Origin of the sequence: Arthrobacter sp. KBS0703 (assembly GCF_002008315.2) — a bacterium.
Classification (GTDB): Bacteria; Actinomycetota; Actinomycetes; order Actinomycetales; family Micrococcaceae; genus Arthrobacter.
Genome location: NZ_MVDG02000001.1, coordinates 509,052 through 622,974, shown reverse-complemented (window position 1 = coordinate 622,974; position 113,923 = coordinate 509,052). Strand labels below are relative to the sequence as shown.

Below are 113,923 nucleotides of genomic sequence, written 5' to 3'. Positions count from 1 at the left end.
CGTCCAGGCAGACAAACCATTGCGTAGCAATTCGTCTCCCAGGGCGCTGCACCGAACCGGAAACCGTGATGCCCCACCTCCCGCGCCGCAGGCATCCACCAAGGTCCGACAAGGAACATACTCAGCCACCCACCCAACCGGGGCGCAGCCCCATACCGACGCAGTGACTTCCACCAACTCTCCACGTCTCCCACTGACTCACCGCCGGCCGCAGGCCAAACCCCGCCACAACATTCGGCATCCAACAAACACATGCCAGGTGGCACCCACTGCCGGCCGCAGGCCATTAAAGGCCCGCTGCAAGCGCCACCAGCGGTGAGATGCGTCGAGCATGGGACCACCCAAAAGTTTTTGGGAGAAAGTTCTGGAAAGGGCCGTCGCATCTGCGGGGCAGCCGCACACAGAAGAAGTACCAGCGGAAGAGCTACGGGACCCGTCTTGGAGACACCGGATCGCTTGCGCATGGCGGTCTGACATGTTCGCAGCCGTACATATGTTCTATAGGCAAGAAGGGTCGCCGCGGGTGGATCCGGGTTTGGGGCGATTCAGGGCGATAACCAGCAGAAACCGGGCTGGGAAAAGCCCTAAATCCGCCTAGCCGGGTCTGTAGGCCTGTCCCCTGGGAAACTACGCATGTTCCAGGGCATGGAGCAGCGCATTTTTCGCCTGGCACGAGCCGGCGGCATCGACACAAACCCCACAACCTTCACACAGCGTGCCGGGACTTTCGCCTCGGCCGCGACCAACACCGGCCAGGCCACCCTGCTGACCCGGCGAGAGTCCAGCGGGCTGAACGGGTACCTGATTCTTCCGGCCGCCGCGCTCGGAACGAACGCCCCGCTGCACTTGGCCCACACCGTGGGTGCCCGCGCCGAGGAGGTGCAGATGCCCGAGGATCTCGGTGACACTCCGGCGATCGGGACGCTCAACTACAAGCCGTCCCCTGCTCTTCGGGAGACGCAGTCCGGCATCGACCCGACCGAGCTGCCGCGGATCCTGGCCAACGCGATGCCTGAAGGTTCCTGGGTTGCTGTCACGATGCGGAAACCCTCGAACAAGGAGCGGAAGTTCTACACGCCGTGGCTCGGGAACCGGCTCGGCACCGCTGTCCCGACGCACCACTCCACCTCCCCGACGGCCGTCGTCGTGTCCATCACCGCCGGCGGTTCTTCGAAGGAGGAAGTGACGTCGCTGCTCTCCCAGGTCACCGCGGGCCTGCCCGGTTTTGACCTGGACTCCGGTGTCCGGTTCGCACCGACAAAGCACGCCCTGTTCTTCGGTCTGCCGGTCGGTCTGATCCTTGCCGCCGCGACCCTGTTCGGTCTTCCGCAGCTGCCGGCCGAGTACGCCGCCTACATTCCGGCGAGCATTTCCCCGATCCTTTATGCGATCTCGGGCGTGGCCGTAATCCTCGGACTCGCCGCCCTCGCCGGACGCATCGCGTCCCCCGACACGAAGCTCCGCAACCAGCTCGCCCAGCCGGTGTTCGCTCCGCCGGCCTCACGGCGCGGCCGGCCCCTGTCTCTTATACACATCTAGATGTGTATAAGAGACAGGTGCGCGGCAGCCGGACCATCAACGGCGAGAAGGTCCCGTTCGAGAAGTTCATCCCCGCCTCCGACGGCGACTACCCGCTGGCGCCGGACACCTTCATGCTCGGACCCAACGTCGTCGTCGGCATGGTCTCCCCGCACGCCGGTGCTGTCTCCGGCGCAGCAGCCACCCGCGCCCGCGCCACGCCGCCGGTCATGCTGCAGAAGATCGGCCCGCTGCTGGGCACCAACGACGACGGCTCGGCGCACCTGTCAGCGGCCGCCATGCTCTTCGGTGTCGCGATCATCGGCAAGCCCGGCTCCGGCAAGTCCCTCTGTGTCCGGTCCCTGTTCGGCTGGCACTGCCTGGAGCGGGTCAACCCGACCGGCAAGCCCGGCTACCCCGGGGCCAACAACACCCTCATCGCCTTCGAGTCCAAAGGCGACGGCGTCGCCAAGTACGTCGAGTGGGCCCACAAGCTCGGAGACAAGGTGCTCGTCATCGACGTCGCCGACCCGCGCACCCGCGGCATCGACCTGTTCGCCGTGCCCGGTGACAACGCAGCCAAGGCGCTCTTCTTCACCAACGCGATGAAGTACACGTTCGGCGCCGACGCCATCGGTGACCGGTCCTTCCCGACAATCGTGTCGGTCCTGACCGCGGCAATGTCCGTGGACGACCGGGGGCTCGACTCCATCGAGGACCGGGACGACCGCATCCTCAAGCACGGCATGTCCCCGATCTTCTACGCCTACCAGCTGCTCGCCGGCACCTCCGACAAGGTCGCCGTCCAACTCGCCACCGGCATCAAAGCCCTGGGCATCAAGCTGCGCGAACGCGGCACCCCCGACGAGACTTTGGAGCAGGTTATCACCGGGCGGCCTCCAAGCCTTTGCACAACCTAGCGCCGGAGTTTCTCCATCAGAATCACCAGGCCGGCCAGAACCGCCGTCGCAAGCGCGAACGGCATGATCATTGGTGGGGCACCGGGGAGGCCAATGTCCCGCGTGGCCATGAAGCTCAGACATGCAACAACAACCAATGCCGCGAAGGAAAGCACGAGCCAAGGGGTTGCCCCGCCGCGTTTGCGCTGCTTCGCGAGAATGACAATGCCGGTGACGAGGGATCCGATGGACCCCACGATGACGAACAGGATCATCCACCCGTTCAGCGGCGTACTGGATCCGCCGTTCCTACCAAAGAGGAGAATCCCGGAGAACAAGATCCCCACCACTGAGAGGACCAGCCCGACAACTCCGGCAGAAATGCGCAACGGGGAGGCCTTGGGCTTGAACTGCCAGACTCCCTGCGGAGCGGTTTGTACATACTGGTCGCCATTCTGGACTTGCCCGGGCGGGGTGTGCGGTCCATCAATATTCAATTCGTCTCCCGTGCTGTAATCGTGTCCTTGCTGGAGGACAGACAGCATCGGCATGGCACCGCGGAATTCCCCCAACCGGAGTCAGTGTAGATGCGCGCTGCTTAGGACGAAAACCGTGACGCTACCGACCACGTTCACGTAATGTGCGGCCGGGCCAGTTGGCGAGCTTAGTGGACAGACGGTGATCTGTCAGCCGAGCTTGCCTCATCCCTGACCTTTTGTCATAGGCCGGCCGTATTGTCCGGCCATGAAGACATTGCTTGGAAACGCCGTACACATGCAGCCCATGATTACTCCCTCCCCTGGCCGGCCCGTCACGCTTGTCGATATGGACGGCTGCTTCTTCGACTGGGGCAACGCCCTCAACCGCATCCTGTTGCAGCTGGACCCGAACTTCCCGATCGTGCCCTTGGGCCAGCAGATGGACTGCAACCACCTGTGCGGCCCCGGCGGCGACCGTGATGTCCTGCTGCAGGCCATGAACACCGAGGGCCTCTACCGGAACCTTGAATCCATGCCCGGGGCAATCGAGGCCGTTCTGGCGATGGAGGAGGCCGGACTGAACGTCTTCTTCTGCTCCACGCCGTTCGCTACGCACGCCACCTGTGCCTCTGAGAAGCTGGCCTCCATTGAAGAGCACCTCGGGAGCCGCTGGGTGAACCGGGTCATCCTCACCCATGACAAGACCCTGGTCCGCGGGGACGTGCTCATCGACGACAAGCCGGGCATCACGGGCAACATGGTGCCGACCTGGCAGCACCTCGTCTTCGACCAGTCCTACAACCGCAGCCTCGCGGAAGCTCCGCGGCTTCGGGAGTGGAAGGACTGGGAAGCTGCCCTCTATCCCCTGCTGGAGATGGCCGCCGCTTAGGGCTCCTACTTGCCCGGACCGGAGCCTGTTGCCTGGCATTCTTCGGAGTGTCCAAGGTGCGGAAACCAGGGCTGGGTAGCCACGTGCTGCCGGACACCCCTACTCGTGCTCCGAAGTACCCGCATATAGGGACATCCATTTTTGATTTTCGGCGGTCACGAAAAGCTGAAATGTGGATCTTTATCACATTCAATTGCTCGCCGATGTGGTGCAAACACATATCCACGCTGACGGACGAAGTCTAGAGTTTGTGCAAGTAGCCCTCAAAAAACATGTATGGAAGGACCTTCATGACTAACAGCAGGCTCTCCGGGTTTCGGAATTTCACCGTCGAAGAACGACGCGGAAAGGTAATCGCTGAAGCGGGGCTGGATGCCGGACGGCTCGATGCTCTGAGCCCCGAGCAGGGATTAGGTCTCCAGCAGGCAGACCTCATGGTGGAGAACACCATAGGTGTCCTCGGTATCCCGATTGGCATCGCCACGAACTTCATTGTGAACGGACGGGATGTTCTCGTTCCGATGGCGACGGAGGAACCTTCGGTTGTGGCCGCCGCCAGTAACCTGGCCCGCATGACCCGTGATCATGGCGGTTTCGTTACGACGTCAACACCGCCGCTCATGCAGGCGCAAGTACAGGTAATCGATGTCGTCGATCCCGTAGGCGCCCGTTACCGGCTCCTTGAGGCCCGGCGAGAGCTGATCGAATTAGCCAACGATCAGGATCCACAGCTTGTTAAGTTCGGCGGCGGCGCGGTCGACATCCTAGTACGCCTCGTACCCAGCTCGCGACAGACATACGTGGTCCTCCACCTCGTCGTCGACGTCCGAGATGCAATGGGAGCAAACGCGGTCAACACGATGGCTGAAGCCATCGCCCCCCGTGTCGCCGAGATCGCTGGCGGGCGAAGTCTTTTGCGCATCCTCACCAACAAGGCCGATCTCAGGCTCACTAGAGTCCGGGCGGTGTTCGATGCGGCTGCCCTCGGCGGACCGGCGGTTGTCGAGGACATGATTGACGCGGCGGAATTTGCCGTTGTGGATCCTTACCGTGCAGCCACACACAACAAGGGCATCATGAACGGCATTAGTGCTGTTGTCCTGGCCACGGGAAACGACACGCGAGCTGTCGAGGCGGGCGCCCACTCCCATGCGATCGATGAGCATGGCCGGTACACATCGATGTCACGATTCGAGAAGGACGCAAACGGAAATCTCGTCGGAACGCTGGAACTTCCTATGCCTGTCGGTCTGGTCGGCGGCGCCACCAAGGTGCACCCTGTGGCCCAGGCGAATATCGCCATTCTAGGGGTCAAGACCGCGGCTGATCTGGCGGACATCATTCTCGCGGTGGGTTTGGCTCAGAATGCGGGTGCCATCCGTGCCTTGGCAACTGAGGGCATCCAACGCGGCCACATGTCACTGCACGCGCGCAACATCGCGGTGACTGCCGGTGCGGAGCTACACGAAATTGACCAGGTAGTTGCGCGAATGGTTGGTGAGAAGATCGTCCGAACTGAATTTGCTCAGAAGATTCTCGCGGAACTCCGGACTGGGACTAGGTCGTGACAGGGCCACGGCCTGCGGTCTACCGAGATCAAGACTTCCCTCAGGATGTCGTAGTTTACGAGGTAGGGCCGCGGGACGGCCTGCAGGCAGAAGCCACCCTGGTGCCGACCGACGTTAAGGTTCGCTTCATCAAGGAGCTTGTTGGCGCTGGCCTGCCCCTCGTAGAAGCGACGAGTTTTGTGTCGCCCAAGTGGGTGCCGCAGCTAGCTGACGCTCAAGAGGTCCTCGCGGAGCTCGGTGACCTCATCAGACATCCGGTGCTGGTCCCAAACATGCGGGGGCTGGAACGAGCACGGGAGAGTGGAGTGAAGTCCATAGCCGTGTTCGCCAGCGCGACCGAAACGTTCGCTCATAGGAACTTGAACGCGGGCCGAACGGCGGTTTGTGAGATGGCAGCAGAAGTCGCCGCCGAAGCACTCAGGAGCGGCATGACCGTCCGCGGCTACGTGTCCATGTGCTTCGGGGACCCCTGGGAGGGCGCTGTGGAGACCAAGGCCGTTGCCGACGTTTCGCGCCAACTACTCGACGCTGGCTGCTATGAGATCAGCCTCGGCGACACCATCGGCGTCGCCACCGCCGCGCATGTCACGGCCTTGGTAAATGAGCACGTTGCTGCTGGCGTTCCCCTGAACCGCCTTGCCCTGCACTTTCACGACACATATGGGCAAGGACTCTCCAATGTCCTGGCTGGGCTGCGTGCCGGGATCACGTGCTTCGATGCATCTACGGGAGGGATCGGTGGGTGTCCGTTCGCCGGAAGCGCGACCGGTAACCTCGCGATGGAAGAACTCTTGTGGCTACTTCATGGTCTAGGAATCAGCACCGGCGTGGACCTGGACGCAGTTGTACGAGCAGGTCAAACCATTACTGATTTCCTGGGCCGGCCGCGCTCACGAATCGCCATGGCTATGGGCCACTGATAGATCGCATCAGCGATCCGCGATTTGATCTGACCTTTGATTGAAGTGTCCGCCGGCACGAAGGGCGTGCAGGCGGAGCGCTGTGTGGAGCTCCAGTTGCCGCGGAGACTGTCGCCAGTCGGGGCCCAACATCCGGTCGATGCGGGAGATCCGTTGCGAGACCGTATTGACGTGAATATCAAGCATGGATGCCGTCGCTGACGGGCTGCTCGATGACTCCAGATATGCAGTTGCAGTAGTTACGAGATCCGCGCCGTGGCGTGTGTCGTATTCAAGCAAACGCCCGATGTTACTGTCTACGAAATGGTCGAGGCCATCACTTGCGCCCTCGGTAAATAGCATCGAATAGATGCCAAATTCAGCCGTCGACCCCCACGTGGACGAGCGCCCCAGCTGATGCATCAGCTTGAGGCATTGAACCGACTCTCGATAGAGGTGACTCAACTCGAGGAGTGACCTCGCAGGCCCGGCCGCCGAAACCGTGGCGGGGGAGCCGGCCGAGGATCGCAATCGTCTCCACAGAGACTCTGCGACGGCTTTTGGGTCGCCGGGCTGAATCGTCACAAGGCGATCCTCGTACCAGGCGGCTAGCCCCCCAGTCTCTGAGCACAAAGCCACTGCAGCGGCCAGGTGCGCGGCATTTCGGCCGTGCTCAGCATCCGATGCCGTCACCGTGACTGGTCCGGCGGACAGCTGGTGACGCCGTGCCAAACGATCAAGATCGTCGAGACTCGATCGACGCGGATCGATGAGCCGCCGAATCACTTCGCTCGATGCCCTCATCTCGGCCTCAGCCATCGCGGCATCGGCCAATCGTGAAACAGAGGTGGTCTGTGTTGCCCGCTCAAACGTTCGCACTTCAACATCTGTCAGCTCCCGGGTTGAAGCAAGAAGCACGGACCCAAGGAACGTCGGGCCTGCTGCAGCCGTATCGACATACCACCGCCGCCCGTCTGGACCGCCGGCGCTCACCGAACGCCCAGTCTTGCGGCTCCGTTTCAGTGCAGCCTCAACCTCTTCCGTGAAGGGCGGGGATGGCGGGTTCTCACCATGCCCGGCGAGCACTGCCCCGGCCTCATCGATCATCGCGACGTCGACCTTGAGGGCGCGGCCGATGATCGCCATGATGTGGCCTACGCCCTCACCCCGGAGCAGAACTTGAGTCAACTGCTCGTGCACCTCGGCGGAGGCCTCCGCAGCCTCATTCTGGGTTTTCAGGAGCGATGCGTACCTCTGCAGCTCCCGCATCGTCGTCTCCTGCGACTCGAACAATTGGGCATTGTCTAGCGCGACGGCGGCGTGGGCTGCCAGCGAACTGACCAGGACAATTTCTGATTCCTGAAACAACAAGGGTGTGCGCCTGCCGGCGAACAACACACCCAGCAGACGTCCGTCGACTTCTAAAGGCACTCCCAGAAGAGTTCGGATACCTTCACCTCGGACGTGGCTATCAAGATAATCGTTGTGTTCGATCTCAGGTGCGCGCAAGTAGTCCTCCACCTGAACCGGCTGGCGCGTAGCAGCGACTGCGCCTCCGACACCGTTTCCGACACTTACGCGTATGCCCAGAAATGCCGGGGAAAGGTTGCCGGACCAGGCGCGGACGGCAAAGTCGCCTTCGCCCTCAACTCCTGCCGAGAGATATGCAACGTCGCAGTCCAAAAGCCGCTTCGTGCGCTCGGTGACTTTACGGAGAGTGTGCTCGACCTCGCGAATTCTCGTAAGATCCCGGGCCGCGTGGTTGAGCTCCTCGAGTTCGGCTTCTCTGCGAACGTGTTTAGCCAGGACCTCGCGGAGTTGCCGCGTCGTGCCCTGCGCTTGGCCTGCAACCCAGCTCTCACTCTCGTTCATCGTCATTTCCTTCCCTGCGCCCCGACCGGTAAGACGTCCCTTTTGTATGTGGAATGGCCACAATCATGCCGTCGACAGAGTGTTTAAACCACATGGTACTCGTCATACGGCACGCGTAGACTCGGTCCAGATCGTACAGATACTCAACTTGGGAAGTCCCACCTTCACTATCGAGGAAGACATCAAGGACAAGCCCCGCTGAGCGCGATTCAAACAATTTCGGATTCAAAGGAGAACACCATGACCCTTCACGTCGGTATCGACGTCGGCGGAACGTTCACAGATGCCGTGGCGCTCAAAGACGGAGTCGCCTATCGGGCGAAGGCCTTTTCAACCAAGGATGTGACCTCTGGGATCCTGGCGGCGGTCGAAGTGCTGCGGGAGCGGCTTGGCATGGGAGAAGCAGACTTCTTCCAGTCTGTCGACCGATTCGTCCTGGGCAACACCATCGTCACGAATGCAGTCGACGAGGAGAAGTATGCGTCCGTCGCACTGTTCACTACCGCGGGATTCCGGGACACCCTACGCATCGCACGGTCCGCTCGAACAGATGAGCGGGACCCCCACAAGATGCTGATGCCTCCGGAGGTCGTGAACCGGCGCAACATTTTCGAGATCGCCGAACGGATTGACGCCCACGGCTCTGTGATTCTCCAGTTGGAAGAGTCTGAGATTAAATCGGCCGTTGATGCTGCGCTGTCAGCAGGGGCGGAAGCAATCGCGGTGTGTTTCCTTTGGTCGTTCAGAAACTCGGCACATGAACAAGCGGTCGGCGACTATCTGATGGCAAACCACCCTGATTTGCCCTTTACCCTTTCCAGCAGCCTGACACCGGTTTACCGCGAGTATGAGCGGATGGTAACTACGGCCCTTGACGCTGCCGTTAAACCCCTCGTGGCCACACATTTCCAGCATTTGGCTGATGAGCTGCGTGATCGCGGATTGCGGACACCTGTGCAAATCATGCAGGTGCACGGCGGCTTCCTGTCGGTCGATGAGACGCAAAAGGCACCGATCTCGATGTTCAATTCCGGCCCCGTCGGTGGAGTCACCGGTGCCCGCCTCCTGGGCAAGCAGTTGGGACGGACCAAAGTCCTGACCGCTGACATGGGCGGAACCAGTCTAGACGCTGCTGCGATCATGGATGGCGAGCTGAGGCTTCTCGCCCGGGCAGAAATCGGCGGATTGCCGACTAGTCTGACCGCAGTAGACATTGAGACCATTGGGGCCGGCGGCGGCAGCCTTGCCTGGATCGACGGCAGAGGCCTCCTGCGTGTAGGCCCTCACAGCGCCGGCTCCAAGCCAGGACCGGCTTGTTACGGCGCAGGCGGTGAGCGCCCCGCGGTAACGGACGCAGCACTGGTACTGGGCCTTATTAACCCCGACTACTACTTGGGTGGATCTGTTCAGCTCTACGAGGACCTTGCTCGCCGTGCCATTGATGAACACGTGGCGAAACCGCTGGGCATCTCCGTGGACGAGGCCGCGCAAGGCATCTATCGCTTGGCGAGTTCCCAGATGTCCAACGCACTCCGCAAGATCACTGTGAACCGGGGGCACGACCCGCGGGAGTTTACACTCGTTGGCTTCGGGGGCGCCTGCGGCCTTTTCGCGGCAAGCCTGGCGAAGGACATCGGCGTGACCGAAGTGGTCATCCCGCGGAATGCCGCCGTTTTCTCCGCGTACGGCCTCATGCACGCAGACTCGGTCTTCTCCGCGGTGCGCACCAGCCCGTGGACGATGCAGCAACCGGCAAAGCTGCTTAATGAGGAGTTCGCGGGGCTGGAACGTCGAGCGGAAGAGTGGTTTGCCTCCGAAGGTATCCCTGCGGACCACCGCGAGGTGTACCGCGAGGCTGACATGAAGTTTGTAGGTCAGATCTTCGAAGTGACGACCAAGCTAAAGGGCGGAACATTCACAGAGTCGGATAAAGATGACCTCCGTGCACAGTTCATCGCGGACTACGAGGCCGAATTCGGCGCAGGTACGGCGTGGACGGAGACAGACATCCTCCTCGTCAACTCCCGGGTTCGAGCTGTCGGTAGAAGCGACGTGCAACTGACGACTTCCGTGGCTGGCGCCTCTGACGAGAAACACGCAATGACACGCCGTACGGCACTCGAACCGTCCGCGGGAACCCGGACAGACATCGACATCCATCGTGGTTTCGGCGCCCTGGGCCGAGCCGAGGGCCCTTGCCTGCTGGAGGAACCGGACACGACGATCTTTGTCCCGTCCGGTGGATCCGTCGAACTTACTGATGAGGGCCATTTCCTGCTGCGCCTTCCCGAGACCGCCTGAACCCACCACCTGCTGAGGAGAACCAATGAACGCCAAGCTTCAACTGCCCCCCCGGGATCGACCCCGTCAAGCTCGAGGTCATCCGAATGCGGCTCGACTCGATAGTCGAAGAGATGGGAATCGCCATGATCCGGTCCTCGGGCTCACCCGTCATCACCGAGGCCGGTGATTTCAATACAGCCCTCTTCGACCCCACCGGTCGAATTTACGCCTACTCTGACTACGTCCAGCTCCACATCGGATCCGGCAGCGTCGCTATCGACGCGCTGGTCAAAACCATCGGCGACGAGCCCGTTGCCCCCGGCGACGCCTACATCAGCAACGACCCTCACACCTCCGGGGCCAGCCACCCGCCAGACACGAACATCATCTCCCCGGTCTTCCACAACGGAAAACTGATTGCCTGGGCACAGTCGCAGGCGCACCTGGTCGATGTGGGCGGCATGACCCCGGGAGGCTTTGCTCCTGGCGCCTACGACTGCTACAGCGAGGCGCTCCGACTCCCGCCCGGAGTCAAAATCTTCGAGCGCGGCGAACCTGTCGAATGGGTGAAACGTCTGGTGCTCAACAACGTCCGGGTGCCGGCCCTGTTCTGGAATGACGTCCGCTCCCTTATCGCCAGCAACAACACGGGCATCCGACGCCTACTGGAGACGATCGACGAGTTCGGCGAGGAGGAGTTCCAGACTTACACGAAACTCAGCTTCGAGCTGGCCGAAAACGTCGTTCGCGATCGCATTGAGGCGATACCGGACGGGATCTACACAGCCGAGGAGTGGACCGAGCATAACGGGCACGTTGACCAGCTCTACAAGGTAGCCTGCTCGATGATCAAGTCCGGCAGTCAGATTACATTCGACTTCACCGGATCCAGCGAACAGACAAACGGCTTTGTCAATTGCAGCTACGGCGCCCTTGTCGGGGGCGTGGCTTCCGCCGTCGTCCCGATCCTCGCCTGGGACGTTCCGTTCAACGAGGGTGTTATGACGGCCTTCAACGTCATCGCCGAATCCGGGTCAATCGTCAATCCCGTGCCGCCGGCTCCAATCAGCAACGGTCACCTGACTACCGGTGCACGGGTCAGCAGGATCATCACGAAACTGCTCAATGACGCCTGCGGGCGCAGCGCTGACGAATCAATCCGGGAGAGGACGCAGGGAGTCTGGGCCGACTCTTGGACAGGCGGCATCTCTGCCGGGAACACAGACGCGGGCGACTACTTCGTTTTGTTCAACATGGACGGAGGAGGCATGGGCGCCGGCGCCCAACCACACAACGATGGCCTCGACTGCGCCGGAATGATGACGCAGGTTAACAACATGCTGCCTGACGTGGAGATGAACGAGATGCTCTACCCCGTTCTTTACCTCTGGAAGCACCTGAATGCAGAAAGTGCCGGCCATGGCACCTACCGCGGCGGACACGGTCTCCAATTCGCCTGGACATTGCACGGTGCCTCTGAGGTCACCCAGACAGTGTTTTCGCCGAGCTCACAGATCGTGGCCGACGGCTACGGGGGAGGCCTGCCGGGTGGCGGAAGTGGCCACCGTATACTCCGGGACGCGAACGTCGCAACTCTTTTTGAGGAGGGAAAGGCCCCCACTCTCAATACGCTAACTACCTCCGAAGACGAACTCCTAAACATCAACCAGCAATCCATCGCGGTCCGCAAGGGTGACGTCTTCGTGCAATGGATCGCCGGTGGAGGCGGATACGGTGACCCGCTCCTGCGGGACGTGGCCGCTGTCCTTAAGGACGTTTCCGACGGCTACGTCAGTGCTGAAATCGCCCACAGCGTCTATGGCGTAGTACTGGGGAAGGACGGTGTTGATGCAGCCGCGACCAGTGCCGCACGCTCGGCGATCCGCTCAAGTCGTGTGGGCAAGGCCATCTCCTCGGAGGCCGACGGAGCCGGCACCGGCCCCTCGGTCCCGCAACGGGACTCTGATGGCTGGTATTGCCCGTCCAGCGGTGCACGACTCGGGACTTCCGCTGATTGGCGGGAGGATGTGATCCTTCAAACCTCACCCGCTGCAGCCCGCTTGGGCGAGCTCGGGGTGTGGGCACGTGAGCGCCACGGCAATGACGAGGTTCTTCTGGATGAGTACTACAGTCCGGCGTGCGGAACACTTCTCGAAGCCAGGATCCGAGTGCGCCAGGGCGTGGGAACCGCGTGATCACCATTAGCCGCACCAGAACCATGAAGGGAGCTAAACGTGAGTGAACGTGCCAATGCCATGCCCTACGATCTCAGTGCATGGCTTCCTCCGGCAGCCCAACAGGGCTCGCTGCGAGGCGTTGTCGTCCTCGACATCACACGTGTGGTCGCGGGGCCATTCTGCTCAATGATCCTGGCAGATCTCGGAGCCACCGTAATCAAAATCGAACATCCAGACGAACCGGACTACACACGCGATTTCCCGCCACTACTGGAGAACAGTACCGGAGGCTCCTTCAGCGCATTCTTCGCCCAGTACAACCGCAACAAGCTTGCGATGACCCTGAACGTGGCGACCCCGGAGGGTAAAGAGGTCCTCCGCTCGCTAGTCCAAAAGGCGAACGTGCTCGTGGAAAACTTCCGGGCAGGAACGATGGACAAACTCGGCCTCGGCTACGAGGACCTGAAGGCCATCAATCCTTCACTGGTCTATACAGCCCTGTCGGGGTATGGGCAGACAGGACCGTACCGACGCCGCCCGGCATATGACAACAGTGCCCAGGCAACCGGCGGACTGTGGTCGATGAATGGCGAGCCAGGCCAGGCACCTCTTCGTGTCGGAACGATCATCGGTGACCTATCGGCGACGCTTTACGGCGTCATCGGAACCCTCTCGGCTCTTAGGCACGCCGAGAGGACGGGCGAAGGTCAGCTCGTCGATATTTCCCAGCAGGACTCTGTGTTGAGCCTCACGGAAACAGCAGTGGTCTCGTACACAGTGGAGGGAAAAGTCGCGGAGCCTCTCGGCAACCAGCACCCGTTTGTTCGACCGTACGAGCTCTACCCCTGCAAGGATGGGTTTGTCTTCTTCGGCGGCTACACCGACAAGTTCTGGCGCATCAGCTGCGAGCTTTTTGGTGAGCCGGAACTGGCCGATGACCCGGGGATTGACTCCATGGCGAAGCGCTTTGACCCTGTGACATATGAAAAGCTTGTCCGCCCTATTCTGGTACGTTGGTTCGCCGACCGGACGAAGAATGAGCTCGAATCGATGGCTGGTGACGCCGTTCCGTTGAGCGCTATCAAGAATATCGCCGAAGTGGTGACAGATCCGCAGATCGCTGCCCGCGACATGATCGTCGATGTTGACTATCCCGACTATGGCCCGCTGCGAATGGTCGGCTCGCCGATCAAGATGGGTAAGACGCCGCCCCAGGCGCGCGGGCTTGCCCCGGAGATTGGCGAACACACGGCCGTCGTCCTAAAGGCGCTGGCCGGTCTGAGCGACGTGGACGTCGCGGAGTTGAAGCGCAAGAAGGTGATCCGGTGAGCAATATAGCTATTGACCGGGACGGTGGCATCGCAGTTATCCGTTTCGATCGGGCCGAGAAGCTCAACGCCCTTACGCTGGGCATGTACCAAGATCTTGCGGCAGCATTCGATGAAGTGCGCGACAACGACGCGATAGGCGTCGCAGTGCTCACTGGAAGCGGGGACCGCGCGTTCTGCGTGGGGGCTGACCTCACAGAATCCATTCCTGCCCTGTCCGAGGGACGCTTCGATATTTCGGAATGGGACGGGGCGCACCAGAAGCACACACGCCTCCACAAGCCGGTCATCGCGGCTGTGAACGGACTTTGCCTTGGCGGTGGTTTCGAAATCATGCTCTCCACAGATCTCCGGATAGCAGGCGCGTCCGCCCGTTTCGCACTTCCGGAGTGTGGAGTGGGCGTCGTGCCTGCCGGAGGGACCCTTACCCGGCTTACGCGCCAGATACCCTATGCGTGGGCCATGGAATTAATGCTCCTCGGAGAGACCATCGATGCGGACACAGCGCTCCGGTACGGTTTGCTCAATCAGGTCGTGACTGACGAAAACGTGCTGCCAGCGGCCCTGGCTGTTGCTGAGCGGTTGCTCAGCCGCAGCGGAACGGCCCTCGAGGTCATCAAGTCTTCGGTTCTGCATCTTGGAGAAATGCCCCAGGACGCAGCCTTCCACGCTGAGGCGATGTACGGACAGAAGGCGTTCGCGAGCGAGGACGCGCGAGAAGGGTTGGCGGCGTTCTCGGAGGGCAGACCACCTTCTTTTCCCAGTCGCAAGAGAGAGTGAGTGTCCCCTCTCCTTCGCCGAAGAACCCTTCCCGACCAAGGGCCCGGCGACCGGATCAACTGAACATCATTGCAGCCCCGGCCTGATTGACCGTCTGGCAGCACCCATCTGCGTTTTTATAGGACCATGACCCGATAGGGAGACCTATGCTCTACTCAGAGAAAGCCCCGGAGCAGAAACGACACCGGCTCCGGGAGCTGCTGTCCTGCGGAGCCATCCAGCAGTTTCCGGGCGCGTTCAACCCGCTGTCGGCCCGGCTGATCGAGGAAAAGGGCTTCACCGGCGTCTACATCTCCGGTGCCGTCCTGGCCAACGACTTGGGCCTGCCAGACATCGGCCTCACCACGCTCACCGAGGTGGCGACCCGGGCCGGTCAGATCGCCCGGATGACTGACCTGCCCTGCCTAGTAGACGCCGACACCGGCTTCGGCGAACCCATGAACGTGGCCCGCAGTGTCCAGGAACTGGAAAACGCCGGCCTCGCCGGCTGCCACATCGAAGACCAGTTCAACCCCAAACGCTGCGGCCACCTCGACGGCAAAAACGTCGTTGACCTCGACACCGCCACCAAACGCATCAGGGCGGCAGCCGATGCCAGGCGGGACCCGAACTTCCTCATCATGGCCCGCACCGATATTCGGGCCGTGGACGGCCTCCAAGCCGCGAAGGACCGGGCGAAAGCCCTCGTCGACGCCGGCGCCGACGCCATCTTCCCCGAAGCCATGCGAGATCTGCACGAGTTTCGAGCCATCCGCGACGCCGTTGATGTGCCGATCCTGGCCAACATGACCGAATTCGGCAAGAGCGACCTCTTCACCACTGACCAGCTACAGGCGGTTGGCGTAAACATGGTCATCTACCCCGTCACCTTGCTCCGCAGCGCCATGGGCGCTGCGGAAAGGGTCTTGGAAACGCTCAAGAGCTTGGGAAGCCAGGAGGTTCGCGTACCCGAGATGCTCACCCGGGGCCGGCTATACGACCTCGTCGACTACGAGGCGTACAACAAATTCGATTCCGGCATCTTCAATTTTCAAATTCCCGGGAACCCCTAAGACAACGACTGCAACGAAGGAGTTCAGCATGGCTGACACCGAAATCAAGAAAGGCCTGGCCGGCGTCGTGGTGGACCATACCGCCATCTCCAAGGTCAACGCAGAAACCAACTCTTTGCTCTACCGCGGCTATCCCGTCCAGGACCTCGCGGAAAAATGCAGTTTTGAAGAAGTCGCCTACCTACTCTGGTACGGCGAACTGCCTGACCCGTGGCAACTCGCGGCGTTGAAGGTCCAGGAGCGAAGTCGACGTACTCTTGACCCGGCGGTGAGGGCTGCCATTGAGTCGTTGCCAACTAGCGCGCACCCCATGGATGTCTGCCGCACCGCCGCGTCAGTACTGGGAGCCCGGCATGGTTTGGCAGAGGACTCATCTCCCCAGGCCAACATCACTAAGGCCATTGACCTCTGGGCTGCCATGCCTGCCGTGGTGGCTTACGATCAGCGCCGCCGGCGGGGCCTGGACATCGTAGAACCTCGTGACGACCTGGGATACTCGGCCAACTTTCTGTGGATGACGTTCGGTGAAGATCCGGTGGATGAGGTGGTTGAGGCCTTCAACGTCTCAATGATCTTGTACGCCGAGCACTCCTTCAACGCCTCGACCTTTACTGCCCGGGTGGTCACCTCCACGCTCTCAGACCTCCACTCGGCCGTGACAGCCGCCATCGGCGCCCTCAAAGGTCCGCTCCATGGCGGGGCCAACGAGGCCGTCATGCACACCTTCGACGAGATCGGCATTCGCAGCGATGAGTCGATGGACGAAGCAGCGGCACGGGCAAAGGCATGGATGGAAGAGGCCCTGGCGCATAAAAAGAAGATCATGGGTTTTGGCCACCGTGTCTACAAGAACGGGGACTCCCGCGTTCCCACAATGAAGGCCGCGCTAGACAAGATGATTAGCCACTACGGACGGCCCGAACTCCTTGGCCTGTACAACGGGCTCGAATCCGCCATGGACGAGGCGAAGCGTATCAAACCCAACCTCGATTACCCTGCCGGACCCACTTACCACCTCATGGGCTTTGACACCCCCACTTTTACCCCGATCTTCGTGGCGAGTCGCATCACCGGGTGGACCGCCCACATCATGGAACAACCGGCGTCCAATTCCCTCATCCGCCCCCTCAGCGCATACGACGGCCACGAACAGCGCTCCGTATAGCTGCAACCTTGCAGCCCCCGACTCCTGCGGTGAGGCGTGGATGATCACCGGGATCATCAACTATTCGCAACGCACACACCTCACCGCAGGCTCACCAAGCCTGGCACGACTCATCCAAATCTGACCCCCGCATGCCTCAGGAGAACACCATGGACCTTCACCTGCAACCAGATTGGCAGCGAGCCCTCGGGCAGCGTGTAGAAATTTGGAACGGAGGGAAGCTGGTCCGCAAAGGAACAGTCGAAGCAGTCACCCCGGATGGTTTACTTCTTTGGATCTCAGCTGAAGGCGTAGCTTCAAGGCAGATGGTCTTCAGGGATGACGGCGACCAGGTCTTCGCGCACTTTCTACCGACTACCGAAAACGACCACTAAGCGTTTGGGCATGTCTGCTTACTGCGAATCGAACAATGTTCAAGTCCAAGCTCCACCGGCCGCTACAGCGCACGCGTTCGCCGCATGTCCACACAGTATGGCGCGAAATTACGAGGAAGGGCCGCGGTTGGACCTCAAACTACGCTCGTAGTCCATAAAACGGATGGACCAGCGCCTCCCGTTCAAACCATCGCACGAGTTACAAACCAAGCCACTTCAACGAGGAGATGTGATGACCAAATTTAAGACCGGCGCAGACGAGGCCCTGCACGGAGTGCTCCAGGACGGCATGACGCTGGCTGTCGGCGGCTTTGGCCTCAGCGGCATTCCGGCGGACCTGATTGAGGCCGTACGGGACTCCGGGGTCCGGGACCTCACGGTGGTTTCGAACAACATGGGTGTGGACGGAAAGGGTCTTGGCATCCTCATCGAGGCGGGCCAGGTGCGCAAGGTCATCGCCTCATATGTCGGCGAAAACAGGCTCTTCGCCGAGCAGTACCTCGCCGGTGTCCTCGAGGTGGAGTTCACCCCGCAGGGCACCCTGGCGGAGCGGCTGCGCGCCGGCGGCGCCGGCATCCCCGCGTTCTACACCAAGACCGGCGTGGGCACCCTGGTGGCCGAGGGCAAACCGCACGAGGTGTTCGACGGCGAAACGTACGTCCAGGAGCGCGCCATAAGGGCCGACGTCGCACTGGTCCACGCCCACACCGCCGACACCGACGGCAACCTGATCTACCGCTACACCGCACGAAACTTCAACCCGATAGTGGCCACGGCAGGAGCAGTGACCGTTGCCGAGGCCGAGCTGATCGTAGAACCGGGCGTGCTAGACCCGAACCACGTCGCGACCCCCGGAGTGTACGTTCAGCGCCTTATCGAAGCCAGCGACAGGATCAAGGACATCGAACAACGCACCGTCCGCCCATGCCTCAAAGCGGCAGTATCCGTATGACATCCCGCTCGCACAAAAGAGCAAATGAGCAAGTGAGCCCCTTAATTTGAGGACAAAGGAGAACCCCATGGCATGGACCAGGGATGAAATGGCCGCAATCGCGGCCGAGGAACTGAACGACGGCGACTACGTCAACCTCGGCATCGGCATCCCCACGCTCGTGGCCAACAACCTGCCCGACGGCGTCCGCGTCGTCCTGCAGAGCGAGAACGGCCTGCTCGGCATGGGCCCGTTCCCCTACGAGGGCGAGGAGGACGCCGACCTCATCAACGCCGGCAAGCAGACCGTCACCGTCCTGCCCGGCGGCAGCATCTTCGACTCCGCCACCTCCTTCGGCATGATCCGCGGCGGGCACGTCAAAGTCGCCATCCTCGGCGCCATGCAGGTTTCCGGCAACGGTGACCTCGCCAACTGGACTATCCCCGGAAAGATGGTCAAAGGCATGGGCGGCGCAATGGACCTCGTCGCCGGCACCCCCCGGGTCGTGGTCCTGACCGAGCACAACGCCAAGGACGGCAGCGCCAAGATCGTCCGGGAATGCACCCTCCCCCTCACCGGCGTCGCCGTCGTAGACAGGATCATCAGCGATCTCGCCGTCTTCGATCTCAGAAAGAACGACGACGGCCGACGGCGGCTTACACTGACCCGGCTTGCACCCGGTGTCACCCTCATGGACATTCACGAAAAGACCGAAGCGGCATTCGATATTGCACTCGAACACAAAGGAGCAACAGCATGAGCCTGAAGGAACAGTTCGGCAAGGATGTCCTGCTGACCGGGTGGGGCCACAGCCGGTTCGGCAAGCTCACCGACGAGACACTTGAATCGCTGATCGTACAGGTTGCCAACGAGGCGATCAGCAATGCACGGATCGAACCGGGGCAGATCGACGAAATCTACCTTGGCCAGTTCAATTCCGGCATGATGCCGCTGGCCTTCCCGTCCTCCCTGGCCCTGCAGGTTTCGGACCAGCTCGCCAACGTTCCCGCCACCCGCGTCGAAAACGCGTGCGCCTCCGGGTCAGCCGCGTTTCAACAGGGCACCAAGTCCCTGCTGGCCGGAACCGCAAAAACGGTGCTGGTCATCGGCGCCGAGAAGATGACGCATGCAAGCGCCGACGTGGTGGGGGCAGGCCTGCTGGGTGCTGACTATGACATGGCGGGCAAACCATCCACCACGGGCTTCACCGGGCTCTTCGCGGATGTGGCCAAGCACTATGAGAAGCGCTACGGCGACGGTTCAGGGAAAGTGTCCGACATCCTGGGAACCATCGCCGCGAAGAACCACCGCAACGGCGTGGATAATCCGTATGCCCAGCTGCGCAAGGACCTTGGTGAAGCGTTCTGCCGCACGGTCTCGGACAAGAACCCGATGGTCGCCGACCCACTGCGCCGCACCGACTGCTCCCCCGTGTCCGACGGCGCTGCCGCCGTCGTGCTCTCCACGTCGCCCAACGCAGCCACCGCACCTGTGCGGCTCAGCGGCTTCGGACAGGCCAACGACTTCTTTCCGGCAGAACGCCGGGACCCCACGGCGTTCAACGCCACGCGCGCCTCCTGGCAGCGGGCGCTGGAAATGGCGGGCGTCGGACTGGAGGACCTGGACTTCGCTGAATTGCACGATTGCTTCACCATCGCCGAACTCATCATGTACGAAGCTATGGGCCTAACCGAACCCGGCCAGGGCGCTCGGGCGGTTCAGGAAGGCTGGGTATTCAGGGACGGCAAACTGCCCATCAACGTCTCAGGCGGACTCAAGGCAAAGGGCCATCCCGTCGGCGCCACCGGTGTATCCCAGCACGTCATCGCCGCCATGCAACTGACCGGTACCGCCGGGGCAATGCAGCTCACTAACCCGCGTTGCGCTGCAGTGCAGAACATGGGCGGAGTAGGCATCGCCAACTACGTCAGCATCCTCGAAGCCGTCTAACTTTGTTGAGTATGTTCTCCGGAGCAGTGGAAATCAGATGATCGCGGCCGTCGTGCTGCCCGTGCCTGGTTCGTCGCTGACAGACCTGCACTGCCTGCGCGGCTAGTCGCACTGTGGACTGCTACGGACCATGGCCTGCGTTCGGCGCAGCCGATAAGCTTTGTTGCCCCCCAACCAGCGAAATTCCACCACGGATCAGTGAGCCCCAGAAAAGCAAAAAGGCCCCCATTTGGGAGCCATGTGATAACCCTCGTCTCTAGAGGCGGAATATCGTTCCTCAGGTTATCACATGAGGTAAAACCGACGTCTCTCACAAATTCAGGCGATCGACCGCCGAATGCGGTCAAAACGTTCGGGAACCTACCGCCGGTAGGGTGACGAAACGGCCCCGCATCCCAATGCTGGCGCGGATTTTGTGTCCGGCTGGACCCTCACTCGACCAAAACGACCCGGGAGGGGACACCTATATGGAAGGGAAAGTGTATTAACTAGGAAGGGGAGGGGCTCTCTAGGAAGAGAACAAGGGGCCCCCTTATATATATCTCTATTTCTGGTCGTTTAAGTAGAGTAGTAGTAGTAGGGGGCCCTATATTCCCCGGTATTCCGCGGAATTTCCCACTCGACCAAGTGGTCGTTTCATGGTCGATCGGTGGGAGTGGGCGGTAGAGCGGCAAATTCACCTCCAAAGCTGTTCATCCCGGCCGCCGGCGCCGTTTGAAGCCCTGGCCGCACACATGGTGGGCATGACGACATCACAGAACCGGCAGCCCAAAGGAATCACCACCGGCGGACAGTTCGCCCCCGACGCCCACGCCGAGTCGACACTCCTGCTTGATCCCGCCACCCGCGACATCGTCCTCTCGCCCGGTGAGAGCGAATCCTTCCAGGAGCTGGCGGACAGCGACGTCATCGAGACCCTGAACGTGAACCGCTCCGACGACGGGTCCGGCTACTGGATCTCCCCGGCCAAGACGGTGAACATTACGGAGAAATCGTCGCTGAAGTGGGCGCGACCGACCCTTTGTTGGGGCATGCGGGAGCTGAGTCTGGCGGATAACAGGGGCATCCTGCGATACCTTCTTGAACGTGAGAGACGTGGGTTCAAATCCCCTTGGTATAGGCTAGACGAACATCGACAATTACCCGAGCGGATGACTGGTAGGACCAGCTCGCAAGGGACAGCAGCCAAACGGCCTCACACACACCCGAGCGGATGACTGGTAGGACCAGCTCGCAACGGACAGCAGCCAAACGGCCTCACACACACCAGGGGTATGAACGACGGGCACACAAGATCGGGGAGGGAACCTACGGGATTGGGTTCGGACCAGGAGTCATTGCAAGCACCCTGGCGACCGTCGTTTTGGATACGCCCAGACGCTGCGCAATAACCCGCTGGCTGAGGTCCTGACCGGCCAGTTCGCGGACCTTCACCGGGTCCACTTCAGCCCTCGGTTTTGGGGTGGTCCGCGGGTGGTCCTTTAGGTGGTCCACCCCTGGTCCATTTGCTGGTCCACGCAGTGGTCCTTTTCGTGGTCCACCCGAAGTGGTCCACTGGTCCTTTGTGTGGTCCAGCTGGTCCGCGCGGACCACCTGGTCGCGTGCCCGCTTCCTCCGCTGGGCCACCGAGCCGTAGGGAGGAGCCACCACCAGGTTCACTGTCGTCTCCGTCGCGAAGAACAGGCTGACGGGCATGATGGCGGCCAGGAAGGCACCGAAAATGACGGTCGAATCAAGGACTGCCGGCACACCTCCAGGCGCCAGAACGTGAGCGCCGTTGGCGAGAACCGACACGAGCGTGAAGAAGCCGACAGCCACCCAGGCAAGGGTCGTGGATTCGCCTCTGGCCCTTTGAACACTGGCCGCAACGGCATAAACGAGGATCGTGGAGTCGACGACGATCGGCACCAGCCAGCGCAGGTACTCGGGAATGCCGGCCCACGCGGCGGCCTGGATCAGGCCAAGGAAGGACAGGGTGAAGCTTGCCGCCGCGAGGACGCCAACCAAGGTCAGTGACAGCATCACCATCGTCCGGCTATCGGGCTCGATACGTGAAGTCATTCGTCCGCTTCCTCCCTCGACGGTGGTCCACATGGACCGCTCGAAATGCCAGTCTAGGACCGGTCCCCGACAATCTGACCTGCGCTAATGGACCAGCATGGACCACTTGATGGACCACCTGCATGGACCACCAAAAAGACCACCCTGGACCAGGGGTGGACCACCCGGTGAAGGAGGCACCATTTTCCGCACACATGAGCGGCATGAGCACCGTCAGAAAGACCCTTGCCACAGCAGCCGCAGCAGGCGCTCTTCTCGCCTTGGCGACCGGCTGCTCAGACGGCGTCAATCCCACCGGAACCGTCATCACCGCTGAGGACCGTGAAGCCTACGAAGCGGCCCGCTTCCAGACCCCCGAGGGGAGGGCTGCAGCCGATCGTGAGCTGGCACGGATCACCACCGGAGCCCTGCCCGGCCGTTCCTCGGCCCCTGATGTCAACGATGTTCTGCTGCGCCCGGCGGACTGGCCTGAGATGGCACAGGGGAACTCTGCGAATACACGGCCACCCTCATCGCCACCGCTGATCGCGACGGCACAGTAGTCCCGGCAAAGGCCCGCGCGGCGGCAAACCGGATCCTGGAGCGCTGCTGATCCACGGCCCGGAAAAGCGATTCCGGACATTTTTTCCAAAAACCTGCGCGTTTTGCGAAATTGCCGCACACACACCAGGCATGAGCAACGACACCGCATCCTCAACCGGCATGAACCGCGTCCCGAAAGGCATCCCCACGGGCGGCCAGTTCGCAGCGACCGCGCATGCCGAGCCCACGTTGAGCCTCGCCGCACAGCGCCTGGAAGAGTTCACCAACACTGAAGACTTCGTCGACATCGCCTACACCTCCGCTGCGCACTGGCAGCGACGCTACAACCAGCAGGACAAGTCGGTCATCGTCGACAGGGACGACATCGCCCAGGAGACGATCCTCCGCACCCTCGAGGCGCTGGACAAGGGCCGCAAGATCACCGACTTCAAGCAGATGGTGACCTCTACGGCCGCCAACGTCACGGTGCGCTCCACCGAGAACGTCTTCCGCGCCGAAGACCGCAAGGCGTACCGCATCTTTGAAGCTCAGCGGGAAGCGACCGAGGCCAAGAGCGGACGCCCGATGACGCAGCGTGAAAAGGACGAGCTGGCCCAGAAGGTTCTCGACGAGTGGCACGATCCGCGCCACAAGCCCTCCAAGGACTTCCGGATCGCCCGCACCTTTGACCGTTCCCTCGACGCCCCGCACGGAGCAGATGGTGGCGTGGAGTCGACCCTTGGAGCGACCCTCGTGAACCCCGAACAGAGCGGCCACTACATCGAGCCCGGCTCCTACATGGACCGTGCACACAACGCCATGGAGGAAACCGGCGCCGCCCACAAGGCCGAAATGAAGCGCCTGGCCTGGAACGCCATCGCCGAGGGCACCCAGGTGCCGATGTCCAACCCGGGCAGCCTGTCCCAGCGCCAGGTCACCAGGCACCGCGGAGTCATCAATAACCTCGAGGGCGGCATCATGGGCGCCTGCGCGATTGGTCCACCAACGGCGAAGCAACAGAGGCCACCGATGCGCTGTTCGCCCCGTTCGGCGAGCTGGGATTCGAGGACCAGGAGAGCGTCGTCACGATGCTCGAAGGCTTCGAAGCCCGCGGTGAAGGCGTCGCCCAGACCATGTGGGAGTCCGCCATGGCCATCGCCAACAACAAGCACAGCAAGACCGCCTAGGAGGCATGAAGTGCCCACGAACCGAGTACCCAAAGGAGTCCGAGGCGGCGGCCAGTTCGCCGCTTCGGCCCACATGGAGCCAGACCTCAGCATCACGAACGCGGACTTTCCATCCGTAGGCGACGCCGACGTCGACCAGCTCCGTGCACTGTCCGAAAGCAGCGACCCGCTAGTCCGCGCGGAGGTGACCTCCAGCATCCGTGTCCCGGATGACGTCCTGGAGCGCCTCGCCGAGGCCGACCAGCCGCCGGCCGTGCGCCTCGCGGCAGCGAACACCGGGTACGCGGGCACGGGCGACAGGGCCGCCGAAGACCCCCACCCGCTGGTGCGCGCCGCAGCTCTGGCGGCATGGGACCTCTCGGACACGCACCGTGAACGACTCACTCACGACCCGAAGGTTCAGCGCGTCATGGGCCTCATCTCCGGCTGAACGGGCGTTCCTCGGTTCACCGGGCGGTGCCTCTACCAGGGAACATGCGCAGAGGAGCGCGCCGTCCCTGTCGGTTCGCCTCCGGCCCGGCGTTGTAGGTTCAGGGGATGGATGAAAGCGAATCGCTGTGGCTGGGCAGACTGGACCGGTGTCTCGACGCCGCCCGGAGCTGGGAAAAGCGGCTGGCAGCTCCGGATCCGGTGACCCCCGGCAGTTCCCTGGCCGGTGACGACAAAGGGCTCGTTACTGCCCCGGTCCGGACGGCAGCGTGGTCCGGCCTGCTCTCCGCAGTTGATCACTTGGGCCTTATGGCCGACCTGGCACGGGACGAGCTGAACATGCGCCCCACGTCGCTCTTCACACCGACCCGTGCCGCCCTGCTGGGAGCCTCCCAAGCAGTGTGGGTGCTGAGCGGTAACCGGGTGACCCGGCGGGCCCGGGCGCTTGCGATAGCGGAGGACGAGCGGTCACAGCACCGGACCTTCCTGCGTGATTACACCAATGACGCGTATGCCAACGCGAACTTCAGCAAGGAGTTCATGGATGAGATGAACGGCCTGACCGACGGGCTCACGGCTGAAGTCTCTCGCATACGGGACCTTCGAAAAAGCTTGCCGAAGATTGATGCAACAGCCACGACGATGATGCAGGAGGCCGCGGCGCACTTGACCGCCGGCGGCTCCCCCGATGACCACTGGATGCGGTTCGCCCTCGCCTACGAATGGCGTGTTGCGAGCGCCGCCGCACATGGCCGGGCCTGGCCACTGGCGGTGCGCAAGACCGAGAAAGCGAAGACCGCCAACGGGGAACCCCATAGCTTCACCACCACCATCGACGAGCTGGTGAGGGCGGTCGGTGCAGCAACCATGATGACCAGCGAGGCCTGGCGGCTGTGGGATCTACGCCGGGTCCCTCACTAGCCCCTTAGCCCTCCCGGCGCACCATACGGGCTCCGATGCGGGCGCTGGACTCCTCTAGGGACAGGCGCCCCTCAGCGACGCCAACGACCAGGTCGAAGGCCGAATCCGTGCCGAAGTCATGCCGGTACCCGTTCAGCCACAGGAAGAGCACCATCAGCGTCCAGGAAGTCCGCTTGTTGCCGTCCACCAGAGGATGGTTCCGGGCGGCTGACTCGAGCAGCACAGCAGCTTTGAGCTCCAGGGATTCGTATACGTCGTGGCCCATGAAGGTGGTGGCGGGCGGGCGACAGCGGAGGCGAGCAGTCCCTCGTCCCGGACGAAGAATCCGTAGCGGCCGAGGAAGTGCTTGGCCTCCTCGACAGACAGGTGCGCAGTCACGCGTCCTCCAGACGCTGCAGCAGTTCGGCGTCGTGGCCTCAAGATTGTCTTTGCGCTCGGCCTGGGTCGCGCCGCTGTCGCTGTTCTGGTTCATCCTGCTGATGTGTGCGGCGGCAAGACAAAGCCGCGCCACCGGATAGGTACGGGGCGCGGCTTCGGGGACAGAGTCACAGGATCGCGGGGTCCCGTTGTCACAGACTCACAGGGTAACCGCTAGCGGGCGTGTCCCGGTCACCGTAACAACAACGCAGGGGCAAGGGAACAACAGACGGCGGGCCGCCGCGGCACTACCGGGTTAGGTTCAGCAGCCAGTCCCGTAGCTTCCACGTGGACAAGCAGTCGTACTCGTTATAGTCCCTGATGGCGGCAAAAATGCTCTTGGCAGCCTGCTCCTGACCGGAATCGACGGCGTCGCGGTAAACGCTGTACTGGACCATGGAGTCCACCGCGTTGGTGACCCCGATCCGGCCGGCCGGCATGTACAGCGGCTCCAGTTTCTTGATGCTGAAGGACCGGTCAGAGATCCGCACGGAGCCCTTCACGGTTTCGTACAGGTCGAACATCACGCCGGTTTCGACGAGCTCCTCCACCTCATCGACCATGACCCCGTGCCGGCGGGCCAGCTTCCGTAGGGCGCTGACCTCGTACTGGGCATAGTGGAAGATGCGCAGGTCCGGGTAGGCCGCGCGGCGTTCGGCGACGTGATCCATGAAGTCGATGAGTGCCTGGCGTTCCTCTTCCAGGCTGTGCGCGGTGAAGGCGATGAAGTCGTGCCCGTCGGCGGTGTGCTCGACGAGTCCGAACAGGTACTCGATGCCCCACTCCCCTGTCGCCGGGTCCTGCCAGAGCGGGTCCCCTTCGAAGTCGAAGAAGATGTCGCCGGCGCTCGGCTTGGGCATGGCGATGACGGCCGGGTTGGGCAGGACCTTGTAGGAGACGCCGTTGATGGTTCCGTCGATCTCCCCCAGGCCGCACTGCAGCCGCGCCTGGTCCTGCAGCTCGAACCACAGCGGGTCCATCTTGATACCGACGTCGGGAAGGTCGGCCGCGGCGAACATGGCCTTCGTCCTGATGCCGGCCTCGATGAGCTTGGCCCGGCGTGACTTGTTCATCCGTCGCACCAGCATCAGGTCATCGGCGGCCTCCATCTCGGCCTTGCAGTCGGGGCATTTCAGGCATGCCAGCCAGCGCGGGTCACCCCACGCGGACGGCAGGGAGCCCAGTCGGTGCGCTTCCAGGACGGCGCGGAGCCGGTCCCGGGCCGCGTAGAACAGCGGGACGCTTTCCGGCAGCGGGTGGCTGGTGGTTTCGTTGGTGCCCAGGATCAGGTGGCCGTCACGGTGCACCGGGACGCCGGCGCTGCGGAGCTGGTCGGCGTACGCCGCGAGCTGGAGCAGGGCTTCGGCTTTGGCGCTGCGGGCCAGCTTGGTGTCGAACACGGCGTAGGTGCCGTCCTCCTGCAGGATCAGGAAGTCGGCGCGGCCGTGGAAACCGTCGGCGAAGAAGGAGCCCTGGAAGATGACGTCGAAGCCATCGCGGAGGGCCTGGATCGTTCCCCGGTGCCGGGCTTCCAGGCCGGCGCGGTCGAAGGTGCGCGGCGGCCCGACCTCGTAGACACGGGTAGGACCAAATTCTTCCCGGAGCAGTCCCAGCACCTTTGCTTCGTGCTTGTCCCCGAGTGCTGCGGTGAGTTCGGCCATCGCGTCATGTTCGACCGGCAACGCGGGGAGCCGGTTCAGGAGCACGTCCAGTTTGCGGACGGCAGCGAATTCGCATGTCGAGCCGGCGACGATGTCACTGGCCGACAGGATCAGTTCGTCCTGGCCTGTCCGATCAGTGCTGGGTAGGAAAAACACTTGTGCCTCCGGTCGATCGATACTGCTTACTGGTTCTCATGCGTAGGTCAGGGTTTATCCCAAGCCGGGGGGTGCTCAGGGGGCTTAGTCCGGCCAGGCGTCGAAGACCATCGTCAAGGCGATCAGGACGATGCCCAGCGCGGAGGCGACGAGTCCGCCGAGCATGGGGGTGACGATCGGGAAGGCGATGAACACGGCCACGTAGCCAAGGACGTTGACGGAGGCGAACGCGATCGACAGGGCGGGCACGCGCAGGTCTTTCAGACGGTGCCGGATGATTTCGGCGAAGCCTGTGGTGACGGTGCAGAGCGCTGCGAAGCCGAGCAGGAAGCCCAGCCAGGCGAACCGCGGACCGAGCATGGAGCTCATCGAGTGCAGGGCCAGGGCGGCGCTGCCACCCCAGAACCCGACGGCGATGGAGACCACGCCGGCGGAAATCCGCAACGCCGACTTCGCCTTTGAAGCCTGCGCCGGGAGCTGTGACGGTGCCGCTGGCATGGCGGCCGGGAGGGGGAAAGCCGGCGGCGGAATGGTTGCCTCAGGATGGCCGTACTCGCTCATTTCGTACCCTTTCCACCGCCCGCGACTGTTGGGGTCCCAGTCGGAGCAGATGTTACGGGCGGGGTCTGACAATCAGTGTCCGGCTGGTGACCGGACGGCAAAGACCCCGCACCGAAGATCGGTGCGGGGGTCAGGTAGAAGCCCTAAACGGTCTCGAAGAGATGGTCGAATATCTCTTTAGGCGTAGAACGCGGTGACCGTAGGCGCCTGGCCATATCCGTGCCTTCGCTGGACTCCTGGACCCAGGTGTTGGCCAGATCTCGGGCGCGATCCTTACCCAGTCTTTTAGCGAGTTCACTGGCCACCATGAGCAGGACGGACAGCGGGAGCCTACTCACCTCGGATGTGTCTGCACAGATTTTGTCGATGACGCCCAGGAGCGGAAGACCCTCCGGGTTCTCCGCTGTTACCGGGAAGTGGAAGGCTGTCCGGATCTCGTTCTGGTTGGTGACAAGGAAGGCCGTTCGGTTGAAGCCGCCAGGGAGGTCCACTTTCCCGCCGCGCGGGGTCGATGCCTTGTCAAGGAGGCCTACTATGTCACCCTTTGCGCGCTCCCCCGCATCTTCAACCTTTTCCTGCTCAATGAAGGCGAACCCTTCGCCGGTTTCCCCCAAAGTCCATCCGTGCTGCTCGTAGAAGGAGGCGCTGCTGTTGTTGACTGCCGCGAAGACAATGCCAGTCTGGAAGCCCTTGGCTGTCTTCAGGGCTTCGGCCAGAAGTGCGTTTCCGATGCCCTTGCCCTGAAACTCCCGGCGGACAGCAAGCTGGTGGAGGGTCATGCAGGCGCTGTGATAAACAGGCCCTCCCGCCTGGTAGGGACCGACTGAGACGTGGCCGACGACCTGGCCGTCGACTTCCGCGACCTTTATCGAGCGTTTCGCTCGTCTCCAGTTGAGGATGTTGCTGCTGAAGGCGTCCCGGGATTCGTCCGACGCAAGGTCCGGCAGAACCTCCTCGGCGGTTGCCTGGACGGCGTCGTAGTCGTCGGGCTTGGCAGCCCTGATACGGAACTGGACGGTGGCTGAGTCGCTCATTGGTCTCCTGATATTCGTTGCTCCCTGCAGATTACTTGCAGGTGGCCAGGATGCCGGCAATGGCGTCGTGCTCGGCTTGGGTGACCCACAGCTGGTACTTGGCCTTCACGGCAGTCTGTCGCGCGACGTATTCACAGCGGAACGCCTTGTTCGGCGGGAGCCAGGTGGCGGCGTCCCGATCCCCCTTGCTCATGTTCGCGGGGCCATCGGCGGCCATGAGGTTCAGCGGATCGTTGGCGAGCTGTTTGCGCTTTTCTTCGCTGATCTGCTGGGCTCCGGTCTGCCACGCGAGGCTGAGCGGGATGATGTGGTCGATCTGGACGTCGGAGCTGGTGTCGGTGCCGCGGACGAAGTTGATGGTCTTGCCGGTGTACTTGTCGGCGAGGGTGCCGGTGGCGACGACACAGTTGTGGGTGCCGGGCTTGAACGTCTCACCCTCAAGGTCGCGGGCGAGGATGTCGTTGCGGGTGTCGCAGCCGTTGCGGTCAACGTCGGCCCAAGCGGCGCCGAATTCTTCGCGGGAGTAGCCGGTCTTCGGGGCGCGGCCCTTGACCGGAATCATTTCGAGCTGGGCCAGCGCGCTGGCTGCCTCTGCCGGGTTGGCGGCGGGGGCGGCCGGGCTCTCCGCAGCGATGCTGGGGGCGGCGCTCTTGATTGCTTCCGCGACCTTCGTCCCGGCGTTGGCGGCAGCGTCACAGCTGGCAAGGGAGCCGGCAAGGAAAAGACTGGCGATGATTGTCAGGGACTTGGTAGCGGCGGAGCGGTTGATCTTCATGTTCCTTCATGTGTGCGGCAGCTTCGCTCAGGCTACCCGGGCAGGCTGCACGCCAAAGGGAGGCACACGCAGTGCGCCCATCAAAGGAAGGGATGCAGCCCTATGCGGCCATCTGGAGGTCTACCGAATTGATGAGCGTGGCGAGCTTTGAGCGCCTGACAGAACCGGTCACCGTTGCCCCGGCGCCGGTCTCCTGACTGATCCACCGGGCGAGATGGTGCTCGGTGGTGGGACGGCCGCGGCCAGGTTTCTCGACGGCCACGGGAAGGCGTCCGTGGATACTCACGAAGTCGGTCAGCCGCTCGAAGTCAGCGTCCCATTGGCTTTCAAGATGGTTCGGCAAAGCCTCGGTCAGCTCCAGCATCCGGACGGTCGCCGGTCTGAATGCTCCTCCGTGGCGGTAGCGGTTCCGGATGGCGAAGGCGTGCTCGTAAAGCCTGTGTTCGCGGCGCACCTGGGGCAGCCTGCCGTTCTTTTCGATGAAATCCACGACGGCGGCCGCCCTGACTTCCTCAATGACCTTGCCGGAAGCCGGGTAGGCGTCCTGAAGCGCGATGATGCTGTCCCGGATGTGGACCGTCTCTGCGGTCTCCAGCGGTTCGTGCCGCCGGTTGACGTGACGGTACATCCACTGCCCAAGGCTTTGTTCGGCGTTAGCCTCAGTGGTCGTCAGACCTTTCAAAGTGTGGCGTGGAAGGCGTCCATGCTTCGCGCACCAGGCCTGCAGCTCAGCAAGGCGGGGCATCGGGTCTTTCGGGTCACTTTCAGCGCACCCGGGATACCCCGCAGAGCTTTCGTTTCTTTCGGCGACAGGGTGCCCTTGCGGTAGTGGCGCCAGATGATCCGGAGGGCCTGGTAATCGGTGGCATCGGCCGGGTCTGTGTGGCCGGGGAGGCGCCCGTGCCTTTCGAAGAACGCAATGACCCTCCGGACGTGGCCGCTCAGACCATCCTTTGCGGTGACAATGGCAGCCTTCCCGGGGGTTTGCAGCCACGTCTTTTCAACTTCGAGCAGCTTCGGGGCCTGGTCAGGAGCGATCGTGCCCTTGTCTCTCTTCTGCCGCTGAGTAATGAACCAGGCGGCCAGGGCGCGTTCCACCGGGTCAACCGAATTCTGCCGAGGACGCTTGCCGTTGGCTTCCATGAAGGCAGCAAAGGCCGCATGGCGGTTGTCGAAGAATTCTGCCCGGCGCGCAGCTGCTGGTGTGAGAGGGGCTGGTGTTTGGGTCACGTTCGGCTATGTGTGCGGAAATGCAGGCCACCGTCTCCGCCCACCGCAGAAAGGGTCTCCGGACTGGTCGCCGACGGTGGCCGGCGGCCAGGTCTGCGCTACGGAATGAGCCGCTTGTCGGTTTCGCGGAAGACCTCCCGCAGGTCCGATCCAGCGCCGAGTCAGGACCGGGAGGTCCGCTCGGTGATCATCCGGTCCACTTCGTCGTCGGGCGGACATTCCTGGTTGTCGATGGGGCACGTGCGGGACCCCATTACGGCGCCCATCTTCAGCGCGGTCTCCACGCACATAGTGCAGATGTTCTCTGATTCGTACATGAGGGTCGGTTCTTCCTCGACGTACCCGCAAATGGCGCGTCGCCAGTCCAGGTCTCGGCAACAGACCATGTGGGCGAACTCCTCCGGGTTCTCGCTCAACTTGTACTTGGCCTCCCACGCCGGCACCCGGACCTGCTCAAGTGAGCCGGCGTGCTCGATCGTCTCAAGATCCCCGGTTGTTGCCTCAGTCATTGCTCCCCCGTGCTCGCTGCTTTAGAGAGGAGAATACGCGCACTCAGGCTCTCGTAGCCGCACACAGAAAGGAAAAGCCGCTGAAAGGAACACGATGGGCCATTGGGATACCCAGCACGGGGAGATCATCCTCCCCTCCGCCGAATTCGCCGCAGTCCGCCAGGCCGTGCAGAAAGCCACGCACGAGCACCAGACCAAAGTCTTCGACGAGACCCAGGCATTCTGGAAGGGCCTGACCCGCAAAGAGCAGACCGACCCGGCCGCCTACACGGCGGCCCTCCGGAGGTACACGGACGCCAAGCACAAGGAGCTGTACGCCTACCAGGACCGGTCGTCATGGAACCGCCCCGCGAAGCCGCCATTCGCGGAAGAGTTCATCGACGACGTCGAGTGGCGCCTCGGACTCCCCCGCAGCGGCAAGCCAGCACGGGTCCTCAAGTCAGACCTGCCGTTCCCGACCAACAGGACCACCAGCTTCCCGGCTGGTGAAGGATCCGTCAGTTTCGATAAAGAAAGCAGCACCGTCAGGTGGAGCACCAGCGAGAATCGCGGCGCCACGGAGCGGGCCCACGCTTCGGTGGCCGGCAGCGCCTTCTTCGACCGGCTCCAGCGCGTGAAATGGACCCGTCACACCGGCGGGGTCATCATGGGCAATAACGAATACGCCGCCGACGAAGGCCAGGGCCCGTCCTGCCACGTCGCCTACGGGCCGATCGGCGCCGCCACGGAGCCGTCCCGCTGCCAGGAGTACACCGACTCGAAAGGCAACCGCGTCACCCGCGGCGATCTCACCAGGATTCAGCAGGAACTGTGGGATGCCCAACGCAAGCTCCAGAGCCGGATGGCGAAGGCTGTGGGAGGGGCCGGCCGGGGCAAGACGACCGCCGCCTCCAACCGTGGCAGCTTCGCGTCCTACCAGCACGCGGAGCCGACTTTCCGGCTGTAAGCGGGCACAAGAAAGCCCCGGACCGAATCGGTCCGGGGCTTCGTCATCTGCTAGCGCTCGATGCTGACGCTGAGATCCAGGTGGATGCCATCCGTGGCGAGGCGGTCCTCAAGGTAGCGGGTGAGATGCGCGTCGGTCGCTGTATGCGCGCCTGTGGGGACGGCGCCGCGGAAGAGGGCCTGAGTGCTGGTGGACCTGAGCATATCTACCGGGGCAAACCGAAGGTGGCCGGCGGAGATCCGCTGGATGTCCGTGCGGAAGGTGCGCTGGTGGTCCTTACGTGCCGAGGCACGCATGGTGAACGGGATAAAAGCTGTGGGCAAGGGGTCCTTTCACGGGGCAGCCAACGGACGGCCGCCCACTATGAACAAGAGTCTTTTGGCACTTGGTATTCCCTGAACGGCGCCGCTGAGTCGAGCATCACGGGCGCCCACCGGCCTCCTACGCCTCAAAGCCCTTGCGGCTGAGAACTACTCGTTGATACTCGCCGTTCCGCCCGGATTCTAGGCTCACACTCTCGATCTCCCAGCCGAGTGCGATGGCCTCGGCGTGCAGCTCGGCCAGCACAGCGTGGTCAGCTCCCTGGATGGCCGCGGCGTTGTACTCGTGGACGCCTTCAAGGTTGGTTGTGAGAACCTCGCCCGGTCCGAAGGGGCTGAACTTGTCCTTCAGGTAGATCGTTCCGGCCTGAGGCCCGATGAACAGTGAGTCGCCCCAGGGGAACGTCGACACGGGCTCGAACTCGGAGGGTTCCATGCCCTCAAAGAGGGGTTCCAGGGCTTTCCGCCAGTCGTCCTTGGGTATGTCCCGCAGGTCGAGGGGCCGGACGTATCGCGGGAACTCAGACTTCATTACCCGGCCCAGGTAGCGTCCGTTGTCCACGACTGCCAGGTCCAGCACCTCACCGTCGTCAAGCGTCCATCGGACGGTGTGGACGCCGAACTTGTACTCGTCTTCCCGGATCGCTCCGAGCCGAGACTTCTTACGGGGCGCGGCGGGCTTGCCTTTCACGGTCCGCACCACCCCTGGCCTGCCGGCGACGGCGTCCCCGATGGCTTCGACCAGAGCGGGAACGGCCGCTACGGTGAGCGTGCCGGAGTCCGAGACGACATCCCACTCCCCGATAGCTTCCAAGCTTCCAAGCCGCAGTCTCACAACCCGCCAGCCGGCGGCCGCGAGCAGTGCGTTGCGGACCTTGTCCTGGTCGACCCTGTCGGCATGAATGTTGGCCGGGTCGATCTCGATACAGACCTTGGCGTCCAGGATTAGGAAATCCGGGGTGAGGACGGGATACCTGTTCCGGGCCTCATCGAACCCGCACTGGATCCCGAGCCGCTCGTCATGGAGCTGTACCCCTGCGGCCGTCAGCCTGGCCCGGACCTGTTCCTCAAGCTTCGAGGTCTCAGCGCTGCCCGGAAGCAGGGTCCCGATTGGATGCGAAGGCTCGGGCGGCGTCCACCGCGGCTTGGTGACGATCTTAGGCACTGGTCCCCCAATTGATAGTGGTGTCGGCATCAGATTACATCTGAGCGGAGCAGTGTTCAGACCGTGACAGATGCAGCCCCGGCCTTGAGCTTCGAGAGCGTTTGGATCATCTCCCCGTGAACCCAGCCGTTGCTGGCCGCGAGGTTGACCGTGCCCGCGTTCCTTGGGTGAATATCGACACCCTTCCAGTCGGTGATGATGCCTCCGGCTTCGTTGAGGATGAGCAAAGCTGCCGCGACGTCTGCTGGGTTCACGCTCGCTTCGAAGTGGCCTTGCGTGGCGCCGCGCGCGACGTCCACCAGATCGAGCGAGCTGCATCCGCTCAGTAGCAGTGCCCCCGCCTTGGGCCGCATCCTGGCGGCGGGCCTGAACGCAGCAGCGGAGAGGTCATCAGCGGGAAGACCGAAGCTGAGCGCGGACGAACCCAGTGCGTCCGCAGACGAGGGATGAACCTTCCTCGGTTCCTCCCGCTCGCCCTGCTGCCAGGCGCCCAGGCCTGCAGCGGCCATGTACCGGCGCTCGGAGAACACCGGGGCGACTGCGCTAATGAAGGGCCGGCGGAGGGTGATCAGGGTGTAGCTGACGGCGGCGTGCTCGAAGCCGGCCAGGAGGTTCTGCCACCCGTCCTGCAGGTTGATGACCCATGCCGGCTCGTCGTCCAACCAGGGTTGCCGGTCGGTTGAGACGTATACGGGTGCCCTATAGAGGTGCTTCAGGTATCCCTCGGCATGGTTCTTCACTGCGCGCAGCATCTCGCCCATGTACTCCGAGACGGGCAGGCGGTCGGTTGGTGCCTTGGTGGCGGACAAGTCACGGAGATGGTGCGCGGATGACGCTGCCGCGTGGTCGGCCGTTGCCAACATCAGCTTGCGCCGGTCGGCCGGGTCGTCCAGATCGGGCTCATAGGTCATTCGTGGCTCCCGGGTTTAGCTGGTAGAAGGCAAGGTTACCGCTGCGCCGCCTCAGTTCGCCTGCTGTCGCGTCCCACTCACAAACATGGGGTGTGAGTGGCCGGGCTCCGTGGTGTGCTCGTACCGTGCCCATCCCAGGGAGCCCCAGAACTTCTCGGCGCCCGCGGAGAACGCCTCCAGCGGCGTGCCCTCGTAGCGGTCGGCGATCAGTTGGAGGGCATCGGTTCCGAGGGCGCGGCGGCGGTGGTCCTCGGAGACCTCGAAGGAGTGGATGACCGCATACGGCCCCGGGCGCGCGGGTCGTTCGTACTCGGGGTTGAGGATCTCCTGGATTTCGATCTCCACCCGGACGACCTCGTGCTGGCCGTGAAGAAGGCGTAGAAGTGCCTGCGAGGAATTCAACGACTACTGCAGCGACCATCTCCCGCTTCTCGCACTCGTGCCGCTCGAATCCGGCGAAGGCGAAGCCCGTTCCAGGTTGGGAACCGCAGCCGCGTTAGTTAGGAAGCTCCGGCCAGCTTCATATCCTCCATCTGCTGGAAGGTCAGTCCGGAAGCATTCTTCCAGGTCACACGGCCGTTGACGCTGGCACCGATCATGACTGCGGCTGCCGTGCTGGGACTACCGAACAGGTGATCTCTCAGGAGCGTGTAGGTGCCGTCCTGGATGGCGGCGGTCCCTTGATCGAGCAGCCGCTGACGGTAGTTGAGGATGGAGGTTGCTGCGGACGGGGCGGCTGCCGAACGCCCGAAGGAACCCGCCAGGACCACGATCCCCTCAGACGTCGAGTACCCGCGGAGCTCGGCACCCCGGACCTTGACAAAGATCATCTCCGGGCCGTCGTCCTGTCCCAGTCCCTTGGGCTGCACCAGTGGCTCCATCAGCGGGTAGCCGAGCGTAGTGATCAGGACAGAGATAGTCTCAAGGTACTCTTGGCAGTCAGCTTCCAGCGGCGCCGGCGTATGAGGGTTGGAGGCATCGTTGCCGTTCTCCAGCTCGTACCGTCCGGACACGGTAGCCCTGCGGATCGCCTGCCACTCCATGTAGCTGACGTGGGTGCTGGTCCAGGAGTTGGTGAGGGAAACTGCGACCAGGGCCTTGTCCCAAAACTCCTTCTTCCCCTCGTGGTCTTTGATCCGATCACCTACGTTGCCCGACTGGCCCACGTAAGCGCGGGCACGGCCTTCTGGCGTGGAGCCGAACAGGAAGTAGACACCGACCTGCTTGGACTCGGGCATGGAGCGGAAGTCGCTCAGCAGCGTCCTGGGCACTTCGAAGAGGCGGACGGTCCGTGTAGTGATCTCCGCCATCCGGATGCCGGCGGGATCGCCCTGGGGGAGGTAAATCTGAATCGTCTGCGGTATGCCCATACAGAACAACATGCGTAGGAAGCTCCGCGAATGCAATGTGTGACCAGCTTCTGGAGGCGGACCGCGGTAGATTCGAAGGGAGAACTACCAGGAGCGAGCGATGGGCTACACCCACTACTTCCCCGGTCTGATGGCAACCGCCGAGGTGATCGATGATGCGCGGAAGATCATCGACAACACCTCTGTGACGGTCTGCGGCCCGAAAGGCCAGGGCCTGCCCATTCTGGACGAGACAGAGGGGATCCGCCTGAATGGGTCCCGGGCCGCGGGCGAGGCTTACGAGACGTTCCACCTGCGCGGCACCAAGGAGCCGCACTACCCGGACATGTGGACCTTCTGCAAGACGGAGCAGAAGCCCTACGACGAGGTCGTCACCGCCATTCTCATTGCCGCGGCTGTACGCCTGGATGGACCGCTCCGGAGCGACGGGCGATGGGACAACTGGGCCGCCGGCGTGGAGCTGTTCGAGAGGGCAGTGCGCCCGCTGACCGAAGACGAGAAGATCGCCCTGGAGCTCGACGTCGAGGCGATGCGCCCGCAGCATCTGGCGGAGGATTGACATGACTGCGGACAAGGCTCAGTCCACTATGCGGCGCAGCGAGTCTACGTCTTTCTGGGACCATCCCAATGGATAGGCGGGTTTCCCGTCCTCGGCTCCGCTAAAGTCCATACCCCAGAAGTCTTCGAGAAGTCGGAGGCAATAATCTGCCCCACGACCTACCGGGTCTATCTGAGCAGCAGCGAAGCAGTTCTCGGGGTCGCCCGATCTTGTTGGGCCATCTATCCACCTCGAAGCCACCGCATGATTGAACTTTCCCCCGTTACTCATGTCGATAACGGCCTCGAGTTCAAAGGTTTCCAATGGCGGTTCGTTTTCGGTGGGAGGAAAGTACGAACAGGTCATTAGATACCGAGCGCGGTTCCACCGGAACTCCCAGTCAGATAGGGCTCGGAGCCATTGGGCGGCCGTCAACTGGCGTAGCCGGTCCAGATCCCCTAATTCGTCGTGGAGCTCAATTAGCTCATGCACGCCTGCGTCCACGGCCGCTCTAGACACCCGGACGTTTCCGCGAACAGTCTTCAAAACTAGCTCGGCCCACCCGGCCTCGATGGATTCCTCTGAAGCAGGATAGCCCCACCGGCTGTCCCGTTTTTCATAGAATTGTGCATATAGACCGGTAATGAGCGCCAAGGTCCTGTCGTCGTTTCCCAAGTCGGCAGCGTGCTCCAGACTGGTTGCGAGAGTGTCGGCGGTACGCCGGACAGTCTCTAATCTCGCTAACGCCGGAGCGGCCTTCGCTCGGAGTTGATTCAATCCAGTGTCTTGGGCGCTACTCGCACTTTTACGGTTGGCGACAAGCTCTCGCGCTGCGTCATTCCTTGCACGTACATCCCCATAGATGTCGTACTGAAAAAGACAGACTCCGGCTCGCGCTGCGAACTCTTCCGCCTGCCGGGTGTATCCAGACAACGAAAAGAACAAAACCGCTTCATTACCGTGCCCGGCGCCCAAGGCGGCCTGGACAACAGGTGCACCGACCGGCACGCTCACGTGCTTGACCTGAGCCACCGCGCTGTCAGCAACGACGTCGATGCCCCTGTCGTTGCCCGAACCGGTGACCCTGGCCGCGCTCATGCCAAGGTCCTCGCGCATGTACCAGGCAGCCAGTTCCTCAGCTTCGAGCCAGTCAGCAAGCAGGATCTCGTGATCATGCCGGGACGAGCGGAACTTAGCCATGCCCAAACCCTATCGAATGGCCTTGCGTTAGTCCGCAGGCCTACTGTAAGTGCGGTCGGTCAGTCAGGCGTCCCGGCGCTTCACAGTCACCAGCGCTCCGGCCAGTGCCGCGGCGGCCCAGGCGGACACGACAAGCCCTCCCTGGGTCTGTGTCAACGCATCCGGCAGGGTCTTGATGGCAACCATCTCGATGCCTGCAGAGGAGGGCAGATAGCGGCTGATGTCCATGAAGAGTTCGTTCTGCCCCGACAGGATCGCGAGCACGATCGGCGCGACGATCAGAATTCCCAGGGTGGTCATGATGCCGCCCGCGCTGTTTCGCAGGAGGGTGCCGATGCCCAGTCCCAGGATGGCGATCAGTGCAAGGTACGCGCCGGTGCTGAGGATGCTCGGAATGACGCCGTCCGCGGTGATGGAGTAGTTCAGTCCTTTGGGCTCCAGCATGGGCTGGGCCACCGCATAGGAGATGACGGCCGCGGCGGCGCCCACAGCGAAGGACATCCCGGCGATGACGATTGTCTTGGCCACGAGTGCGGTGAGCCGGCGGGGGACGGCGGTAAGGGTGGTGGAGATCATCCGGGTGCCGTATTCGGAGCCGATCTGCATGACGGACAGGGAAGCGATGAGGAACTGGGCAATGGCGATCCCGGAGGCCGGAATGCCGCGCGCCTGCACCCCAAGCTCCTCGCCCATGACTTCTGGTCCTGGGGCGCCGGACGGACCGCCGACGTCAAGGAGCCCGTCAGCCATGGCCAGGACGGCAAAGGCGCTGAGCACGCCGATGCCGACCATGCCCAGCAGGGTGATCGTGAGGATGACGTAGCTGGAGCGCAGCGAGGTCAGCTTGAGCCATTCGGCGTAGACGGCCCGCAGGAAGTTTAGTCCGGTGGCCTCCTCCCGGGGATGCGGGGCAGCTGCCCGGCGGCGGCCGGTGGGTGCGGTGGTCGTGCTCATCGGGTTCCCCCTCCTGCCCCGGCCAGTACGGCGGAGCGGTATTCAACGTCGTCTCGGGTCAGTTCCATGTACGCCTCTTCGAGCGTTGCCCGGACCGGGACCAGCTCGTAGATCAGTGCCTCCTGCTCGCGGGCAATCCAGGCGATCCGCCGCGGCTCGGCGCCGGTGACTTCCAGGTGGCCGGGCTCGATCTCGCGGAAGGAGATCCCTTCGGCTGCGAGGCCAGCCTGAAGAAGGTCGGCACGGTCGCTGCGGACCAGGGTCCTGTCCTGGCCGTGGGCGAGGATCTCGGCCACGGGTGCGTCGGCGATGATCCGGCCGCGGCCGATGACGATGAGGTGGTCCGCGGTCTGGGACATCTCGCTCATCAGGTGCGAGGAGAGGAAGACAGCCCGGCCTTCTGAGGCAAGGTGCCGGGCCAGGTTGCGGACCCACTGAACGCCCTCAGGGTCCAGACCGTTCACCGGCTCGTCGAAAATAACGGTCTTCGGGTCGCCGAGGAGAGCCGCGGCAATACCGAGGCGCTGGCCCATGCCCAGGGAGAACCCCTTGACGCGTTTGCGGGCGACATCGGAGATGCCGGTCATCGACATGACTTCCTGCACGCGGCTGCGGCGGATGCCATGCGTGGCTGCCAGGACGGACAGGTGCTTGGCGGCGCTGCGGGCCGGGTGGACTGCTTTCGCATCCAGCAGGGCGCCGACTTCGCGCAGGGGCGCCCGATGCTGGGCGTAGGGGCGGCCGTTGACCAGGACCTGGCCGGCGGTGGGCCGGTCCAGTCCCAGGATCATGCGCATGGTGGTGGATTTTCCGGCGCCGTTGGGCCCCAGGAATCCGGTGACCTGGCCTGGTTGGACGGTGAAGGTGATGTCGTCGACGGCGATGCGTTTTCCGTACCGCTTGGTCAGGCCGTGAGCCTCGATCATGGTGCAGCTTTCTTTCGGGGGCGGGCGGACGTCATCGGTCCATGTGTGCGGAGTCGGACACAGCACTCCCCGCCCCCACACCCAGTAAACATGCGTAGCCGCAGGTCAGCTCCTTGTTACGCAGACGGTCAGATGTCTTGACGGCGTGAGGGAAGGTGTTGCCGGAGATTGTCAGAGCCTTGAAGAGGGCATATCCATAGGCATGGAGATAAGCCGGATCGTAGACTTTCCTCACTCCCTTGAGCCGCCAAGGGGACAGCTGCATCAACAGTGGGGACGGGCCGATGGACTTTCAGACACCGACCAGGATCGAACCGGTGCCGTTCGAGGGCTTGCGGCCGGCCGGATCCCCACCCGTGACTGTTGCCCCGCTGCCGCCGTCGGGAATGACCGAGCCGCTCGCCCCGCGGCCTGCCTCTCCTCCGCCGCCGGCTCCTAGTCCGGGGCCTCCGCCCGCTACGGGACCCGAAGCACAGCCGCCTGCGAAGAAGAAGAAAAGGAGGAAGCTGCGGTGGTTGTGGCGGACCCTCGCCGTCCTGCTCGCCCCCGTACTTGTCCTTCAGATTCTGGCGTTCGCCATCGCTGCCGGTTTCACTCCCTCGCGGACCGCCTACATGCTCCAGTCCCGGCATGGCGTCATCTACGAGTACGTCGGTTTGGACCACATCAGCCGTTTCATGGTGGCCGCCACCATCGCCCACGAAGACCAGCAGCTCGGCTCCCGTGCCGGCGCCTTCGACTGGGAAGACCTCATGGCCCGCGCGGAGGCGTACCGGCGGGGAGAGCCTGACCCGAGCGGGTCCACCATCCCGCAGCAGCTGCTCAAAAACATGTTCCTGTGGGAGGAGAGGGAGAATCCGACCGCGATCCGTAAGGCACTGGAGGCTGGCCTCTCCACCCAGTACAGCTACACCCTCTCTGACCAGCGGATGCTCGAGCTGTACCTGAACTACGCGCAGTTCGGCCCCGGCCTGTACGGCATCTGCGCCGCCAGCTGGTACTACTTCGACACGCCTCCGTGGGCCATGTATGAGTACAACGCCTGGCAGCTTCAGGGAGTGCTGCCCCTGCCGGACCTGGTGCGGCGCGCCCCGCACGGAGGCATCGACCTCGGCCCGGACGCCCACCCGGCGGTGAAGAACCTGGTGAACGGTGCCGCCAACGTCTGGCTTGCCCGGCAGCTCGAAGGCATGGGCGGAATGAAGGCCGCCATCGCGACCGTGGGCATCACGGATATGGCCTCTGACCACGCGGCCCAGCGCGGCAAGGACTCCTGCTCCACGATGCCCCAAAGCGTCCGGGATAGGCTGGACGCGGAAGCGATAAATCCGCCGGCGCCTGCGCCGGTCGACTGATAGGTGGGCGGGCAGGAGTCGTAGCCCCTCCGCACACATTCCCCCCATGACGACTACGACACGTCCCGAACCGACCGAAGCAGCTCCCGCCACAGGCTCCCCAAACCCACGCTTTGGCAGCCGCCTGATCGACCTCGGAATCACCGTAGCCTTCGTCGTGGCGATGGCTCTGGTCGGCGTTTGCGCCGTCCTGCCTGCCGTGACCGGAGGGACGGCCCTGACGGTCATGACCGGGTCAATGGCACCGAACCTGCCGCCTGGGCACATCCTGATCTATCACCCGGTCGACGCGGACACCCTCAAAGTCGGGGACGTCATCGCCTACCAGCCCGACGACAACATCACGGGTGGCATCCCGATCACGCACCGGGTCATCGACGTGAAATCAGCGGACGGCCATGCAACGGAAGTCATTGTCCAGGGTGACGCGAACCCGGCCCCTGACAAGCCGGTACGGCCGGAGCAGATCATCGGCAAGATGGACTACTACGTCCCCTTCGCCGGGGCGCTGCGGCTCCTGGCCTTCCACGCCGGGGTTGCATCACTCCCCAGCATTCTGGCCGTCGGGCTCGTCAGCTACGGGATCTTCCTGTTCGCCCGCGAACTCCTCCCCGGCCGCCGGACGGCGAAGAAGAAAGCAACTGCAGCCAGCGTCTAGCCTGCCCGGCACTATCTGCGCAAGTCTCCGGGTAGCAACTACCCGACAGAACAGAGACTTCCATGGCCGCGCCCACACTCCGTCCCGACATAACCGCCGCACGCGCCAGCGCCAGATTTTCCCTTGGAAGCGGGCGGGAGCTGCGCCAGCTGGAGTCCCTGCTCTCACCGGACGAAACGGTAGCCGCCATGGCCCAGTGCCGGTATCAGGGTTGCTTCGGGTTGGCGGTCATCACCGACACCCGGTTCCTGTTCCTCTGCCATGGCCTCATCTGGAGGGTCAACGAGGACATCGGACTGGACCGCATAGCTCTCGTGCAATGGCATACAGTCCTCGGCCTCGGCACGCTGACCTTGCACATCGGCGCCGTACCGCTGGAGTTCACCGGCCTGAGCCGCCCGGGCGGCGCGGCCGTGGTCCAGGGACTCCGCCGGCATGTGGCGGCAAAGGACCGGCTCGACCGGCAGGCCCGCGAAGGCATCCTCGCGTTGGCCGCCCCGGTCAGTGCCCGGTGGCTGAAGTGGTGGGAGGCGAGCATGCCGACGCTGTTCTTCATGGCATCTGCCTGGCGCCACTGCAGGTACTCCAGGACGCCGCCGGGGCCGTTGAGGTGGTGCGTGCGTCCGTCGAAGAAGGCGAGGTTCTCCACCTCGGGCCGGAGCCGGTTGAACTTCGCTGTGGCCAGGGCGGCTGACGTGGAGACGATCTTCTGGACCTGCCCGCCGAACCACTGCTGGGAGTTGCTGCCTGCCAGATCGGAGATGATCACGGAGATCTCGTCGCTTTGGGTGTAGGCGAAGTGCGCACCGTCGATGTTCTCGCACAGGAACAGGGCTGTGGCCTGCATGTCAGCGGTGAACTTCGCATCGAACGGGCGTTGCAGCCCCTTGGTGTACTTGGAGAAGCCCTTTGCCGTCCACACGGATGACGGCGTAACTCTTTGCCGGCAGGACAGTGCGATACTGCCGCTCCAGATCTTTCATCGTCAGGGTGGGCGTTTCGGGCGCTGTGGTTGTCATGCGCGCCATGTGTGCGGAGGAGCGGATCGGACTTCCCGACACCTCACCTGAAATCGGGTGGCTCTTTCTGTGATGCCGCACACATAGATGGTAAGTAGCAGGAACACCAAGAGCACCAGGAGTACCAATGACCGCCATGATGAACGACCTGATCGGCGATTCGTTTGCAGACCGTCCGGCCACAGAAGCATTCCTCGTGGAGGCCTGTGCTCCTGTTCTGACCATCACCGTCAACAGCCAAGCGGTCATCACAATTGCCCGCCGACTTCATGACGACACGTGCCTGGACGGTCCGGGATGCGAGCTGCGTGACCTCCATGCCCTCGACACCTACGAGGCCGACGTGCACAGCATGCTCGCTGCACTGGTCCAGGCCGCAACAGATGGCGACAACCCCGACATCAGCTCCTGCCGGGGCGCCACCGATCGTCGCTGGTTCAAGGGCCAGTGGTGGTGCAACAGGTGCAAGGCAGCTGTCGTGTTCCGCGCCGGGTCCGGTTGGGTCCACATCATCGGCGACTTCCTCGAGTAGCGGACCTACCGGTTTCCGCTTCTGACGCAATCCCTTGCCGGGAGCCGGATCGGACACATAGGCTCGAGCTTGTGAGTGGCTGGGACGGTAATCCGAAGAGCGGAACCGGCCAGCGACCCGTGAAGGAAAACAGCATGGCAACAGGTACGGTCAAGTGGTTCAACTCCGAAAAGGGCTTTGGTTTCATCGCCCCGGACGACGGAAGCGCTGACGTGTTCGCACACTATTCGGCAATCGCCTCCAGCGGTTACCGCTCCCTCGACGAGAACCAGAAGGTTCAGTTCGACGTTACGCAGGGCCCCAAGGGTCCGCAGGCAGAGAACATCCAGCCGCTCTAACGGCTTCTACGAAAGACTGGCCCGCCAATCGGCAGGCCAGTCTTTTCATTTGTCTTCACCCTTAGGATCCAGCCGCCTGTCTGGCCGCCTTGGCAGCCCGCGCCGCAGCCTTCTGCTCCTCCTGCCGCGCTTTCAATGCAATCGCCATCGCGGCCTTCTTCTTCTCGGACGCTGCCTGGGCTTTCTGCAGGCGCCGGGTCGTCTCCTTCATGATGGCGTCGCGGTTGGCCGCGAACCACTCCCTGGCGCCTTCCTCGTCCGCGAACGCACCGTCGTCCTGGGCTTCCTCGGACTGGGTCACGATGATCGCCCACATCGGTCCGCGCGGGATTCCTGCCTCGGCCAGGTGCTGGCCCTTGAGCATTGCCTTGCCGACAGCCTTCTCGTTGCCGATCCGGTCCGCGATGGCTAGCCAGTCAGGCAGATAGTTCCTGCCGCGCCTGGCCCCTTCACCGCGGCCGGCTTTGTCCGCCTCCACCAGCTGCGCCCACTGCTTCAGGGTGGGACCGCCGCCGGCGTTATCCAGCCGCTGCAGCAGCCGGCGGACCGCGGAGGCGCTGACCGTGGCCTCGCCGCCGGGGTTGTGGCACATGTGCTCCCGGATCAGCGGAAGGATCTTCTCGTGGAACCGCTGCGGGGCGCCGATGCGCTCCAGGAAGTCTTTGGCCGGGGCGACCCCCGTTTCGTGGTGGCCGCCGGAGGTGATCCTGCCGTCTTCGTCGATCTTCGTGGAATGAGCCTTGCCGAAGTCGTGGGTCATCGCGGCCAGGACCAGGATGGACGTCTCCTCTTCATCGAGGCCGTCACGGCGGGCGATCCGTGCCGCCTGGTCACCCGCCATCCCGAGGTGGACATGCACGGGCCCTTCCGGATGCCAGGTCAAATCCTGGGGGACCCCGCGGGTCGCCGCCAGGCCAGGAAAATGCTGCTCCCAGCCGGAGGTGTGCAGGGCCTCGAGCGCCTTGGAGATGTGGGTTCCTTCGGCGCTCAGCTTACGGAACTGCTTCCAGATGCCGTCCTTGTGCAGTTCGTGGAACGCCGGCGCCATCTCCCGGCACAGCTCGGCCGTCTCCGGGGCAAGCTCCATGTTGAATCGGCCAGCGAATTGGACACCGCGGAGCACCCTTAGAGGGTCTTCCTGGAACTTGTCTCCGGTGTGGCGAAGGATGCCGGCTTCGAGGTCGGCGCGGCCGCCGAGCGGATCCACGAGCTCGCCGGATTCCGCATCCCAGCCCATTGCGTTCATGGTGAAGTCGCGCCGGGCGAAGGCGACATCGAAGGGCATGTTCGGGTCGGTCTCGACGACGAAGCCACGGTGGCCGTCGCCGGTCTTGTTGTCCTGGCGGGGCAATGCGACGTCGAAGTCCTGGCCGTTGAGGGAGGTGTTGAAGACCCCGAAGGACGGGCCAAATTCATTCACGTCCCCGGGCAGGGCCTTCCGGACCTCATCTTTGGAGAGCCCGTACACCTCGATGTCGATGGAATGAACGTGGCCATGAGCGCCAACTTCGAACAATTCCTCGAGAAGATCACCTTCGCGTTCGAGTACACCAACGAAGACCAGACGGCGAATGACGCGGAGCCTTTCCTCGCCATGGTCCGCGCCAACCAGGATCTCCTGGCGGCCCGGCTCGCCGAGGCCCGCGACTCCGCCCGTCTGAGCGGGGTCTCCACGCAGGTTTCCCTCGAAGGCATCCAAACGGACCCCACCTGGCCGCAGCTGATCCTGTCCGCCGGCCCCTACAACCCCGACGAAGACGAGGATGAATCATGAGCACTCTGACAGCTGTCCCTTCACCCGCCCAGGTCCCAGCTGCGCGCCAGAACGCCAGACTTCATTTGCAGTCGCGGGCCCTGACCGGCATCCAGAACCACCTGCTCGCCGGCGGTAACGACACCGAATTCATGCTCCGCCTGGCTGGCAGTGCGCTGCGCAATTCGGCGGCCGGCACTGGCTCGGATCAGCGCTTCGCTGAGGAGCTCAAGCGCCACACCCGCGGCCTTGAGGCGATCCACCGCCACCTGACTGTCGGCGGCACCGACAGGGACATCCTCGTCGGCCTCACAGTCAACGCGCTCACCGGGTACAGCCCGGCCACCGCCCAAGAAGCGCGGGAGGCCCGGGCCAAGGCGGAGCAGGTGGCTGCATGATCCGCAACAACTCCGAGTACATGTTGGCTGACGGCTCGCCGCGATACGGCATCCGCACCACCGGCCTGGCCCAAGTTTCGGTTGCCACCGCCCCGAACCTCATCCGGGTCGGGCAGACGGCGGACGCCGCTGCACTGCTGGACGCTGCCGAACTGAAGCTGGCTGTGCAGCACCGCTTCGTCCTCGACAAGTACAACCACGCCGACGCCGAAATAATCTCCGGGCTGCGGGCAGACCACCCCGAGGAGCTCAAGGAAGCCGAGGCCACCGTCGCCAAGCGCCTGGACTCCCCGGCGGTGTGGATGCGTGGCGCCAAGACTGCGTACACAGAAGCCGTTATCGAGGAAGCCCAGATGGACGGCACCCTCATGCGGCAACTGGCTGCGTCGCTCATGTCGATCGGACTCAGTGTGGCCATGTTGGTCATCGTGATCGGTCTTGCCGCGACGAAAGCCCCTCCCCTGATCTCGCTGGTCATCGTCTTGGGCATCTACCTGGGTACACGCCCCATCCAGCGGAAGCTGGGCCGGACCGTGGACCCCGGCAGCCTGCCGACCCGCATTGACCGCGAGGACGCCCGATTCCTGTGGGACGACGTCGTGAACGCCACCCTGGTGGCTGTCCTGCAGAGCAAGGACATCCCGCTCGACCAGGGCACCGTCAAGGCCGCGCTCCGCGGCTGGAACCACACCCGCTACGTCGCCACCGTGGCGCAGGAACTGCGGACCAACCCCGCGCAGCCGTAACAATCCAGCCTGCCGACCGTTGCCATGGACAATGATCCTCGGACCGGCAGAGCCGCCGGCCCAGTCCGGCGTGCAGCAACCGAAGGACCCGCAGCCGGGCCACGATATGGGGAAACAATGAGCAATGAATATCAGCTCGTCGACGGGTCGCCGCGGTACGGCGCCCGCCACGAAGGAACACCACAGCAAACCAGCCCGGCACAGCCGCTCCGCGTCGAAGAAACCGCCGAAGCCGCAGCCCGCCTGGGTCTGAATGACATGGCCGCCGCCATCGACCGCCGCCTGGACAGTGCCTGGGCCGACGCCGAGGACCCGGTCGTGACCGCCCTCCGGAAAGAGAACCCGGAGGAGCTGGCCGCGGCCCGCGCCCTCGTCCAGCTTCACCTGGGTTCGCAGCGCCAGTGGCGGCTGAAGGCGCAGGCTGTCCGGGACAAGCAGCTGGCCGGCACCGTGGCCCGCCGCAAGGCCTCCGGCAGTGCCCGGGCAATCCTGGCGATGCGTCTGGGCCTGATGGCGGCACTGATCGCACCGCCCGCTTACATTGTGGCCACCGACCAGGAAAACTACCTGAAGCTGCTTATCATCGGCATCATCTGCTTCGCGGCGGCCATGATTGGCGGGCACTTCCTGACCATCCGGGCCCGCATTCCGGTCATGCCGAACATCCGTGGCCCTTGGCTGAGCGAGCTCCGCGAGGATGTCGTGAACGCGACCCTGGTAGCGATCCTTCAGAACAAGGGCGTCGCACTCGACCGCCGCACTATTGCCGCTGGCCGGCGGGGTTGGGAAAGCATCCAGGTGGCAGCCAAGGCCGTGGCGGCACTCCACGGTTAGAAGCGTCGGTCATTTCCACAAGCCTGGTGCGGACGACCAATATACTGGCGCCAGCTCATCACAATATTTGGGGGAATCATGGCAGCTAAAACGACCCTGGGGGCAGCCTGCCTTACAGCCTTCCTGGCTTCCGCATTGGTAGGGTGCTCCTCGCCCCAGGCGGCACCTGCTTCGGCGCCGGTAGCCGCCAGCTCATCACCTGCCGCCTCTGTGTCCCCTTCGGCCGTCAGCACAGTTGCTACTGCTGCGTCGTTCGAGCTTCCCGTCGATAAATATCCGGTTGAGAGCCTGGCCAAGGCCATTCTGGATGACAGGTGGACCGCTTGGGAGAACTACGGAGCAAACCAGGAAACCAATGAGAAGTACATGGATCCGAACGCTAACAAGAAGCCAGCTGAGATCGCACAGCCCATTGCGGAAGCGGGTGCCGAGCTGGTCACAAAGGCACTCTTCGTCGAAGGCTTTGAAGCCAACCCGCGCCTCAGCCACATGAAAATTACGGAGACCAAGATCAACGTGGCGACGATCGAGCGCGCTCTGATCACATGGGAGGACTCGGTGCCGTACAAACGCACCATGGCCGCCACCGGCGAAGTCAGAAATGTGTCCGGCTCGGCGGACGAGGGACATGCGGAATTCACGGTCAGCTGGACCAACAGCAGTAACGCGTCCGAGAACCGCATCAGCACGGAGTACGACAAGAACGACACCATTCCCGTGACCGGCACGTACACCTTCACCATGAAGGTCGTGGACGGCAACTGGAAGATCGCCGACATCCAGTACTAGGGCGACACGTAGAAGCCCCGGCAAGGTCTCCGCGCCGGGGCTTCGCTGTGCTTACGCCTCGGCCGAAACTGGGGTCGGGGTCAGCTTGATGTAGCCGTAGCGGTCCTGGCTGATGGCGTATTCGGTGCCTCGGAGGATGATTGTGTCGCCCTCGGCGACGAGGATCTGTTCGCGGCGTTCCTGCTTGTGGGCGGTGAGGACGGTGGCGTTGGCGCTCATCCAGGCGTGCGGTCCTTCGACCAGCGGTCCCTCGCAGATGACCCGGTGGAAGTTCCCGGCTTCCCAGCCGCCGACGCTGTAGGTGGTGTACAGGTCGGTGCCGCGGTGGGTCTTGTCGAACATGGCCAGCTGCGGTCCGCCGAAGTGGTCCTGACCGAAGAGGGCCTGCGGGTTACCGGCGCCCGGGTGGCCCTCGGAGTACGTGATCGGGTCGCTGTCGTTGATGGTGAGCAGCTCGTCCAGGTTGAAAGTAGCCATGGTGTTCGGTCCTCCGGTATCGGCATTCCCGGCTCCCTGCCGGTACTGCCAATGTGTGCGGGAATCCGGAACGCCCTCACCGCTGATCGAAACGCCCGCGGGCCGCACACAAAGAAGGCGGAGGGGCTACTACCCCTGGACGCAAAGAAACCCCGGGACGTTCGAGGTTCCGGGGCTTCTTCGCAGTGGCAGACCTTTTCCGTTAGGTAGTCGGCTGCTGCATATGTTTGATTCAAGGCTTGTCAGGCCACCATACGGTCTTTCCTGACGTGCTGCGTTCCACACATTAGCAGCATCATCCGACACTTTGGCAAGCATCAGGTCCGGGCCGCTCCGCCCTGCGGCTTCAGTAAAGCCGCACGTCAGACGGCATCAGGGCGCCGCGAAGCCTCCCGTGGAGCCGAAGCCGCCGGTGCCGCGGACCGATTCAGTGAGCTCATCGACTCGGGCGAACGAGGCGATTTCGATCCGCTGGATGACTAACTGGGCGATACGGTTTCCGCGCTTGAAGTCCATTGCTTTGTTCCGGTCCGTGTTCAGCAGGCATACCTGGATTTCGCCGCGGTAGCCGATCTGGATCCGCAACGGCTCCAACAACGACTGGACCGTGGTGGAGGGCCCGCAGGTGCGCGGCCTTGCTATGCCGGTACCTGATTGGAGCGCCTGGGCTTACGCGGCCGCGGGGCCACTTCCTCAACCAGACGCCAGACCACCATGTCCAGTGCGCGTAGCGGGGTGACAGTAGGGCCGTCGACCGGGGCGAGGCCGGCGATTTCCGTCCAGTGCTCCAGTCCGTCGCGGAGGTCCTTCCTGATCTCAGGCAGCCAAGCGAGGGCGAAATCCTTCCAGCCGCGGCCTAACTTCGGTTGGACCCGGACGTTTCCAAGCTTGCTATAGGCCCGCCAGACGTGGTCGTCGTACAGCGGGAGCAGGCCCGGGCGCTTCAGGTGCAGGACCTTGCTCAGCTTGGTCAACCGGACCGACAGGGGCCGTTCCTTCCGGTCCAGGACACCGAACAGGTGCGCGATCACCTCCAGCGTCGGATCGTCCGCCATGTCGAGGGTGGACCGAGGCACGTTCCCCAGCCGGGTGTTGATCTCATGGGACAGGCTCTCGAACGTGTACTGGGTCGTCAGCGGGTTCTGCCCTGCGTTCAGGAGCCCGGCAGCCAGCACGTCCTGTGGGCCGATCGTGTCCGGATCACCGTTGCCCGGATAGCTGTCGTACGCCGGGTAGGACCATCTGCCGGGCTGGTTCATATACTCCCCGGCCAACTCCTTGGCGTGCCCGACGCTGACCTTCAGGCCACCAATCGTAAGATTCTTCATCATGCCCGAGAGCCTAGTGCCGCACACCTGGTAAGCAATACCAGTCACGAAAGACGAGGGAACCGCACCACGCGTCTCCGTAATGGTGCTTCAGTCCAGCGGGTACTCCCGAACTCCCAGAGTTTTCAAGTTCAGGGCCACGACATTGCCCTCGAACTGGTCCATGTGCAGGACATGAACCTGGGTGCCCATGTTCGGCATCAGTGCGCTGCGCCGCTGGTGCCAGTGACCGGAAAACACCAGTCGGGGCTCGGTATTGCGAACGGCGTCCCGGACCAACAGGCGGTTGGCGTACGCCTCCTGCTCAATGACCTTCGGCAGCCCGAAGGAGAACTCCGACACGACGTCAATCCCTGCCGGAACCTCATGGGTGATCAGCACGTCCAAACGGCCCGGGCCCAAGCGACAGACGTCGGCCTCACTGGTTTCCTCCCCCTCCCACCAGGACTTGCCCAGCTTCCGGGAACGGCGGTCCACCGAATATGCCCCGCCTAGGGCCCCGAACCGAACCCCCGACCAATTCCAACGGTGCCCGCGCGGTGCGTACAGCAGCCGGTCATTGATCACACCGAAGCCGTCTTCATTCACAGGCAGGGCCCGCAGCTTCGGGTGCACGTCATGGTTGCCGTCCACGAATACCAGCGTCAAATCATGCTCGTCCAGGCGCCGTTTCAGGACCTTCGTGAACTTGTCGTTATCGTTGGCCGCCGGCCACAGGACGGCCAGGTCACCGACATGGATGATCGTTTTGTGTCCGCTACGGGCAGCGGCCCGCAGCACCTTCTCCATCCAAATGGTGTTCCCGTGCCAGTCACCGGCGACCAGAAGCTCGTCCGGCCAATGGTCCACCTCATTGTGCTCCGCACTAATTTCGCTCATCCCTCCCATGTGTACGGCACCGCCGGAGCTGGTCGCCGGGGAGCGTCTGCCACGAGGCCATCTGCTGTCAGCCCTATCCGTTCAAGGCTACCGACAGGCAGAAGGAAGACGACTTGGCCAGCAACCGACACTTGGTCACGGCAAGCAGCAAGCTATAGGGCAGCCGGATTGAACCACATAGTCTCTGGCTCGGAGGAGGAAAGATGTCCACAGTCGCCAAACATCCGACGGGCTATGAGGACGATGCCAACGTTTGGCTCTACAACGCCGTAGGAGGGCCAACAGGAGCTTCGACGTCGGTTACCCCCGGTAGGAGCCTATTGAGTTCTCGGCGCGACAGCTAACACCCGCTGATGTGGCCAGGCGGTCTGTCCGCCCCACACCTGTTTCTACTTTCTACGCGGCAACCCACACTCGGGCCTTACCCATGCGGTACAAGCAATGTCCCTCTAGCAAGTTTTGCCTAGTGATTCACCGTTCGTGCAAATGTCAGCGTCTGCACCGAACAAATTTCCTGAATCCTCCAGGGCGTTCCAATGCCTGGGGCTTGGATCCGAGCAGCGATCCGGCCACCACTCCCCTAGGATGGCGCTATGACACACTGCTCAAACTCTGAACGCCGTCAAGTATGTGACCCAAAGTGTTACCAAAGTGTTTATCCAGGCACCATTAAGGCCGGAAAAACCCTACAAATTGTGGAGCTAAGGGGATTCGAACCCCTGACCTCTTCGATGCGAACGAAGCGCTCTACCAACTGAGCTATAACCCCGGGGCGCCACTGCCAGAGACAACCGCAACGCCGGTTTCCCTAGGCTACAAATTTTCCGCCCGCTTTTCCAGCCAGCCCCTGAATGTCTCGCGTCCGTAGCGCTCCCCGGGCGCCAGGTTCTTGCCTTCGCGCAGGAATTTGCCCATAGACCCGGGCAACGAGAACGCTGCCACGACGCCCCGGGCGCCCGTGACCTGCTTCCACGTGCGCGCCAGGTCGTTCATATCTTGGATCTCAGGGCCGCCAATCGTCCGCAGGCGGTGCCGGTCGGCGGCCGCTGGCCCCACCGCTGCTTCCAGCAGTGCGGCGGCCACATCGGCCGGGGAAATCGTCTGGAACCGGGCGCCCCTGACCACGGGAATGAGGCCAACGCGAGACCCGGCAGCGAACAGCCCGGCCACGAGGCTGTGGAACTGTGTGGCCCGCACTGTCGCGGTTTCGAGCTGGGAACGGGCGTACACCCGTTCCTTGTCCGCTTTCGACCGGTAGAACCCGTAACTGCTCTGACCGCAGTTAATGATGGAGAGCAGGACCGCCCGCCCAACGCCGGCCTCGAGTGCCGCGGCAAGCAACAACGCACCGCCGGCGGCAAACAGCCTGAGCGCCTTGCCTGATTGCCCCTCAAGGCAGTCGATCACGACGTCGGCACCCGCCAGCGCTTCCGCCAGCCCTTCGCCGGTGGTGACGTCGGCACGGAAGTAAGTGGCGCCGTCGTGGTGTTCCGGGGAACCTGCCGGAGGCGGGTTGCGGCTGAGGACGGCGACGGTGTGACCGCCGGAAAGCGCCTGGCTCACCACTTCGCGGCCCACCTGGCCGGTGCCGCCGGCCACACAGATACGGGTCATGGCCTGAGGCTACACCCGCGCGGACGGTCGCTACGCCCGGCGGCGCTGCAGGACGTCGTCAAGGTTGCTCAGCGCGCTCTGGGCCTTGGTCAGGGGCCGCGCGGGGCCGGCATTCGGCGCTGCCACGGCCAGATGTGTATAAGAGACAGCGGCGGGGCCCTGCTTGAGCGAAGGCTTGCCGACGGCCTTGGGAGACTCCGGAAGATCGAGCGGTTCGGGTGCGGGGCGGTCCGCCTTAGCAGCCTCAACATAGGTGGGCTTGGGAACTTCTACCGGCTCCCAGCTGGTGTCTTCAGCCGCGGCCGGTTCGCTGGCAGCCTGGGCGGCACTGTTGTCTCCCGCTGCGACGGCCACTGCCAAGGCGGCCTCGCGGAGTTCCCTCGCCGTCAGGGGCTTGGGTCGGGGCGCAACGGCTTCGGCGTCGAAGAGCATGTTTTCCCGCTGGACGGCGCCTTCCCCGGACGGCACCGGATCCGAATACCGCTCCGTGCGGGTACTGCTTTCAGCCCGCGAACCCATGGCAGCGCTGAATGCGGCGTTCATCTTCTTCCGGCGGTCCCGGACGGCCAGCCGACGCAGAAGAACGACGGCGGCAGCGCCGGTCAGGAACGCCAGGGCCGGAAGCCAGGGGTTGCCGATGCCGAAGATCCGCAGGACGCCGCTGACCACCGCTGTAATGAGGGACAGCAGCCCGGCGAGGGCGATGGCTGTCCGTCCGTAGCGGATGCGGAAGGCACCGCCGTCCTTTGCGGCCGGCTGGCCACCGGACCTGGCCGGCGTGAAGCCGGCTGCGGATTCGCTGCTCTTCCTGGTGTCCATGCGTTTCTCCTGCTGGGCGGTCATGTGTGCGACCCTCCCGGCTTGCGGGTTTGCAGTTTCGGCGTCAACGGTCTCCACCGTCAGGTCACCGGCAGCCTGGAACTGATGCCGGCGGTTGCGGAGCACGTAAGGGGCAACCCATAAAATCCAGAGCGCGACAGCGACCACAAGGATGACTGAGCTGCTAAGGGGGATGTCCACATACAAAACCGTATGAGGAATAGGCGACCGGGTGTGGCATTCGTCTCGGTGTGTCGCGGGCGGGCTCTCAAATCAATGGACTTATGCCGAGGAAGTTGCCTGGCCCCGGACCCTCAGGCCGGTCTCCTGCGGAGCCACGGACCGAGCAGCCCCTCCGGAACCTCCTCTGAGGTCAGCGCGAAGGTTCGGTGGTCAGCCCATTCCCCGTTGATGTGCAGGAACCGGGGCCTGTAGCCCTCGTCGCGGAAACCGAGTTTCTCCACGACACGGAGGCTGGGACCGTTCTCCGGCCGGATGTTGATCTCCATGCGGTGCAGGCCCAGCGTCCGGAAGCAGTGGTCCGTGACCATGGCAACAGCGGTGGGCGCGATCCCTTGCCCCGCCCTGGCCTCGTCCACCCAATAGCCAAGCGTTGCCATCATGGCCGAGCCCCACACAATCGAGGACACCGTCAACTGGCCCACGATGACCGGGTCGCGGAACCCGGGGGTCCAGGCCGTGATCAGGAACGGCAGGGCCGTTGCCTGGGCCGCCTGGGAGTTCAGGGACTTCACCATCTGCCGGTAGTCGGGCAGCGCGCCGCCCGGCGCGGGGTTGGATGCCTCCCAGGGTGCAAGCCACTCGCTATTCCGCGTACGGACCTCCGTCCATTCCTTGCGGTCACGGTACCGGATAGGACGCAGGACGATGTCCCCGCATTCCAGCGTGACCGGCCAGATGTGGCTGACCCTCATGGAGGGTTACTTGTTCAGTCCGGCGGTGAACTCCGGCAGCCACTCACGCAGGCCGGGGCCAAGGTCGTCGCTGTCGATGGCGAGCTGGACACAGGCCTTGAGGTAGCTGAGTTTGTCGCCGGTGTCGTAGCGCCGGCCCCGGAAGATCACGCCGTAGACGCCATAGCCGTCTCCGTCGCTGGCTGCGAGTTCCTGCAGCGCATCTGTGAGCTGGATTTCGCCGCCGCGTCCGGGGGCCGTCCGTTCGAGCACGTCGAATACTGCGGGGTGAAGTACATACCGGCCGATGATCGCCAGGTTGGAGGGTGCCTCGTCGACGTCCGGCTTTTCCACGAGCTTGTTGATCCGGACGAAGCCCTCGCCGTCGATCGCGGCAACATCGGCGCAGCCATAGGCGCTGATCTGGGACGGATCCACTTCGATGAGGGCCACGACGGAGCCGCCGGTCTTGGCCTGGACTTCGATCATGGTGCTCAGCAGTTCGTCGCGGGCATCGATCAGGTCGTCACCGAGCAGCACGGCGAAAGGCTCGTGTCCCACGTGCTGGCGGGCGCGCAGGACAGCGTGGCCCAGCCCTTTGGGGTCGCCCTGACGGACGTAGTGGATGTCCCCCAGGTTGCTCGCTGCCTGGATCGACTCCAGCTTGGCGGTGTCTCCCTTGGCCTCCAGGGTGGCTTCCAGGGCGGGAACCCGGTCGAAGTGGTCCTCGAGGGCGCGCTTGTTGCGTCCGGTGATCATCAGGACATCGCTCAGGCCAACTTTGACGGCCTCTTCGACGACGTACTGGATTGCCGGCTTGTCGACCACCGGCAGCATCTCCTTGGGCATCGCCTTCGTGGCGGGCAGGAACCTGGTGCCGAGGCCCGCTGCGGGGATGACGGCCTTGCGGACTGAACGATTAGTGGAAGTCACTCGACTAATCTATCGGAGGGAACATTCATACGGTAAATGCTTCCGGCAGTGGCCCGGCCGGACTCCCGACACGACAAAGGACGGCCCGCCATGCCACCAGAGAACCAGCCGGCTAAGGATGAGATCCGTGCCAGGCACCGGACGCTGCGCGCGGGACTGCCGGCCAGCGCCTTATCGGACGCCGCGGACGGAATTGCCGCCCACGGCCTGGCCTGGGCGGACACGATCGCGGACGGACGGCCGGCGACATTCACCGCCTATCTTGGCGTAGCCTTCGAACCGCCCACGCTCCGGCTGATCACCGCCCTCCACGAGGCAGGCCACAGCGTGCTGCTTCCCGTCTGCGAACCGGACCGCGCCCTGAGCTGGGTGTTTTGGAACCCGTCCTCCGAATTTGTCCGCAGCAGGTACGCGCCCATCCAGGAGCCGGCCGGGGAGCGCCACGGCCTCGAGGCCATCAAGGAGGTGGCTGCAATGTTCCTCCCCGCCACGGCCGTGGACATGAACGGCAACAGGATCGGGCAGGGCGGCGGGTACTACGACAAGTTCTTGGCGGCGGTGGATGCCACCGGCCTGCGCGCCCCCAGGGCCGCCATCATCTACGACGCCGAGCTCCTGCCTGCTTCGACGATCCCGGCCGAAAGCTTTGACCGGCCCGTCGACGCGGTCCTGACCCCCTCGGGCGTGATCCGGCTGGCGTGAAAGCGGTACCGCTGACGTGGAGGCAACGCCGGCAGGGTGATAGAATTGGCACTCAGGCCCTGCGACTGCTAAGCGGTCATTTCCGCCGCGGTGTTCCGTCAAGGAATGTCCCGGAGATGAAGCTTGCAGCACAGGACCTGCCGCTTGTCCATGAGGAGGATCCACAGTGCCCACGTATGCCTATGCCTGCAAGGATTGCAGCCATGCCTTCGACATCGTGCAGTCATTCACCGACAGCACTCTGACGTCCTGCCCCGAGTGCCAGGGGACCCTTCGCAAGAAGTTCAACACCGTAGGCGTTGTCTTCAAGGGATCCGGGTTCTACCGCACTGATTCGCGCGATGCCAAGGGCAGCACGGTCTCGTCGTCACCGGCCGCTTCAGCCCCTGCTGTGCCTGCCGCCGCTCCGGCGGCTCCCGCTGCCAGCTGACCCCGCCCCGCCCTGCTTGTCCGGAATGATGTCCGCCCCGCGGATGTCCACATACGGGCCCCTGCGCGGCCCGCTTTCCACATAGGGCAACTCCCGCCTGTCACTCAGCACTACAGGCTACGTAGCGTGGCAGCATGCCAGCTACCGGAATCTTCCCCGTCAGGACCTCCCCGTCGGCCGGGCGCGCCAGCCGACGCACTGCGCTTCCCGGAAGCCCGGGCCGCCCGCCCCGCCGGGCTCCTGACCTCGCCGGCTGGCTGACCCGCAACCGCCGCCTTGCCGTGGCGCTGCTGCTTTGTTTGGCCGCCGGCTTAGCCGTCCACCAGCTCACGCCCGCCCCCGCCCACACCGTCCGGGCCATCGCCGCGGCGCGGGTCTCTTATACACATCTAGATGTGTATAAGAGACAGGAGCGGCCCTGGGCGGCGACGACATCGCGGCGGTCAACATTCCGCCGTCCCTGCTGCCCGCCGGCTCGTTCACTGATGCCCCAGGGCTGGAGGGAAAACAGCTGGCCGCCCCACTCCGCAAGGGGCAGCTGCTCTCGGACGCCCAGCTCGTGGGGCCTGGACTGCTCACGGGAGCCGCACCTGGTTCTGCCGCAGTGCCGTTGCGCATGGCGGACCCTGCCTCCATCCAGCTGGTCTCCCCCGGCCAGCTCGTCAACGTCGTGCTGACGAACGGCAACGGCTACGAGCAAGCGTCTTCATCAAAGGTGCTGGCCAGCTCCGTGCCCGTGTTGTGGACGTCAGGCCAAGAGGGCCAGAGCGGCCAGTGGCTCGGCACCGGCGACTCGGAAGGCCTCATAGTCGTGGCGGCAACGCCAGCCCAGGCCAGTGCCCTTGCGGGTGCCTCAACCCAGGGCAAGCTGTTCTTTGTACTCGTGGGGTCAGCAGGCGGCTAACCCCAGTGAGGGGGCCGCTGCTCCTTCAGCCACGCATCGTGGTCATTGTCGGCACCGGAATCGCCCCACACCCGCGGATCGTCCTCGGACGCCTTGTTGGGCACCACGCCCGCCGATTTCACCGGGCCGGGGGTCTTCCGAGCCGGCCCGGACGCCTTCGAAGAGGCGGTGGCGCCATTCCGGGTGGCGCCATTCCGGGTGGCGCCGCCCTTCGGGGAGCCGCCGTCGCTCGGGGTGCCAGCGTCCTTCCGGGAGCCATCGTTCACTGCAGCGGCGTTCACTGCGTGCCGTCCTTCCTGTCCGCGGTATCACCGTCGTAGTCGTTCTCAACATCGTCTTCATGGGCGTCGCTGAATTCTTCGTCGGCGCTGCCGTCTGAAAACCCTTCCGGACCCACCACGAATTCCTCGCTGCCGCGGCCCGCACCGGGGTCCGAATCCTGGTCGTCGCCATCGTAGGATCCGTCGTAGGAACCCTCGCCGCCGCCCTCGTAGGGCTCCTCGGCGAGAGAGCTGACGTCGTCGTCGAAGAACCCCGGCGAGCCCACGGACCGGAGCGGGAGGGCGGGCTTCTCGAGTCCGAGGTAGCCGCCGATCCGGTCGGCGCAGGCTGAGGGATCCGTAAAGACTTCGATCGTCCACAAAGGCATGTAACGCCAACCGAGGCGCTCCAGCAGCTGCGGGCGCAGCCTGCTGCGTTCGCGGACCGTCATCTGCCGGTACTGCTCGGTCCCGTCAGACTCGATGGCCACCGGCCGCGGTATCTCAGCGGCGTCCTGGCCCATGGTGCTGAGGGGGTCGGCCGCGGCCACGACGTCGATGACGCCGTCATACTGGTGCCAGACGCGGGCCCCGCGAGCCCGCAGCCGGTCGCCGAGGTCCGCCACTGTCTCTTATACACATCTAGTTGTGTATAAGTGACAGGCCCCGAGCGCCTGTCTCTTATACACATCTAGATGTGTATAAGAGACAGGCCGAGGTCCGTGTTGCCGGAGATCTCGCGGTCCAGCAGTTCGTACAGGTCCACCGCCCCGTGCGCCAGCCGGGTCCGGTCAAGGTCTTCCGGCTTGAAGCACGTCAGGACGTGCAAGGACTGGCGGGCGCGGGTCATGGCCAGGGCGAACTTGGCCCGGCCGCCCTCGGCGGACAGCGGACCAAAGTTGTGCAGGGCGCGCCCGTGCGGAGTCCGGCCGTAGCCCGGGGAGAAAATCACGTGGTCGCGGACCAGCCCCTGGGCGCGCTCAAGATCTACCACGCGGAAGGACTCATCCCCGGCGGTGAAGAATTCGGCCAGCGCAGGATGGTTGGGCAGCTGCAGCCGGATGGCCTCGCCGATCCTCGCGGCATGCCGAAGGCTGGCTGTGACGACGGCCAGGGTGGTGCGCGGACGGAGGCGGGCGTGTTCGAACACCAGCTCCACCACGCGGTTGACCTCCGCCACGACCGACTCCACGCCCTCGTGATCGGCGCTCGGCAGCCCCGTGCCGTCGGGCAGGTACTCCACCAGCAGGGCACGGTCCAGCCCCGTGGCGGACTGGCCTTCGGGAAGGCGGCGAAGGCCGCCGTCGTAAAAGCCCTTGCTCAGCTGCAGCACCAGGTCTTCGTCAACCGCGCGGTACACGGAGTGCAGGCGCCATGTCGGCAGGACCGCAGCCAGCGCGGTGAAGGCGCTTTCAACGCTTTGGTGCGACTGTTCGCCGGCAGCGAGCCGCTCCACCGCGACGGTGAACGTGCGCGGGCTCGCGATCTTGTCGTCCCCGAACGCAATGACCTGCTTTGCGCGGGCCACGGCCGGCAGGACAGCCTGCAGCGACGTCGCTTCTGCATCCAGGATGACCACGGCGTCGAACTTCTGCTCGGCAGGGAGGAGGCCCGTCATCAGGTACGGGCTCACCGACCAGACAGGAACCAGCATGGGAACAAGTTCCGGAGCCTGGGCCGTCAGCGCCGCCAGCGTGACCCGCCCGTCCTTGAGCAGGCTCCTGAGGAGGTCCGCCTGGCGCGGGTTCTTGGCGATGCCGGCGCGCCAGCGCTCGGCGAGCTGCCACCGGAGCCGTCCGGCACCGCTGGCAATATGGGCGTTGTCGGCAAGCCTGTACTCGGCCTCAAGCTGGCGCAGGGCGTCGCCGTCGGACATGGCGAGGTAGTCATCGCCGCTGATCATCGCTTCCAGGGCGGACTGCCACCAGGCGAGCTCGAGCTCCGCGGCAACGGACTCGGCCGGGACCTCACGCTCCGAGAGATCCGCCAGCAGCTCGCCCAGACCGTGCTCGCGCATGTTCTCGATCAGCAGCGTGCGCTCGGGCAGCGTCTTGAGCGTCTGGCTGTCGGCGACGAGCCGTTCCAGCCGTTCCATGAGTTCCGGGTAGGGCGTCGTTTCCAGTGATCCGCCGGCCGGTGTGTGCCGCAGGGCGTCGCCCAACATCTTCAGTTCACGGGTCAGGCCCCGGTACATGAGGGTGATTTCGGCCAGTCCCGACGGCACCGCGGGATGTCGCTGCGTGGTGGCGTACCCGGCCCACTGTGCGCGCTGCTCCTGCACCAGCACCAGTGAGCTGTGGAGGTCGGCGATGTGCACGCCGGGCCGGACATACTCCTTGGCCACCCGGCGCAGGCGCGAACGCTGCATGGATGCCATGTCCACGTTGTGCTCGCGGCGCCAGGCGGACGATGCGGTCGCGGAGATGAGGTCGTGCACGGGCCGGTCAAAGATATCGGGTGTGAACTTGTCCAGGCTCTCCCGGACGGCGACCAGCAGCTTGAGCTGGGAACCCCACTCGGCAAAGGTCGTGCCAAGGCGGATCTCCGCGTGGCCGGCCACGTCCTTCATGCGCTCGTTCAGCAGCGGCAGCTTCTTCGCGACGGAGCGTGCCAGATCCTGCGCCTCCTCCGTCTCCTTCCGCGTCACCAGCCGGGCGCCGTGCCAGGGGCTCGACGTGGAGGCACTGCTGAAACTGCCGAGTTCCGCGGCGCGCTTCAGCCGGCCGGCGAGTTCCTCGCGGTCCCGGATGCTGTCCAGCACACTGCGCTTCAGCCGGACCGTGGTGGCCGGGGCCGGCTGGATCGCCGTCAGCTCCGCCAGCGACTGCATGGCCTGGTACGGCGAGCAGCCCCAGCGCTTGCGGACGTTGTGCAGCGACGCCACGTGGTCCATCAGCGCGTGCCGGTGCTCGGTCAGGGTCTTGTGCAGGCTGCCCAGCCGCGGCTCGCTGGATTTCTCGTTGCGGACGATGGCCCGGACCAGCTGGCCTTTGAGCTGCTGGGGCGTTGCGCTGCCGGACAGCTGGAAAAGGACGGACTCCAGGCCGAGGTCCTCGAGCCGGCCGGCCACTTCGTTGAGGCTGGCGCGCCGGTCCCCCACCACCAGGACTGTCTTGCCTTCGTCCACCAAGGCGCCGACGGCGTTGATCGCCGTCTGGGTCTGGCCGGTTCCGGGCGGGCTGCTGACCACCAGCGAGTCCCCTGCCCGGACGGCGTCAATCACGTACTGCTGGTCCTCGTCCGCATCCAGAAGGAGCAGCTCATCGGCGGGGTCGCGCTCGTCCACGCTCGGGAACCGTCCGGGCTGCAGCGCGGGCACCTCCAGGACTTCGCCGGATGCGGCCCGGGCCAGCGACGCCACGAGCGGGTTCTGCTGGTTGATCCAGGGGTCGTCCAGGTTGCCGGAGAGGTCCGCAAAGGTGGAGACGAGCAGGTTGTGCTCCACCTCCGCACCGTGGATCGGCTTGACCAGCGTGCTGAGCCGGTCCAGGACGGGCTGGGGGTCAAAGCGCGCGGTGCTGTAAGCCATCCGGGTCACGGCGTTGACGTCGAACACGATGCCGTGGATGGATTTCAGGTGCCGGATCAGGGCCGGATTGATGCGGGCCTGCTCCGTAAGCTGCAGCTCGTAGTCACCTTCGCCGGGGCGGATGGTGAGGGAGATGGCAGTCAGCATGACCGGCGCGGAGACCCGCTGCGGCTTACCGCCGACGGCGGACGTCCACACGACTGTTCCGGCCGAAAAGTAGCCGGCCTCGATGCCGCGGTCATTGGCGAGTTCGAAGATCTTGGACCGCAGGTTCCGGGAAGCCCGGGCAGCTACAACGTACTGCTGCTGGTCACGGATCAGCGTGGAAAGCCGGGTGCGGCGCCCTGCCATGAGCTGGGCAAGGCCGGACGGGTGCGCGTTCGTGAGGTCGATCGAGCCCTCGGGGGTTTTGGTGAAGCGCAGCATGGTGTCCGCCCCGGTAACGGGCTTAAGCCCGGACAGCCACTTCCTGAGCTCCTCCGAACCCTCGGAGTCGACCTGACCAACTGACACTACTGCCTTCTTTTCTGCGCTTGCACGTGACGCCTTGGACCATACGGGCATACTTTCGAGCGTAGCCGCAAACGGCCACGGGTGAGAGACCGCAACACTGGAACGGGCTAAGTTGCGGCGGATTTCGCAGCGCCGCCCGCATTGCCCGGCAAAAAACAACTGCCAGGAAAGCGGAGTGGCCGGCCTCCTTGCGGAGACCGGCCACTCAAAACGCTATTCCCACTCGATGGTTCCCGGCGGCTTGCTGGTCACGTCCAGCACCACGCGGTTGACGCCCTCAACCTCGTTGGTGATCCGGTTCGAGATCCGGGCCAGCAGGTCGTACGGAAGCCGTGACCAGTCGGCCGTCATGGCATCCTCGGAGGAGACCGGGCGCAGCACGATCGGGTGGCCGTAGGTCCGGCCGTCGCCCTGGACGCCGACGCTGCGGACGTCTGCCAGCAGCACCACGGGCATCTGCCAGACGTCGTTGTCGAGTCCGGCAGCGGTCAGCTCGGCCCGGGCGATGGCGTCAGCCTTGCGCAGCAGGTCCAGGCGTTCCTTGGTGACTTCTCCGACGATCCGGATTCCCAGGCCGGGGCCGGGGAACGGCTGGCGGCCGACGATTTCCTGGGGCAGGCCCAGCTGGGCTCCGACGGCGCGGACCTCGTCCTTGAACAGGGCCCGCAGCGGCTCGACGAGCTCGAACTGCAGGTCCTCGGGCAGGCCGCCCACGTTGTGGTGGCTCTTGATATTCGCAGCGCCTTCGCCGCCGCCGGATTCGACGACGTCCGGGTACAGCGTGCCCTGGACCAGGAACTTGATTTTCTCGCCGTGCGCCGCGGCTTCGGCGATGATGGCCAGCTCCGCTTCCTCGAAGGCACGGATGAATTCGCGGCCGATGATCTTGCGCTTGGTTTCCGGATCGCTGACGCCCGCCAGTGCGGCCTGGAAGCGTTCCTGCTCATTGGCAACGTAGAGCTTCACGCCGGTTGCGGCGACGAAGTCCCGTTCAACCTGTTCCGCTTCGCCTTCGCGGAGCAGCCCGTGGTCCACGAACACACAGGTCAGCTGGTCGCCGACTGCGCGCTGGACGAGGGCGGCGGCCACGGCCGAGTCCACGCCGCCGGAGAGGCCGCAGATTACCCTGGCGTCGCCGATCTGCTTGCGGATCCGGTCAACCTGTTCTTCGAGGATGTTGCCCGTGGTCCAGTTGGGTTCCAGCTTGGCGCCCTTGAACAGGAAGTTTTCCAGGACCTGCTGGCCGTATGCCGAGTGCTTGACCTCCGGGTGCCACTGCACGCCATAGAGGCACTTTTCCTCGTTGGCGAACGCGGCCACCGGCGCGCCGGCGGTGGTTGCCAGGACCTCGAAGCCCTCGGGTGCTTCCTGGACGGAGTCGCCGTGGCTCATCCAGGTGTTCTGCAGTTCAGGCACGCCGGCCAGGATGGAGCGGGCCGCGCCCACTGCGGTGGCTTCGGTGGAACCGTACTCACGAAGTCCGGTCTGGGCCACCTTGCCGCCCAGCGCGTTGGCCATTGCCTGGAAGCCGTAGCAGATGCCGAAAACCGGGATGCCGGCTTCGAAGAGGTCCGCCCCCACCTTCGGGGCGCCGTCCGCGTACACGCTGGAGGGGCCGCCGGACAGGATGATGGCGGCGGGGTTCTTGGCCAGGAGCTGCTCGGTGCTGTAGGTATGCGGAACCACTTCCGAATACACGTTCGCTTCCCGGACGCGGCGGGCAATCAGCTGCGCGTACTGGGCACCGTAGTCAACAACCAGCACCGGCTTCTGGGAAGTTTGGGATGCAGTGGGAGTAGTCACCGTCCTAGACTACTTTGCACCGTTGCCCCGACGCATCTTGAGGGGGCCTGCTGTGACGCACGAAACTCCGGTGAGGCGGCTCAGCGGCTAGTACCGGCTGGCTGCCTGGGGGTTGGCTGCCAGTTCGGCTTCAACTTCGGCGTGGAACTTCTTCTCCACGATGAAGGAGAGGAACGGCACCACGCCGCCAAGTGCCAGCAGGATCATCTTGGCGAACGGCCAGCGCATCAGCGTCCAGAGCCGGAAATTCGACATCAGGTACACCACGTACATCCAGCCGTGGACAATGAGCACCGCGACGGACACGTTGAATCCGTTGAGCACACCCTTGGGCTCGGCCTCGGTAAATCCGAACCCGAACGGCTGGCCCGTCAGGGCGTTGGTCCCGCCCGCGAACAGGTACTGGCCGAAGACGTAGCGCGCCACCAGCTCCGCGCAGAGCAGCAGCAGCATGGCGCCGGTGAGGTAGGCCATGACCTTGTAGAACTTCAGGGCCGAGCGAATCTGCGCTTCCGTTCCGCCGAAACGTCGCTTCTTCGCCGCTCCTGAGCCCGTCTGGTTCGACGGCTGCGGCTGGATGGCAGGCTTGGGTTCGATCATGGCTGTACCTTTTGTTGGGTCGGGTCCGGCTGGTTTGCTTCTGGCTGGGTCGTGTCTGGCTGGGGAGAGTCGTCCGGCGCGTGGCCGCCGCCGTCGTCCTCGTCGTCCTCGTCGTCCTCCAGGCTGCGGTGGTAATCATCCTTGACCAGCCGCCACCAGATGAAGAGGGCGAACCCGGCGAAGACGATCCATTCCACCGAGTAGAAGAGATTCAGCCAGTTGACCTTGGCGGGCGGCGGCTGCGCGCCGATGCTCAGCGGCTGGAGGCCGCTGCCGGCGGCGGCAGCACCGACGTCGGACGTTCCGGAGAGCTCCGTGGTGGCCGACACGAACGCCGGGTAGCTGCTGACGTTCCAGATGTTGATGAGTTCGGCGACCGAGACGGCGGAAGCCTGTCCCGGCGCGGGGGCCTTGTTGGGAACCGGCGCCTCGGACGGCAGGAGCCGTCCGGTCAGCCGGATAGTGCCCGACGGCGGCTCGGCGGCTTCGGCGGGATCGGCGATCCATCCGCGCGCCACCGGAATCCAGGTTTGCGGCGAGGCGGCGGCACCCTTGAGTACGGGGGCATCCGTGACGGCGAACGCCGTCACCACCCAGTATCCCGTCTTGCCGTCCTTGAGCCGGCCCGGAACGAGGACCTGCTTGGAGCGGTCATAGGTGCCCGTGGCGGTCACCATCTGGTCGGCCACCGACCCCCGGAAGAATTCGCCGGGCTTCAAGGTCTCGGTGAGGCTTTTGACGTCCTCGGTAGTGGGGTTGACAGGCACCTCGGGCTGGCTGGACCGGCCGAACTGCCACTGGCTCAACAGCACGAAGACACCGGAAATGACGATCGCAAAGACGAGGCCTGCGATCCACCGGGGCTGGAGGGCTGTTTTCCACACCCCTTAACCGTACTTCGTCCCCGTGTAGAACAACGAAACGGCTGGTCCCTCAGTGGTCGAAGAACACCAGGCTTGAGTTGATCAGTTCCGCGATCACTTCGGCATCGTAGGCGCGGCGCAGCGATTCCCGGAAGGACTCTTTGGACAGCGACCTGGCCAGGGTGGCCAGCACCTCGAGGTGGTCCGAGAACGAGCTCGCCGGGGTGGCGATGAGCAGGACCACCGTGGCCGGGCCGTCCGAGGCCCCGAAGTCGAGGGCCCTGCCGTACTTGGTGATGCCGACGGCGATGGAGGTCCGGGAAACAAATTCACTGCGGGCGTGCGGCAGGCCCACTCCCCCGGGAAGCCCGGTGGCGAGCTGGTGTTCACGTGCGTTGACGTGCCCCAGGAAGCCCTCGAGGTCCGAGACGCGTCCGGCGGCGTACAGCGTCCGCGCCAACTGGGCTGCGGCGTCAGTCTTGTCAGCCGCGTCCAGCTCCAGAATCACCATCTCCGGTGTGGTGAGTTCTGCATCGTAACGGTCAAGTGGTTCCGCCAAGTGGTGTCCCTTCAGTGAGGCCCGGAGCCCCATTCCGCGGCGGTGTGTGATCTCAGCGCAACGGGACGATGTCTTCCACGCCCAGCCTGGCAGCGTCTGCGGATTCGTCGTCCGGCTGCTGCTGACTGAGCCGTTCGGCTTCCACCCGCGCAAGGTAATGCTTGATTTCGCTTTCCCGCTGCGCATCGCTCCAGCCAAGAATTTCTCCCATAAGCTTAGCGACTACCGGCGCGGCAGACACACCCCGGTCCCACGACTCGATGGAAATGCGGGTCCGGCGGGTCAGGACGTCGTTGACGTGCCGGGCACCTTCATGGGTCGCCGCGTACACGGCCTCGGCCTGGAGATAGTCGTCAGCTCCCGGCAGCGGCTCCGCGAGCTCGGGGTTGTCGTGGATGAGGCCCAGCACCTGGGACGCCATGGATCCGTAGCGGTTCAGCAGGTGCTCAACCCTCGCCACGTGCACGCCGGTTTCCTCTGCGGTGCGGTTGCGGCGGTTCCAGGCGGCCTTGAACCCGGTGGCGCCCAGCAGCGGCACGGATTCGGTGCAGCTCGGCGGGACACGTTCGTCCATGCTGCGGCTCGCTTCATCCACGGCGTCCTTGGCCATGACCCGGTACGTTGTCCACTTGCCTCCGGCCACCACCACCAGGCCCGGCACGGGATGGGCGACGATGTGTTCGCGGGACAGTTTGGCCGTGGAGTCGTTCTCGCCGGCCAGAAGGGGCCGCAGGCCGGCATATACGCCCTCCACGTCCTCCCGGGTGAGCGGACGCTTGAGGACCTTGTTCACGTGTTCCAGAAGGTAGTCGATGTCCTTGCTCGATGCCGCCGGGTGGGCCTTGTCCAGGTGCCAGTCGGTGTCCGTGGTCCCGATGATCCAGTGCCGTCCCCAGGGGATGACGAACAGGACGGACTTTTCGGTGCGCAGGATGAGGCCCACGGTCGACTGGAAGCGGTCCCGCGGCACCACCAGGTGGATGCCCTTGGAGGCACGGACCTTGAGCTGGCCGCGTTCGGTCACCATGGCCTGGGTCTCGTCCGTCCAGACGCCCGTGGCATTGATCACCTGCTTGGCCCGGATCTTGAAGGTGGAACCGTCCTCACGGTTGACCACCTTGGCGCCCACAACCCGCTCCCCCTCGCGGAGGAAGTCCACCACGGCCACCTGGTTGACGGCGTGGGCCCCGTAATAGGCGGCTGTGCGGATGAGGTTGGCCACGTACTTGGCGTCGTCAACCTGGCCGTCGTAGTAGCGGATGGAGCCCACGAAGGCGTCATCCTTCAGGCTTGGCGCCGCCCGCAGTGTGCCGCGGCGGCTCAGGTGCTTGTGGAAGGGGACGCCGCGCTTGTGGCCTCCGGAAATGGACATGGCGTCGTACAGCGCGATGCCCGCCCCGATGTAGGGGCGTTCCAGGAACGGCTTGGTCAGCGGATACAGGAACGGAACGGGACGTGCGAGGTGGGGTGCCAGCTCGGAGAGGAGCAGGCCGCGTTCCTGCAGCGCCTCCTTGACCAGACCGAAGTCCAGCATTTCGAGGTAGCGGAGGCCGCCGTGAATCAGTTTGGAGGAGCGCGACGACGTTCCGGCCGCCCAGTCGCTGGCCTCCACGATGCCCACGTTCAGGCCGCGGGTCACGGCGTCGAGGGCCGTGCCGGTCCCTACGATCCCGCCGCCGACGACGAGGATGTCGAGTTCCTTGCCTGGCTCGGTGGTGGCCTTGAGCGCGGCGAGCGATGCGTCCCGCGCCTCGGGGCCCAGCGCTCCCTTGCTCGCCTCTGCACCTTCAGCAAAACCGCTCATGACAGGCCTCCATCCTCGCTGACGTTGTAGTTCCTTAGACTACTTCCAACGTCCGTGGATGGGCAGGGTGCGGCGGGCCGATTGGGTCAGTTGCCGGCGTAGGGCGACACCACGACGTCGACGCGCTGGAATGCCTTCAGGTCCGAGTAGCCGGTGGTGGCCATCGAGCGCCGCAGCGCACCGACGAGGTTCGACGTGCCGTTGGTGTGGTGGCCCGGACCGAAGAGCACTTCCTCCAGCGGACCGACCGTGCCGACATTGACCCTGTCGCCGCGCGGAAGCTCCAGGTGGTGCGCCTCCTGGCCCCAGTGCCAGCCCTTGCCCGGCGCCTCTTCCGCCCGGGCCAGGGCGCTGCCCAGCATGACGGCGTCGGCTCCCATGGCGATGGCCTTGACGATGTCACCCGAGGCGCCCATGCCGCCGTCGGCAATCACATGCACGTAGCGTCCGCCGGACTCGTCCATGTAGTCGCGGCGCGCGGCGGCGACGTCGGAAATGGCCGACGCCATGGGCGAATGGATGCCCAGTGCCCGGCGGGTGGTGGTGGTGGCGCCGCCACCGAAGCCGACCAGCACGCCGGCCGCTCCCGTGCGCATCAGGTGCAGGGCCGGGGTGTAGCCAGCGGCACCGCCCACGATGACGGGGACGTCGAGTTCATAGATGAATTGCTTAAGGTTCAGCGGTTCGTGGTTTTTCGAAACGTGCTCCGCGGAGACCGTGGTTCCGCGGATCACGAAGATGTCGACCCCGGCGGCCAGAACGGTCTTGTAGTGCTCCTGGGTGCGCTGCGGAGTGAGGGAACCGGCCACGGTGACGCCCGCGGCACGGATTTCCGCGAGGCGGGAGGTGATCAGCTCCGGCTGGATGGGCGCCTGGTAGAGCTCCTGCATCCGGCGGGTGACGGCGGGGCTGTTGGTCTCGTCCTCAAGCGCGGCGATCTGGTCCAGTACCGCCTGTGGATCCTCATACCGGGTCCAGAGGCCCTCGAGGTCGAGGACGCCGAGGCCGCCGAGGCGCCCCAGCGCGATGGCGGTCGCGGGCGACATGGCGGAGTCCATCGGTGCCGCAATGACGGGCATGTCGAACTTGTAGGCATCGATCTGCCACGAGACGGAGACGTCCTTGGGGTCACGCGTACGACGGTTGGGGATGATCGCGATGTCATCCAGGGAGTAGGCACGACGCCCACGCTTGCCACGGCCAATCTCAATCTCGTAAGTCACGTGACCACTTTACTTGACCTTGCGGACTGCAACTGATGGCTGCCGCGAGAGGCAGGAGGAACTGACAGTCCACACTCTATTGACTGCTTTTGTCAATGGTTTACAGAACCTGAAAATAGACCTAAGTTAGCTCTCGGTTACCGGCTGATACGCCAGGTGGCCGCATTTCACTCCACCCAACTTCGGGCTACCCCTGTGCCCGATGCGAGAAAGCAGATCCAATGGGAAGTGCATCAACAGCCAGGACAACCCGCGTCCTGGCCCTATCGCTGTCGGCGGTCGTCGGCACCTTGGCCCTCGCCGCTTCGCCTGTCTCCGCCAACCCTGGAGCAGGCAGCAGCACCACATCCGCACGCAGCACCGTGGCTGTCCAGGAACCAGCCTCCGAAGAGGCCTACACAAGGTTCATCGTGGGCTTCACCAAGGACGCGGCCAACTCAACACCCAAGGGCCGCGCCAACGCCTGGGGCAAGGCTGCCCGGGATCAGGGCGTGTCCGTGAAAGAGTTGCGGACCCTTGCCACCGGCGGGACCCTGATCGGATCCGACAAGCCGCTCTCCGGCCAGGCCACCCAGGATTTCATGGCAGGGATCGCCGCGTCCGGGGCCGTGAACTCAGTGGAGCCCGACGCCCGCATGAGGGCGGCCCTGACACCGGACGACACGCGGTACAGCGAGCAATGGGACTTCACTGCCGCCAACGGCATGCGGATCCCGGGCGCGTGGGACGTTGCCACCGGAACCGGCGCGACCGTGGCCGTGATCGACACCGGAATCACCGCGCACCCGGACCTCGACGCCAACGTGCTTCCCGGCTATGACTTCGTCTCGGACGCCACGGCAGCGCGCGACGGCAACGGCCGGGATGCCAACGCCCAGGACCAGGGCGACTGGTACGCGGCAGGCGAATGCGGCCAGCCGGCCGCAGGGAATTCCTCCTGGCACGGCACGCACGTGGCCGGCACCGTCGCGGCCGTGACCGTGAATGCCACCGGAGTGGCCGGAGTGGCCCCCGGCGCCAAGGTGGTTCCGGTGCGGGTCCTGGCCAAATGCGGCGGCTCCCTGTCAGACATCGCCGACGCCATCGTCTGGGCATCGGGCGGAGCCGTTGCAGGCATCCCCGCCAATGCCAACCCCGCCCAGGTGATCAACATGAGCCTCGGCGGCTCGGGCGCGTGCGGCAGCACGTACCAGGCGGCCATCGACTCCGCCGTCTCCCGCGGAACCACTGTGGTGGTCGCGGCAGGCAACAGCAACCAGGATGCGTCCGGTTTCCGGCCCGCCAACTGCGGCAATGTGGTGAGCGTCGCCGCGAGCAACCCCAGCGGCACGCTGTCCTACTACTCGAACTACGGGGCCACCGTGGACCTGACGGCCCCGGGCGGCGACACCCGGGTGGCTGGCGGGGGCATCCTCTCGACCATCAACACGGGCACCACCACGCCCGGCGCGGCAGGTTATGCCAATTACCAGGGCACCTCGATGGCCTCCCCGCACGTGGCCGGCCTGGCGGCATTGATGAAGTCCAAGACGGCCTCCCTCACTCCCGCACAGGTGGAATCAACACTGAAGCAAGGCACGCGGGCCATGCCCGGCGGCTGCACCACCGGCTGCGGCGCAGGGCTGTCCGACGCCACGAAAACCATGGGGCTCCTGGGCGTGACCCCGCCGCCGCCTTCGGGAAACCTGCTGCTGAACCCCGGCTTCGAGGAGGGAGCCGTTTCCTGGACCTCCGATTACGCCGATACGTTTGAAACCGGGTCCGGCGCCCGGACCGGGTCCCGCTTCGCCGGCCTCAACGGCTGGGGCCAGCCGACGTCCTACACGCTGGACCAGGCCTTCGCCGTGCCGTCTGCGGTATCCGGTGCATCGCTGTCCTTCTATCTGAAGGTGCTTTCCGACGAAACCACTCCCAACAAGGTTTACGACACGCTCAAGGTCCAGGTGATCAGCGGCGGCGTGACAACAACGCTGGCCACCTACTCCAACCTCAACAAGTCCTCCGGCTACGTGCAGAAGCAGCTAAACCTGACCGCCTACAAGGGGCAGAGCGTCACGCTGAGGTTCCTGGGGACGGAAGACTCATCGCTGCAAACCCTGTTCGCCATCGATGACACCGCGGTGACCACCTCGTAGGGGCGCGCCGTGCATCAGGTCCAATGATGCCGCCGGCTGCGCACTGCGCGGCCGGCGGTTTCCTGCTACTGGCTGGCTGCGAAGGCCTCAAATGCAGGAGCCGCGGTCAGACGCCTTCGTCCACGCTGAGCTGGGATTCGAACATCCTGAAGTAGCGGCCACGCAGGGCCACGAGCTCCTTGTGGGTGCCCTGTTCGACGACCCGTCCGTCCTCCAGCATGTACACGACGTCTGCCTTCTCGATCGTCGCGAGGCGGTGGCTGATGGCGATGATGGTGCTGCTCCGGACGGCGAAAAGCCGGCTGAAGATCCGGTGCTCTGCAAGGGCATCAATGGCGGAGGTGGGCTCGTCCATCACCATGAAGGACGCGTTCCGGTAGAAGTTCCGGGCCATGGCCAGGCGCTGCCACTGACCGCCCGACAGTCCGCTGCCCTTGCGGCCGCGGGGGTCCTCCATCCAGTTGCTCACGTGGTTGTCCAGGCCGTTGGGCAGCTTGTTGATGAAGTCCAGCGCCTCGGCGTCCGCGGCGGCCGTGCGGATGCGGCCGTCGTCGCGCGGGGCGTCGACGTCGCCGAAGAAGATGTTTTCCGCGGCGGTGGCGAACTCGTATTTCAGGAATTCCTGGCTCAGCACCGCCAGGTGGCGGTGCCACGAGGTGACGTCGACGGCGGCGAGGTCCACGCCGTCGAGCATCACCTGCCCCGAGTCCGGCCGGTACAGCCCGGCGAGGATCCGGATCAGGGTGGACTTGCCGGCCCCGTTCTCCCCCACGATCGCGATGTGCTGGCCTTCCTGGATGGTCAGAGATATGCCCTTGATGACCTCCAGCTCGCTGCCCGTGTAGGTGAAGCGGATATCGCGCAGTTCAACCGTCTTCGGCGGCCCCAGGACGGGCGGCGAATGGTCGGAGTGCACCGGCAGCGCCATGAACAGTTCGTAGTCCTTGAGGTTGGCGAGGTCCTCGTCGATGGAACTCAGGGAGGAGACCAGGTTGTTGGCGGTGGACAGGGCACGGCTGACGATCTGCTGCACATAGAGGAACTGGCCCACCGGCTGGGCGCGCGCGATGATCTGGCCCACCACCCAGATCAGGGACACCACCTCCGCGCCATATTGCAGGGCGTCCGCGGCGAGCTGCTTGGGAATATAGCGCTTCTGGAACTCGAGCCGGCGCCGTTCGTCCGCGTCGCGGAGCCTCGAGCGGAGCCCCATAAGGTAGCCGACGATCCCGTACAGCCGCATCTCGGCGATGTGCTGCGGGCGGAGCAGGTTGGTCTCGATCATGCGGCGCTGGCGGCGTGAGTCCACCTGGGTGTTCCAGTGCGCAATCTGTTCGCGCGAGAGTTTGAACTGCAGGTAGACGCTGGGCACGATCGCCACCAGCACAATCACGGCGATCCACCAGCTCACGAGCAGGAGGGCGCCGATAGCCAGGATGACCGAGACCAGCTGCGTGAAGATGGCGGCAATCCGGTCCAGAACCCGGGCGTAGGAGTCGGAGAATCGCTTGGCGCGGTCGTAAAGGTCGACCGTTTCCTTGTCGTCGTAGCGCCAGAAATCGAGGGCGAGGAAGCGCTCATACATGAGGTCGCCGACGATGGCGCCCACCCTGAAGCTCATCAGCTGCTGGATGTAGCGGTCCACGCTGCTGAACCCGCCCCAGAAGAGGCCGAGGGCGGCCGTGATGATGACATAGACAACCGCCTGCTGGCCCGCGGCAGCGTCTCCGGCGTAGGCCGCCGCCAGCGCCGTGGTGGTGAGCGCGGCGAAGTACGTGGTGACGAGCGGCAGCAGCGCCGAGATCAGTGAGCCGGCCACCTTCATGACCACGGCCGCGGGCGAGGCCCGGAAACTGACCCTGAGCACCTGCGCCACGGCTCGGGCGTAGGGCCTCAGGGCGAGCCGCCGCCGGGGTTCCCTTTTCGGATTCAGCTCGACGGGGTGCCGTGGTTGGGACATGGATTCAGCCTAGTCCTGCATGGCGCCGCCGGTTGGGCCGGGGGCCTCCGCTGGTTGAGCTTGTCGAAATCCAGGTTTCGGCAAGCTCAACCAGCGGTACTGCCTAGCGTGAACCGTAGTTCGGCGCCTCGACCGTCATCTGGATGTCGTGCGGGTGCGATTCCTTGAGCCCGGCCGGGGTGATGCGGACGAACTTGCCTCGGGACTTCAGTTCGGCGATGGTCGGCGAGCCCACGTAGAACATGGTCTGGCGCAGGCCGCCCACCAACTGGTACGCGACGGAGGCCAGCGGCCCGCGGTAGGCCACGCGGCCTTCGATGCCTTCGGGGATGAGCTTGTCATCGCCGGAGACGTCGGCCTGGAAGTAGCGGTCCTTGGAGTACGAGGTGTTCTTGCCGCGGGACTGCATGGCGCCCAGCGAACCCATGCCGCGGTAGCTCTTGAACTGCTTGCCGTTGACGAAGATCAGCTCGCCCGGGGACTCGTCACAGCCTGCCAGCAGCGAGCCGAGCATGACGGTGTCAGCGCCGGCCACCAGCGCCTTGCCGATGTCGCCCGAGTACTGGAGGCCGCCGTCGGCGATCAGCGGAACGCCGGCCGGGATGGCCGCCTTGGCGGATTCGTAGATGGCGGTGATCTGGGGAACGCCCACACCGGCCACCACACGGGTGGTGCAGATCGATCCCGGGCCCACGCCCACCTTGATGCCGTCGGCGCCGGCGTCGATCAGGGCCTGCGCGCCTTCGCGGGTGGCGGCCTGGCCGCCGATGATGTCCACGTGCGCCGCGACCGGATCGGACTTCAGGCGGCGGATCATGTCCAGCACGCCCTGCGAGTGCCCGTTGGCGGTGTCCACGAAGAGCGCGTCAACGCCGGCGTCCACGAGCTTCATGGCGCGTTCCCAGCCGTCACCGAAGAAACCGATGGCGGCGCCGACGCGCAGCCTGCCTTCGTCGTCCTTCGTGGCGAGCGGGTACTGCTCGGCCTTGGTGAAGTCCTTCGTGGTGATGAGGCCCTTGAGCCGGCCCTGCTCGTCCACGAGGGGCAGCTTCTCGATCTTGTTTGTGGCCAGCTTGTGCGAGGCCTCTTCGCGGCTGATGCCGACGTGCCCGGTGACCAGCGGCATCTTGGTCATGACGTCGCTGACGAGGCGCAGCGGGAAGTCCGCCTCCGGCACGAAGCGGGTGTCGCGGTTGGTCACGATGCCCAGGAGCCGGTTGCCTTCGTCGACGACGGGAAGTCCGGACACCCGGTACTGCGCACAGAGGTCGTCGAGTTCCTGCAGCGTGGCCTCGGGGCGGATGGTCAGCGGGTTGGTGATCATGCCGGATTCGCTGCGCTTGACGCGGTCCACCTGATCGGCCTGGTCATCGATGGAGAGGTTGCGGTGCACGACGCCCAGGCCGCCCTGCCGCGCCATGGCGATGGCCATGCGGGACTCGGTGACGGTGTCCATGGCGGCAGAGAGCAGCGGCGTCTGCACGGTGATCCGCTTGGAGATCCGGGAGGAGGTGTCGGCATCGGACGGGATGACGTCCGTGTGGCCGGGAAGCAGCAGGACGTCGTCGTACGTCAGGCCAACGAAGCCGAAGGGGTCGTGTTCGGGCTGGGTCATGAGTGCGCCTCTTACCTTGGTTATGGGTTCACGGGTAGGGGTTGCAGCCGATGACCAGCCCGTCATTACGGGACTGGCCTGTGCAGAAGTATTGAATAAATTCTAGAACCTCGGCGGCGATCCCCATATTCCGGAACCGCAATGTGAGCAATGGCACGCGCGGCCGGAGGCCGCCGTGGACACGTGGCCGCTATTTCCAGCCGGTGGTGGCGAGGAGGCGCTTTTCGAACATCGGGATCATCGTCTGCACATACGTCTTGGTGAGGTGGTTGTCGTCCTTGTAGACGTACACGTTGCCCACCACCGCAGGGCAGATGCCGTCCGCGCAGATGAAGTCGCTCATGTCCATCAGGTGCAGGCCGTCCACCCTGCCCCGGTAGGCGTCCAGCGGCGATGAGTCCGCGAGGGACTCGCCCCGCGGCGCGTTGCATTCGGGTGCATCGGCGCCGTGCTTCTGGACGCACTCGGGCATGTTGATGCTGAAGCGCGGATTGTCCCGGATGCCCACGACGTCCATCCCTGCTTCTGTGAACGGCCTGATGCCGTCCAGGTAGCCGGGGACTTCGGTCTCGAAGGGGGCTTCTTTGTGCGTCAGGGACGCCACCGTGAACACGGCATCGGGCTTGTGCTCCATCACGTAGGCGGCGCTGGCTTTGTTGAAGGCGTTGCAGTCGGCGTCGCGCTCGGGCGATTCGGCGCCGAACCGGCAGTTGCCTTTCAGGAGCGTCACCACTTCCCAGCCGTGCTCCTTGGCGACGGGGCCGAGCGCCGCCATGTACTGCTGGGCGTGGGAGTCGCCGAGCACCACAATGCGCTTCTTCACTTTGTCCGGCCTGCTGTTCTGCAGGCATCCGCTGAGCAGCGGGTCGCTGGGAACGTTGCCGTCCGTGCACAGTCCGTCGATGTTCGCCCACTCGTTCTTCATGGCGGCAGGTGCCGGAATCACGGTGGCTTCGGGAGTCGGCTTGCCCGCATTTTCGGGAGCCAGCGCCGCCGCACCCGGCGTCAGCTCGCGCGGCTGCGCGGCTGCCGCCGCTTCGTCCGCGGTCAGGCGCGTCTGCCAGACGGCCACGGGACCGGCCAGCAGGGCACCGCAGGCAACAATCACGACGGCGGTACGCCAGGCCCGCAGCTGCGGCCAGTGCCATTCACGCAGCGGCTTTTCCACGAAGCGGGTGGTCAGCACGGCAAGCACCACCGCGGCGGTCACGATCGCCAGGCCCTGGACGAGGTTGGGGGCGACGATTCCGGTGCCCGCCAGCGCAAAGACCAGGATGGGCCAGTGCCAGAGGTACAGGGCGTAGGAGTTGTCCCCGAGCGCCACCAGGGGCTTCGAGCTCAGGATGCGGTCCACGCCGTAACGGCTGCCGCTCTGGCCGGCCACGATGATGGCCGCCGCCGCCAGCGTGGGCCAGAGCGCGATGAAGCCGGGAAACGAACGGTCCACCGTGAGCACCAGGCCGCAGGAGATCATGCCAACGAGCCCCGCCCAGCCGAGCACCACCCGGAGGGCCTTGCCGGGCTTCAGGTAGGGCAGTGACAGGGCCAGGAGGGATCCCAGCGCGAACTCCCAGAGGCGCGTCCGGGTATCAAAGTAGGCGTAGGCCTGGTTGGTGGCGGTCTGGTCGACCGAGAAGATGAGTGAGGCGATGAAGATGCCGCTGAAGGCGACCATCAGGACCAGCCGGTAGCTGACGTTCCGGCGGCGTTGCAGGATCCGCCACACCAGGGCGGCGCCGGCGAAGATGAGGGGCCACAGGATGAAGACCTGGCCCTGGATGGACAAGGACCAGAAATGCTGCAGCGGGCTGGCTCCGGCGTGGTCCTGGGCGTAGTAGTCCACGGCGGTTTCGGCCAGCAGCCAGTTCTGCCGGTAGAGCAGCGAAGCCCAGGCCTCATTGAGGACGTCGGGCCAGCGGCTCTGCGGGATCACCAGCCACGTGCCCGCAAGGACACCAAGGATCACCACAACCGCGGCGGGAATCAGCCGTTTGAAGAGGTGCAGCCAGTGGCTCAGCAGGCGGAGCGGCTTGCCGCTCTCCACTTTCCGGACGAACGACAGGGTCAGCAGGAACGCCGAAATCAGCAGGAAGATGTCCACGCCGCCGGAGACGCGGCCGAGCCACACATGGTAGGTGACCACCATAAGCACGGCGAGTGCGCGGAGGCCCTGGACCTCGGGGCGGTACCCCGCCTTGGCCCTTACCCGGGCAGCCCGCGGCTCCCGGTGTGAGGCATGATCCGGTTCCTGGTGCGGCGGGTCCATCGTTCTCGCTGCTGACACAACAACCTCTCCAAAACGGCGGCACAAAGCATCCATGTTACCGATTCGTGATCTTCCAGACCAATCGGCGGCTCCGCTGTCACTAGTCTTGCAGGAGGCGAAAGGAGTGCCCGGTGATCGTACAGATGCGCGTCTGCGTGCCGGCCGAGCTGTCCAAACTGGTGGCCGATTCCTGTCAGCAGCAGGCCGGCGTGGCCGAGGTGGCGCTGCACTCGGGCGCCTCCGTGCTGCCCAAGGGGGATGTCATCGTGGTGCAGATCGCCCGGGAGTCGGTGGAGGAGCTGATGGAGAAGCTCCGCGCCCTGGACATCGACGCTCGGGGTTCCGTTGCAGTGTCGATCCCGGAGTTTGTCCTGTCCGAGCGGGCGGACAAAGCCGAGGAATCCGCACCGGGGGAGGGTGCAGACTCGGTCATTTGGGACGAGGTTTCCCGCCAGACGGGTGAGGAATCCAGGCTCAGCTGGAGCTTCCTGGCGTTCCTCGTGCTGGCCACGCTGCTCGCGGCGATCGGCATCGTCACGGACTCCACCATCGCGATAGTCGGCGCCATGGCGGTGGGGCCGGAATTCGGACCGCTCGCCGCGTTGGCAGTCGCCGTCGTGCGGGGAAACTGGCGGCTCGGGCGCCGGGCGGCGCTTGCCCTCGGCGTCGGTTTCCCCGCCGCGATGCTCACCACCGCGCTGGTCACCTGGCTCTCGCTCCCCGCGGGCCTCTTCGCCCGGGACGTCCTGGACCGGGCTTCGTCGGCCGAGTTCATCTATCACCCCGGTCCGTTCTCCCTGATCGTGGCGGTGCTCGCCGGCGCTGCCGGAATGCTTTCGGTGATCAGCAGGCGTTCGGCTGCGCTGATTGGCGTCTTCATTTCCGTCACCACCGTGCCGGCGGCCGGCTTCGTCGCCGTGGCCCTCGTCCTGGGTGAGTTCAACAAGGCCGCCGGATCGGCCCTGCAGCTGCTGGTGAACCTCGGCGGCATTGTGGCGGCCGCCGTCGCCGTCCTGTACTTCTACCGCCTGGTGGCCAAGCGGCTGCCCGACGGCACCGCGTCACGGCTGCGGCGGCAGGCACTCCGCGCCCAGCGCTGAAGGGCAACAAAAAGGAGGCCGGCCCAGCAACAGCTGGACCGGCCCCCTTTCCGACGCCTTGAGTGAAGCTACAACCTAGTGGCTGTGGCCTGCGTGCTCTTGTTCGTCGGCAGGCTTCTCCACCACGAGGGTCTCGGTGGTGAGGACCAGCGCGGCGATGGAGGCCGCGTTGCGAAGGGCCGCCCGGGTGACCTTGACGGGGTCAATGACGCCCGCAGCGATCAGGTCAACGTACTCGCCGGTCTTGGCGTTGAAGCCGCCGTTGGTGTCCTGCTCGGCTACCTTGGCAGCAACCACGTAGCCGTCGAAGCCGGCGTTCTGGGCAATCCAGCGCAGCGGCTGGACCAGTGCGCGGCGGACGATGCCCACAGCAGCTGCTGCGTCACCTTCGAGCGCGGTGACGGCGGGATCCTCGTCCAGTGCCTTCAGGGCGTGGATGAGGGCGGAACCGCCACCGGCAACGATGCCTTCTTCGAGGGCAGCGCGGGTGGAGGACACTGCATCTTCGATGCGGTGCTTCTTTTCCTTCAGCTCAACCTCGGTGGCTGCGCCGACCTTGATCACGCCGATGCCGCCGGCAAGCTTGGCCAGGCGTTCCTGAAGCTTTTCCTTGTCCCAGTCGGAGTCGGTGCGCGTCAGCTCGGCGCGCAGTTGGGCGACGCGTGCCGCGACGTCCTCGGCCGAGCCGGCACCGTCAACGATGGTGGTGCTGTCCTTGGTGACCGTGATGCGGCGGGCAGTGCCCAGCACCTCAAGGCCAACGGAATCCAGGCTCAGGCCCAGCTCCGGGGAAACAACCTGCGCACCCGTCAGGGTGGCGATGTCCTGCAGCATGGCCTTGCGGCGGTCACCGAAGCCCGGAGCCTTGACGGCAACGACGTTCAGCGTGCCGCGGATGCGGTTAACGATCAGCGTAGAGAGCGCCTCGCCGTCGACGTCCTCGGCAATGATGAACAGCGGCTTGGAGCTCTGCAGGGCCTTCTCCAGCAGCGGCAGGAATTCCTGCACCGAGGAGATCTTGCCCTGGTTGATCAGGATGAGGGCGTCCTCGAGGACTGCTTCCTGGCGTTCCGCGTCGGTGACGAAGTACGGGGACAGGTAGCCCTTGTCGAACTGCATGCCCTCGGTGAGGACCAGTTCGGTCTGCGTGGTGGAGGATTCCTCGATGGTGATCACACCATCCTTGCCGACCTTGCCGAATGCCTCGGCCAGGAGCTCGCCGATTTCGTCGCTCTGTGCCGAAATGGCAGCGACGTTGGCAACCTGGGTGCCTTCGACCGGGCGGGCGTTCTCGAGCAGGCGGGCAGCAACGGCTTCCACGGAAACCTCGATGCCGCGCTTGATCTGGCCCGGGGCGGCGCCGGCAGCAACGTTGCGCAGTCCTTCCTTGACCAGGGCCTGTGCGAGCACGGTGGCGGTGGTGGTGCCGTCGCCGGCGACGTCGTTCGTCTTGGTGGCTACTTCCTTGGCCAGCTGGGCACCAAGGTTCTCGTACGGGTCATCCAGCTCGACTTCCCGGGCGATGGTCACGCCATCGTTGGTGATCGTGGGGGCGCCCCACTTCTTGTCCAGCACGACGTTGCGGCCGCGCGGGCCGAGCGTCACCTTGACGGTGTTGGCGAGCTTGTCGATGCCGGCTTCAAGAGACCGGCGGGCAGCGTCGTTAAACGCAAGCTGCTTTGCCATGGTTATGTCCTTTCAAGACAGAAACCCCGCGCAGCTAATCTGTCAGACGTGAATCAGACGGATCGGCTGCGCGGGGGTCCAAGAGTTACTTTACGACGATCGCCAGAACGTCCCGGGCAGACAGCACGAGGTACTCGGTGCCACCGGTCTTGACTTCGGTTCCGCCGTACTTGGAGTAGATAACGACGTCGCCGATGGCTACGTCGATCGGAACGCGGTTGCCGTTGTCATCGAAGCGGCCGGGGCCTACTGCAACAACTTCGCCTTCCTGCGGCTTCTCCTGCGCGGAGTCCGGGATGACCAGGCCGGAAGCCGTGGTCTGCTCGGCTTCGAGCGGGCGGACAACAATACGATCCTCAAGAGGCTTAATAGAGACCGACACTCGGACCTCTCCTTTTCGTCAGCAAATTCATGGACAGTAAAACTGTGCCAAGGCGGCAGACCGTCGTCGCGGTGCCGGCAGCAGCCAGGCTGGCAGTTTTTCGTGTGTTAGCACCCGCCTAGGGAGAGTGCTAATGATGACTCTATGTAAGTGGTTAGCACTCGGTCAAGGTGAGTGCCAGAATTTCGTCTCCGGTGAACAGCCGGCGGGGTGCTCTCAGCGTCCGCCCGGCAGCCGTCAGCGGCCGGCGAGGTCGTCGAACCCTAGGTCCTCGCCGTCGTCGTCATCGGCATCAGGCGCGTTTTTCCGCTGGAGGAACAGCACGATGGCGGCGGCAGCAGCCGTCAGCGCGGAGACAACCAGGAACACCACGCCGCCGATGCGGGCGCCGGAGTACAGTTCCCGGATCTGGCGGGCTTCATCGGTGGCGTCACTGATGTCCTTGCCGCCCACCGAATAGACGGTGGCGTTGAAGGAGTCCAGGAGGAAGATGATCACCAGCAGGACGATGCAGACGACGGCGGCAACAGCGCCGGCGATCAGGGCCGGACGCGCGTACCGGACCACTCGCGCGTGCCGGACCAGATCCGTGCGGCTGCGGTTGGGCTGGTCAGGACTGGGCGTTGCGCTGGATTCCATTCAGACCACCCTATCGGCAACAGCACCGGCGGGCCCCTCCACTAGGCTTGACTGCATGTCTGAAGCACCGCAGGACCAGATCGCCCACCTCCTCACCGAGGAAGGATGGGAGCTCCTGGCGTCGCTGGGACCGTACCGGGAGGACCAGTCCTTCGCGCTCAACTCCAGCCTCCGCAAGGCGGGGCACTCCCCCGAGCTCGTGTCCGCAGTGCTGACCCAGTCCCGGCTGCGCACCAAAGCTGAGGCCAAGTTCGGCGAGTTCGCCCGGCAGATGCTGTTCACCCAGGCGGGCCTTGAGCAGGCCACGCGGCTCACCGTCGCAGCCAGGCACGCCCAGCGCTTCGCGGAGGCGGGCGTCCGGCACGTGGCCGACCTTGGCTGCGGCCTCGGCGCGGATTCCATGGCACTGGCATCCCTCGACATTGCGGTGACGGCCGTGGAGGTCGACGAGACCACCGCCGCCTGCGCCACCATCAACCTCATCCCCTTCCCGCACGCCACCGTGGTGCACTCGGACGCGACCGCGGTGCCGCTCGGCGACGAGGACGGCGTCTGGCTGGATCCCGCCCGGCGGACCACGTCCACCTCCGGAACCACCAGGATCTGGGACCCGGAGGCCTTTTCGCCTCCGTTCTCCTTCGCGGAGTCGCTCGCCGCCTCCGGGCGCGCCGTCGGCGTCAAGATGGGGCCCGGCATGCCGCACGACTCCGTCCCCCAGGGCTGCGAAGCGCAGTGGGTTTCGGTGGGCGGCGACGTCACCGAAGTGGCCCTCTGGTTCAACGCCGTGGCGCGCCCGGGCATCCGGCGGGCAGCGCTCGTCATCGGGCCGCAGGGAGCAGCGGAGCTCACCAGCAGGGAAGGGTTCGACGGCGGACCGGTAGCCCCCGTGGGCCCGGTGGAGGGCTACCTGTACGAACCGGACGGCGCCGTGATCCGGGCCGGCCTCGTGGCCGACCTCGCCCTCGAGCTGGGCGGCCACCTGGTTGACGAGCACATCGCCTACATCTGCGGCCCGAACCTCGTGGACACCCCCTTCGCCCGGGCGTACAGGGTCAGCGAGGTCATGCCGTACAACGTGAAGGCGCTCAAGGCCTGGGTCAAGCAGCACGGCATCGGGGTGCTGGACATCAAGAAGCGGGGCACGTCCGTCACCCCCGAGGAGCTGCGGAAGCAGCTGCTGCCCGGCGGAAAGTCCGGGAAAAGCGCCGGAAAGCAGACAGCCACCCTGGTCCTCACCCGGATCGGGGAGGAGAGGGTGGCCGTCTCGGTTGAGCCGCTGTAGCCGGCCGCACCGCTGGGCTGACTGCTGCGCGGCTGCTAAGCGGCTACTGCGCGCGGACGAAGGCTTCGGCGTCGCGCACCTGGCGGTCGGTGGGGCGGATGCCGGTGTACAGCACAAACTGCTCCAGCGCCTGGATGGTGGCGACCTCCGCGCCCGTAATAACCTTCTTTCCGGCTGCCCGTGCCGCCTTGATGAGCGGCGTCTCGGGAGGCAGGGCCACGACGTCGAACACCACGTTGGCGGCGTCGACGGCCTCTGCCGGGAACGACAGTGATTCGGCGTCCGGCCCGCCGGCCATGCCAACCGGCGTGACATTGATGATCATGTCCGCCGTTGCGTCCGGCCCGGAGCCAAGGTCGGCGCGCCAGGCGAAACCGTAGAGGTCGGCGAGCGCGCGTCCGGCGGCCTCGTTACGGGCGATGATGGTGACGTCCTTGAAGCCCGCATCGCGCAGCGCCGCCGCCGTGGCCTTGGCCATTCCGCCGGCACCTTTGAGCAGCACGGAGTACTCCGTCGGAACAGCATTGCGTTCGAGCAGCTGCTCAATCGCCGTGTAGTCGGTGTTGTAGGCAGTCAGCCGGCCGGCGTCGTTGACGATGGTGTTGACCGAATCGATCGCCTTGGCCGACGGGTCCATGACGTCCACGAGGGCAATCACGTCTTCCTTGTACGGCATCGACACGGCGCAGCCCCGGATCCCCAGGCCGCGGACCCCGGCGATCGCCTGGGCCAGGTCTGTGGGCGCAAAGGCCTTGTAGATCCAGTTCAGGCCAAGCTGGTCGTAAAGGTAGTTGTGGAAGCGCGTCCCGTTGTTGCTCGGCCGGGCCGAGAGGGAGATGCACAGGGTCATGTCTTTATTCAGAATCGGCACTCCTCCATTAAACGGCCGCGCCGCGGTGCGGACCCCCCGGCGGGCCGTGCGGCGGCGGATTCTTACTTTTGTGACACGGGCGTCAGCGGCAGCCGGAACCCGGGCGGTAGGGTCCGACGGCGGCCGGCAGCTTCCCGGTGGCTGCGGCCTTGCCTGCCAGGACCGCCAGGAGCGCCTTGAACGCACCGGGCGTCCGGCCGTACAGGGCGATCTTGGTGGGCGCGGCGGAACCGGCCAGCGGCCAGGGCGCATCCAGCGCCACGGCAATGTCGCCGCCCGCGGGAGAACCGCCGTATCCGATGAGGCTGACCAGCGGCCCCGCCCCCAGCGTGACCCCCTGGGCCGTGGCGGCGGCGGCAAAGCGGGCCCGGTCCCCCGCCGTGCCGCCGGCCACCCGGACGCGGCCCGCCAGGTGCGGACCCCTGCACCGCCCGGCCAGAACCGTGACGGCGCGGGCGGAGACGTTGGCGGACACGGCCTCGCCGCTGCCGGGCGCCGCGGGAGCGTGATGCGGTTTCGTGCGCCCCTGCCAGATCATCATCGTGACCACACGCCGGGCGGCCTCATCCAGGCGCGGCAGCGGAAGCGTTCCCGCCCCAACGGCGTTGACGATGGCCGAGTGCGCCGCGTTGACGTCAACGGGCATTAGCAGCAGGTCGGCACCGGCTGCCAGCGCGGCGGGCGCGGCGGAGTCGTGCGGGTACCTGCCGCTCACGGCGCCCATGTTGAGGGCGTCCGTGACGGCCACTCCCTTGAACCCCATGCCCCGCAGGGCTGCGTAGGTGGCCTTCGAGATCGACGCCGGCACGCCCGGTTCCAGGGCCGGAACGGCGATGTGTCCGGTCATGATCATCGGAGACCCGGCGGCCACGGCCGCCTGGAAGGGCTTCCAGTCCCTGGCCTTCAGCTGGGCCACCGTGGCCTTCTGGACCGGCATGTCCTTGTGGGAATCGGCCGTCACGGAGCCGTGCCCCGGAAAGTGCTTGGCGACGGGCAGCACACCGGCCGCCAGCATGCCCTTGGAGAAGCCGACGCTCAGGATTCCCGCCGCGCGGGGGTCCGCGGACATGGACCGGGCCCCGATGGTGGGGTCAGCGGGACCGATCGTGGCATCGGCGTCGGGAGCGAAGTCCACCGTGAAGCCCAGGGCCGCGAGTTCCGCCGCCAGCCCGGTGCCGGCCTGGGTTGCCAGCGGAACGCTTCCGGCCGCGCCGTAGCTCATGGGGGACGGCCAGCCGGTGAGCGGAGCACCCACCCGGGACACCACTCCCCTTCCTGGTCCACGCCTATCAGGCCGGGCCAGGTGCGTCCGCCGGACCGCGACGCCGCGTCCAGCCGCCGGGTCACGGCGGCCAGCGCCGGCACGTCGACCCGCCCGTCGGGGAGCCCCCGCCACGTTCTCGCCCATGATCATCGATCCGGCGAGGTGAAGCCGCTCCACCGTGGCGGCCTGGGTCCGGGGGTCGAGGCCGGCATAGGACGGCAGGAGCACCTGCCCGGCCTTCTGGGCCAGCGTCATGCCGGCGACGGCGCCGCTTGCCGCATCGAGGTCCCGCTGCTGCGGCCCCCAGCCCAGCGGCGCCGTTCCGCGTTTCCGGTCCGCGGTCTTCGGTGCGGTGGAAGCGGGGGGCGGCGCGGCCGTCGTCGGGGATCCGCCCTGGCCGCGAGAAGCAGGGGTCTCCGGAGCAGCCGCCCCCGACGGCGGTGACGGCGGCGGGGCCGTGCAGGACGCCAGGGCGAGCAGCGCCGCGAGGGCCGCCGCCGTCCCGGCAGGCCTGCAGCGGGCGGGCCGGTCTTTGGTGTGGTGGGGGAAGCTGGTCTTGTGAAAACTGTCACGCGCGCTCTGTAACCAAGCCATCATCTCGATGCTACCCCTGCACTAGACTTGAAAGACCGTTCCCCTGCCAGCCGTTCTGCCAGAAACGGCCATCACGGGACAGCAAAACAGCGAGAGGAACACATGAAGATTGATTTCGCTTCATCCAGGCAATCAACTCTTGGTGTGGAATGGGAACTCGCACTGGTTGATGCGCAGAGCGGCGAGCTGGCCTCCGTGGCGAACGAGGTCCTGCGCGGGGTTGCCGCCAACCACCCCGAGCTGAACGAGGACGACGAACACCCGCACATCAAGCAGGAGCTGCTCCTGAACACCGTGGAGCTGGTCACCGGAATCTGCGAGACCGCCGCGGAAGCCAAGGAGGACCTCAACCGGTCCCTTGCCGCCGTCCGCGAAGTCACCGATCCCATGGGAGTGGAAGTATTCTCGGCCGGCAGCCACCCGTTCAGCCCTCCGCAGCTGCAGCCCGTGACGGACAAGGAACGCTACGCCAAGCTGATCGACCGCACGCAGTGGTGGGGCCGGCAAATGGTCATCTACGGCGTGCACGTGCACGTGGGGCTCGACCGGCGCGAGAAGGTCCTGCCCGTGCTGGATGGCCTGGTCAACTACTTCCCGCACTTCCAGTCACTGTCCGCCTCCAGCCCGTTCTGGGGCGGTGAAGACACTGGCTATGCATCCCACCGCGCGCTGATGTTCCAGCAGCTTCCGACCGCCGGACTACCGTTCCAATTCCGTTCGTGGGAAGAATATGAGTCCTACGTCCAGGACATGTTCACCACGGGCGTGATCGATACTCTCTCCGAAATCCGCTGGGACATCCGGCCGGTGCCGAACCTCGGAACCATCGAAATGCGCATCTGCGACGGCCTGGCCACGCTTGAAGAGGTGGGCGCCGTTGCCGCCCTGACGCAGTGCCTGGTGCACGAGTTCTCGACCACCCTGGACAACGGCGGAACCATTCCCACCATGCCGCCGTGGCACGTCCAGGAAAACAAGTGGCGCGCTGCCCGGTACGGCATGGACGCGATCATCATCTTGGACGCCCAGGGCAAAGAGCGGCTGGTCACCGATCACCTGCTGGAGACCCTGGACCGGCTCGAGCCCATCGCCGCCAAGCTGGGCTGCCCCGATGAGCTGGCCGACGTCGAAAAGATCATCAGCCGCGGAGCCGGCTACCAGCGCCAGCGGCGCGTAGCCGCGGAAAACGGCGGAAACCTCCAGGCCGTGGTGCTGGACCTGGTCAAGCAGATGCGGAACGGGCCCACGGCCTAAGCGCGTCCCGCCGGGTAGTGGGCCTCGCCGGGCTGCGGTAGTCCCTGCTGGCTGCTGCGGGGCCTTCGGCCGCTCAGACGGCTGCCGTCTGGGCAGCCTTCGGTGCCGGCGCCGACACCGTGGTGACGGGCATGGACGAGTCCGGGGCGAAGCCGATGCCGCTGGGCGCTATGCCCGCCATGACCAGCTGGGCGCCCAGGGCGGCCACCATGGCCCCGTTGTCCGTGCAGAGGTCCAGCGGAGGCACATGCAGCCTGATCCCGGCGGCGGAGCAGCGCTGTTCGGTGAGCTGGCGGAGGCGCGAGTTTGCCGCCACTCCGCCGCCCAGCAGCACATTGGTGATGCCGTGCTCCCGGCAGGCGAGCACCGCCTTCGACGTGATGACGTCCACCACGGCTTCCTGGAACGCTGCCGCGATGTCCGCCACCGGAACGGCCTCCCCCTTGGCCTCGAACTGCTCCACGCAGCGGGCCACGGCGGTTTTCAGCCCGCTGAAGGACCAGTCGTAGCGGTGCCGCCCGGGTTCCTCGGCGGTGCCCATGTACTTGGGCTGCGTCAGGCCCCGGGGAAAGCGGATGGCCTTGGCGTTTCCCTCACGGGCCAGCCGGTCGATGGCGGGGCCACCGGGATAGCCCAGGCCCAGGATCCTCGCCACTTTGTCGTAGGCCTCCCCGGCGGCGTCGTCGATCGTGGAGCCCAGCAGCTCGACGTCGTCGGTGATGCTGCGGATCCGCAGGATCTCCGTGTGGCCGCCGGAAACCAGCAGGGCGCCCAGGTTCTCCGGGAGCGCCGGGCCGTTTCCGGCGTCCCCGGCACCGCCCGGACGTGAGTCCAGGAGGCCGACGCCCACATGGGCCACGAGGTGGTTGATCGCATACAGGGGCTTGCCGGTCGCGACGGCCAGGGCCTTCGCCGCGCACACTCCCACCATCAGGGCACCGGCGAGCCCGGGGCCCGCGGTGACGGCGATGGCGTCGATGTCATCCAGTGTCACGTCCGCTTCGGCGAGCGCTGCCTGGAGGGTGGGCACGAAGGCATCCAGGTGCGCCCGTGAGGCGATCTCCGGAATGACGCCGCCGAACCTGACGTGCTCGTCCATCGAGGAGGACACGGTGTTGGTGAGCAGCTCGGTTCCGCGGACAATGCCCACGCCGGTTTCGTCGCACGAGGACTCGATGCCGAGCACGAGCGGCTGCGAACGGTTCATTGCTGGTCTGCCTTCGTCGGGGTGGTCTCGCCGGAACGGCGCGGGTCGTCCTGCTGGGCAGCCTCCTGCTGGACAGCGTCCTGGTGTTCTTCCGCTGCGTGGATGACGTCCCCGTGCACGGCGAGGACGTCTTCCAGCTGCAGCCTCATGATCAGGGCGTCTACGCCGTCACGGTAGTACTTGCGCCGCACGTGGATCTGCTCGAAGCCGAACCGCCGGTACAGCTGCTGGGCGCGGGGGTTGTCGGCCCGGACCTCGAGCAGCACGTCCGCGGCACCGCGCCGCCGCCCCTCGTTGATCAGTTCCGTCAGCAGGGCCGAGCCGATGCCCCTGCCCTCGTACTCCGGCACGACGGCGATCGTCTGGACGTCCGCGATCGGCTCGACGCACATCAGGCCGGCGTAGCCGACAATCCCGTCCGGAGCCTCGGCGATCAGGTACCGGCGGGTTTCGGGCTGGGCCAGCTCATCAACGAACATGTGCAGCGGCCAGGCGTCGACGGGAAAGAGGCGGACTTCCAGCTCGTGGACGGCGGGAATGTCAGCCGGCAGCATGTCGCGGACCGTCACCCCGGCGCCGGCGGGGGCCTTCTCGGTGCGGTCAGATTTTCCGGGCAGGCCGGGATTTCCGGGCAGGCCGCTCACAGGGCCCGCTTCCGGGGGCCGGGGACCTGGGCGTCGGACTCGCGGAGGTACAGCGGCGTGGAGTCCAGGAGCGTCTCCCCCGCCGCCAGCCGGGCCAGCGCGAACTGCCCCAGGTACAGCGCGTCCGGATGCTCCTCGCTGAAGTCCGGATCCGCACGCAGCACGTCCGAATACAGCCCGGCGCCGGCTCCGTAGGCCGGGAGGTCGGGAAGATCCGCGGCGAAGCCCACATGCGGCCCGTCCACCAGCTCGGGAAGCTGGCCGGCGGTGAGCGTGTACCGGGCCCAGTACACCTCCTTGCGCCTGGCATCCGTGGCGACGAGGAATTCGGCCGGCGCCTCGGTGGATTCGGCCACTTCGAGGGCGACGGCATCCAGGCTCATGAGCCCGCGCAGCGGCTTGTTCCAGACATGGGCCAGCGTGCGTGCGGTCGCAATCCCGGACCGGAGGCCGGTGAAGGGGCCCGGGCCCACGCCGACGACGATCGCGTCGATGTCGGCGCCGGTCACGCCGGCTTCGGCGAGCAGTTTCTCGATTCCCGGGGCGAGCACCTCGGCATGCGTCCGCGTGTCCTCGGTGGAAAAGCTGCCCACAACGCCTTCCATGGCGTCGTCGGACATCAGCGCGGCGCTGGCCACGGCGGAGGTGTCGATGGCAAGAATGAGCATCAGGGTGTCCCTTCGAAGGCCTGCGTGAGCACGGGCTGGTCCGCCCAGCGGGGCCCGAAGCCGCGGATGATGATGGTGAGATGTGTATAAGAGACAGTCGTCGTCCTCCGCGTCGAAGTCCAGGACCGTCTCCGCATCCGGTGCCGCGCCCGGTCCGGCGCCGCCGTCGGCCGGGTGGGCTGGTGCGTGCGCGTGGGATGCGTGGGCATCTGTCTCTTATACACATCTAGATGTGTATAAGAGACAGGTGCAGCTCCACCTCGAGCCGGCTCTCGCTCAGGTGTTCCACCCGGTCGCGTCCCCACTCCACCACGGTGACCGCGGAGTCCAGCGTGTTTTCCAGGTCGATGTCGTCAATTTCCGACGCCGATCCCAGCCGGTAGGCGTCAACGTGCACCAAGTCGGGGCCGCCCGGGCGGGGCCCGTCGGGGAGGTTCGGATGGATGCGCACCAGCACGAACGTGGGCGAGATGATCCCCTCGCGCACGCCCAGGCCCTCGCCGAGCCCCTGCGTGAACGTCGTCTTGCCCGCGCCCAGTTCACCGGTGAGGACCAGCAGGTCCCCCGCGCGAAGCACCTCCGCGAGCGCCGCGCCGAACGCGTGGGTCTGCTCCGCCGTCGTGACCTTCAGGGTCTGGACCCACAGGGGTGCCGTGCCGGCCGCCGGAAGGTTCACGGCGCGGGCGATTCGTTGACCGGCGATTCGCTGACCGGCGTTTCGTTCATGTACGTCCGCGGCACGCGCGGGCTGATGCGGGTCACGATTTCGTAGTTGTTGGTGCCTGCGGCGCGGGCCCAGTCGTCAGCGGTGGGGCCGCCGTCGGTGCCGTCGCCGAAGAGCTGTGCCTCGGCTCCCAGGAGGCTGTGGCCGCCCGTGGAGACGTGCCGGGGGCCGAGGTCGATCACCATCTGGTCCATGGCGATCCTGCCCACCACCGGGTAGGTCACGCCTTCCACGCGGACGGGGCCGCCGGTGGCCACCCGGGGGACGCCGTCGGCGTAGCCCAGCGGGATGAGTCCGAGCGTGCTGGCGCCGGAGGTGCGGTAGTTGAAGCCGTACGAGACGCCCTGGCCGGCAGGCACGTCCTTGCAGTGGGACACCACCGTGCGGAGGGTCATGGCGGGGCGAAGGCCCAGTTCAGCGGAGGTCTGGCCCTCGAACGGCGAGAGCCCGTAGATGCCGAGCCCCACCCTGACCAGGTCGAAGTGCGTGTCCGGCCGGGACAGCGTGGCCGGAGTGTTGGCCAGGTGCCGGACTTCCGGGTCCACGCCGGCGTCCTCGGCGATGGCGAGGACTTCGCGGAACGCCGCGAGCTGATCGTCAGTTTCCGGGCGCTCGGGCTCGTCGGCGACGGCGAGGTGCGAGAAGATGCCCACCACGCGCAGCAGTCCCTCATCCTGGTACTCCATGGCCTCGCCCACCAGGCGGTCCCAGGTTTCCACCGTGGCGCCGTTCCGCCCAAGGCCGGTGTCCACCTTCAGGTGGACGCGGGCCGGCCGCTCCTGTTCGCGGGCGGCAGCCACGATCCGTTCCAGCTCCCAGCCGGAACACCCGATGTCGACGCCGGCAGCCACCGCCGCGCCGAAGTTGCTTTCCGCCGTGTGCAGCCACGCGAGCAGAGGGGCCTCAATGCCGGCGGCTCGGAGCGCCAGCGCTTCGGAAATGTGCGCCACGCCTGTCTCTTATACACATCTAGATGTGTATAAGAGACAGCCGGCTCCCGCCTCGAGGGCGGCGCGACAGTCACTCACTGGTGAAAGGCAAAACCATGACTCTGTCTCTTATACACATCTAGATGTGTATAAGAGACAGGACCGTAGGCGTCCGCCTTCACTACCGCCATGACCTGTGCCGGCGAAGCGGCGGCGGCAAGGCGGCGGACGTTGTGGCGGATGGCCTCGAGGTCGATGACGGCGGACCGTTCATACGACGGCGGCCGGACGGCGCCTGATGCAGGCGGGAGGTCTCCTGTTGCTGCTGGATAAGTCACTCTACTGATTCTAATGCTGGCGTTGCGGGCCGGATAATTGACGGGAAACGGCGGTGTTCCCGGGCCGTTCCGGCGCCCGGCCCAAGGGGCCGTCCGGGGGCGCGTCCCGGGCCAGGCAGGGGGTCAGGCGTCCGAAAGGTGCGCGATGGTGGCCGCCGCCCGGCGCTGGGCTTCCGGCGGCACGTCCCGGACGATGTCGGCGAGGAACGCGTAGCGGCGCAGCCATTGGCTTCCGCGGCGTTCAGGACGGGCGTTGGCGCGTTTCCACCAGTCGGCGATGTCGCCCCAGCCCGGCGCCGCGAGGGATCCGCCCACTTCCTGCACGGCCAGCGCGGCGCAGAGGTTGGCGAACCGCAGCCGGTCTCCGAGCGGCCACCCCGCCAGGCAGCCGACCACGAACGCCGCCCCGAAGCAGTCCCCGGCTCCGGTGGGATCGTAGGCCGCCACCGGCAACGACGGCACCCATTCCTCCTCGCCCGTTTCGGAGTCCACGGCCATGGACCCCTGCGGCCCCAGCGTCACCACCGCTACGGGCACGCGGTCCGCCAGCGAATACAGCGCCGCCCACGGATCGTTCTTGCCGGTGAAGGCCATGGCCTCGCGCTGGTTGGGCATGAAGGCATGGAAGTACTGCAGGTTCTCCAGCCGCGCCTGCGACCATTCGCCGCTGGGGTCCCAGCCGACGTCGCCGAACAGCTTCACGCCCTCGCCGTGGGCCGAAAGTGCCCACGGTTCAAGCTCATGGTCCAGCTCCGCCACTGCGGCCAGCGCGGGCGGCGGACGGCCGATCAGATCGGACGACGACACCGGCGCGGGATGCCCGTGGGTCACCATGGAGCGGTCGTGGTTCACGCTGAGCGACACCGTCACCGGCGAATGCCACCCCGGAACGCGCTGGGACAGGGACAGGTCCACGTGCTCCTGGCCGGCGAGGATCTTCCAGTTGTAGTCCCCGTAACCGTCATCGCCGAAGGCGGCCGCCAGGCAGGTCCGGAGACCGAGCCGGGCAGCGGCTATGGCCTGGTTGGCCACGCCGCCGGGGCAGCTTCCCATCCCTTCGCTCCAGATTTCAGTTCCGGGTTCGGGCGCCTGCGGGAGCCCCGTGAAGATGATGTCCTGAAACACTGTCCCGGCCAGCAGCAGGTCAAAGGATCCGGCCGACGGCGTGCGGACGGCAGAGAGCGGATCGAAGCGGCGTGCGGAAATCGCATCCATGTTCGGCACACTACGCTGTGGGCCTTGTGGTTGAAACCCCGAGTTCTGGGGGTGCGGCCCGTCCGGCGGCGACCGGCGCGCTTGTGCATGGGTGCGTGCGCGTGGGATGCGTGGGCATAGACTCCTTGCCATGCGGCTCATGATCGCCGGCGGCGGCGGCTTCCGGGTTCCCCTCGTGTACCGGGCGCTGTGCTCGGGGCCTTACGCCGGCCTGGTCCGCGAACTGGTGCTCTACGACGTCGATCCCGGCCGCCTGGCTGCCATCACCGCCGTGCTGCAGGCCCTGGCCTCGGCGGCGGCACCGAACGGAAGTTCCGCCGTCGGGCTTCCCCCCAGAATCGTTGCCACCACGTCGCTCCGCGAGGCCCTGCTGGGAACGGACACGGTGTTCGCGGCCATCAGGCCGGGCGGAACGGCGGGCAGGATTGCCGACGAACGCGTCGCCCAGGACCTGGGGCTCCTGGGCCAGGAAACCACCGGGGCAGGCGGCATTTCCTACGCGCTGCGGTCCATTCCCGCCATGCTGGAGCTCGCCCGGGAGATGCGCAGGCACTGCCCCGGCGCCTGGCTGGTCAACTTCACCAATCCGGCCGGCATGGTCACCGAAGCCCTGGTGCCCGTGCTGGGCCGCAAGGTCATCGGAATCTGCGATTCCGCGAGCGCGCTCGTCCACCGTGCCGCGCGCGCCGCCGGCGTTCCGCTGCCGGCCGGAAAGCTCGACGGCGTGGGCTACTACGGCCTGAACCACCTCGGCTGGCTGTACCGGCTCGAGTCCGGCGGCCGCGATGTCCTCCCGGACCTGCTGGCGGACGCCGGCGCGCTCGCCGGCTTCGAGGAGGGCCGCCTGTTTCCGCAGCCCTTCCTCCAGGAGCTGGGAGTCCTGCCGAACGAGTACCTCTTCTACTACTACGAGACGTCCCGGGCGGCCGCCGCCATGCGCGCCCAGGGCATGACGCGCGGCGAGTCCATCCACGGGCAGCAGGCGGAGCTGTATCCGCGGCTGGCTGCGGCCGGGGACGCGGCGTTCAGCCTCTGGGATGCCGCCCGCAGGTCACGCGAAGAGGGTTATCTGGCCGAAGCCCGGGCCGCCGGGGAGTCACGCGATGCGGAGGACCTCGCGGGCGGCGGCTACGAACAGGTGGCCCTGGCCCTGATGCGGGCGCTGGCCGGTGGAGGCGCGGGTGGGGCCGGGGGCGCTGGTGACGGGGCTTCGGCGGGCGGCACCGAACTGATCCTCAACACGCCGAACTCTGCGGTGACCGGGCCAGGCCCCGCGGAGCCGGCGATCCCCGGGCTGCCGGCGGGCGCCGTCGTCGAGGTTCCCTGCACGGTGACCGCCGACGGCGCGGTGCCGCTGGCGCAGGACCAGCCTGCCGGGCCGCAGCTGAACCTCATGCAGCGCGTGAAACGCGTGGAGCTGCTCACGGTCCGGGCCGCGGCACACGGCGAGCGCGAAGCAGCGCTGCAGGCCTTCGCCGAACACCCGCTGATCGGTTCGGAAAGCCTGGCCGCTGCACTCCTCGCCGGGTACGAGGCAGCGTTCCCGGGATTGGCCGGGCTGTGGAAGCGGCCGGCCGAATAGGCGCCGGCTGGCCAGGAACCGCCGAACAGGCGCAGGCGCGGCTGTCTCTTATACACATCTGACAGGCGCCGCCCGCGGCAGTTAACCGGCTTGTGCTGCTGTACGCGAGGACTGCGCCATGATGTCCTCTGCGTGCTCGGCTATCCAGGCGACCAGCGGCAGCATGACTGCCGCAAGGTCCCGGCCGCTGTCGGTGAGGCTGTAATCGACCCGCGGAGGGATGATCGGCTGCGCGTCGCGGCGGACAAATCCGTCGGCTTCGAGCGTCTTGAGGGTTTGGGCGAGCATCTTCTCGCTGATGCCCTCGGCGCGCCGGCGCAGCTCGCTCCAGCGCTGCGGGCCTTGGGACAGCGCGACGAGGATCAGGACGCCCCACTTGCTGGTGACGTGGTCGAGCACTGTCCTGCTGGGGCATCCCGCCGGGAAAATGCCGTCCGCGAAGGGGAAAACAGGCGCAATGGGCTGGGTACTTACCTTCATACCAGTACCTTACCTGAAAGTGCGTACTCTCTTTTGGGAAGTAACGGTGCAGGCATGTGGTTGGTACCTGTGACAGTCACTCACTGGTGAAAGGGAAAACCATGACTATCGTTATCACCGGCGCCACGGGCCGCCTCGGCCGCCTCGTTGTCGAAGCGCTCCTGGCCTACAACGTACCCGCCGGACAGATTGTGGCCGCCGGCCGGGATCTCACCAAGATCGCCGATCTCGCCGAACGCGGCGTCCAGGTCCGCCCTGTCGACTACAACGACCCCGGCTCCCTGCGTCAGGCCTTCGAAGGCGCCGAGAAGGTCCTGCTGGTCTCCGGAAGCGAAGCCGGCCAGCGCATCGAACAGCACCGGAACGCCATCAACGCAGCCAAGGAGGCCGGCGTCGGGCTGATCGCGTACACCAGCATCGCCAACGCCGGCAGCACCACCATGCAGCTGGCAGCGGAGCATCAGGCCACCGAGGAGGCACTCCGGGAGTCCGGCGTGCCGTTCACTTTGCTGCGCAACAGCTGGTACCTGGAGAACTACACCGACCAGCTTGCCGTGCAGCTCCAGTACGGCGCCGTGCTCGGCAGCGCCGGTGAGGGACGGGTCAGTGCCGCCACCCGGGCCGACTACGCCCAGGCCGCCGCAGCGGTGCTTCTCAAGGAGGGTCAGGCCGGAAAGGTGTACGAGCTCGGCGGCGACGTGCCGTTCACCCTCAGCGAGCTCGCGGGGGAAGTCAGTGCGGCCTCGGGCCAGCCGGTGGCCTACCAGGATCTGCCGGCGGAGCAGTACACGCAGGCACTGGTGGAAGCCGGGCTGCCGGAATTTTACGCAGCCATCCTGGCGGACAGTGACCTCGGCATCGCACGCGGCGAGCTGCTGGTGACCAGCGGAGATCTCAGCTCGCTCATCGGGCGGCCCGCCGTGCCGATGCGCGAGGCCGTACAGGCAGCCGTGCGGAGCCACCTCGGCGCCTGAGCACGCCTTGCCTACCGGGCCTTTGGTCAGGACGGCTTCGCGGCCAGGATCGTCTCCAGCTCGTCAATGAGCCCGTCCGCGCCCGGTGAAGCGGCGATTGCTGCGCCGATCCGGCGGCTGCCGGCCTGGTATCCGGGGTCGCCGAGGACCTGTCGAACTGCGTCGCGGATGGCCGACGGCGCCGGCCGTCCTGTCTTGAGGTTTATTCCTGCGCCGGACCAGGCCACCCTGGCCGCTCCTTCGGGCTTGTCCTCGGTATCGCCCGCGACAACGATGGGCACGCCGTTCTCCATCTGTCTCTTATACACATCTAGATGTGTATAAGAGACACCTTCGGAAGGAGTTCGGCGTCCGGCAGGAACTCGGCGGCGCGCGCGTTGGCCGGGAGCGGCGGCAGGGCGGTCAGGGGGCGCCGGCCTCTAGATGTGTATAAGAGACAGTATCGTGGCCGTCCACGGCCGGCGGGATGGCAGCACCGCACGGGCCGCCGACGCCCGGGTCCGTCAGGAGTAGTGTTTTACCGGATGCAGTTCCCGGCTGGGCATTTTCAGGCCTGCGTTCCGGAGCGTCCCGCGAGCAGAGAGGAGAGCCATGACCCTGATCAAGCGCGTGGCCTTCCTGTCGCTGCACACATCCCCGATGGAACAGCCCGGTTCCGGTGATGCCGGCGGCATGAACGTCTACATCCGGGGCCTGGCCTCGGCCCTTGCGGAGCACGGCGTGGAGGTGGAGATCTTCACCCGGTCCACCGCCGCCGGCCAGCCCGCCGTCGAGCATCCGGATCCCGGTGTCTGCGTCCACAACGTGATGGCGGGGCCGCCCCGGAAACTGCCCAAAGAGGAACTGCCGGAACTGCTGCACAGCATGGTGGCCGAGATCGAACGGATCCGCGAGCGCCAGCCGCACGGCCGCTACGACCTCATCCATTCGCACTACTGGGTGTCCGGCCTGGCCGGGCTGGAGCTGTCCGAAATCTGGGGCGTTCCGCTGGTGCACACCATGCACACCATGGCCAAGGTCAAGAACCTCCTGCTCCAGTCGGGCGAAAGTCCGGAGCCGCGCCGCCGCGAGGACGGTGAGCACCGGATCGTCGACGGCGCCGCGCGCCTCATCGCCAACACGAGCGCCGAGGCCGCCGAGCTCGTGTCGCACTACGACGCGGACTTCGACCACATCGACGTCGCTCCCCCGGGCGTTGACCTGGCCGTCTTCACGCCCGCGTTCCGCAACAGGTCACGTGCCGAGCGAGGCATCGCACCGGGCACGTTCCATCTTCTGTTCGCCGGCCGCATCCAGCGGCTCAAGGGCCCGCAGGTCCTGGTGAAGGCCGCCGCGCTGCTGCGCGAGCGCCGCCCGGAGATCGACCTGAAGCTGACTATCCTGGGTGCCCTCAGCGGCGCCAAGGACTTCAACCTCAAGTCGCTGGTCAGCGCCGCAGGAATGGACGACGTCGTCACGCACCATCCGCCGGTCGGCGCACCGGCGCTGGCGGGCTGGTACCGGTCGGCCGACGTCGTCGTGATGCCGTCCTACAGCGAGTCCTTCGGACTCGTGGCGCTGGAAGCCCAGGCGTGCGGCACCCCCGTGGTGGCGACACGCGTGGGCGGCCTTTCCCGCGCCATCAGCGAGGGCCGCACTGGACTGCTCGTCGACGGACACCGTGCGGCGGACTGGGCCGACGCACTGGAGGCCCTCTACGACGACCCCGTCACGCGGGAGGACATGGGCCGGGCGGCATCGGTCCACGCCGAGAATTCCGGATGGCAGCGCACGGCGGCCATCACGATGGAGAGCTACCAGGCCGCCGTCGACGAATTTTCCGGCAGCCAGAAGCTGCCGGCCGACTACGCGCCGCGGCTCACCGGCTAGGCGCTGACCGGAGAACCCCACAGGATTCCCGCCCCGACAGTGAAGGACGATGATGTCTGACAGCACCACCCTCAGCGACCTGGAAATTGCCCGCCGAGCTGTTCTGCGGCCCATCGAGGACGTCGCGGCCGCGGCCGGCATCGATGCCGTGGCCCTGGAGCTCTACGGCCGCTACAAGGCGAAGATCGATCCCGCGAAGCTGACGGCCCCGGCCGCAGCCGGGAAGGTGGTGCTGGTCTCGGCGATGTCGCCCACGCCTGCCGGTGAGGGGAAGTCCACCACCACGGTGGGCCTTGCTGACTCCCTGGCCCGCGCGGGCCACCGGGTGATGGTCGCGCTGCGCGAGCCGTCGCTGGGTCCGATCCTGGGCATGAAGGGCGGGGCCACGGGCGGAGGGTTCTCCCAGGTGGTGCCCATGGACGAGATCAACCTGCACTTCACCGGCGACTTCCATGCCGTGACGTCCGCCAACAATGCGCTGATGGCCCTCGTGGACAACCACATCTACCAGGGCAACGAGCTGAACATCGATCCGCGGCGGATGACGTTCAAACGCGTCCTGGACATGAACGACCGGTCCCTCCGGGAAGTGGTGATCGGGCTCGGCGGCCCGACGCAGGGCATCCCGCGCCAGGACGGCTTCGACATCACCGTGGCCTCGGAGATCATGGCCGTGTTCTGCCTCGCCACCGGCATTGCCGACCTCCGCGAACGGCTGGGGCGGATCACGTTCGGCTACACCTATGACCGCACCCCCGTCACCGTTGCGGACCTGGGCGTCCAGGGCGCGCTCACGCTGCTGCTCAAGGAAGCGATCAAACCCAACCTGGTGCAGACCATCGCCGGGACGCCGGCCCTGGTGCACGGTGGCCCGTTCGCCAACATCGCGCACGGCTGCAACTCCCTCATCGCCACCCAGACCGCCCGCCGGCTGGCCGACATCGTGGTCACAGAGGCCGGGTTCGGGGCGGACCTGGGCGCGGAGAAATTCATGGACATCAAAGCCCGTGTGGCCGATGTTGCGCCCGCAGCCGTGGTGGTGGTGGCCACGGTGCGCGCGCTCAAGATGCACGGCGGGATCGCCAAAGACCGGCTCAAGGAACCGAACGTGGAGGCGCTCGCGGCGGGAGTTTCCAACCTCCGCCGGCATGTCCGGAACGTCGAGAAGTTCGGCGTCACGCCCGTCGTTGCCATCAACAAGTTCGCCACGGACACCCAGGAGGAACTCGACTGGCTGCTCGACTGGTGCGCCGGCGAAGGCATCCAGGCGGCGGTGGCGGATGTCTGGGGCCGCGGCGGTGGCGGGGACGGCGGCGACGAACTCGCTGCCAAGGTCGCTGCGGCCGTGGCCGGGCCCAGCTCCTTCCGGCACCTCTACCCGCTGGAGCTGTCCGTGGAGGACAAGATCCGGAGCATCGTCCAGGAGATCTATGGCGCGGATGGCGTGGACTTCTCGGTCCCGGCCCTCAAGCGGCTCGCGGACATCGAGAAAAACGGCTGGTCCGGCCTGCCGGTCTGCATGGCCAAGACCCAGTACTCGTTCACCGATGACGCCTCCCGGCTCGGCGCGCCCAAGGGCTTCACCATCCACGTCCGCGACCTCATCCCCAAGACCGGTGCCGGCTTCATCGTGGCCCTGACGGGTGCCGTGATGACCATGCCCGGCCTGCCGGCAGTTCCCGCGGCGATGCGGATGGACGTGGACGACGACGGCAACCCCGTCGGCCTCTTCTAACCCCCGTTGCGCTATCACTCTGGGTCGTCATTCCGCCTCCAGAGCCGCCGCAAGTGAGAGCTCAACCGGGGGCTGTGGATAACTTCGGCGGGGAACGTGCGTTCGGACCAGAATGGTCCGCATGCGTCAACCAGCGCCCCTGCCGGTCCACCTGTCCGCGGCCCCGTTCACCGTCTATGAAGCGCGTGCGGCACGCCTGAGCAGTGCCCGGCTACGTTCGTCCGACCTGACGTCGTCCGGCCGGCTGATCTATCTGCCCACCGGCTGGGAGTTTGAAGTCCGCAGCCTGGCACGAGCTCTTTCGTCCGCGACGCCGGGTGCGTGGATCTCGCACGTCACGGCTGCGCTGTTGCTGGGCCTGTGGCTCCCCTCCTGGTACCGCGGCTGCCGGGAATTGCACCTCAGCAAGCCCAAGGCACTGCCGCCGGTCCGGCGTGACGGCGTGGTGGGGCACACAGTCCTCGCGTTCGACGACGAGATCATGCTGTGGGACGGCATCCGGATTTCAACGCCCGCCCGGACCTGGCTGGACCTTGCCCGCGTCCTGCCGCTGGAAGACCTGGTGGCTGTGGGCGACCAGCTAGTGCGCAGTCCCCGTGCAGAACTGGAGGGCCGCACAGATCCGTGGGCAACGCTTCCCCAGCTCGCGGTGATGCTCGCGCAGCACGCGAAGCTCAAAGGCATCGTGAAAGCCCGGGAGGCGGCCGGGCTCATCCGGGCGGGCGCTGATTCGGCGCCGGAGACGTTCCTGCGCCTGGCGCTGACGGCTGCCGGGCTGCCAGAGCCTGAACTCCAACTCCGGATTGTGCCCGGTGACCCGTATTCCCCTGCCGCTGACCTCGGCTACCGTGCGCAGCGGGTTGCCATCCAGTACGACGGCGGCCATCACCTCACGCGCGAACAGCAGTCCCGCGATAACCGCCGGGACGAAATGTTCAACTCCGCGGGGTGGCGGTACTTCAAGTTCAATGCCGACGACCTGGCGGGAGGGTTCACCGGCGCAGTGCGCAGGGTCCGGCTGGCCCTTAAACGCCCTTAAACGCAGGATGCCCTATCACTTGGAGCGGCCAAGCCGGGGCTTGGAGGACTGCAAGTGATAGAGCATCCGGGGTGGGGCTTAGCGCTCCACGTCGCCGCGGATGAAGGCTTCAACCTTCTCGCGGGCAAGGTCGTCATTGAACTGCTCCGGCGGGGACTTCATGAAGTAGCTCGAAGCGGACAGCAGCGGACCGCCGATGCCGCGGTCCAGGCCGATCTTGGCCGCACGGACGGCGTCGATGATCACGCCAGCGGAGTTGGGCGAGTCCCAGACCTCCAGCTTGTACTCGAGCGAGACCGGGGCGTCGCCGAAGTTGCGGCCTTCGAGCCGGACGAAGGCCCACTTGCGGTCGTCGAGCCACTGGACGTAGTCGGACGGGCCGATGTGGACGTCCTTGGCGGCCAGCTCGGCTTCCACGTTGGAGGTGACGGCCTGGGTCTTGGAGATCTTCTTGGATTCGAGGCGGTCGCGCTCGAGCATGTTCTTGAAGTCCATGTTGCCGCCGACGTTCAGCTGGTACGTGCGGTCCAGCGTGACGCCGCGGTCTTCGAAGAGCTTGGCCATGACGCGGTGCGTGATGGTCGCGCCGATCTGGCTCTTGATGTCATCGCCCACGATCGGAACGCCGGCAGCGGTGAACTTGTCGGCCCATTCCTTGGTGCCGGCGAGGAACACGGGCAGGGCGTTGACGAAGGCGACGCCGGCGTCGATGGCGCACTGCGCGTAGAACTCGGCGGCTTCCTGCGACCCGACGGGCAGGTAGCAGACCATGACGTCAACCTGGGCGTCCTTGAGGGCCTGGACGACGTCGACAGGCTCTTCGGTGGACTGCTCAATGGTTTCGAGGTAGTACTTGCCGAGGCCGTCAAGAGTGTGGCCGCGCTGCACGGTCACGCCGGTGGGCGGAACGTCCGCGATCTTGATGGTGTTGTTCTCGCTCGCGAGGATGGCGTCTGCCAGGTCAACGCCGACCTTCTTGCCGTCGACGTCGAACGCCGCGACGAACTGGACGTCGTTGACGTGGTACTTGCCGAACTCCACGTGCATCAGACCCGGGATCGTTGCCTGGGGGTCGGCATCCCGGTAGTACTGGACACCCTGGACCAGCGATGCGGCGCAGTTACCCACACCGACGATTGCGACACGAATCGGATTTGAAGACACGGAACTCCTTTGAGAACAAACTTCAGGTGCCCTGCGCGTCAGTACCCTTTTGTACGACGGCGGCTGACGGACACAGCGCCACGCGGCGCCCTAACAGTGTAACCAACTGCGCCGGAGCCGGCTTTGTTCCCGCGGGCTCCGGCGCAGTTCATTACGATGCGGCCCGGCTCAGACGCCGTGCCGGCTCTGCGCCCAGAGATTGATGTCCGATTCGACGGCGAACTCATCAATCGCGGTCAGCTCGTCGGAGCTGAACTCAAGGTTGTTGATGGCTTGGAGCGTGTCTTCGAGCTGCTGCACGCTGGACGCGCCGACCAGGGCCGAGGTGACAGGTGAACCCTTGGGCTGGTCCCGCAGGATCCACGCGATGGCCATCTGGGCCAGCGACTGTCCGCGGCCGCCGGCGATGCTGTTCAGGCCGCGGACCCGGTCCAGCTTGTCCTCGGTGAGTGCGTCTTCGGACAGGAACCGCTCCTTGGCCGCCCGCGAATCGGCCGGGACGCCGTTGAGGTAGCGGTTCGTCAGCATGCCCTGGGCCAGCGGCGAGAACGCGATGGAGCCTGCGCCCACCTGGTCCAGCGCCTCGTAGAGGTTCGGCGAGCCGTCCTCGGTCCAGCGGTTCAGCATGGAGTAGCTGGGCTGGTGGATGAGCAGCGGGGTGCCGAGTTCCTTCAGGATCCGGGCGGCCTCGATGGTCTGTTCCGGCGTGTAGGAGGAGATGCCCGCGTACAGGGCCTTGCCGGAACGCACCGCATGGTCCAGGGCGCCCATGGTTTCCTCCATGGGCGTTTCCGGGTCCGGGCGGTGGCTGTAGAAGATGTCCACGTAGTCCAGTCCCATGCGCTGGAGGGACTGGTCCAGGCTGGAGAGCAGGTACTTGCGCGAGCCCCACTCGCCGTACGGTCCGGGCCACATGTAGTAGCCGGCCTTGGTGGAGATGACCAGCTCGTCGCGGTACGGCTTGAAATCGTCCTGCAGGTGCCGGCCGAAGTTGGTCTCGGCCGAGCCGTCCGGCGGGCCGTAGTTGTTGGCGAGGTCGAAGTGGTTGACGCCGAGGTCGAACGCGCGGCGCAGGATGGCGCGCTGCTCGTCAAACCGCTTGTCGTCGCCGAAGTTGTGCCACAGGCCCAGCGAGATGGCCGGAAGCTTCAGCCCGCTGCGTCCGACTCGGCGGTATGGCATGGTTTCGTAGCGGTTGTCCGCTGCCAGAAAAGTCATACGTTCCATCCTGCCAGCGCGGGTGCAGCGGCGGGGCGGGCGTCCAGCATCCGGTCACCGGAAGGACGCCCGCCCCGCACGCTCAGTCGCGCATTCGCTCAGTCGCGGAGGACGGCGGCGCTCAGCGGCGGCAGCTCAATCTTGACGCCGTCCATCCGGACGGCGTCGTCGGTGGCGAGCAGCACCGTGGTGCCCGGCCGGTCCAGGCTGGCGGGGCGGTCTGCGAAGTTCAGCACCACCTGCACGCCGCCGCGCCAGAACCGCAGCCAGCGGGCGTCGTCGTCGAACTCGACGGCAGTGTCCGCAAAGCCCAGGCCCGCGATCTCCGGAGACGTCCGCCGCAGCGCGATGAGCGAGCGGTACAGCTCCAGGAGGCGGGCGTGATGGCCGGAGGACGCTTCCGCCCAGTCTAGTTTGGAACGGGTGAAGGTCTCCGGATCCTGCGGATCGGGAACGACGGCGGGATCCCACCCCATGCGCTCGAACTCCCTGATCCTGCCCTCGGCCGTGGCCTTCCCCAGCTCGGGCTCCGGGTGCGAGGTGAAGAACTGCCACGGCGTGGTGGCCCCGTACTCCTCCCCCATGAACAGCATGGGCGTGAACGGACCGGTCAGGGTCAGCACCGCGGCCAGGGCCAGGCTGCCGTACGGAAGCGACTGGGACAGCCGGTCCCCCGTGGCCCTGTTGCCGATCTGGTCATGGTTCTGTGAGCAGACCACCAGCGCGGCCGGGTGGACCTCGCCGAAATTGATCGGCCGGCCGTGGCAGCGGCCGCGGAAGCTGGAGTAGCTGCCGTCGTGGAAGAACCCGTCACGCAGCACCTTGGCCAGGGCTCCGAGCGAGTCGAAGTCGCTGTAGTAGCCCGTGGTTTCGCCGCTGACGTTGACGTGGACGGCATGGTGGAAGTCGTCGCTCCACTGGCCGGCCAGTCCGTAGCCGTTGACATCCCGGGGATACAGCAGCCGCGGATTGTTCAGGTCGGACTCCGCGATGAGGGTCAGCGGGCGGCCCGCCTCGGAGGACAGGGCGTCCGCCAAAGCGCCGAAGTCCTCGAGGATGTGGACGGCCCGCTCATCCTTCAGGGCGTGCACAGCGTCCAGGCGGAGGCCGTCCACCCGGTAGTCGCGCAGCCACATGGCCACGTTGTCCAGGATGTACTGCCGGACGTGGTCGGATCCCGGCCCGTCCAGGTTGACGGAGTCGCCCCACGTGTTGCCTTCGCCGTGCTTGAGGTACGGCCCGTACCTGGGCAGGTAGTTCCCGCTCGGCCCGAGGTGGTTGTAGACCACGTCCTGGATGACGCCGAGGCCGGCCGCGTGGGCCGCGTCCACGAACCGCTGGTACGCCGCCGGGCCGCCGTAGCCCTCGTGCACGGCGAACCACTGGACGCCGTCATAGCCCCAGTTGTGCGTGCCGTTGAAGGCATTCACCGGCAGGAGCTCAATGAAGTCGATGCCCAGGCCGGCGAGGTAGTCCAGCTTGCCCGCGGCGGCGTCCAGCGTCCCTTCGGGCGTAAACGTTCCGATGTGGAGTTCGTAAATGACGGCGCCCTGGAGCTCCTTGCCCTGCCACTCCGCGTCCTGCCACCGGTGCGCGCCGGGGTCGAAGGTCCGGGACAGGGCGTGAACCCCTTCGGGCTGCCGGCGGGTCCGGGGGTCCGGCAGCGGGATTTCGTCGCCGTCGAGCAGGTATCCGTAGTCCACGTCCGCGCCCGTCGGTGCATCCGTGGCCGTCCACCAGCCTTCGTCCGCCGGCTCGTTGCCGGGACGCCGGCTCATTTCGTAGCGCTCCCCGCCGGCCAGCAGCGTTACGGCGCCCGCCTCGGGCGCCCAGACATCGAAGCGCCCCGCTCCCTGAACCGGCTTGGCCGCACCGTTGGGCTGCGCTGAAACGTTTGTCTGCGTCATGATTTGCCTCCTGTTGCGGGAACCAGCAGTGCCACCGGGTAGGCCCGGAAGACCTCTGACAGGGCCGCCGGGCCCGGTCCGAAGGTGGCGCCGGTCAGTTGGTCCGTCATGGCGGTTTCAAGCTCGACGGCGGTGTCCCGCCACCCGCCCGACTGCTGCAGCCCGTAGGGAAGCCGCGTTGCAAGCGCCAGCACTCCCCCGGGGCCGCGGTCGAACGCCAGCAAATGCCCGGCGGCGGGGCCGCCGGCCTGCACGGGCCGGTAGCCGGTGAAGAGCTCCGGCCGGTCCCGGCGGAGCCGCAGCGCCCTCGAGGTGACCAGCAGTTTCGCCGCCTCGTCCTCGAAGGAGTCCGGGAGGTGGCCGGCGTCCAGCTGCTCCAGCGCCCGCACCCGTTCGTCGAAGCTGAACGGGCGCCGGTTGTCCGGATCCGTCAGTGACCTGTCCCAGAACTCCGTGCCCTGATACACGTCCGGAACTCCCGGCATGGTCAGTTGGATGAGCTTGGCCGCGAGCGAGTTCGACGCGCCGAACGGCGCCAGGAGCCCCACGAGGGCCTCGAGTTCCGCACGCACCTCCGGATTGTCGAAGGCGGAGTCGACGACGGCGGCAAGGGCCTCCTCGAACGCCGGATCCGGGTCGGTCCAGTTGGTCGAGTCACCGGCCTCACGCGCCGCTTTCAGGGCGTAGGACTGAAGTCGTTCCCGGGTGGCCGGCCACGCCCCGGCGATGGCCTGCCACAGCAGAGTGGAGAGCGGACCGTCCGGCAGCGGAGCCAGGGCATTCAGCCTGTCCAGGGCCTTTTCCCATTCCGGCGCCACCTCGGCGATCACCGAGATCCGGGCTCGGGTGTCCTCGCTGCGCTTGGTGTCGTGCGTGCTCAGCGTGGTCATGGAGAGCGGGAGCTCGGCCTGCCGGCGTGCCATCCGGGCATGGAACTCCGCCGGCTCCAGCGAAAACTCGGTGGGATCGGCGCCGACCTCGGTGAGGGTACCCAGCCGGTTGTAGCGGAAGAACGCGGTGTCCTCCACGCCCTTGGCCATGACCATCCCCGAGGTCTGCTGGAACCTGCGGGCAAGTTCCAGGTCAGTGTCCAAAAGCAGGGGCTGCAGTAGCTGGACGGTTTGATCCAGCTCCGGACGCCTGCGGGCAGCGAGCTCGCACGCCTCCTTCAGGACCTCCGCGCCCTCCGGAAGATAGGACCGGTAGACCGGGAAGGCCGCGATGATCTCCGCGATGGCGTCCGCCGCGGCTTCCCGGGAAATCCCGGTCCGCTCAGGCACGAGCCGGGCAAGGCGCAGGATTTCGGAGTGCAGGATGCCGTCGGTGATCCGCCGTTTGGTCCCCCGGATCATGTCCTCGTAGTCGGCCGGCTCGCCGCCGCGCAGCCTTGCGTCCAGGCGGTCCAGCGGCTCCTGCCCCTGCGGATCCACGAAGACCCTGTCGACGTCCGCGAGGGCGTCATAGCCGCTGGTGCCCTCGCATTGGAAGCTGGCCGGCAGCTGTTCGCCCGGCTCCAGGATCTTTTCGATGAGCAGGTAGGCGCCTCCGGTGACCTCCCGGAGCCGTTCAAGGTATCCGCCCGGATCGGCGAGGCCGTCCGGATGGTCAATCCGCAGGCCGTCGGCCAGCCCCTCGCGGAACCAGCGCACAATTTCCTGGTGTGCTTCGTCGAAGACCGAGGGCACCTCCACCCGGATGCCGGCGAGCGTGTTCACGGCGAAGAACCGGCGGTAGTTCAGGTCGTTGTCCGCGCGCCGCCAGCCGATGAGTTCGTAGTGCTGCCGGCCGTGGACGTCCCGCGGGGAGTCGCCGTCCCGGTAGCTGCCCTCGGCCAGCGGGAAGCGGTGGTCGTAGTACCGCAGCTCGCCGTCCTTGATCTCGAGCTGGTCCAGGTCGTCGTCGCTGCCCAGGACAGGGATCCGGATGCGGCCCCCGGCGAGGTCCCAATCGACGTCGAACGCCTCGGCGTAGCGGGAGCCGCGCCCTTCCTTGAGCAGCGACCACCACCACGGGTTCTGCGCCGGCGACGCCACACCAACGTGGTTCGGCACGATGTCGATCAGCACGCCCATGCCCGCACCGCGGGCGGCCTTGGACACCGCCGCGAGCCCCTCCGGGCCGCCGCGCTCCGGGTCCACCACGGAGGGATCCGTGACGTCATAGCCGTGGTCGGAGCCGCTCTCTGCCTTCAGGATGGGCGACAGGTAGATCCAGTCCACGCCGAGCGACTTCAGGTACGGCACGGTTTCGGCGGCGTCAAACAGCGTGAAACCCTGCCGGATCTGCAGCCGGTACGTCGAGGCGGGCGTCCTCATGAGCCCGTCCCGCCCTGCTTGCCTGACCGCCGCCTGCCCGCAGGCTTGGACGCTGGCTTCTTTTCGGGCGCGGGCTTCGCCGCGGGATTCGCCGGCGCCTCCTCGACATTCGCCGGTGCCTCCTCGGCACTGGCCGGCGCCTCCTCGACATTCGCCGGCGCCTCTTCGGCCTTCTCCGCACCCTTCTCTTCCGGCTTCAGCGCGGACTTCTTGGTGTTTTTCGGCTCGGGAAAGGTGGGGGCCGTGAGCGCCGCGGTTTCGGTTGTCGCCGTCTGCGTCAAAGCTGCGAGGGAGGCCGCCACCGAGTGATCCGGCTCCTCCTCTGGGGCGCTGTGGGCACGGAGCACCACGAGCGATTTCGCCGCGACGGTGAGTTTTCCGCCCGCCTGCACGGGTTCGGAATCGGCACCCGCGCCGGCGGTGTCGATGATGACGTCCCAGGCAGGGGCGTATTCATCCGACGGGAGCTTGAACACGACGTCGCCGTCGTGCGCGTTGAAGTACAGCACGAAGTTCACATCCGTGATGCGGCGCCCGCGGTTGTCCTTGCCCTGGATGCCGTCACCGTTGAGGAAGACCCCCACGGACCGGCCGAAGCCGCTGTCCCAGTCCTCGGGCTGCATGGTGTTGCCGTCCGGGTCCAGCCACTCGATGTCCGGCAGACGCTCGCCCTCACCACGCCGGACGGGCCGGCCGTCGAAGAAGCGGCTGCGCCGGAACGTGGGGTGCTTGGCCCGCAGCGAGTTGACGGCGGCGGTGAACTCGATCAGGGGCTGGTCCACGTTGTCCCAGTTGATCCAGGTCAGCTCGGAATCCTGGCAATAGCCGTTGTTGTTTCCGCGCTGGGTGCGCCCCATCTCGTCGCCGTGCAGCAGCATGGGCACGCCCTGCGACAGCAGGAGCGAGGCTATGAAGTTCCGCTGCTGCCGGGCGCGCAGTCCCAGCACCTTGGGGTCGTCCGTGGGCCCTTCGGCGCCGCAGTTCCAGGAGCGGTTGTGTGACTCGCCGTCGTTGTTGCCTTCGCCGTTGGCGTCGTTGTGCTTCTCGTTGTAGGAGACCAGGTCCGCGAGCGTGAAGCCGTCGTGGGCGGTGACGAAGTTGATGGAGGCCACCGGGCGGCGGCCGGAGTGCTCGTACAGGTCTGCCGAACCGGTGATACGCGAGGCGAACTCGCCCAGCGTGGCGGGCTCGCCGCGCCAGAAGTCCCGGACGGTGTCGCGGTATTTTCCGTTCCACTCCGTCCACTGCGGCGGGAAGTTGCCCACCTGGTAGCCGCCGGGGCCGACGTCCCACGGCTCGGCGATCAGCTTGACCTGGGACACTACGGGGTCCTGCTGGATGAGTTCGAAGAAGGTGGACAGCTTGTCGACGTCGTAGAACTCGCGGGCCAGCGTGGAGGCGAGGTCGAAGCGGAACCCGTCCACGTGCATCTCGGTGACCCAGTAGCGCAGCGAGTCCATGAGCAGCTGCAGGGAGTGCGGCTGGCGCACGTTCAGCGAGTTGCCGGTGCCGGTGTAGTCCATGTAGTGCTTCTCATCGCCGTCCATCAGGCGGTAATAGGCGGCGTTGTCGATGCCCTTGAAGGACAGTGTGGGCCCCAGGTGGTTGCCCTCTGCGGTGTGGTTGTAGACCACGTCGAGGATGACCTCGATGCCGGCGCGGTGGAGCGAGCGGACCATGGCCTTGAAGTCCTGGACCTGCTGGCCGGTGTCCCCGGTGGAGCTGTAGCTGTTGTGCGGGGCGAAGAACCCGATGGTGTTGTAGCCCCAGTAGTTGTTCAGGCCCTTGTCCTCCAGGATGCCGTCGTTGACGAACTGGTGCACGGGCATGAGCTCGATGGCGGTGATGCCGAGCTTCTGCAGGTGGGAGATGACCGACGGATGCGCCACACCGGCGTAGGTGCCGCGCTGTTCCTCGGGGATCTCGGGGTGGAGCTGCGTCAGGCCCTTGACGTGGGCCTCATAGATCACGGACTGGTGGTACGGGATACGCGGGAGGTGGTCGCCGTCCCAGTCGAAGAACGGGTTGATGACCACGCCCATCATCATGTGGGGCGCGGAGTCCTTGTCATTGCGGGAGTCGGGGTCGCCCATGTTGTAGGAGAACAGGGCGGGATCCCAGTCGATCTGGCCGTGCACTGCCTTGGCGTACGGGTCCAGGAGGAGCTTGTTCGGGTTGAAGCGGTTTCCGGAGTCGGGGTCGTACGGGCCGTGCACGCGGTAGCCATATTTCTGGCCGGGCTGGACCTGCGGCAGGTAACAGTGCCACACGTACCCGTCCACTTCCCCTACCGGGACCCGCGTCTCGGTGCCGTCCTCCTCGAAGAGGCACAGCTCAATTTTTTCTGCTCGTTCGCTGAACAAAGCGAAGTTGGTTCCGGTTCCGTCGAAGGTGGCGCCAAGGGGGTACGCCTGTCCGGGCCAGATTTCCATTCGTGCTCCTATTACGTTGTCCAACACTTTTTGTCCGGCAGGTATGTCGCGCGTCACGCCGGGAACTTGGTCTTACCGTAGCGGGTGGGTGTGACCTGTCTCTTATACACATCTAGATGTGTATAAGAGACAGTGCTGACTTTATCCCAGATTCCGGGTATGGCGTCGGCAATCCGCCCCGCGGTCAGCGGCGCGCCGCCGGACGCGGCAGCTCCGGCGCGGGCATGAAGGCTTGCCGCCATGGCGGCAATGGCCGCCCACCGCTCGTCCGGATCGATGCCCGCCGCACCGAAACGCCCGACGTCGGACCCCACCTGGGCGAGCAGCTGTCTCTTATACACATCTTGACGCCGGCCAGCACGTCGCCGCTGCCGGCCGTGGCCAGCCAGGGGGTGCCGTCGGCCTGGCTGTAGAAGTCCTGGTAGGGGGACGCCACCAGTGTGGTGGCGCCCTTGAGCAGCACGGTGGCCTCGGTGAGGCCCGCTGCCTGCCGGGCCGCCGCGAGGGTGGACGCCTCCACCGCGGCGCGGTCCAGGCCGGCTCCGAGGCGCGTCAGCAGTGTTGCGAGCTCACCGGCGTGCGGGGTCAGGACCACCTGCGGGGCCAGCACATCCGGGAGCACGGGCAGCGCGCCGGCGTCCGCCACGGTGGGCAGGCCTGAATCCACCGCATCGCGGACACGCTGCATCTGGTCGTCGTCCGAGCCGTCCATGCCGGAGCCCACGAGCCACGCCTGCACGTGCGTCCCGGCCACCGTTCCGGAGCTGCACACCACCTCGGGACAGCTCTGCCGGATGAGGTCGGCAACGTCAGGCGGGCCAAGGTAGCGAACCATTCCCACACCGGCGGCCAGTGCGCCGCGGCAGGCGAGCACGGCGGCGCCGGGATACGCCGGGGACCCCGCCACGATGCCGAGGACACCGCGGGAGTACTTGTGCGAGCGGCGCCCGGGTTTGGGGAGGAGGGCGGCGAGATCCGAAGCTTCCAGCCGCCGCAGTGCCGGCCACGGAAGCCCGTCCTCGATCCCGATCGGGACAGTGTGGACCCGTCCGGCGAAGTCGGCGCCCGGGTCGGTCAGCAGGCCTGCTTTGGCGGCGCCGAAGGTGACGGTGAGATCGGCTGGGAGCACCGGGTCCGCGGCCTCGCCGGTATCGGAGTTCACGCCGCTCGGAACATCGCAGGCCACCACAAGGCCGCGGTTACCGCGGGCCAGCAGGGCAACGAGCTCTGCGGCGGCACCGCGGAGCCCGCCCTGCGCGCCGGTTCCGAGCAACGCATCAATAACGACGTCGGCCCTCCCGGCCGCCGCTGCCAGCTCACCGGCATTCGCGTCGGTCAGGTTGCACACGCGGCCCCCGGCGCGCTCAAAGGCCGCCAGTGCGTCGGGATGGGCGCTGCCCGAGGCGAGGACCGCCGTCGTACGCATGCCCCGTCCGGCGAGCTGAGCGGCCGCGAAAAGGCCGTCCCCGCCGTTGTTGCCTTTGCCGGCAAGGACCGCCACGCTGGCGCCGTAGAGCCGCTGGCCGCGGGAGCGCAGCTCCCCGATGACGGCGTTGGCGAGGCCGTGGGCCGCCCGCTGCATGAGAACAGCGCCCATACCTGAATCCAGTAAAGGCTTTTCAGCCTCGCGTATCTGGGTTCCGGTATAGGCGCTGATCATTCAGTGCAGTCCGTTCGGTATCAGCCCTCGGCCAGGACGGTGGCGGTGGCAATGCCGCCGTCGTGGCTCATGGACAGGTGCCAGCGTTTGACGCCCTTGGCCTCAGCCACTGCCAGCACGGTGCCCTTGACCTGGATGGTGGGGCCGTTCTGGTCCAGTCCGATCCAGCAGTCCTGCCAGTTCATGCCGGCGGGAGCGCCCAGGACCTTCGCCACGGCTTCCTTGGCGGCGAACCGCGCAGCCAGGGAGCGGGTATTGAGTTCGCGCTCGGCCGGAACGAACAGCCGGTCGCGGAGCCCGGGGGTGCGCTCCAGCTGCCTGCCGAAGCGTTCAATGTCCACAACGTCTACGCCTATGCCAACAATCATGTGCTTACTCTACGGTGACGCTCTTGGCCAGGTTGCGTGGCTGGTCCACGTCGTATCCCTTGGCCGTGGCGAGTGAGAGGGCGAAGATCTGCAGCGGCACGGTGGCCAGCAGGGGCGCCAGGAGGGTGGGGGTCTCCGGGATATAGAAGACGTGCTCGGCGTAGGCCTTCACGGCCTCGTCGCCTTCCTCGGCGATCACGATGGTCTTCGCGCCGCGGGCCCGCACTTCCTGGATGTTGGAGACCACCTTGGCGTGCAGCGAGTCGCGGCCGCGCGGGGACGGAACCACCACGAAAACCGGCTGGCCTTCCTCGATCAGGGCGATCGGGCCGTGCTTGAGCTCGCCGGCGGCGAAGCCCTCGGCATGGATGTACGCCAGCTCCTTGAGCTTCAGCGCACCTTCCATGGCCACCGGGAACCCGACGTGCCGGCCCAGGAACAGCACGGACTTCGCGTCCGCCATGGCCCGGCCGAGCTCCTTGATCTGGCCCTCGTTGTCCAGGATCCGCTGGATCTTGGCCGGGATCTTGGCCAGGTCCGCGAGGATGTCCTTGATCTCGCCCTGGAACTTGTTCCCGCGCAGCTGCGCCAGGTACAGGCCCAGCAGGTACGCGGCCGTGATCTGGGCCAGGAACGCCTTCGTGGACGCCACCGCGATCTCCGGGCCGGCGTGCGTGTACAGCACGGCGTCGGACTCGCGCGGGATCGTGGAGCCGTTGGTGTTGCAGATGGACACCGTCTTGGCGCCCTGTTCCTTCGCGTACCGGACAGCCATCAGCGTGTCCATGGTCTCCCCGGACTGGGAGATCGACACGATCAGGGTGTTCTCGTCCACGATCGGGTCGCGGTAGCGGAACTCGTGGGACAGCTCCACCTCGGTGGGGATCCGGCACCAGTGCTCGATCGCGTACTTCGCGACCTGCCCGGCATACGCGGACGTGCCGCACGCCAGGACGATGATCTTGTCCACGCTCTTGAGCAGCGCCGGATCGATCCGCAGCTCATCCAGGGTCAGCTTCCCGTGAATGTCCGACCGTCCCAGCAGGGTCTGGCCCACGGCGTCGGGCTGGTCATGGATTTCCTTCTCCATGAAGGACGGGAAACCGCCCTTCTCGGCGGACTCCGGATCCCAGTTCACGTGGTATTCCTTGCCCTCCGCGGGGGCGCCGAAGAAATCGGTGATCGTCACCGAATCAGCGGTGATGGTCACGATCTGGTCCTGGCCCAGCTCCACCGCACGGCGGGTGTAATCGATGAACCCGGACACATCCGAGCCCAAAAAGTTCTCGCCCTCGCCCAGGCCCACCACCAGGGGCGAGTTCCGGCGCGCGGCCACCACGACGTCGGGCTGGTCGGCGTGCACCGCGAGCAGCGTGAACGCGCCCTCGAGCCGCTGGCAGGCCAGCTCCATCGCCCGGGTCAGGCCGCCGCCGGACACGTCGCCGCCGAGCTTGTTGCGGAAGATGTCGCCCAGCAGCGCCGCGGCGACCTCGGTATCGGTCTCGGAGGCGAACTCCACGCCCTTGGCCACGAGCTGAAGCTTGAGCTCGGCGAAGTTTTCAATGATGCCGTTGTGGATCAGCGCCAGCTTCCCGCCGTCAGACAGGTGCGGGTGCGCGTTCTGATCCGTCGGGCCGCCGTGCGTGGCCCAGCGGGTGTGACCGATCCCGGTCAGCGACTCCGGCAGCGGCCGCGCGTCCAGTTCAGCGAGCAGATTGCTCAGCTTCCCGGACTTCTTCCGCGAGGAAATCTCCCCGTCCGCGACGACCGCGATGCCCGCCGAGTCATAGCCCCGGTACTCCAGGCGGCGCAGACCTTCAAGAACAACATCCAGCGCAGTGTGCCCGGCATCAGCCCGGCCCGACGTACGCCCTACATAACCCACGATTCCACACATGGGTATAAGCCTAACCGGCTTTGGAGCGCGGAGGCGACGCCAATCCCGAGGGTTACGCCACCTGCCCCGGCCCTGAGACGGGCCCATCGAATGGTCAACGAGGGGCTATTTGCAGCCGTGGCGCCCGTCCATTCGGAAGGGAAACTGGCGCTTTCGCCCTCATGAAGCGGCGTGCGTGTGGCGGCCGAGCCGGGCATGCTCCTGGCCGGCTTCCTCTGCCTCCTCTGCTTGCGCTTGTGATCCGGATTCCCCACGAGGGGAAGGCTATCAAGCGCAGCCGCCGGGCACCCCGCAGAGCTGGCGCGCGGTGAGCGGGATCGTGATGCTCACGGATTGTCCTTTCACCGTGGCTGGAGCGGCGGAAGAAAGTTTGACTTCGAAGCAGAGGACAGTGCTGCCGCCTTTGGGAACTGCTGCCGAGGTCAGGCCCGCGGCGGTGAGCGGGGCATAACCTGTGGCGGTGGCGCAGGCATCCGTTGAGGTTGCCGTCTTGGCGTCGACGGTCAGATACGGCGAAAGCGAGCCGTTCCCCGCGCTGGTGACGGCCGGGGCCCCGGCTGTGACGTCGATGCTGAACGCTCCGCCCGCGTCCGAGGCATTCCCCACCAGGGCGCCGGCATAAACCGCGGTTCCCGGGGTGAGTGCGGCGGCCTGGGTGATGAGGGCCAGGCTGGCCGCCTGCCCTCCGGCCAGTGTCATGGGCCAGACCTGGCCGGAGGGACTGCCCGTGAGGTTGACGGTGAACGATGCGGCAGAGACTGTGCCGGGTGCAGCGGAGGTGCCGACGTTCCACAGTGCGTAGCTGCCCTGCGCGCTCAGGAGGCCCAGGAGCACCGCCGCGGCGATAAGCGCCGCGGCCCGCAGACTGCGCGGGGATGCCCATGATTCCTACCCCTGGCCCCGGATCCGGTAACGGCGACGTGCGGCCTCCAGGGCCGCCGTGCGCCGGTATCAGACTAGGCCAGGCCGGACTGGGTTACCTGCTGCAGGGTGAAGGCGACGTTGCCGAAGTTGTATGTCGCGGTGACGTCGGCGCGGCCCGTGGTGGTGGAGAGGAATTCGAACGTGATGGTGGCTGTGACCGTCTTGGACGTCGTCAGCGGGTTGGTAGCCACGGTGCTGGTGCTGCCGAGGGTCAGCACCGGATCGGTGACGACGACGTTGGCCGGGGTGAACCCGTTGGCTGCGCCGGTGCCGGTGGCCACGATGTCGGCAGCCATCCTGTCCCCACGTGAGCGTCACGTCCAGGACCTGCGTGTAGGTGAGCTTGTCGCCGGGAACCACCTTGCATGTTGCGATGTTGATGGTAGCGCCGGCGCCGTCGGTCCACACGCCGGCCGGGGTCTTGGCGACGTTCAGATCGCCGGCGACGACGGTGCCGGGCGCGAGAGGGTACTTCATCTGGCCGCCACGGGGACGCCGGCTAGTGCCTTCATTTCGCTATGCGCGCCGCGAGGGGCAGAATCTCTAGGGTGACTTCGCAACGCAATGAAGCGAACGGGGAGGGTGTCTCGCCGTTCGTGGAGCTGGACCGGCAGACCTGGTCCCGGCTCGCAGCCCAGATGGAACAGCCCCTTAATGAAGAGGATGTGCTGCGCCTTCGTGGGCTCGGTGACCCCCTGGACATGAAAGAGGTCCGCGAGGTCTACCTGCCCCTGTCCCGGCTGTTGCACCTCTATGTGGAAGCCGCAGGCCAGCTGCACGCCGCCACCACAACCTTCCTGGGCGAACAGACCCAGCGCACGCCCTTCGTAATCGGTGTGGCCGGGTCCGTTGCCGTGGGCAAGTCCACCATTGCCCGCGTGCTCCGCGAGATGCTTCGGCGCTGGCCCGGCACCCCGAACGTTGAACTGATCACCACTGACGGTTTCCTGTACCCGCTCGCTGAGCTCAAGCGCCGCCAGCTGCTTGAACGCAAAGGGTTCCCGGAGTCCTATGACCGGCGGGCGCTGCTGCGCTTTGTGAGCGAAATCAAGG

General features: G+C 65.6%; 104 protein-coding genes, 1 tRNA gene and 3 pseudogenes (1 of these 108 running past the window's edge). 42 read left to right on the top strand and 66 right to left on the bottom strand.

Annotation, left to right across the window (positions count from 1 at the left end):
- Positions 1-645: 645 nt before the first annotated feature.
- Positions 646-1,539 carry a hypothetical protein gene (locus tag B1A87_RS02970; protein ID WP_185982220.1) on the top strand — a complete coding sequence of 298 codons (894 nt, stop codon included), beginning with the start codon at positions 646-648 and terminating at the stop codon, positions 1,537-1,539.
- Positions 1,540-1,541: 2 nt separating this feature from the next.
- Positions 1,542-2,438, top strand: coding sequence for a hypothetical protein (locus tag B1A87_RS02965; protein WP_144275701.1), 897 nt, complete (start codon positions 1,542-1,544; stop codon positions 2,436-2,438).
- Here the strand turns inward: B1A87_RS02965 and B1A87_RS02960 are convergent.
- Positions 2,435-2,989 (bottom strand): hypothetical protein, encoded by a 555-nt coding sequence (locus B1A87_RS02960; RefSeq protein WP_144275700.1) that lies wholly within the window; start codon positions 2,987-2,989, stop codon positions 2,435-2,437. The genes B1A87_RS02965 and B1A87_RS02960 overlap by 4 nt on opposite strands.
- Before the next feature lie 172 nt (positions 2,990-3,161).
- On the opposite strand from B1A87_RS02960, the gene B1A87_RS02955 reads away from it, so the two are divergent.
- The 3 genes from B1A87_RS02955 to B1A87_RS02945 all read left to right on the top strand — a co-directional run bounded on the left by B1A87_RS02955 (position 3,162) and on the right by B1A87_RS02945 (position 6,273).
- Positions 3,162-3,785 carry a 5' nucleotidase, NT5C type gene (locus tag B1A87_RS02955; protein ID WP_260680617.1) on the top strand — a complete coding sequence of 208 codons (624 nt, stop codon included), beginning with the start codon at positions 3,162-3,164 and terminating at the stop codon, positions 3,783-3,785.
- Positions 3,786-4,075: 290 nt separating this feature from the next.
- Complete coding sequence (locus tag B1A87_RS02950) at positions 4,076-5,353, top strand: hydroxymethylglutaryl-CoA reductase, degradative (RefSeq protein WP_221937549.1); 1,278 nt, start codon at positions 4,076-4,078, stop codon at positions 5,351-5,353.
- Positions 5,350-6,273, top strand: a complete 924-nt coding sequence (locus B1A87_RS02945) for a hydroxymethylglutaryl-CoA lyase (RefSeq protein ID WP_078027113.1) — start codon at positions 5,350-5,352, stop codon at positions 6,271-6,273. The genes B1A87_RS02950 and B1A87_RS02945 overlap by 4 nt, the downstream gene beginning before the upstream one ends.
- Positions 6,274-6,282: 9 nt before the next feature.
- On the opposite strand, the gene B1A87_RS02940 is transcribed toward B1A87_RS02945, so the two are convergent.
- Positions 6,283-8,124 carry a GAF domain-containing protein gene (locus B1A87_RS02940; protein WP_185982219.1) on the bottom strand — a complete coding sequence of 614 codons (1,842 nt, stop codon included), beginning with the start codon at positions 8,122-8,124 and terminating at the stop codon, positions 6,283-6,285.
- Positions 8,125-8,364: 240 nt separating this feature from the next.
- On the opposite strand from B1A87_RS02940, the gene B1A87_RS02935 reads away from it, so the two are divergent.
- The 10 genes from B1A87_RS02935 to B1A87_RS22800 all read left to right on the top strand — a co-directional run bounded on the left by B1A87_RS02935 (position 8,365) and on the right by B1A87_RS22800 (position 21,381).
- Complete coding sequence (locus B1A87_RS02935; RefSeq protein WP_078027115.1) at positions 8,365-10,425, top strand: hydantoinase/oxoprolinase family protein; 2,061 nt, start codon at positions 8,365-8,367, stop codon at positions 10,423-10,425.
- Between the two features lie 56 nt (positions 10,426-10,481).
- On the top strand, positions 10,482-12,602 hold the full coding sequence (locus B1A87_RS02930) for a hydantoinase B/oxoprolinase family protein (protein WP_260681019.1): 2,121 nt from the start codon (positions 10,482-10,484) through the stop codon (positions 12,600-12,602).
- Between the two features lie 39 nt (positions 12,603-12,641).
- Positions 12,642-13,913: a CaiB/BaiF CoA-transferase family protein gene (locus B1A87_RS02925; protein WP_221937548.1), complete on the top strand. Its 1,272-nt coding sequence runs from the start codon at positions 12,642-12,644 to the stop codon at positions 13,911-13,913.
- The gene (locus B1A87_RS02920) at positions 13,910-14,692 is read left to right on the top strand and encodes an enoyl-CoA hydratase/isomerase family protein (protein ID WP_078027118.1); all 783 of its coding nucleotides are present in this window, start codon (positions 13,910-13,912) and stop codon (positions 14,690-14,692) included. The genes B1A87_RS02925 and B1A87_RS02920 overlap by 4 nt, the downstream gene beginning before the upstream one ends.
- A 146-nt stretch (positions 14,693-14,838) precedes the next feature.
- Positions 14,839-15,744, top strand: coding sequence for a methylisocitrate lyase (gene prpB, locus B1A87_RS02915; protein ID WP_078027119.1), 906 nt, complete (start codon positions 14,839-14,841; stop codon positions 15,742-15,744).
- Positions 15,745-15,772: 28 nt separating this feature from the next.
- Positions 15,773-16,909, top strand: a complete 1,137-nt coding sequence (locus B1A87_RS02910; protein ID WP_078027120.1) for a bifunctional 2-methylcitrate synthase/citrate synthase — start codon at positions 15,773-15,775, stop codon at positions 16,907-16,909.
- Between the two features lie 606 nt (positions 16,910-17,515).
- Positions 17,516-18,235 carry a CoA transferase subunit A gene (locus B1A87_RS02905; RefSeq protein ID WP_078027122.1) on the top strand — a complete coding sequence of 240 codons (720 nt, stop codon included), beginning with the start codon at positions 17,516-17,518 and terminating at the stop codon, positions 18,233-18,235.
- Positions 18,236-18,302: 67 nt separating this feature from the next.
- Positions 18,303-18,974, top strand: coding sequence for a CoA transferase subunit B (locus tag B1A87_RS02900; RefSeq protein ID WP_078027123.1), 672 nt, complete (start codon positions 18,303-18,305; stop codon positions 18,972-18,974).
- Positions 18,971-20,164: an acetyl-CoA acetyltransferase gene (locus B1A87_RS02895; protein ID WP_078027124.1), complete on the top strand. Its 1,194-nt coding sequence runs from the start codon at positions 18,971-18,973 to the stop codon at positions 20,162-20,164. The genes B1A87_RS02900 and B1A87_RS02895 overlap by 4 nt, the downstream gene beginning before the upstream one ends.
- A gap of 743 nt (positions 20,165-20,907) precedes the next feature.
- On the top strand, positions 20,908-21,381 hold the full coding sequence (locus B1A87_RS22800) for a hypothetical protein (RefSeq protein WP_185982218.1): 474 nt from the start codon (positions 20,908-20,910) through the stop codon (positions 21,379-21,381).
- Between the two features lie 91 nt (positions 21,382-21,472).
- On the opposite strand, the gene B1A87_RS02885 is transcribed toward B1A87_RS22800, so the two are convergent.
- Entirely contained in the window at positions 21,473-22,225 is a 753-nt protein-coding gene (locus B1A87_RS02885) for a DUF2637 domain-containing protein (protein ID WP_078027125.1), read from the bottom strand.
- 203 nt (positions 22,226-22,428) lie between these two features.
- Between B1A87_RS02885 and B1A87_RS02880 the strand changes: the two genes are divergently transcribed.
- The 3 genes from B1A87_RS02880 (at position 22,429) to B1A87_RS02870 (ending at position 25,284) form a co-directional block, all read left to right on the top strand.
- Positions 22,429-22,767: a hypothetical protein gene (locus B1A87_RS02880; protein WP_139362709.1), complete on the top strand. Its 339-nt coding sequence runs from the start codon at positions 22,429-22,431 to the stop codon at positions 22,765-22,767.
- Positions 22,768-22,897: 130 nt separating this feature from the next.
- The gene (locus B1A87_RS23555) at positions 22,898-24,364 is read left to right on the top strand and encodes a HEAT repeat domain-containing protein (RefSeq protein WP_260680616.1); all 1,467 of its coding nucleotides are present in this window, start codon (positions 22,898-22,900) and stop codon (positions 24,362-24,364) included.
- Between the two features lie 107 nt (positions 24,365-24,471).
- Positions 24,472-25,284, top strand: a complete 813-nt coding sequence (locus B1A87_RS02870; RefSeq protein WP_078027127.1) for a hypothetical protein — start codon at positions 24,472-24,474, stop codon at positions 25,282-25,284.
- A 4-nt stretch (positions 25,285-25,288) separates the two neighbouring features.
- Here the strand turns inward: B1A87_RS02870 and B1A87_RS02865 are convergent, their stop codons facing one another.
- The 8 genes from B1A87_RS02865 to B1A87_RS02830 form a co-directional block, all read right to left on the bottom strand.
- Positions 25,289-25,549 carry a type II toxin-antitoxin system death-on-curing family toxin gene (locus tag B1A87_RS02865; protein ID WP_260680615.1) on the bottom strand — a complete coding sequence of 87 codons (261 nt, stop codon included), beginning with the start codon at positions 25,547-25,549 and terminating at the stop codon, positions 25,289-25,291.
- Positions 25,550-25,949: 400 nt separating this feature from the next.
- Positions 25,950-27,518: a TM0106 family RecB-like putative nuclease gene (locus B1A87_RS02860; protein WP_078027128.1), complete on the bottom strand. Its 1,569-nt coding sequence runs from the start codon at positions 27,516-27,518 to the stop codon at positions 25,950-25,952.
- 84 nt (positions 27,519-27,602) lie between these two features.
- Entirely contained in the window at positions 27,603-28,079 is a 477-nt protein-coding gene (locus B1A87_RS02855) for a hypothetical protein (RefSeq protein WP_078027129.1), read from the bottom strand.
- 143 nt (positions 28,080-28,222) lie between these two features.
- Positions 28,223-29,113 carry a GNAT family N-acetyltransferase gene (locus B1A87_RS02850; protein WP_078027130.1) on the bottom strand — a complete coding sequence of 297 codons (891 nt, stop codon included), beginning with the start codon at positions 29,111-29,113 and terminating at the stop codon, positions 28,223-28,225.
- A gap of 31 nt (positions 29,114-29,144) precedes the next feature.
- Positions 29,145-29,888 carry an HNH endonuclease family protein gene (locus tag B1A87_RS02845; RefSeq protein WP_078027131.1) on the bottom strand — a complete coding sequence of 248 codons (744 nt, stop codon included), beginning with the start codon at positions 29,886-29,888 and terminating at the stop codon, positions 29,145-29,147.
- Between the two features lie 100 nt (positions 29,889-29,988).
- On the bottom strand, positions 29,989-30,516 hold the full coding sequence (locus B1A87_RS02840; RefSeq protein ID WP_078027132.1) for a hypothetical protein: 528 nt from the start codon (positions 30,514-30,516) through the stop codon (positions 29,989-29,991).
- A gap of 50 nt (positions 30,517-30,566) precedes the next feature.
- Positions 30,567-31,031, bottom strand: coding sequence for a hypothetical protein (locus tag B1A87_RS02835; RefSeq protein ID WP_078027133.1), 465 nt, complete (start codon positions 31,029-31,031; stop codon positions 30,567-30,569).
- Between the two features lie 248 nt (positions 31,032-31,279).
- Positions 31,280-31,627 (bottom strand): hypothetical protein, encoded by a 348-nt coding sequence (locus B1A87_RS02830; protein ID WP_078027135.1) that lies wholly within the window; start codon positions 31,625-31,627, stop codon positions 31,280-31,282.
- Between the two features lie 94 nt (positions 31,628-31,721).
- On the opposite strand from B1A87_RS02830, the gene B1A87_RS02825 reads away from it, so the two are divergent.
- Entirely contained in the window at positions 31,722-32,573 is an 852-nt protein-coding gene (locus B1A87_RS02825) for a hypothetical protein (RefSeq protein ID WP_078027136.1), read from the top strand.
- 50 nt (positions 32,574-32,623) lie between these two features.
- On the opposite strand, the gene B1A87_RS02820 is transcribed toward B1A87_RS02825, so the two are convergent.
- The 5 genes from B1A87_RS02820 to B1A87_RS02800 all read right to left on the bottom strand — a co-directional run bounded on the left by B1A87_RS02820 (position 32,624) and on the right by B1A87_RS02800 (position 36,339).
- On the bottom strand, positions 32,624-32,896 hold the full coding sequence (locus B1A87_RS02820) for a hypothetical protein (RefSeq protein ID WP_260680614.1): 273 nt from the start codon (positions 32,894-32,896) through the stop codon (positions 32,624-32,626).
- A 118-nt stretch (positions 32,897-33,014) separates the two neighbouring features.
- The gene (locus B1A87_RS02815) at positions 33,015-34,058 is read right to left on the bottom strand and encodes a DUF559 domain-containing protein (RefSeq protein ID WP_078027139.1); all 1,044 of its coding nucleotides are present in this window, start codon (positions 34,056-34,058) and stop codon (positions 33,015-33,017) included.
- 56 nt (positions 34,059-34,114) lie between these two features.
- A complete protein-coding gene (locus tag B1A87_RS02810; RefSeq protein ID WP_078027141.1) occupies positions 34,115-34,969 on the bottom strand; it encodes an inositol monophosphatase family protein in 855 nt (284 codons plus the stop codon).
- A gap of 51 nt (positions 34,970-35,020) precedes the next feature.
- Entirely contained in the window at positions 35,021-35,314 is a 294-nt protein-coding gene (locus tag B1A87_RS02805) for a hypothetical protein (RefSeq protein ID WP_185982217.1), read from the bottom strand.
- 155 nt (positions 35,315-35,469) lie between these two features.
- On the bottom strand, positions 35,470-36,339 hold the full coding sequence (locus B1A87_RS02800; RefSeq protein ID WP_078027142.1) for a GIY-YIG nuclease family protein: 870 nt from the start codon (positions 36,337-36,339) through the stop codon (positions 35,470-35,472).
- A 100-nt stretch (positions 36,340-36,439) separates the two neighbouring features.
- Between B1A87_RS02800 and B1A87_RS02795 the strand changes: the two genes are divergently transcribed.
- Positions 36,440-36,898, top strand: a complete 459-nt coding sequence (locus B1A87_RS02795; protein ID WP_078027143.1) for a hypothetical protein — start codon at positions 36,440-36,442, stop codon at positions 36,896-36,898.
- A gap of 18 nt (positions 36,899-36,916) precedes the next feature.
- Here the strand turns inward: B1A87_RS02795 and B1A87_RS02790 are convergent, their stop codons facing one another.
- The 3 genes from B1A87_RS02790 to B1A87_RS02780 form a co-directional block, all read right to left on the bottom strand.
- A complete protein-coding gene (locus B1A87_RS02790) occupies positions 36,917-38,077 on the bottom strand; it encodes a restriction endonuclease (RefSeq protein WP_078027144.1) in 1,161 nt (386 codons plus the stop codon).
- Positions 38,078-38,140: 63 nt separating this feature from the next.
- Positions 38,141-39,031 (bottom strand): ABC transporter permease, encoded by an 891-nt coding sequence (locus B1A87_RS02785; RefSeq protein WP_078027145.1) that lies wholly within the window; start codon positions 39,029-39,031, stop codon positions 38,141-38,143.
- Complete coding sequence (locus tag B1A87_RS02780; RefSeq protein WP_078027146.1) at positions 39,028-39,957, bottom strand: ABC transporter ATP-binding protein; 930 nt, start codon at positions 39,955-39,957, stop codon at positions 39,028-39,030. The genes B1A87_RS02785 and B1A87_RS02780 overlap by 4 nt, the downstream gene beginning before the upstream one ends.
- 515 nt (positions 39,958-40,472) lie before the next feature.
- Between B1A87_RS02780 and B1A87_RS02775 the strand changes: the two genes are divergently transcribed.
- Positions 40,473-41,312, top strand: a complete 840-nt coding sequence (locus tag B1A87_RS02775) for a transglycosylase domain-containing protein (protein ID WP_185982216.1) — start codon at positions 40,473-40,475, stop codon at positions 41,310-41,312.
- A gap of 46 nt (positions 41,313-41,358) precedes the next feature.
- The gene (locus B1A87_RS02770) at positions 41,359-41,970 is read left to right on the top strand and encodes a signal peptidase I (RefSeq protein ID WP_078027148.1); all 612 of its coding nucleotides are present in this window, start codon (positions 41,359-41,361) and stop codon (positions 41,968-41,970) included.
- 205 nt (positions 41,971-42,175) lie between these two features.
- Here B1A87_RS02770 and B1A87_RS22795 read toward each other — a convergent pair whose 3' ends face one another.
- Positions 42,176-42,892: a tRNA(His) guanylyltransferase Thg1 family protein gene (locus B1A87_RS22795; RefSeq protein ID WP_185982215.1), complete on the bottom strand. Its 717-nt coding sequence runs from the start codon at positions 42,890-42,892 to the stop codon at positions 42,176-42,178.
- A 224-nt stretch (positions 42,893-43,116) separates the two neighbouring features.
- On the opposite strand from B1A87_RS22795, the gene B1A87_RS02755 reads away from it, so the two are divergent.
- Together B1A87_RS02755 and B1A87_RS02750 are read left to right on the top strand one after the other, a co-directional pair.
- Entirely contained in the window at positions 43,117-43,521 is a 405-nt protein-coding gene (locus B1A87_RS02755; RefSeq protein WP_078027150.1) for a hypothetical protein, read from the top strand.
- Positions 43,522-43,655: 134 nt separating this feature from the next.
- A complete protein-coding gene (locus B1A87_RS02750) occupies positions 43,656-43,859 on the top strand; it encodes a cold-shock protein (protein ID WP_078027151.1) in 204 nt (67 codons plus the stop codon).
- Positions 43,860-43,920: 61 nt separating this feature from the next.
- Here the strand turns inward: B1A87_RS02750 and B1A87_RS02745 are convergent, their stop codons facing one another.
- Entirely contained in the window at positions 43,921-45,375 is a 1,455-nt protein-coding gene (locus B1A87_RS02745; RefSeq protein WP_260680613.1) for a CCA tRNA nucleotidyltransferase, read from the bottom strand.
- On the opposite strand from B1A87_RS02745, the gene B1A87_RS02740 reads away from it, so the two are divergent.
- From B1A87_RS02740 to B1A87_RS02720, 5 genes are all read left to right on the top strand, one after another.
- A complete protein-coding gene (locus tag B1A87_RS02740) occupies positions 45,355-45,633 on the top strand; it encodes a hypothetical protein (RefSeq protein ID WP_185982214.1) in 279 nt (92 codons plus the stop codon). The genes B1A87_RS02745 and B1A87_RS02740 overlap by 21 nt on opposite strands.
- Positions 45,630-46,010, top strand: a complete 381-nt coding sequence (locus B1A87_RS02735; protein WP_078027152.1) for a hypothetical protein — start codon at positions 45,630-45,632, stop codon at positions 46,008-46,010. Before B1A87_RS02740 ends, B1A87_RS02735 begins: the two co-directional genes overlap by 4 nt.
- Positions 46,007-46,756 (top strand): hypothetical protein, encoded by a 750-nt coding sequence (locus tag B1A87_RS02730; protein WP_078027153.1) that lies wholly within the window; start codon positions 46,007-46,009, stop codon positions 46,754-46,756. The genes B1A87_RS02735 and B1A87_RS02730 overlap by 4 nt, the downstream gene beginning before the upstream one ends.
- A gap of 117 nt (positions 46,757-46,873) precedes the next feature.
- Positions 46,874-47,590 (top strand): hypothetical protein, encoded by a 717-nt coding sequence (locus tag B1A87_RS02725; protein ID WP_078027154.1) that lies wholly within the window; start codon positions 46,874-46,876, stop codon positions 47,588-47,590.
- A 210-nt stretch (positions 47,591-47,800) separates the two neighbouring features.
- Positions 47,801-48,379, top strand: a complete 579-nt coding sequence (locus B1A87_RS02720) for a hypothetical protein (RefSeq protein WP_260680612.1) — start codon at positions 47,801-47,803, stop codon at positions 48,377-48,379.
- A gap of 51 nt (positions 48,380-48,430) precedes the next feature.
- Here the strand turns inward: B1A87_RS02720 and B1A87_RS02715 are convergent, their stop codons facing one another.
- The 9 genes from B1A87_RS02715 to galU form a co-directional block, all read right to left on the bottom strand.
- On the bottom strand, positions 48,431-48,856 hold the full coding sequence (locus tag B1A87_RS02715) for a hypothetical protein (protein ID WP_078027156.1): 426 nt from the start codon (positions 48,854-48,856) through the stop codon (positions 48,431-48,433).
- A gap of 372 nt (positions 48,857-49,228) precedes the next feature.
- Positions 49,229-49,453: a hypothetical protein gene (locus tag B1A87_RS02710; RefSeq protein WP_395940218.1), complete on the bottom strand. Its 225-nt coding sequence runs from the start codon at positions 49,451-49,453 to the stop codon at positions 49,229-49,231.
- A 41-nt stretch (positions 49,454-49,494) separates the two neighbouring features.
- Positions 49,495-50,187: a DUF6308 family protein gene (locus B1A87_RS02705; protein ID WP_078027158.1), complete on the bottom strand. Its 693-nt coding sequence runs from the start codon at positions 50,185-50,187 to the stop codon at positions 49,495-49,497.
- An 87-nt stretch (positions 50,188-50,274) separates the two neighbouring features.
- Positions 50,275-51,063, bottom strand: a complete 789-nt coding sequence (locus tag B1A87_RS02700) for a metallophosphoesterase (RefSeq protein WP_078027159.1) — start codon at positions 51,061-51,063, stop codon at positions 50,275-50,277.
- Between the two features lie 696 nt (positions 51,064-51,759).
- A tRNA-Ala gene (locus tag B1A87_RS02695) sits at positions 51,760-51,832 on the bottom strand.
- Between the two features lie 44 nt (positions 51,833-51,876).
- The gene (locus B1A87_RS02690; protein WP_078027160.1) at positions 51,877-52,677 is read right to left on the bottom strand and encodes an SDR family oxidoreductase; all 801 of its coding nucleotides are present in this window, start codon (positions 52,675-52,677) and stop codon (positions 51,877-51,879) included.
- 30 nt (positions 52,678-52,707) lie between these two features.
- Positions 52,708-53,697, bottom strand: coding sequence for a hypothetical protein (locus B1A87_RS02685; RefSeq protein WP_185982213.1), 990 nt, complete (start codon positions 53,695-53,697; stop codon positions 52,708-52,710).
- A gap of 113 nt (positions 53,698-53,810) precedes the next feature.
- Positions 53,811-54,431, bottom strand: coding sequence for a GNAT family N-acetyltransferase (locus tag B1A87_RS02680; RefSeq protein WP_078027161.1), 621 nt, complete (start codon positions 54,429-54,431; stop codon positions 53,811-53,813).
- A 6-nt stretch (positions 54,432-54,437) separates the two neighbouring features.
- On the bottom strand, positions 54,438-55,343 hold the full coding sequence (gene galU, locus B1A87_RS02675) for a UTP--glucose-1-phosphate uridylyltransferase GalU (protein ID WP_078027162.1): 906 nt from the start codon (positions 55,341-55,343) through the stop codon (positions 54,438-54,440).
- 90 nt (positions 55,344-55,433) lie between these two features.
- Here galU and B1A87_RS02670 point away from each other — a divergent pair, with 90 nt between their 5' ends.
- From B1A87_RS02670 to B1A87_RS02660, 3 genes are all read left to right on the top strand, one after another.
- Positions 55,434-56,045, top strand: coding sequence for a 5-formyltetrahydrofolate cyclo-ligase (locus B1A87_RS02670; RefSeq protein WP_078027163.1), 612 nt, complete (start codon positions 55,434-55,436; stop codon positions 56,043-56,045).
- Between the two features lie 166 nt (positions 56,046-56,211).
- A complete protein-coding gene (locus tag B1A87_RS02665; protein ID WP_078027164.1) occupies positions 56,212-56,475 on the top strand; it encodes an FmdB family zinc ribbon protein in 264 nt (87 codons plus the stop codon).
- A gap of 418 nt (positions 56,476-56,893) precedes the next feature.
- Positions 56,894-57,379: an RcpC/CpaB family pilus assembly protein gene (locus tag B1A87_RS02660; protein ID WP_313902500.1), complete on the top strand. Its 486-nt coding sequence runs from the start codon at positions 56,894-56,896 to the stop codon at positions 57,377-57,379.
- Here B1A87_RS02660 and B1A87_RS02655 read toward each other — a convergent pair.
- From B1A87_RS02655 to B1A87_RS02620, 8 genes and pseudogenes are all read right to left on the bottom strand, one after another.
- The gene (locus B1A87_RS02655) at positions 57,376-57,660 is read right to left on the bottom strand and encodes a hypothetical protein (RefSeq protein ID WP_078027166.1); all 285 of its coding nucleotides are present in this window, start codon (positions 57,658-57,660) and stop codon (positions 57,376-57,378) included. The genes B1A87_RS02660 and B1A87_RS02655 overlap by 4 nt on opposite strands.
- A 232-nt stretch (positions 57,661-57,892) precedes the next feature.
- A pseudogene (locus tag B1A87_RS02650) lies at positions 57,893-61,732 on the bottom strand (AAA family ATPase); the annotation flags it as partial.
- Between the two features lie 162 nt (positions 61,733-61,894).
- Entirely contained in the window at positions 61,895-63,484 is a 1,590-nt protein-coding gene (gene guaA, locus B1A87_RS02645; RefSeq protein ID WP_078027167.1) for a glutamine-hydrolyzing GMP synthase, read from the bottom strand.
- A gap of 87 nt (positions 63,485-63,571) precedes the next feature.
- Positions 63,572-64,084 (bottom strand): DUF3817 domain-containing protein, encoded by a 513-nt coding sequence (locus tag B1A87_RS02640; protein WP_078027168.1) that lies wholly within the window; start codon positions 64,082-64,084, stop codon positions 63,572-63,574.
- A complete protein-coding gene (locus tag B1A87_RS02635; RefSeq protein ID WP_078027169.1) occupies positions 64,081-64,968 on the bottom strand; it encodes an SURF1 family protein in 888 nt (295 codons plus the stop codon). The genes B1A87_RS02640 and B1A87_RS02635 overlap by 4 nt, the downstream gene beginning before the upstream one ends.
- Positions 64,969-65,017: 49 nt before the next feature.
- A complete protein-coding gene (locus B1A87_RS02630; protein ID WP_078027170.1) occupies positions 65,018-65,506 on the bottom strand; it encodes a PTS sugar transporter subunit IIA in 489 nt (162 codons plus the stop codon).
- Positions 65,507-65,558: 52 nt separating this feature from the next.
- Positions 65,559-67,310 (bottom strand): glycerol-3-phosphate dehydrogenase/oxidase, encoded by a 1,752-nt coding sequence (locus tag B1A87_RS02625; RefSeq protein ID WP_078027171.1) that lies wholly within the window; start codon positions 67,308-67,310, stop codon positions 65,559-65,561.
- Between the two features lie 86 nt (positions 67,311-67,396).
- The gene (locus B1A87_RS02620) at positions 67,397-68,533 is read right to left on the bottom strand and encodes a GuaB3 family IMP dehydrogenase-related protein (RefSeq protein WP_078027172.1); all 1,137 of its coding nucleotides are present in this window, start codon (positions 68,531-68,533) and stop codon (positions 67,397-67,399) included.
- A gap of 221 nt (positions 68,534-68,754) precedes the next feature.
- Here B1A87_RS02620 and B1A87_RS02615 point away from each other — a divergent pair, with 221 nt between their 5' ends.
- Entirely contained in the window at positions 68,755-70,668 is a 1,914-nt protein-coding gene (locus tag B1A87_RS02615) for a S8 family peptidase (RefSeq protein WP_078027173.1), read from the top strand.
- 106 nt (positions 70,669-70,774) lie between these two features.
- On the opposite strand, the gene B1A87_RS02610 is transcribed toward B1A87_RS02615, so the two are convergent.
- The 3 genes from B1A87_RS02610 to B1A87_RS02600 all read right to left on the bottom strand — a co-directional run bounded on the left by B1A87_RS02610 (position 70,775) and on the right by B1A87_RS02600 (position 76,509).
- Complete coding sequence (locus B1A87_RS02610) at positions 70,775-72,628, bottom strand: ABC transporter ATP-binding protein (RefSeq protein WP_078027174.1); 1,854 nt, start codon at positions 72,626-72,628, stop codon at positions 70,775-70,777.
- 103 nt (positions 72,629-72,731) lie between these two features.
- Positions 72,732-74,243, bottom strand: a complete 1,512-nt coding sequence (gene guaB, locus B1A87_RS02605) for an IMP dehydrogenase (protein ID WP_078027175.1) — start codon at positions 74,241-74,243, stop codon at positions 72,732-72,734.
- A gap of 190 nt (positions 74,244-74,433) precedes the next feature.
- On the bottom strand, positions 74,434-76,509 hold the full coding sequence (locus tag B1A87_RS02600; protein ID WP_078027176.1) for an acyltransferase family protein: 2,076 nt from the start codon (positions 76,507-76,509) through the stop codon (positions 74,434-74,436).
- A 131-nt stretch (positions 76,510-76,640) separates the two neighbouring features.
- On the opposite strand from B1A87_RS02600, the gene B1A87_RS02595 reads away from it, so the two are divergent.
- Positions 76,641-77,609: a DUF389 domain-containing protein gene (locus B1A87_RS02595; RefSeq protein ID WP_260680611.1), complete on the top strand. Its 969-nt coding sequence runs from the start codon at positions 76,641-76,643 to the stop codon at positions 77,607-77,609.
- A gap of 75 nt (positions 77,610-77,684) precedes the next feature.
- On the opposite strand, the gene groL is transcribed toward B1A87_RS02595, so the two are convergent.
- The 3 genes from groL to B1A87_RS02580 all read right to left on the bottom strand — a co-directional run bounded on the left by groL (position 77,685) and on the right by B1A87_RS02580 (position 80,316).
- Positions 77,685-79,295 (bottom strand): chaperonin GroEL, encoded by a 1,611-nt coding sequence (groL, locus tag B1A87_RS02590; protein WP_078027177.1) that lies wholly within the window; start codon positions 79,293-79,295, stop codon positions 77,685-77,687.
- 85 nt (positions 79,296-79,380) lie between these two features.
- Positions 79,381-79,677, bottom strand: a complete 297-nt coding sequence (groES, locus tag B1A87_RS02585; protein WP_056635831.1) for a co-chaperone GroES — start codon at positions 79,675-79,677, stop codon at positions 79,381-79,383.
- 237 nt (positions 79,678-79,914) lie between these two features.
- Positions 79,915-80,316 carry a hypothetical protein gene (locus B1A87_RS02580; RefSeq protein ID WP_185982212.1) on the bottom strand — a complete coding sequence of 134 codons (402 nt, stop codon included), beginning with the start codon at positions 80,314-80,316 and terminating at the stop codon, positions 79,915-79,917.
- Between the two features lie 55 nt (positions 80,317-80,371).
- On the opposite strand from B1A87_RS02580, the gene B1A87_RS02575 reads away from it, so the two are divergent.
- Positions 80,372-81,598 carry a class I SAM-dependent methyltransferase gene (locus B1A87_RS02575; RefSeq protein WP_078027178.1) on the top strand — a complete coding sequence of 409 codons (1,227 nt, stop codon included), beginning with the start codon at positions 80,372-80,374 and terminating at the stop codon, positions 81,596-81,598.
- A 43-nt stretch (positions 81,599-81,641) separates the two neighbouring features.
- Here B1A87_RS02575 and B1A87_RS02570 read toward each other — a convergent pair whose 3' ends face one another.
- Together B1A87_RS02570 and B1A87_RS02565 are read right to left on the bottom strand one after the other, a co-directional pair.
- Positions 81,642-82,469, bottom strand: a complete 828-nt coding sequence (locus tag B1A87_RS02570; RefSeq protein ID WP_260680610.1) for a shikimate 5-dehydrogenase — start codon at positions 82,467-82,469, stop codon at positions 81,642-81,644.
- Positions 82,470-82,551: 82 nt separating this feature from the next.
- Complete coding sequence (locus B1A87_RS02565) at positions 82,552-84,327, bottom strand: glycoside hydrolase family 3 N-terminal domain-containing protein (RefSeq protein WP_185982211.1); 1,776 nt, start codon at positions 84,325-84,327, stop codon at positions 82,552-82,554.
- Between the two features lie 102 nt (positions 84,328-84,429).
- On the opposite strand from B1A87_RS02565, the gene B1A87_RS02560 reads away from it, so the two are divergent.
- A complete protein-coding gene (locus B1A87_RS02560; protein ID WP_078027180.1) occupies positions 84,430-85,581 on the top strand; it encodes a glutamate--cysteine ligase in 1,152 nt (383 codons plus the stop codon).
- A gap of 73 nt (positions 85,582-85,654) precedes the next feature.
- On the opposite strand, the gene tsaD is transcribed toward B1A87_RS02560, so the two are convergent.
- From tsaD to B1A87_RS02530, 7 genes and pseudogenes are all read right to left on the bottom strand, one after another.
- Entirely contained in the window at positions 85,655-86,788 is a 1,134-nt protein-coding gene (gene tsaD, locus B1A87_RS02555) for a tRNA (adenosine(37)-N6)-threonylcarbamoyltransferase complex transferase subunit TsaD (RefSeq protein ID WP_078027181.1), read from the bottom strand.
- Entirely contained in the window at positions 86,785-87,342 is a 558-nt protein-coding gene (gene rimI, locus B1A87_RS02550) for a ribosomal protein S18-alanine N-acetyltransferase (RefSeq protein WP_078027326.1), read from the bottom strand. The genes tsaD and rimI overlap by 4 nt, the downstream gene beginning before the upstream one ends.
- Before the next feature lie 86 nt (positions 87,343-87,428).
- Entirely contained in the window at positions 87,429-88,100 is a 672-nt protein-coding gene (gene tsaB, locus B1A87_RS02545) for a tRNA (adenosine(37)-N6)-threonylcarbamoyltransferase complex dimerization subunit type 1 TsaB (RefSeq protein ID WP_078027182.1), read from the bottom strand.
- Entirely contained in the window at positions 88,100-88,324 is a 225-nt protein-coding gene (locus B1A87_RS23545) for a hypothetical protein (protein ID WP_260680609.1), read from the bottom strand. Before B1A87_RS23545 ends, tsaB begins: the two co-directional genes overlap by 1 nt.
- 2 nt (positions 88,325-88,326) lie before the next feature.
- Complete coding sequence (tsaE, locus tag B1A87_RS23540) at positions 88,327-88,776, bottom strand: tRNA (adenosine(37)-N6)-threonylcarbamoyltransferase complex ATPase subunit type 1 TsaE (protein ID WP_395940217.1); 450 nt, start codon at positions 88,774-88,776, stop codon at positions 88,327-88,329.
- Positions 88,773-90,091 (bottom strand): annotated as a pseudogene (gene alr, locus B1A87_RS02535) (alanine racemase). Before alr ends, tsaE begins: the two are co-directional and overlap by 4 nt.
- Positions 90,092-90,214: 123 nt before the next feature.
- On the bottom strand, positions 90,215-91,306 hold the full coding sequence (locus B1A87_RS02530) for a PfkB family carbohydrate kinase (RefSeq protein ID WP_078027327.1): 1,092 nt from the start codon (positions 91,304-91,306) through the stop codon (positions 90,215-90,217).
- Positions 91,307-91,436: 130 nt separating this feature from the next.
- On the opposite strand from B1A87_RS02530, the gene B1A87_RS02525 reads away from it, so the two are divergent.
- Positions 91,437-92,888, top strand: coding sequence for a 6-phospho-beta-glucosidase (locus B1A87_RS02525; protein ID WP_078027185.1), 1,452 nt, complete (start codon positions 91,437-91,439; stop codon positions 92,886-92,888).
- A gap of 81 nt (positions 92,889-92,969) precedes the next feature.
- Here B1A87_RS02525 and B1A87_RS02520 read toward each other — a convergent pair whose 3' ends face one another.
- Positions 92,970-93,368: a helix-turn-helix domain-containing protein gene (locus B1A87_RS02520; RefSeq protein ID WP_078027186.1), complete on the bottom strand. Its 399-nt coding sequence runs from the start codon at positions 93,366-93,368 to the stop codon at positions 92,970-92,972.
- 101 nt (positions 93,369-93,469) lie between these two features.
- On the opposite strand from B1A87_RS02520, the gene B1A87_RS02515 reads away from it, so the two are divergent.
- On the top strand, positions 93,470-94,342 hold the full coding sequence (locus B1A87_RS02515) for an SDR family oxidoreductase (protein WP_078027187.1): 873 nt from the start codon (positions 93,470-93,472) through the stop codon (positions 94,340-94,342).
- 26 nt (positions 94,343-94,368) lie between these two features.
- Here the strand turns inward: B1A87_RS02515 and B1A87_RS02510 are convergent, their stop codons facing one another.
- Together B1A87_RS02510 and B1A87_RS22790 are read right to left on the bottom strand one after the other, a co-directional pair.
- A complete protein-coding gene (locus B1A87_RS02510) occupies positions 94,369-94,650 on the bottom strand; it encodes a glycosyltransferase (protein ID WP_144275698.1) in 282 nt (93 codons plus the stop codon).
- A gap of 2 nt (positions 94,651-94,652) precedes the next feature.
- A complete protein-coding gene (locus B1A87_RS22790; protein ID WP_185982210.1) occupies positions 94,653-94,823 on the bottom strand; it encodes a hypothetical protein in 171 nt (56 codons plus the stop codon).
- Positions 94,824-94,933: 110 nt separating this feature from the next.
- On the opposite strand from B1A87_RS22790, the gene mshA reads away from it, so the two are divergent.
- The 3 genes from mshA to B1A87_RS02495 all read left to right on the top strand — a co-directional run bounded on the left by mshA (position 94,934) and on the right by B1A87_RS02495 (position 98,985).
- A complete protein-coding gene (mshA, locus tag B1A87_RS02505; RefSeq protein WP_078027189.1) occupies positions 94,934-96,211 on the top strand; it encodes a D-inositol-3-phosphate glycosyltransferase in 1,278 nt (425 codons plus the stop codon).
- A gap of 52 nt (positions 96,212-96,263) precedes the next feature.
- Positions 96,264-97,946 carry a formate--tetrahydrofolate ligase gene (locus B1A87_RS02500; protein ID WP_078027328.1) on the top strand — a complete coding sequence of 561 codons (1,683 nt, stop codon included), beginning with the start codon at positions 96,264-96,266 and terminating at the stop codon, positions 97,944-97,946.
- 121 nt (positions 97,947-98,067) lie between these two features.
- Entirely contained in the window at positions 98,068-98,985 is a 918-nt protein-coding gene (locus B1A87_RS02495) for a DUF559 domain-containing protein (RefSeq protein ID WP_078027190.1), read from the top strand.
- Positions 98,986-99,063: 78 nt separating this feature from the next.
- On the opposite strand, the gene B1A87_RS02490 is transcribed toward B1A87_RS02495, so the two are convergent.
- From B1A87_RS02490 to B1A87_RS22785, 10 genes and pseudogenes are all read right to left on the bottom strand, one after another.
- On the bottom strand, positions 99,064-100,149 hold the full coding sequence (locus B1A87_RS02490) for an inositol-3-phosphate synthase (protein WP_078027191.1): 1,086 nt from the start codon (positions 100,147-100,149) through the stop codon (positions 99,064-99,066).
- 168 nt (positions 100,150-100,317) lie between these two features.
- Positions 100,318-101,367 carry an L-glyceraldehyde 3-phosphate reductase gene (mgrA, locus tag B1A87_RS02485; protein ID WP_078027192.1) on the bottom strand — a complete coding sequence of 350 codons (1,050 nt, stop codon included), beginning with the start codon at positions 101,365-101,367 and terminating at the stop codon, positions 100,318-100,320.
- 98 nt (positions 101,368-101,465) lie between these two features.
- Positions 101,466-103,274 carry a malto-oligosyltrehalose trehalohydrolase gene (treZ, locus tag B1A87_RS02480; protein WP_078027193.1) on the bottom strand — a complete coding sequence of 603 codons (1,809 nt, stop codon included), beginning with the start codon at positions 103,272-103,274 and terminating at the stop codon, positions 101,466-101,468.
- Entirely contained in the window at positions 103,271-105,589 is a 2,319-nt protein-coding gene (treY, locus tag B1A87_RS02475; protein ID WP_078027194.1) for a malto-oligosyltrehalose synthase, read from the bottom strand. The genes treZ and treY overlap by 4 nt, the downstream gene beginning before the upstream one ends.
- Positions 105,586-108,021 carry a glycogen debranching protein GlgX gene (gene glgX / locus B1A87_RS02470; protein ID WP_078027195.1) on the bottom strand — a complete coding sequence of 812 codons (2,436 nt, stop codon included), beginning with the start codon at positions 108,019-108,021 and terminating at the stop codon, positions 105,586-105,588. The genes treY and glgX overlap by 4 nt, the downstream gene beginning before the upstream one ends.
- A gap of 72 nt (positions 108,022-108,093) precedes the next feature.
- A pseudogene (locus B1A87_RS02465) lies at positions 108,094-109,681 on the bottom strand (NAD(P)H-hydrate epimerase).
- Positions 109,682-109,701: 20 nt separating this feature from the next.
- Positions 109,702-110,049 (bottom strand): holo-ACP synthase, encoded by a 348-nt coding sequence (locus B1A87_RS02460; RefSeq protein ID WP_018776647.1) that lies wholly within the window; start codon positions 110,047-110,049, stop codon positions 109,702-109,704.
- A 4-nt stretch (positions 110,050-110,053) separates the two neighbouring features.
- Positions 110,054-111,946: a glutamine--fructose-6-phosphate transaminase (isomerizing) gene (gene glmS / locus B1A87_RS02455; protein ID WP_078027197.1), complete on the bottom strand. Its 1,893-nt coding sequence runs from the start codon at positions 111,944-111,946 to the stop codon at positions 110,054-110,056.
- A gap of 267 nt (positions 111,947-112,213) precedes the next feature.
- On the bottom strand, positions 112,214-112,780 hold the full coding sequence (locus B1A87_RS02450) for a hypothetical protein (protein WP_260680608.1): 567 nt from the start codon (positions 112,778-112,780) through the stop codon (positions 112,214-112,216).
- Between the two features lie 122 nt (positions 112,781-112,902).
- On the bottom strand, positions 112,903-113,166 hold the full coding sequence (locus tag B1A87_RS22785; protein WP_185982209.1) for a hypothetical protein: 264 nt from the start codon (positions 113,164-113,166) through the stop codon (positions 112,903-112,905).
- Between the two features lie 222 nt (positions 113,167-113,388).
- On the opposite strand from B1A87_RS22785, the gene coaA reads away from it, so the two are divergent.
- On the top strand, positions 113,389-113,923 hold the 5' portion of the coding sequence (gene coaA, locus B1A87_RS02440; RefSeq protein ID WP_185982208.1) for a type I pantothenate kinase. It continues 461 nt past the right edge of the window; only the first 535 of its 996 coding nucleotides appear in the window; its start codon is at positions 113,389-113,391; its stop codon lies beyond the right edge, outside the window.

Excerpts from the sequence above, each read along its gene's own strand:
- B1A87_RS02970 (WP_185982220.1), top strand. The coding sequence starts at position 646 with ATGGAGCAGCGCATTTTTCGCCTGGCACGAGCCGGCGGCATCGACACA.
- B1A87_RS02955 (WP_260680617.1), top strand. The coding sequence starts at position 3,162 with ATGAAGACATTGCTTGGAAACGCCGTACACATGCAGCCCATGATTACT.
- B1A87_RS02950 (WP_221937549.1), top strand. The coding sequence starts at position 4,076 with ATGACTAACAGCAGGCTCTCCGGGTTTCGGAATTTCACCGTCGAAGAA.
- B1A87_RS02940 (WP_185982219.1), bottom strand. The coding sequence starts at position 8,124 with ATGAACGAGAGTGAGAGCTGGGTTGCAGGCCAAGCGCAGGGCACGACG.
- B1A87_RS02935 (WP_078027115.1), top strand. The coding sequence starts at position 8,365 with ATGACCCTTCACGTCGGTATCGACGTCGGCGGAACGTTCACAGATGCC.
- prpB (WP_078027119.1), top strand. The coding sequence starts at position 14,839 with ATGCTCTACTCAGAGAAAGCCCCGGAGCAGAAACGACACCGGCTCCGG.
- B1A87_RS02910 (WP_078027120.1), top strand. The coding sequence starts at position 15,773 with ATGGCTGACACCGAAATCAAGAAAGGCCTGGCCGGCGTCGTGGTGGAC.
- B1A87_RS02905 (WP_078027122.1), top strand. The coding sequence starts at position 17,516 with ATGACCAAATTTAAGACCGGCGCAGACGAGGCCCTGCACGGAGTGCTC.
- B1A87_RS02900 (WP_078027123.1), top strand. The coding sequence starts at position 18,303 with ATGGCATGGACCAGGGATGAAATGGCCGCAATCGCGGCCGAGGAACTG.
- B1A87_RS02895 (WP_078027124.1), top strand. The coding sequence starts at position 18,971 with ATGAGCCTGAAGGAACAGTTCGGCAAGGATGTCCTGCTGACCGGGTGG.
- B1A87_RS22800 (WP_185982218.1), top strand. The coding sequence starts at position 20,908 with ATGACGACATCACAGAACCGGCAGCCCAAAGGAATCACCACCGGCGGA.
- B1A87_RS02885 (WP_078027125.1), bottom strand. The coding sequence starts at position 22,225 with ATGACTTCACGTATCGAGCCCGATAGCCGGACGATGGTGATGCTGTCA.
- B1A87_RS02880 (WP_139362709.1), top strand. The coding sequence starts at position 22,429 with ATGAGCACCGTCAGAAAGACCCTTGCCACAGCAGCCGCAGCAGGCGCT.
- B1A87_RS23555 (WP_260680616.1), top strand. The coding sequence starts at position 22,898 with ATGAGCAACGACACCGCATCCTCAACCGGCATGAACCGCGTCCCGAAA.
- B1A87_RS02870 (WP_078027127.1), top strand. The coding sequence starts at position 24,472 with ATGGATGAAAGCGAATCGCTGTGGCTGGGCAGACTGGACCGGTGTCTC.
- B1A87_RS02865 (WP_260680615.1), bottom strand. The coding sequence starts at position 25,549 with ATGGGCCACGACGTATACGAATCCCTGGAGCTCAAAGCTGCTGTGCTG.
- B1A87_RS02855 (WP_078027129.1), bottom strand. The coding sequence starts at position 28,079 with ATGAGCGAGTACGGCCATCCTGAGGCAACCATTCCGCCGCCGGCTTTC.
- B1A87_RS02850 (WP_078027130.1), bottom strand. The coding sequence starts at position 29,113 with ATGAGCGACTCAGCCACCGTCCAGTTCCGTATCAGGGCTGCCAAGCCC.
- B1A87_RS02845 (WP_078027131.1), bottom strand. The coding sequence starts at position 29,888 with ATGAAGATCAACCGCTCCGCCGCTACCAAGTCCCTGACAATCATCGCC.
- B1A87_RS02840 (WP_078027132.1), bottom strand. The coding sequence starts at position 30,516 with ATGTACCGTCACGTCAACCGGCGGCACGAACCGCTGGAGACCGCAGAG.
- B1A87_RS02835 (WP_078027133.1), bottom strand. The coding sequence starts at position 31,031 with ATGGAAGCCAACGGCAAGCGTCCTCGGCAGAATTCGGTTGACCCGGTG.
- B1A87_RS02830 (WP_078027135.1), bottom strand. The coding sequence starts at position 31,627 with ATGACTGAGGCAACAACCGGGGATCTTGAGACGATCGAGCACGCCGGC.
- B1A87_RS02825 (WP_078027136.1), top strand. The coding sequence starts at position 31,722 with ATGGGCCATTGGGATACCCAGCACGGGGAGATCATCCTCCCCTCCGCC.
- B1A87_RS02810 (WP_078027141.1), bottom strand. The coding sequence starts at position 34,969 with ATGACCTATGAGCCCGATCTGGACGACCCGGCCGACCGGCGCAAGCTG.
- B1A87_RS02800 (WP_078027142.1), bottom strand. The coding sequence starts at position 36,339 with ATGGGCATACCGCAGACGATTCAGATTTACCTCCCCCAGGGCGATCCC.
- B1A87_RS02795 (WP_078027143.1), top strand. The coding sequence starts at position 36,440 with ATGGGCTACACCCACTACTTCCCCGGTCTGATGGCAACCGCCGAGGTG.
- B1A87_RS02790 (WP_078027144.1), bottom strand. The coding sequence starts at position 38,077 with ATGGCTAAGTTCCGCTCGTCCCGGCATGATCACGAGATCCTGCTTGCT.
- B1A87_RS02785 (WP_078027145.1), bottom strand. The coding sequence starts at position 39,031 with ATGAGCACGACCACCGCACCCACCGGCCGCCGCCGGGCAGCTGCCCCG.
- B1A87_RS02780 (WP_078027146.1), bottom strand. The coding sequence starts at position 39,957 with ATGATCGAGGCTCACGGCCTGACCAAGCGGTACGGAAAACGCATCGCC.
- B1A87_RS02770 (WP_078027148.1), top strand. The coding sequence starts at position 41,359 with ATGACGACTACGACACGTCCCGAACCGACCGAAGCAGCTCCCGCCACA.
- B1A87_RS02755 (WP_078027150.1), top strand. The coding sequence starts at position 43,117 with ATGACCGCCATGATGAACGACCTGATCGGCGATTCGTTTGCAGACCGT.
- B1A87_RS02750 (WP_078027151.1), top strand. The coding sequence starts at position 43,656 with ATGGCAACAGGTACGGTCAAGTGGTTCAACTCCGAAAAGGGCTTTGGT.
- B1A87_RS02740 (WP_185982214.1), top strand. The coding sequence starts at position 45,355 with ATGAGCGCCAACTTCGAACAATTCCTCGAGAAGATCACCTTCGCGTTC.
- B1A87_RS02735 (WP_078027152.1), top strand. The coding sequence starts at position 45,630 with ATGAGCACTCTGACAGCTGTCCCTTCACCCGCCCAGGTCCCAGCTGCG.
- B1A87_RS02730 (WP_078027153.1), top strand. The coding sequence starts at position 46,007 with ATGATCCGCAACAACTCCGAGTACATGTTGGCTGACGGCTCGCCGCGA.
- B1A87_RS02725 (WP_078027154.1), top strand. The coding sequence starts at position 46,874 with ATGAGCAATGAATATCAGCTCGTCGACGGGTCGCCGCGGTACGGCGCC.
- B1A87_RS02715 (WP_078027156.1), bottom strand. The coding sequence starts at position 48,856 with ATGGCTACTTTCAACCTGGACGAGCTGCTCACCATCAACGACAGCGAC.
- B1A87_RS02705 (WP_078027158.1), bottom strand. The coding sequence starts at position 50,187 with ATGATGAAGAATCTTACGATTGGTGGCCTGAAGGTCAGCGTCGGGCAC.
- B1A87_RS02700 (WP_078027159.1), bottom strand. The coding sequence starts at position 51,063 with ATGAGCGAAATTAGTGCGGAGCACAATGAGGTGGACCATTGGCCGGAC.
- B1A87_RS02690 (WP_078027160.1), bottom strand. The coding sequence starts at position 52,677 with ATGACCCGTATCTGTGTGGCCGGCGGCACCGGCCAGGTGGGCCGCGAA.
- B1A87_RS02680 (WP_078027161.1), bottom strand. The coding sequence starts at position 54,431 with ATGAGGGTCAGCCACATCTGGCCGGTCACGCTGGAATGCGGGGACATC.
- B1A87_RS02670 (WP_078027163.1), top strand. The coding sequence starts at position 55,434 with ATGCCACCAGAGAACCAGCCGGCTAAGGATGAGATCCGTGCCAGGCAC.
- B1A87_RS02640 (WP_078027168.1), bottom strand. The coding sequence starts at position 64,084 with ATGATCGAACCCAAGCCTGCCATCCAGCCGCAGCCGTCGAACCAGACG.
- B1A87_RS02625 (WP_078027171.1), bottom strand. The coding sequence starts at position 67,310 with ATGAGCGGTTTTGCTGAAGGTGCAGAGGCGAGCAAGGGAGCGCTGGGC.
- B1A87_RS02615 (WP_078027173.1), top strand. The coding sequence starts at position 68,755 with ATGGGAAGTGCATCAACAGCCAGGACAACCCGCGTCCTGGCCCTATCG.
- B1A87_RS02610 (WP_078027174.1), bottom strand. The coding sequence starts at position 72,628 with ATGTCCCAACCACGGCACCCCGTCGAGCTGAATCCGAAAAGGGAACCC.
- guaB (WP_078027175.1), bottom strand. The coding sequence starts at position 74,243 with ATGACCCAGCCCGAACACGACCCCTTCGGCTTCGTTGGCCTGACGTAC.
- B1A87_RS02600 (WP_078027176.1), bottom strand. The coding sequence starts at position 76,509 with ATGGACCCGCCGCACCAGGAACCGGATCATGCCTCACACCGGGAGCCG.
- groL (WP_078027177.1), bottom strand. The coding sequence starts at position 79,295 with ATGGCAAAGCAGCTTGCGTTTAACGACGCTGCCCGCCGGTCTCTTGAA.
- B1A87_RS02580 (WP_185982212.1), bottom strand. The coding sequence starts at position 80,316 with ATGGAATCCAGCGCAACGCCCAGTCCTGACCAGCCCAACCGCAGCCGC.
- B1A87_RS02575 (WP_078027178.1), top strand. The coding sequence starts at position 80,372 with ATGTCTGAAGCACCGCAGGACCAGATCGCCCACCTCCTCACCGAGGAA.
- B1A87_RS02565 (WP_185982211.1), bottom strand. The coding sequence starts at position 84,327 with ATGGCTTGGTTACAGAGCGCGCGTGACAGTTTTCACAAGACCAGCTTC.
- B1A87_RS02560 (WP_078027180.1), top strand. The coding sequence starts at position 84,430 with ATGAAGATTGATTTCGCTTCATCCAGGCAATCAACTCTTGGTGTGGAA.
- tsaD (WP_078027181.1), bottom strand. The coding sequence starts at position 86,788 with ATGAACCGTTCGCAGCCGCTCGTGCTCGGCATCGAGTCCTCGTGCGAC.
- rimI (WP_078027326.1), bottom strand. The coding sequence starts at position 87,342 with ATGCTGCCGGCTGACATTCCCGCCGTCCACGAGCTGGAAGTCCGCCTC.
- tsaB (WP_078027182.1), bottom strand. The coding sequence starts at position 88,100 with ATGCTCATTCTTGCCATCGACACCTCCGCCGTGGCCAGCGCCGCGCTG.
- B1A87_RS02530 (WP_078027327.1), bottom strand. The coding sequence starts at position 91,306 with ATGGATGCGATTTCCGCACGCCGCTTCGATCCGCTCTCTGCCGTCCGC.
- B1A87_RS02525 (WP_078027185.1), top strand. The coding sequence starts at position 91,437 with ATGCGGCTCATGATCGCCGGCGGCGGCGGCTTCCGGGTTCCCCTCGTG.
- B1A87_RS02520 (WP_078027186.1), bottom strand. The coding sequence starts at position 93,368 with ATGAAGGTAAGTACCCAGCCCATTGCGCCTGTTTTCCCCTTCGCGGAC.
- B1A87_RS02515 (WP_078027187.1), top strand. The coding sequence starts at position 93,470 with ATGACTATCGTTATCACCGGCGCCACGGGCCGCCTCGGCCGCCTCGTT.
- mshA (WP_078027189.1), top strand. The coding sequence starts at position 94,934 with ATGACCCTGATCAAGCGCGTGGCCTTCCTGTCGCTGCACACATCCCCG.
- B1A87_RS02500 (WP_078027328.1), top strand. The coding sequence starts at position 96,264 with ATGTCTGACAGCACCACCCTCAGCGACCTGGAAATTGCCCGCCGAGCT.
- B1A87_RS02495 (WP_078027190.1), top strand. The coding sequence starts at position 98,068 with ATGCGTCAACCAGCGCCCCTGCCGGTCCACCTGTCCGCGGCCCCGTTC.
- mgrA (WP_078027192.1), bottom strand. The coding sequence starts at position 101,367 with ATGACTTTTCTGGCAGCGGACAACCGCTACGAAACCATGCCATACCGC.
- treZ (WP_078027193.1), bottom strand. The coding sequence starts at position 103,274 with ATGACGCAGACAAACGTTTCAGCGCAGCCCAACGGTGCGGCCAAGCCG.
- treY (WP_078027194.1), bottom strand. The coding sequence starts at position 105,589 with ATGAGGACGCCCGCCTCGACGTACCGGCTGCAGATCCGGCAGGGTTTC.
- glgX (WP_078027195.1), bottom strand. The coding sequence starts at position 108,021 with ATGGAAATCTGGCCCGGACAGGCGTACCCCCTTGGCGCCACCTTCGAC.
- B1A87_RS02460 (WP_018776647.1), bottom strand. The coding sequence starts at position 110,049 with ATGATTGTTGGCATAGGCGTAGACGTTGTGGACATTGAACGCTTCGGC.
- glmS (WP_078027197.1), bottom strand. The coding sequence starts at position 111,946 with ATGTGTGGAATCGTGGGTTATGTAGGGCGTACGTCGGGCCGGGCTGAT.
- B1A87_RS22785 (WP_185982209.1), bottom strand. The coding sequence starts at position 113,166 with ATGGCTGCCGACATCGTGGCCACCGGCACCGGCGCAGCCAACGGGTTC.